Genomic DNA, 114,012 nt, shown 5'->3' with positions numbered 1-114,012 from the left:
CCCATCAGCCCGTCGGCCACGCGCGGCAGGTCGGCGGGGGCCGTCCGCCCCACCGCCCGCGCCAGCAACAGCCACAGCGCCGCGCTGGCGACAAAGACGGAGAGGCGGCGCCACAGCCAGCGGCCCTCGGCCAACCCGATCTCGTTTCGGCCCATCTCGCTCATCCTTCATCCTCCTGATCGCTGGGCGCGGCGGGCCTGCGCCAGTCGCTGCCCAGTTGGTCGAAACAATCATCGGGGGTCAGCCGCTCGGGCGCGGCCCAGACCTCCTCGTCCAGCAGGTCGGGTTCGAGGAGGCGGTCGAAATATCGGGTCATGGCGTTCATCCGATCGCCGTCAGCCAGACGACGCCCGCCGCACCCGCGCCGCCTGCGCCGATGGTGGAAACGGCTGCGCCGCCCCCGCCTCCGCCAGCGCCGAACAGCCCTCCCGCCGCGCCGGCGGCGCCGGCGCCGAACAACTCCGTGGCCCCGCCCCCGCCGCCCCCGCCGCCGCCGGCCCAGGACAGGCTCGGAATGGGCGAGGCCTGGCCTGCCAGCCCCGTCGTCGTGCGTCCCAACCCGCCCGCCGCGCGAATGTGCAAGATGGCACCGTCGCCGCCAGATCCGCCGCTGGTTCCCACATTGGAGGTGCTGACGCCGCCGCCCGCCCCGCCGCCGCCCGCGCCATCCGGCCGGCTCAACGCCAGCCCGGAGCCCCCCGCCGTCGAGATCGATGAGTCCCCCCCGGCGTTGCCTCGCACCAGTCCGCCGCCGCCCGCGCCGCCCAAACCAGACGTCGTGCCGCCGCCCGCAGCGCCCTTACCGCCCTCTCCAGTCAGAAGCACGTTCCCGCCCAGCGACAGGCTGCTGTTGGCCCCCGCGACGCCATTGGCCCCAGCCGTCGCGCCGCCACCCCCGCCGGCGCCGACCACTATAGCCAGCGCGCTCGTCAGCGCCTCAGCCGGCCAGCGCGCGACCGAAACCCCGCCTGCACCGCCGCCGCCGCCGCCCACGCAAACCGCCTCAACCCATCGCGCCCAGGCCGGCGGCGTCCAGCTTCCATCGGCTGTCACGACCGTGGTCTCGCTACGCGCCGCGCCGCGCGCGAACGTCATCCGCCCCGTGGTACGATCCACCGAAAAGGCGTCACGCCAGGTTCCGCCGTCGGCGCTGACCTTGAGGCGCAAGTCATCGTCGCCGATCAGCCCCAGTTCAGCCCGCCCACCCCAGCCGCTCTGGAACAGCAGCGACAGGACGTCCGACGCCCCCTGTTTGTTGAAGGTGAAGCGCAGGTCGCCGTCGCCGCCGCTCTCGCTCTCCAGCGCAGTCCACAGCGTCTTGTTCACGCGCGCCGCGAAGACGTTGATCGCATCCGCCTCAGTGTTCACACCCAGACGGGTCAGGTTCTGCAGGGCCGTGACCGGCTCATCCGCACCTGAGGACAGCGGCGCCCAAACCCCGCTGCGGCGCACCAGCACCTCCTCGCTGTCCAGCACCACGACCAGCAGGCCATCGGGTGCGGTGACCACCGTCCATCCCCCGGCCTCAGCGCGGACCATCGTCCCCGCCGCGCGACCGGCCCAGAAGGCGCCGGTCGGGCTGGCTGGCAGGATGTAGAGCGCCCCGTCGGCGGGCGCGGCCGGTTGGGCTGCAACCGTACGGCTGACCACCGCCGTCTGGGTCAGGGCGTCCAGACGCGTCAGCGCCTCGTTCAGGGTCACGTGTTTCTGCAGTTGTCCTGCCGCCAGCTAGGGCAGGCCCAGCCGCGCGCTGGCGTCGTCGCTCATCGAATGATCTCCAAGGAATGGAGGATCAGTCTGCTGAGGCCCGCCGCTGCGGCGCGCTGATGCGCCGTAGCGCGCGCCAAAGCCGGGAAATCACCGGATTTGGCGCATCGGATTGCGCGCGACGTGCCGCCTTCAACGTACAGCCGCGCACTCGACACGCGCCGCCTCGGTCGGATAGGCCAAGGATGCGGTCCGCCGCGTCAGTTCGCGAGGAAGTCCGCTTGATCTCTCCGTTGAAGGCTCTGGTTCACCTGGCCGCGGTCGGCCTCGTCGCCGTGCCTGCCGCTGTCGCCCTGTCAGCCCTGTCAGGGATCGGACACCGCTGGACCGACCTGCTGGCCCAGTTCGTCGCCCCGGCCCTGGCGGCGACCCTGGTGCTGACCCTGATCTACGCCGTGCTGAGGTTGCGGCCCGCCATGATAGCCAGCCTGGGCGTCACGGCCCTGTTGATTCTTGCGGTCTGGCCTCAGTGGCTGCCGAAGGGCGGCCCCCTCCCCCGCGAGGGCGCGCCCACGCTGACCCTCTATTCCGCCAACCTCTGGGCCTGGAACACCGACGTCGAGGCCATCACGCGCTCGATCAAAGAGGCGAACCCCGACATCGTGGTGCTGGTGGAACTCGGCGACGCGCCCTCGGCCCAACTGGACCGGGTGCTGGCGGGCTATCCTCATCGCGTGCTGAACGCCCGCGTGGATCGGCCCAGCGGGGCCGCACGCGCCGCCATCGCTTCGCGCTATCCTCTGATCGCCATCGCCGACCGGCCCGACGGTCTGGTTTCCGTGGCGGCTGTGGCCCAGACGCCGCTCGGCCCCGTTAACATCGTCGGCGCCCACCTGACCCGGCCCTGGCCGTTCATGTATCAGTGGGGGCAGATCAATCAGGCCACAGCGCTCGCCGCCATCCGCCGCGACATGACCGGCCCGGTCATCGCGGCGGGCGACTTCAACAGCGTCTCCAGCGCCCGCATAGGTCGTCAGATCCAGGCCGAGGCCGGTCTGATCCCCGCCCCAGGCTGGCCTGGCACCTGGCCCTCGGCCCTGCCCTCAGCCGCCGCCATGACCATTGATCAGGTCTGGCGCTCGCCCGATCTGGCCCTGCTGGAACGCAAACTGGGCCGTAAGACCGGCTCGGACCACCGCCCGATCATCACGCGGTTCACACTGGCGGCAGAAGCGCCCTGAGCCGGTCTTCGTGGCCGTGATCGGGGAAGTCGTCCGCGATCCAGCCGTCCTCGAACGCCTTCAGCACCCGCCCTGTCTCCGGCCCCGGTTTCAAGCCCAGCTGCGCCAGATCGCGCCCGCCAACGGGCAAGGTCGGCCGCGCCCAGTCCTGCGCCAGGGCCAGCAGACGCCGCGCCCCATCCGCCTCGCCGCCCGCCGCCCAAGCCCGCATGATACGATCCTCGAAGGTTTGCCGCCCGCCGCGATAGATCAGCGCCCGCGCCTGCGGCTCCGCCAGCGCCGTCGTCGCTTGCCCGCTGACCGCCTCGACCAGCCGGTCGCGTTGAGCATTCGACAGCCGCAGGCCTCGCGCGACTTCGCCCACTCGCGCCGGCTCGTCAGGCAGCAGGGCCGACAACCGCAGCACCGCATCCCCGCTCAAATCCGTCATCGCCTCGAACAGCACTAAATCACCGGGCTCCCGCAGGACCCGCGCCAAGACCCCCGCCTCATCCATCAGCCGTACCGCCGGACGCGGATCGGGCGCAGCCAGCAGTTTCAGCAGCTCCTTGGACACCCGTTCGGCCGACAACTGCTCGACGCCCTCGGCCAGAGCCGAACAGGCCGCCACCGCCGCCGCATCCGGCGCGCCGCGTCCATACCAGGCGTAGAAACGATAGAAGCGCAGGATGCGCAGATAGTCCTCGCGGATGCGTCCCTCAGGCTCCCCGACAAAGACGATCCGCCCCGCCAGAGCGTCGTCGTAGCCCTGCTCCGTCGGATCCAAAATGACGCCGTTCGCATCGGCATAGAGGGCATTCAGGCGGAAATCGCGTCGCCCCGCATCCTCGGTCCAGTCGGTCGTGAAGGCCACTGTCGCCCGCCGCCCGTCGGTCGAGACATCACGGCGCAGGGTGGTGATCTCAAACGGCTGATGCTCCGAAATCGCCGTCACCGTGCCGTGCTCGATGCCGGTCGGGACCGAGCGCAGCCCCGCCGCCTTCAGCGCAGCTACCACCGCGTCGGGAGTCAGGGCGGTGGCGATGTCGATGTCGTCGATGGGGGAGCCGATCAGCGCGTTGCGTACGCAGCCGCCGACGAAGCGCGCGCAGTCCGGCCCGCCCGCCGCCGCCAGGGCCGCCATGACCGCCCGTGTCGCCGAAGCCGTCAGCCAGTCCTGCCCCTCTAGTTGATGGTTCACGCGGCGTCCTCGGCCGCCGCCGACAGGGGTTCGGCCTCGTCGCCATATAGGCGCCCGAACAGCCCCTTCAGAATGCCCGCCGTCGCGCCCCAGATGTAGCGTTCCTCGAACGGCATGGCCCAGAACCAGCGCCTTGCGCCTTCCCGATCATAGAAGTCGCGGCGGTGATTGACCGGGTCCATGAGGAAGTCCCACGGAACCTCGAACACCTCGGCCACCTCGTCCGGCGAGGGCGTAACCGACGGCCGCTTCGTCAGCCAGCCGACCACCGGCGTCACCAGAAACCCGGTCCCCGTCTCATAGGGATCGCCCAGCCCCAGCAGTTCGACCACGCCGGGGTCCAGCGCCACCTCTTCAAACGCCTCGCGCAGCGCCGCCTGCCCCGCCGTCTCTCCTGGGTCCAGACGGCCGCCGGGAAAGGCGATCTGGCCTGTATGGCTGGCCAGGCTGTCCGAGCGCCGCGTCATCAGCACGGTCGGGCCGTCGTCGTGCATGATGATCGGCACCAGAACGGCGGCGGGTCGCAACTCCTTGGCCGGACGCGCCATGCCGGGGTTGAGGTCGAAGTCCGAGCGGATCGGCGAGCGCTCAGGCGACCACGACTCCACCGGGTCCAGCCGCGCGATCAGGCGCTTCCTCAAGCTGTCGCAGCTCATTCCAGCCCTCCCAGAGAGAAGGCTTCGCCGCTGGATCGCACCAGCAACTGCCCATCCACCGCCTCGGCCCGCTCGACCAGTTCATAGAAGACCGCCCGCGCGATCCGCGCCCACAGGTCGGCCCGCACATGGACGCGCGGCGCCGGTTCGCCCGTCGCGGCGTCGGTCTCGACCACGATGGGATGCTCCGCCCCCGCCTCAACCACATCGCCCATGTCGGTCGTAAAGCTCAGAACCCCATCCGCCGCCTGCACGGTCACCGCCCGAAACGGCAGGTCCTCGACCCTGATCTTCAGCTTCTCGGCGGGCGTGACCAGATGATAGCCGTCCGGGTCCTTCCGCAGCACAGTCGAGAACAGCCGCACCAGCTCGGCCCGGCCGATGGGCGAACCTTCGTGCATCCACACCCCGTCGGCGCGGATCAGGATGTCGATGTCGCCGCAATGTTCGGGATGCCACAGATGCACCGGCGGCAGGCCACGCCCGGGCGCCTGTCGCGCGGCTTCGGCGACGCCAGACAGGCCAAGCGGTGTCGCAGGGTTGATCATAGGCGAACTATGGGGCGCGTCGCGCGGCAAAGGAAGGTCGGACCGCCCTCAGGCGACCGGTTGCACAGCCCCAACCGGCTCAACCGTGCTGATCGGCAGCCACATCACCCGGCGTTGATCCACCGGCCCGGCGAACACGGCCCGGGGCGCGGCGACAAAGCCGAAGCGCGAGAAGTAGGGCGGATCGCCGATCAGCAGCACGCCGTCCAGTTTCATCGCCTTGGCCTCTTCCAGACAGGCTCGCACCAGTTCGGCCCCCAGCCCGCCGCGACGGCTGCTCGCGTCCACTGCGATGGGGCCGAGAAACACCGACCGCGCCTCGCCCACGGCGATCGACCACAGCCGCACCGAACCGATCAGCCGTTCGCCCTCGAACGCCGAGAAGCCCGCAGTCAGAGCCGCGGCTTCGCGCAGCCGCTCCGCCGTCTTGGCGAACCGGCCGGGACCAAAGGCCGCCAGCACCAGGGCGTCGACCGCCGCTGCATCGCCCGATCGTTCTCGCTCGATGCGGACCGGGGTTGCGGTTTCTACGGAGACTGGGGCGGCGACGGCGTTCATGCGCGGCGCCTAGACCCCCTGCCCCCTCGAATCAATCGCGTTTGCGAGAAATCAGCCGGCTTTCGTGAAATCCGGCGTCCGTTTCTGGCTGAAGGCCATGAAGGCCTCCATCGCCTCGGGACTACGCATCTGCGAACCAAAGGCCTCGGCCTCGCGCTGCATCAGGCCCCACAGGGCTTCGGCGTCTCGCATCAGGGCCTTGGTCTTGCGGATCGAGTTGGGCGCCCGCTGGGCCAGCTTGTCGGCCAGTTGGCGCGCCGTGGCGTCGACCTGATCGGCCGCGACCGCGCGGTTGGCGATGCCCCAGGCCAGGGCCGTCTTGCCGTCGATGGCCTCGCCGAGCGCGAAGATCTCGAAGGCGCGCTGATGGCCGATCACCGCCGGCAGCAGCAGAGTCGAGGCGGCTTCGGGCGCCAGGGCCAGGTTGATGAAGGGCGCCGACAGCAAGGCGTCCTCGGCCACCACCACCATGTCGCAATGCAGCAGCAGGGTCAGACCGATGCCCACCGCGCGCCCGCGCACCGCCGCCACCGCGGGCTTGTCCAGATCGGCCAGCGACTTCAGGAAACGGAACACGCCCATTTCAACCATGTCGCCGGTCGTCTGACCGATGGCGATGAAGTCGGCGATGTCGTTGCCAGCCGAAAACGAGTCGCCCTCGCTGCGGAACAGGACCACGCGCACTGCGTCGTCGGTCTTGGCCCGTTCGGTCGCCTCGGCCAGGGCCGTGTACATGGCCTGGGTGATGGCGTTCTTCTTGTCCACCCGGTCGAAGACGACCGTCAGGACGCCGCCGTCCAGATTGATCTTGATGTGTTCGCTCATTGCGCCGCCTCCGTCAGTGTCCACCAATCGACGCCCGCCTCATCACGGTCGCGTCGGGCCCGCCCCTCGCGGGCGAGATAGTTCAAGTGCGCGATGGCCTCGCCCGTCGCCATGCTCAGCACCGCGTCACCCACCGGGCGCGCGAACAGGGCCGAGAAGACATCGACGGCGCGGCACGGCGTCTTCAGCGTCCGCTCCAGTCGCTTCAGCGCCACCTCGTGGCCGCGGATCAGGGCCTCCAGCCGGATCGTGACGCCATAGAAGGGCTCGCCGTGCGACGGCAGGACGAACAGATCGCCGGGCATCCGCGCCTTCAGCGCCGCCAGCGAGCGCAGCCATTCGCCCAGGGGATCGCCCTCGGGCTCGGTCGGCCAGACGGAGACGTTAGAGGAAATTCGCGGCAGTATCTGATCGCCCGATAGCAGAACGCCGTCGCTCTCGCGCCACAGACAGACATGTTCGGGGCAATGGCCCTCGCCGATCACCACCCGCCAGTCGCCGTCGCCGATGCGCAACACATCGTTTTCAGACAGGCGCAGATAGGCCGAGGGCATGGCCGCCACCGCCTTGCCGAATGCGCCATATCCGGTCCGCCAGCGCGCGATCTGTTCGTCGTTCCAACCGGCGGCGCGATAGAAGGCCGCGCCCGAATCCGGCGCAGCCTGGCCCTCGTCGGCGATCAGCATCCGGGCCGTCACATACTCCAGTCGCGACATCAGCAGAGGCGCATCGAAGCGTTCGCACAACCAGCCCGCCAGACCGATATGGTCCGGGTGCATATGGGTGCAGATGACGCGCTTGATCGGCCTGCCGCCCAGCGGTCCCGCGAACGCCGCCTCCCAGCCCTCGCGAGAGGCGCTGGTCTTCAGCCCCGTATCCACCAGGGTCCAGCCGTCGCCGTCGGCCAGGGCATAGACGTTGATGTGGTCCAGCGTCATCGGCAGCGGCAGGCGTAGCCACAACACGCCCTGCGCGACCTCGACAGCCTGACCGACCTCAGGCGGCGGCCCTGACGGATAGGTCAGGCCGCGCAGGGTCGTCGCCGCCTCATCGCTTGTCACGCCGTCCGCCAAGTCCGTCTCCAATCGCAACTTGCCTAGGTTTAAGCGGATTGCTCGGGTCCGGTCCACACCCATTCATATATCAAGGACTGATGAAACTTGCCTTCATCGCCCCGGTCGAACGGGCTGCGCCGATGAGGACTTGGCTCCCTGGGTCCGAAGCGGCCCATTGCGACGTGCAACAGGCGCGACTAGTCGGTGAAAACGACAATGACCGTATGTGTTGAAATGGCCTGCGCGGGCGCCGACGACATCATCATCGCGTCTTTCCGAACATACAGTGCATCAAGTCCATTCTTGCGTTACGGACAGGGCAGATCGGCGTTCTAGCTGTGGCGGTTGTCGAGCCCCGTTCGCTTGGCCGCGCTTGACCCGCTCGCAAGACCTCGCCAAGGCTTGCCGCATTCACCAGAGGCCGAGGGAGCCCTTATCGTGACTATCAAACGTTTCAGCCGCGCAATGGGGATTGCCGTCGGCCTGGCTGTCATGACGCTGAGCCCTTCGCTCGCGTCAGCCCAGGACGGGACTTTCGTGAACAACAAGGCTGACCGCCCCGGCGCCGACACCAGCCGCCCTGGCGGGGATGGCGTCACCTCCGAAACCGTCACGCCCCGCCGCACGCGCAGCGCCCCGTCAAGCGACCGCCAGCAGCGTGGCAACCGACGCCAGCAGCAGGCGGCCGCGCCTGATCCGGCGGTGATCAAGACGGAAGCCGAGGCCGTATTGGCCGCCGCATCGACGACCTGCACGGTCGGTGAAGCCAAGCTCCTTGGCCAATCTGCCGAGCAGTCGAAAATCTATGAAGTCACCTGCGCCGGGGCCCCCGGCTACATCCTCGTCGCCTCGACGCCCCCGCAAACGGCCGATTGCGTCGTTCTCGACAGTCAAGCCCAGGCCGCCCGAGCCGCCAATCCTGAAGCTCCCGCCACTGGCCCGACGTGCACCCTGCCGGGCAACCAGGACATTCAGGGCTTCCTGAAGGCTTACGCGACCCAGGCTGGCGTTGCCTGCACGGTTGACGACGCCAAGGTGCGCGGTCGTTCCGGCGACGGCGCCGTGATCTACGAGATCGGCTGCGCCGGCGCCGATGGCTACTGGATCGAGAAAAACGCTTCCGGCTGGGAAAAGACCGAGTGCCTTCAGGTCGTCAGCCAGAACAGCACCTGCCTCCTCACCACGCCCGTTGAACAGGCCGCAAGCGTCAAGTCCTGGCTGCCCGGTTCGGACGCCGCCGCCTGCGATGTGCAGCAGGTCCGCCTGATGGGTCAGAACGCCAATGGCCGCTTCATCGAAATGACCTGCGCCGGGTCAGATGGCTTCATCATTCGTCAGAACGCCGAACATGCCATCCAGCAGGTCTATCCCTGCGCCACCGCCCAGCAGATCGGCGGCGGCTGCAAGCTGACGACCACGCCTCCGGCTGCGACGCCGCAAGCCTAAGCGACGCCCTACCTTCAAACGACCGAGACGCCGCCGGAGCCATCCGGCGGCGTCTTTGTTTTTGGCGAGCCCTTTTCGCCGAACGCGACGCGCCTTAGCTTTGGCTCATGCGCATCGCCACTTGGAACGTGAACTCGGTCAACGCCCGCCTGCCCACCGTGCTGGCCTGGCTGGAATCGGCCAATCCCGACGTCGTCTGCTTCCAGGAAATCAAATGCGTGGACGAGAAATTCCCGCGCGAGGCCTTCGAGAGCCTGGGCTACAACGTCGAGACCCACGGTCAGAAGACCTATAACGGCGTCGCCATCCTGTCGAAGTTCCCGCTGTCCGACATCCGGCGCGGCCTGCCCGGCAACGACAGCGACGAGCAGGCCCGCTACATCGAGGCCGTGATCGAGGCGCCGGTTCCGGTGCGCGTGGCGTCGATCTATCTGCCCAATGGCAATCCGCTGGGGACCGAGAAGTTTCCCTACAAACTGGCCTGGTTCCAGCGTCTGCACGACCACGCCAAGGCTCTGCTGGCCTATGAGGAGCCGCTGGCCCTGTGCGGTGACTACAACTGCATCCTGACGCCCGACGACGCGGCCAAGCCCGACGACTGGGTCAACGACGCCCTTTTCCAGCCGGAAACCCGCGCGGCGCTGAACGCCATGAAGTGGCTGGGCCTGTCCGACGCCCACGAGCTGGGCGGGGAGCCCAAGGGGACCTATACCTTCTGGGACTATCAGGCCGGCGCCTGGCAGAGGAACAACGGCATCCGCATCGACTACGCCCTGCTGTCGCCCCAGGCGACCGACCGGTTCCGCGGGATCGAGACCCACCGTGAGGCCCGCGACATGGACAAGCCCAGCGACCACGTCCCCGTGGTGGTCGACCTCGACCTGGAGGCCTGACCCATGAGCGAGGCGTTCAGGGTCATCCTGCTGATCGCCCTGACCGCCGCCTTCCTGACGACCGGCGCCCTGATGCTGTCCTGGTGGATGGAGCCCGAGCGGCGACTGAAACGGGCCCTGTTGAAGACGCTGGGGGTCAAGGCCGACACCGAGGCCCTGTCGCCCGCCGAGGGCAGGGCCGCGGGTCTGGATTTCGACGGCGGTCAGGTGGTGGTGCTGTGGAAACGCGGATCGCAAGGTCTGGTCTATGGGTTTGACGAGGTCGAGGGCGGCGAGATCATCATCGACGGCCACGTGGTCGCCCGCGCCCGGCGCGGCGCTCTGCGCAAGGATCTGGACGTCGTGGTGCCCGAGGCCGAGCAGGTCGTCCTGCGCCTGATGTTCAGCGACATCCACAGCCCCGAGTTCGAACTGGCCCTGTGGGACGCCGACCTGCCGGCCTCCACCGGCTCGCCGTCCGAGGCCCTGCGGCTGGGGCGCCGCTGGTTGTCGCACGTCGAAGCCCTGATGAAGCGCTGATCGCCCTTCCCGGCCTCGCCATGGAAGGCTAGAACCCCCGCCTCTACTGTTTACCGTGTTCTCAGGAGCCCGCCGTGGCCCGTCTCTTCGACGCCTACATCATCGCCGACTGGACTGCCGCCGAAGGCAAGAAGCTGGGCGAGCAGACCCTGTGGGTCGGCGTGGCCAAGCGCGATGTGCGCTTCCGCCTCTATACCGAGACCCACAACGTCGCCACGCGCGCCGAGGGCGAGAAACTGATCGCCGACCTGCTGGCCGAACACCGCAAGCGCGGCGACCGCGTCCTGGTCGGCTTTGACTTCGACTTCGGCTTCCCCGCCGGCACGGCCGGGCGCCTGAAGCTAGACGGCCGTCCGTGGGAGGCCATGGGCAAGTTCATGTCCGCCAACATCGTCGACAAGGCCGACAACACCAACAACCGCTATCAGGTCGCGGCCAAGATGAACCGGCTGATGACGGACCAGCCCTGGCCCTTCTGGGGCGCGCCCGCCAGCCAGGCCCAGCGCTGGCTGACCACGACCAAGCCGCCCGAGGGCGCCGGCGCCGACATCCCCGAGTTCCGCGCTACCGAACTGGCCGCGCGCAAGGACAAGCTGCCGCCCAAGAGCGTCTGGCAAATGCACGGCGCGGGCGCCGTCGGCGGCCTGACCCTGCTGGGCGTGCCCATGCTGCGCCGCCTGCTGGACAAGCTGGGCGCTTCGGCCGCTGTCTGGCCCTTCAACACCGGCTGGCGTGAACTGACCGAGGCCGACGTCGAGCCCCTGTCGGCCGTCGTCGTCGAGGTCTGGCCCGCCCTGTTCGACGCCAAACGCCAGGTCAGCGCCGAAGGCGTCAAGGAATACAAGACCCAGGCCCAGGTCCGCACCGCCGCCGAAGCCTTCGCTCAGATGGACGACGCCGGAACCCTGCAGAAAGCCTTCGCCCCGCCGAAGACGGCGGATGAGGCCCTGGTGGCCCAGATCGAGAACGAAGAAGGCTGGATCCTGGGGGTCTGACCTTCTTCCTTCTACCGTTGAGAGAGAAGGTGGGCGCCGCAGGCGCTCGTATGAGGGGTGTGAGCGCGTCGGTTCCGATGGCGACTTCACCCCTCGGATCGACAAGATTTAATAGGCGGCGCCGACACCCCTCATCCGTCATGCTGCGCATGACACCTTCTCCCTCAATGGGAGAAGGAAGGCGCCCTACCCGATCAGCACCCGCGCGGCCGCCCGCGCCTCATCCGTGATCTCGGCCCCCGACAGCATCCGGGCGATTTCTTCCTGACGCGGGTGCGGTTCCAGCACGTCGATGGAGGTGCGGGTGTGGCCGTCCACGTCGGCCTTGCGGACCTTCCAGTGAGCGTGACCGCGCGAGGCGACCTGGGGGCTGTGGGTCACGACCAGGACCTGAGCGCCCTTGGACAGGCGTTGCAGGCGCCCGCCCACAGCCTCGGCCACGGCGCCGCCGACACCCTGATCGACCTCGTCGAAGATCATGACCGGCTGGCGCTGGTCCTCGCGGCTGGCCAGAGCCGCCTTCATCGCCAGAGCAAAGCGGGCCAGTTCGCCGCCCGAGGCCACGGTGTCCAGCGGGCCGAAGGCGGTTCCGGCGTTGGTGGCGACCTCGAATCGCACCGTCTCGACGCCCAGCGGCCCGCGACGGCCCTCGATGGACTCCAGCGTCACGCGGAACCGGGCGCGTTCCAGCTTCAACGGGCCAAGCTCGCCCATGACGGCGGCGACCAGACGATCTCCCGCCGCCTCGCGCGCCGAGGTCAGCAGCATGGCGGCCACATCATAGGCCTCGATCGCCACGGCCACGTCACGACGGGCGTTGGTCAGGGCCTCGGCTCCGTCTTCGATCAGGCGCAGTTGTTCGCGCAGGCGCACCCGCAGCGCCGGCAGGGCGTCGACTGTGGTGTTCAGCTTGCGGGCGGCGGCGCGCAGGCTGAACAGGCGCTCCTCGGCCTTGTCCAGACGGCCCGGCTCGAAGTCGAAGGCGTCGGCGGCGGCGTCGACGGCGGCGACGGCCTCGGTCGCCTCGACGAGCGCGCGGTCCACGGCCTCGGCCGCCAGGGCCAGCTTGACGATGATGGGATTGTCGCCCTCAGCCCCGGCCTGAACGGCGCGCTGGCGGGCGTGTTCGACGGCGCGCAGGGCCGAGGCCAGACGCTGGCTCAGCTTGTCCCCGCCCAGCAGGTTGCGGGCGTCGGCCAAGTCGGCCACGGCCTTTTCTGCCGCGCCCAGGATGGCGCGCTCGCCCGCCAGTTCGGTTTCTTCGTCCGGCTGCGGGTCCAGGGCGTCGAGGTCGGCGAGATTGAGCGCGATCTCCTCGGCCTTGGCGGCGGCTTCGGCGGCGGAAGCTTCCAGTTCGTCCAGACGGCCCTGCGCGGCCTTCAGACGCTCGGCGGCGGCGGCGACGCCCGACAGCTGGGGCTGCAGGCCGCCGTAGTTGTCCAGCAAGGCGCGATGGGTCTTCCAGTCCAGCAGGCCGACGGTCTCGTGCTGGCCATGCACCTCGACCAGCAGGGCGCCGATTTCGCGCAGGGCCGTGACGCTTGCCGGCTGGTCGTTGACATAGGCGCGGCTGCGGCCGTCGGCCGAGACGACGCGGCGCAGGATCAGTTCCTCGCCCGGCGCGACCTCGAACCCACGCTCGGCCAGAAGCGCGATCAGGGCCTCGTCGTCGGGGGCCGTGAAGACGGCGGTGGCCACGGCCTGCTTGGCGCCGGAACGCACCAGTCCCGCGTCGCCCCGCGCGCCGAGCGCCAGGCCCAGGGCGTCGAGGATGATGGACTTGCCGGCCCCGGTCTCGCCGGTCAGCACGGTCAGCCCCTCGCCGACCTCCAGGTCGAGGGCGTCGACGAGGACGACGTCACGGATCGAGAGTGTGGTCAGCATGGGCCAGCTTGATTCGACTTTACAGCCCACTGTAGCCGGAAACAGAAAGGGAACGCAGCGTCTTTCGCATGCGCCCCCTCAAAGGATCAGGCCCCGCCGGGGATGATCCGCTGCAGCCAGCTCTCGCGCTTGGCCTCGGGCTGAACGTCCGGACGCTCGCCGCGCTCGGTCAGCAGGGCGTAGGCCTCTGCGTACCAGGGGCTGCCCGGATAGTTGTGCCCCAGAACGGCGACGTTGCGGGTCGCCTCTTCGGTCAGACCGAGAGCGAGGTTGACCTCGACCAGACGATAGAGAGCCTCCGGCGTATGCGAACTGCGCTGGAAGGCGTCATTGTTGATGACCGTCTTGTAGCGATTGATCGCCGCCAGCGGCTGGTTGGCGCGCTGGTAAAAACGGCCCACGGTCATTTCCTTGCCGGCCAACTGGTCATTGACCATGTCGATCTTGATGCGGGCGTCGGTGGCGTAGGTCGTGCTCGGGTAACGACGCGCCACGTCGCGCAAACCGGCCAGGGCGGCCTCGGCATAAGCCTGATCGCGGCCCACATCGACGATCTGCTCGAAGTTGCAGATGGCGCGCATGTAGAAGGCGTAGGCCGCCGAGGGATTGCCGGGGAACAGAGCGATGAAACGATCGGCCGCCGCGATGGCGTCCTGATAGTTGTTGTTCTGATAGTAGGCGTAGACCTGCATCAGGATCGCGCGGCGCGACCATTCCGAATAGGGGTGCTGACGCTCCACTTCCTGGAAATAGTCGACGGCGTCGGTCCAGCGCTTGGACTGCAGGCGCTGATAGCCGGTGTTGTAGAGCGCCTCGACCGGGCGCTCTTCATAGGCCAGTCGCTGGCGCGGCTTGGTCCCGGAACAGGCGGAGACCGTCAGGGCGGCGACGGCGACCGTCATCAGGATCAGGCCGGAACGAGACTTCGAAGCGGGCAAGGGCGACCTCTCAAGATGCCTTGGCTGCAGCGCACCCCCGGTGCGCCGCTGTCGTTTAGGCGACCTCTATAGCAGCGACAGCCACCATGCCAATGCAGCGAAATCCGTCATGACGGGTTGATGCAAAACGATCCGCTGCTAAAGAGCGCGTCCAGAAACGACTGCGCTCATTGGCGCAGCGAAGACGGCAAAAGGATGACCGGTCATGAAGCTGCTCTCTGGCAATTCGAACCGGACTCTGTCCCAGGCCATCGGCGCCCACCTCGACATGCCGCTGACCAAGGCTCAAGTGAAACGATTCGCCGACAACGAGGTTTTCGCCGTCATCGAGGAGAATGTCCGCGGCGAGGACGTCTTCATCATCCAGTCGACCTCCTATCCGGCCAATGACAACCTGATGGAGCTGCTGATCATGACAGACGCCCTGGTGCGGGCGTCGGCGCGGCGGATCACGGCGGTCATGCCCTACTTCGGCTACGCCCGTCAGGATCGGAAGACCGGCGGCCGCACCCCCATCTCGGCCAAGCTGGTGGCCAACCTGATCACCCGCGCCGGTGCTGACCGCGTCCTGACGATGGATCTGCACGCCGGTCAGATCCAGGGCTTCTTCGACATTCCGACCGACAACCTGGTGGCCACCCCGGTGCTGGCCCAGGACATAAAGGACCACTACCCGCGCGGCGACGACCTGATGATCGTCTCGCCCGACGTCGGCGGCGTGGTGCGCGCCCGCTCCCTGGCCAAGCGCCTGGATGCGGACCTGGCCATCGTCGACAAGCGCCGCCCCAAGGCGGGCGAGAGCGAGGTCATGAACATCATCGGCGACGTCGAAGGCCGCCGCTGCATCCTGTTCGATGACATCGTCGATTCGGGCGGCACCCTGGTCAACGCCGCCCAGGCCCTGATCGACCGCGGCGCGACCGAAGTCTCGGCCTATATCAGCCACGGCGTCCTGTCGGGACCGGCGGTGCAGCGCGTCACCAACGGCCCGCTGAAGGAACTGGTCATCACCGATTCCATCGAACAGCCTGACGAAGTTTTGAACTGCTCGAAGATTCGCGCGGTTTCCGTGGCCCCCCTGATCGGCGAAGCTATCCGTCGCATCGCCAACGAGGAATCGGTCTCGAAGCTGTTCGATTAACCTTCGAATAACCATTCCCTCAGCGATATAAGACGCATCTGTTTCAGGAGCGCGCACCACCTTGGTTCCGTGGGCGCGCCCCGCGTTTGATTTGAGGGAAGTTCGCCGATGTCCCAGGCCTTCTTGCGCCGCGGCCTGTCTGTCGCCGCCATCGCCGCAGCCGCCCTTCTGGCCAGTTGCTCGACGCCCGAGCCCGAGGCTCCGCCCCCGCCGCCGGTCGTCACGCCTCCGCCGCCCGTCGCCCTGAACGAAGGCGTCGCCCAGGCCGCCTCGGTCTATGTCGCATTCGTGCGCGAGGTCGGCACCATTCGCGCTGGCTTCACCGACGCCGAATCCATCCAGGCCGCGATCCGCAAGGGCGCCGCCTATGAACCCGGCCAGTTGTCGCGCGGCATGATCGCCTACGGCTCCATCCTGGCGCTGCAGTCGCCTGAGTATGTGGCCGGGGTGCGCCAGTTCGCCTCGACCCCTGCCCTGCGCCAGGAGATGATCAGCCGCATCGTCGCCGATCCGGCCTATGCCGCCACCCTGCCCGGCGCCGAAGCCGCAGCCGGCCTGATCACCTCGACCATGGGCAAGGACATCGCAGCTCTGACCGCCATCGCCGAGGCGGTGGAAGGCGACGCCTACACGATCCAGGAACGCCGCGACCCGCGTCGGCGTTGGGCCGTTCAACCCATCGCCGACCGCCCTGGCCGGCTGGAAGGCGCGAAATCCCTTTCCGTGTCGCAACTGCCGTCGGCCGAGGAAAGCGCCCGCCTGTTCGCCGCCGCCAACAGCGGCGCCGGCCTGAACCTGACCCCGGCCCAGCGCGGCGCGCCCTTCACGCCCGCCGTGGTCAACTCCCTGGCGATCGCGGCCCTGGCCTCCCTCGGCGCCGCCGGCGACGAAGCGCGGTCCAATACCGACGCCCTTTCGAGCGAATCGAACAACGAGTTCTGCCTCAGCATGTCGAAGCTGATGCTGTTCCAATGCCTGGCCGCGTCGCGTCCCAGCTATGAGGACATGTTCTGCACCGGCCGTCATATCGTGCGCGATCTGGCGACCTGCACGGCCCAGTATACAGGCCCTGTGCCGGTTCAAACGACCCCGGCGGTGACCATGGCCGAGACCAATCCCACGCCGGGAAGCGGCATGAACTGATGTCGCGGTGGGCAGAAACGACCGGAGCGGTTGCGTCCTCCCCCTGTTCCGTGTAATAGCCCGCCCTCTTGAATTCGAGGGTTCATGACCCCGCTGCGCGGGCCTCGGTTGGCGCGGCGTTACTGTTGTTGTTGAGGCGAGCCCGATGGCCGAGATCATTCTGAACGTTGACGTCCGTGAAGGCGTTGGTACCGGCAACGCACGTGCCGTGCGTCGCGCGGGCGCTGTCCCTGGCATCCTGTACGGCGGCGACAAGGCCCCCGTCGCCATCTCGGTGAACGAGAAGGACTTCCGCAAGTCGCTCTACACCGGCAAGCTGCTGGGCCACCTGGTGACCCTGAAGTACGGCGAAGAGACCCAGCCGGTCATCGCCAAGACCGTCGACTTCGACCCGGTCACCGACCGTCCGATGCACTTCGACCTGATGCGCGTCGACGCCAAGGCTCCGATCAAGATCGAAATCAACGTTCACTTCAAGAACGCTGACGAAGCCCCCTTCTCGCGCGCCGGCGGCATGCTGGAAGTCGTCCGTCACTCGGTCGAGATCCTGGTCGCCGCCGACCAGATCCCGGAAGAGCTGGTCGTCGACCTGAAGGGTCGCGAAATCGGCGAAACCATCCGCATGTCGGACATCGCACTGCCGAAGGGCGCTTCGGCCACCATCACCGACCGCGACTTCGTGATCGCCACGATCAAGAACTCGGCTGCTTCGCAGTCGGACGCCGGCGACACGACGGCTGAAGCCGAAGCCTAAGAGGTTTCTTCTTCGGAAGATTTCAGCCCCGCCCGGTTCGCCGGCGCGGGGCTTTTCTTTGCCCGGATCAGCGGGCATGAGGTCCGCATGATCATCATCGCAGGGCTCGGCAATCCGGGCGGCAAATACGAAAAGAACCGCCACAACATCGGCTTCATGGCCGTGGACGAGATCGCCAGCCGTTGGCGCTTCGGTCCCGAGCGGGCCAAGTTCCAGTCCATCGTCAGCGAGGGCGAGGTCGAGGGGACCAAGGTCCTGCTGATGAAACCCCAGACCTATATGAACGAGAGCGGTCGCGCCGTCGGCGAAGCGGCGCGCTTCTACAAGATCAAACCTAGCGAGATCATCGTCTTCCATGACGAGATCGACCTGGCCCCCGGTCGGTTCCGCATGAAGACCGGCGGCGGCGCCGCAGGCCAGAACGGCGTCCGCAGCCTGATCAGCCACCTGGGCGCCGACTTCCGCCGCGCGCGCATGGGCATCGGCCACCCCGGCGAGCCGCAGTTGGTCCACGCTCACGTCCTCGGCGACTTCCACAAGGCCGACAAGCCCTGGCTGGACGCCATGCTGCAGGCCTGCGCCGACGCCCTGCCCTTTGCGGTGAACGGCGACGACGAACGCTATCAGGGCGAGGTCATGCGCCTGGCCCCTGCCCCCAAGTTCAGCCCGAGGCAGGCCGCGCGGGGGGAATAAAAACACAAAGCCCTCCCCCTCAAGGGGGGGGAGGGTTGGGCGGGGGTGCAGGCAGACAGCTTCCCTCTCGACACGCGAGACGCCGCCTTTCTGCGCCTCCCGCGTTCCAACAGACTCACGGCGGCGACCTCACCCCCATCCTCGCCCCTTCCCCCCTCGAGGGGGAAGGGAGATGGATCAATCCGTCGTCATCCAGGCCGCCTTCAGGGTCGCGGCGCCGTTGGCGGGCACGGTCAGGGTCCAGACCGGATAGCCGGTGTCGTCGATGCGGCTGCGGATCGACTGGCTGAGAATGCGGAAGCCTCGCCGTCCCGCCGCCTGAGGCGACAGATCGACGGTCACGGCCTCGCTGCGCGCATTGGTGACGGTGACCTCCATGTCCGCGCGGCGCGTCCTGATCCCCTTGTCCCGGGGGGAACTGGACGACACGCGCCGCGTCGCGACCCGCACGTCAGGCGACTGGCCGAACGTCAGACGCACCGGCAGACCCACGCCCTTGTCCTCGAATCGATCCTCGCCCGCCAACAGGGCGCCGCCCGCGCCATCGGGCTGCATCACCGCAACCGTGCCGCCCGGCAGGGCCAGACCCAGGCCCGCGCGCGCCTCGTTGCGAAGTCGCAGCTGGATCTCGGCCGGCTGCGCCTCGGCGCTGTCATTTGCATCGACCCAGGCGCGATAGACACGGTCATAGGCCACGCCCTCGCGCTCCATGAACCGCACCTGCTTGGTCTGGCGCGCGGCCACCGTGGTCGGCTCCGGCAGGGTGTAGATCTTGTAGTCGCCCAGTTCGCCCTGGCGGACGACCCGGCTGCCGGTGACGACGATCTCGTCCACAGCGCTCTCGACCGCCATCCGCATCATGGGAGCGGCCATAGGCGGCGGAGGCGGGGGGGGCGGCGGAGGCGCGCCGTAGTTGGCGAACTCGCCCGACCCAAGGGTCGTCGTGCCCTGCGGCCAGCAGCCGGTCTGCGGATAGCGGATCACCGGCTCGACAGGCACGGTGCCCTCGTCCTTCCGCAGCGTGCCGGCCACCACCTGCACCGGAGCGTCAGGGAAGCCGGTGCCGCCGAAGTTGGCCAGGGTCACCCACCCCGTCAGGTCCAGCGTCCGCCCGTCGGGGCTCAGGCGCGCCACATAGTCCGCCGACCACTGCAGGCCCGTGGCCAGATAGGCCAGGGTCACGGTGTGGCGCCCGGCCCGCTCGGCCCGGGTGCGGACCGACAGCACCGGCTGGTCGCCCAAGCCTTCCGGCACGCGGTCAAAGATGACGCTTTCGGTCTGGCCCGAGCAGTCCAGGGCCTCGAAGCGACCGTCGATCTCCAGCACCGTGCCTTGCACGCCCGCGCGGATGACGGCGGCCTTCTCGACCTGTTCGCCGGTCGCGGGATTGGTGCGGACGACGCGGACCACCTCGCCGACCGACTTCTCCATCAGGCTGGCGGGCGACAACAGGTCGAAGTCGGCGTTGCGCTCGACCACATGGGCGGGCAAGCCCTCCAGCACCGCGCTCTGCGGCACGACGCCGGTGGCCAGGCCGCGAAAGCGGATGATCCCCTCGCCCGCCGGCAGGTCGATGGTGCGCGTCTCGACGATCAGGGCCAGGCCCTGCTGGTCCAGCCGGTTCCAGGACTGACGCGACTGGGCCATCAGTTCAACGGTGTTCACGGGCCGGTCGCGATAGATGACCACCGTCGCCCCATCTGGGCGCGCGGAGACGCTTTCCGTCTGGGCCTGGGCGACGGGAGCCCAGACCGCAGGGCCCAGCAGCGTCAGAGCCGTGGTGATCGCCAGAAGGCGGCGCATGGGATCAGCCGCCGGTCGTGATGGTCGCGGTCAGCTTGGTCTCGCCGTTGGCGGGCACGGGCACGCGCCAGACCACGGTATTGGCGTCCCGCAGGTCGCCCTCGACGCTCTGCTCGCTCAGTTCCGTGTCGCGGCCCAGACCGCGCTGGCGCACCTCGACCGTCACCGGTTGTTGGCGGGCGTTGCGGACGGTGTATTCCATCGCGTAGCGGGTCCGCCAGCGATAGTAGGACGACTTGGGCGCGGCGGCGCTGGAGACCACGCGCGGCTGCACCGTCACGTCAAAGGCCTCGCCCGTCGTGATGACGATCTCGGACCCGGCTGGGGCATGATCGACCTGATCCTCGCCGATGAAGCGCGGCTCGCCCGCCTCGTCCTTCACATAGACACGCATGACGCCCGCCGGCAGGGCGCGCGCCGCCGCGCCCGAGGCGTTGCTGAAGATGACGCCGACCTCGGCCGCGCTGGGCTCCTCGGCAGTCTGGAAGCCGTTGGCTACATAGAGGTAGCGCTTGCTGGCCGGGACGCCGACCGCATCCAGCAGGCCGACCTGCTTGGTCTGGTTGTTGGCGACGGTGACGGATTCCGGCAGCGGATAGACATAGACGTCGGCCAGGGCGCCCTGCCCGCCCGTCTGGGTGCCGTTGCCGCGCACAGCACGGGGCGGCTGACCATAGCGCGGGTTATAGCCGTTGTTGTCGTTGACCAGGTTGACGTCGCCCGCCACCACCCGCGTCTGGGCGTTGGAGAAGGTCGCGCCCGAGTTGTTGGTGATCGTCACCCAACCGGTCAGGTCCAGCTTGCCCGCCTTCTCGTCGAAACGGGCGACATAATCCGCCTTCCACGCCAGGCCGGTGGTCAGATAGGACAGGGTCGTCTCGCGCCGTCCCGCGCCCTCGGCGTTCAGGGTGACGCTGAGCGTCGGTCGCGGGCGCAGGTTCTGCGGCACCTGGTCGAAGATGACGCGGGTCGGCACGCCGTCGTCACGCAGCACCTCGATGCGGTTTCCGATCTGCAGCACCACGCCCTGATTCGCCGCCAGCACGCGCGCGCGCTCGGTGGTCTGCGCGCCCGAGCCGGGGTTGGTGCGGACGATGCCGATGTCGCCGCCCACGGCGCTTTCCATCAGCTTGCCCGGCGTCAGCAAGTCATAGTCGAAGTTCTGCTCGACCACCGACAGGCCGCGCCCCGACAGGCCGACGGTCTCGGGCCGGATGCTGGCGGAGACGCCCGGAAACTCCTGACGCGAGCGCCCGGCGGGCACGTTCAGGTTCCGCACGTCCTCCACCAGGGCGATGTTCTGATTGTAGACGGTCAGGGAGACGCGGTCGGGACCGCCCGGCCCCTCCTCCACCTGCTGGGCGGCTGCGGGCGCGGCCAGCAGCATGGCGACGGCGAAGGGTCCGAGTGCGCGGATCATGGGTTCCCCCTGAGCTTGTCCGGCAGCCACGCTGGCACGGAGAAACGGCCGTTGTCGAGGGTGCGCGGCGTCCGGTCGCTATAGCTTCACATTGCGGGAAGGTTTAAGCCCCCGTCCGTGACCCGGTCCCAGAGTGAAAACTGGTCGATTGCGCGCTCGCTGGCCTTCCTGGCCGCGACGTTCGCCATCGTGATCGGAAGCCTGCTGCCGTTCGCGGCTCTGGCGGCCTCGGTTCCCGGCCAGCCCATCGTCATCTGCTCGACCGAAGGGCCCCAGACGATCCTGGCGGGCGGTGTGGACGGCCCCATCAACAAGCACGTCGGGGCCAAGTGCGCCGCCTGCGTCATGCCGCTGCTGGCCGCCCTGCCGGAACCGCCCCCGCCGACGCCCGCCCCCGTCGTCCGCATGGTCGAGCCGGTCGCCTATGCGCCCTTCCGCGTCAGCCCCCCGCCGCCGGCCCGCGCCCCGCCGCGCCCGCCGTCCACCGCCCCGCCTCACGCCTGAAAACCAGAAACCTCTGCTCCCTCGCGCGCGTCCCATGACGACGCCCGCGACCGCACCTCTGTTTTCAGGATTGATCCTTCATGTCTTTCAAGTCCACCGCGGCGCCGTGCGCGCTGCTCATCGGCGCCTGCCTGGCGCCGACCTTCGCCCATGCTTCCGAGGCTGACGCCCCGACAACCGTCGTCGACAGCATCATCGTCACCGGCCGTCGCAACGCCGAAGACCCCGCCGTCGTGGCCGAGGCGCGCGACCGGCTCAGCCGCACCCCCGGCGCCGTCGCCGTCGTCTCGGCCGAAAGCTACGCCGACCGCTTCGCCCAGGGCTTTTCCGACACTCTGAGGAACGTCCCCGGCGTCCTGGCCCAAAAACGCTATGGCGAGGAAAGCCGCCTCTCCATTCGCGGCTCAGGCATTGCCCAGGGCTTCCATCAGCGCGGGGTCCTGCTGGCTCAGGACGGCGTGCCCTTCGCCGACGCCGACGGCTTTTCCGACTTTCAGGGCGTGGACGCCCTGAGCGCCCGCTACATTGAAGTGTGGAAGGGGTCGAACACCCTGCGCTTCGGCGGGGCGCAACTGGGCGGGGCGATCAATCTGGTCACGCCCACCGGCCGCACGGCCTTGCAGGAAAACCTGTGGCAGCTCGAGGGCGGCAGCTTCGGCTCCGTCCGCGGCCACGCCGCCGTGGCCCGCACGCACGGCGACTGGGACGTCTATGCCGCCGTCACCGGCATGCAGAGCGACGGCTGGCGCGACCATAGCCAGCAGTCGCAGGGCCGTTTGGCCATCAACGCCGGGCGGTCGTTCGGCGAGGACCGCGAGGTGCGCCTGATCGCCCAGGCGGCGGACATCAACCAGGACCTGCCCGGCTCGCTGACGCTGGATCAGGCGCTGAAGACGCCGCGCATGGCCTCAACCTCGGCTCTGGCGGGCGATCAGGCCCGCGACCTGACGGTCAAACGCCTGACGCTGCAAACCCGCTGGCGTTTCAACGAGTCCACCCTGTTCGACGGCGCGGTCTGGGGCTGGGAGAAGTCGCTCTATCACCCGATCTTCCAGGTCATGGATCAGAACAGCGCCACGCGCGGCGCATTCGGCCGCATCGACTGGACCGGTCAGGTCGCAGGCCTGCGCGCCGACGCCTTTTACGGCTTCTCGTGGCGGGACGGCGAGGTCGAGGCCCTGCGCTACGTCAATCTCAGCGGCCTGCGGGGCGCCAAGACGGCGGACGCGCGGCAGGAGGCGTCTGGCCTCGACGTCTTCGCCGAGGGGCGGCTGTTCGTCACCGAGCAATTGGCTCTGGTCGCGGGCGGGTCATGGGGTCGGGCCACGCGCGACTATGCTGACCGCCTGAACCCGGCCAATGACGACAGCATGGACTATGACTGGTTCTCGCCGCGTCTGGGCCTGCTGTGGGAAGCCGAGAGCGGGGCTCAGGTCTTCGCCAACGTGACCCGCTCGGTCGAGCCGCCGACCTATGGGGCCCTGGTGCAGGCCCCGCTGACCGGCTTTACGCCCGTCGAGGTTCAGGACGCCTGGACCGCCGAGATCGGCACGCGCGGGCGGCATGGGCCTCTAGCCTGGGACCTGACCGCCTGGCGCAGCCAGATCGACGGCGAGATGCTGAACTTCATCGTCGGGGCTGACATTCCGGCGGCGACCTTCAACGCCGACAGGACCGTGCACCAGGGCATCGAGGCCGGGCTGGACTGGCGGCTGCCGGTCGAAATCGCGGACGGGTCGCTGCTGCTGCGCCAGACATACAACTGGAGCGACTTCCGCTTCGACGGGGATGTGCGCTGGGGCGACAACCGCCTGCCGGTCGTGCCGGAGCACCAGTACCGGGCCGAGCTGGCCTGGCGCCATCCGTCCGGCGTCTTCGTCACCCCATCGGTCGAGTGGCGGATCAGCAGCCCCTACGTCGATTACGCCAATACGATGAAGGCGCCCGACTACGCCCTGCTGGGGCTGACGGGCGGCTTCGACATCGGCCCGAACGCCTCGGTCTATGTCGATGCGCGAAACCTGACGGACGAAGGTTACGTCGGAGAGTTCTCGGCCGTGACCGACGCCCGTTCGGCGTCCACCGCCGTCTTCTTCCCCGGCGAGGGCCGTTCGGTCTTTGTCGGCCTGCGGTTGGCCTATTGATGGGCCGCTTTTCCTCAATGGGGGCCAAGGCGCCGGACGTGATGTCCGGCGCCTATCGGGCCGTGTGGCGCTGGCACTTCTACGCCGGGGTGCTGGTGATGCCCTTCCTGATGCTGATGGCCCTGACCGGCGGCCTCTATCTGTTCAAGGACGAGATCGATCAGTTCGCCAACCGGCGGATGATCGAGGTCGCCCCGGCGGCGACGCAGGCCGCGCCAGACGTCTGGATCGCCAGCGCCGCCCAGGCTGGCGGCGGCCGCGCGGCCAATCTGACCCTGCCTGCGTCGTCCGACCAGGCGGTGCGGGTGCGCGTCGACCGCCCGGACGGATCGCAGAAGACCGTCTTCGTCGATCCGCATACCGCCCGCGTGACCGGCGTCATCGACCAGGGCGGCGTCACCGAGACCATCAAGAAGCTGCACTCGCTCAGCCTGTTCGGCGGGGCGACCGGCAAGTCGCTGAACATCCTGATCGAGATCGTCGCCGGATGGACCATCGTCCTGTGCGCCACGGGGCTCTATCTGTGGTGGCCGAGGCGGCGTCAGGGCGCGGTGCTGATCCCGCATGAGACAGACGCGCGACGTCGCCCGTTCTGGCGCGACCTGCACGCCCTGGTCGGCCTCTATGTCGGCGGGGTCATCCTGTTTCTGGCCGTGACGGGGATGCCGTGGTCCGCCGTCTGGGGCGATCAGGTCATGGGCGCGGTCAAGGCCAGCAGCTGGGGCCGTCCGCCCGCGCCGGTGTCTGGCGCCTGGCAGAGGGCCGAGCATCACGACCATCCCGCCGGCGCAGGGTGGACCATGGAGGGCGTCGTCCTGCCGTCGCCACACCATGACCGACAGGACCTGACGGCGGTGGTCGCGGCGGCCGAGGCCCGCCGCCTGCCGCGCCCCTATACGGTGTCGATCCCGGCCCAGCCCGGCACGGCCTATACCGTCACGGCTCAGGTTCGCCGCGTTCAGGACAGCCGCACCCTCTACATCGACCCAGCCAGAGGCGCGGTTCTGGCCGACATCGGCTTTGATCGCTTTGGCACCGGGGCCAAGGCCATCGAATGGGGCGTCTATACCCATCAGGGCACGCAGTTCGGCCAGATCAACCGGCTGATCATGCTGGCCGGCTGCATCGGCGTCTGGCTGCTGGGCGTCAGCGGTCTGATGATGTGGTGGAAGCGCCGCCCGCCCAGTCTGACCCGCGCTCGCCCCCACGCTCGCCTGGGCGCGCCGACCGCCCCGCCAGGTCCCCGCGTGCGGTTCGCCGTGCTGGGGATCGTCATCCCGCTTTGCATCCTCTATCCCCTGACGGGACTGAGCCTCGTGACCGTCCTGCTGCTGGATTTCGCAGTGCGACGCCTCATGCGGGCCCGCCCCGTCGTTTCCTGAAAGAAGAGACCCGCCATGAAACGCATCCTCGCCCTGTCCGCCTTCCTCGCCCTCGGCGCCTGCGGCCAGCCCGCCGAAAAGCCCGCCGAGGCCGCGCCCGGAACCGTCACGGTCGCCGACGCCTGGTGCCGCCCAACGCCCAAGGGCGCCAAGGTCGGCGGCTGCTACGTCACCCTGACGGCCGGTTCCGACGACCGCCTGCTCAGCGTCTCGACGGCCCTGGCCGAAAGCGCCCAGATCCATGAGATGACGATGGAGAACGGCGTCATGAGCATGGGCGAGATGAAAGACGGCCTGCCCCTGCCCGCCGGTCAGAAGGTCGAGCTGAAGCCGGGCTCGACACACGTCATGCTGATGGGTCTGCGCGATCCGCTGGTGGACGGCGGTGTGGCCTCCTTCACCCTGACCTTCGAGAAGGCTCCGGCCATCGGCGTCCACGCGGCGATCAAGCAGCCGCCGGTGGTGGATAGCGAGGAGTAGAACGGGCTTCCCTCTCCCGATGGGAGAGGGCTTGAGCCTCGGAGAGCCGAAGGCGATCCGCCAAGCGAAAGGGTGAGGGTCGCAGCCCTCCATCGACGCAAGCCGCCGCGCCACGGCTCACGCCGATTTACAGCGCGGCCCCCTCACCCTTTCGCGCAAGGACGCTCGCTTCGCTCTCGTGCGCTCAAGCCCTCTCCCAACGGAAAGGGTTCAGACACCGCCGCACCTGACAAACGGGCCCGAACCCGCTAAAGGCTCGCGCTCACGAGGAATCCCATGGCCCTTAAAGTCGCGATCGTCGGCCTGCCCAACGTCGGCAAGTCCACCCTGTTCAACGCCCTGACCAAGACGGCGGCGGCCCAGGCCGCCAACTATCCGTTCTGCACCATCGAGCCGAACACCGGCGACGTGGCCGTGCCGGAAGCCCGTCTGAACACCCTGGCGGAGATCGCCGGGTCGAAGGAAATCATCCCCGCGCGGATCACCTTCGTCGACGTGGCCGGTCTGGTGCGCGGCGCGTCCAAGGGCGAAGGTCTGGGCAACCAGTTCCTGGCCAACATCCGCGACTGCGACGCCGTGGCCTTCGTCGCACGCTGCTTCGTCGATGACGACATCACCCACGTCGAGAACCGCATCGACCCGATCTCGGACCTCGAAATCATCGAGACCGAACTGATGCTGGCCGACCTCGAAAGCCTGGAGCGCCGTCGCGTTCAGGTCGAGAAGCGCGCCAAGGGCGGCGACAAGGAATCCCAACTGACGCTGAAGCTGATCGACGCCGCGCTGGAGAAGCTGCGCGACGGCAAGCCCGCGCGTCTGGCCGAGGTGTCCAAGGAGGACAAGAAGGCCTGGGACATGCTGCAGCTGCTGACCGCCCTGCCCGCCCTCTACGTCGCCAACGTCGAGGAAGGTTCGGCCGACAAGGGCAATGAGCTGTCCGACCTGGTGGCCAAGCGCGCCGCCGAGGACAACGCCAACTCGGTGGTCATCTCGGCCCAGATCGAGTCGGAAATCGCCGTCCTGGACGACGAGGAGCAAAAGGAATTCCTCGAGACCCTGGGTCTGGAAGAGCCCGGCCTGAACCGCCTGATCCGTGAAGCCTACAAGCTGCTGGGCCTGCAGACCTACTTCACCGTCGGTCCCAAGGAAGCCCGCGCCTGGACCATCCCGGTCGGCGCCACCGCGCCCCAGGCCGCCGGCGTCATCCACACCGACTTTGAAAAGGGCTTCATCCGCGGCGAAACCATCGCCTTCGACGACTATGTCGCACTGAAGGGCGAGGCGGGCGCCAAGGAAGCCGGCAAGATGCGGGCTGAAGGCAAGGCCTACGTCGTCAAGGACGGCGACGTGATGCACTTCCTGTTCAACAACTAGTCCTGGTTTCGCAGCCCGGCATGAGAAAGGCCGCCCCCTCGGGCGGCCTTTTTCATGCGCCGTTCGGCCCTCAGCCTCGAAGCGTGGAACAGCGGATCAGGCGAACCGCCTGATCGTTTCGATCCAGCCAGGTGAGAACCAGCGTCTGCTGCGTCGCCGCCATGCGAACCCGCTCGTACCGCGCCTCGCCCTCGGCCTCGCATTTCAGCGCGGCCTCATAGCCAGTGCTGATCTCGGTGATGCGTTGAATCTCGCAACGGTTCTCGTAACCGCGTAGCTCAGTCGTCGTGATCTCGATCGGCACACGATCCCCGCGCGGGTTGAAGCACCAGTCCGCCTCAGCGGCCCAGCGTCCCACGAAACTGACGGGCCCCGCTCCAGGCAACATGGCTTCCGCGCCAGGCGGACGCTCTATCGGCTGCACGGCCTCTAGCCCGCTGATCGGGGCCGCTGGTTCAGTCGGCGGATTGACTCGCGGACCGCGATCACAGGCGGCAAGCGTGGAAAGGCAAGCAACGACGATGGGCAGGCAAGAACGCATCCCTGCCTAACGCCGCAGCCCCAGGCCGGTTCAGAGCGTGCTTAGCGGCGCGCCGCGTCGCTGGCCGAGCGCACCTGACCGAACTCCGACGTCGGCTTCCAGGTCGGCCATTCGCCGCTGTTGGCCAGTTGCAGGCCCAGACGATAGAGCAGCGTCAGGTTCTCGACTGCCGAGCGCAGGTCCCAGTCGGCCGACCACTCGTCGCTGGGGCGATGGTAGTCGGCGCCGAACTTGGCCTTCCACGCCGCCAGACCGGCCTCCTTGCCGCCGTCCACCCAGTCCACGCCGTGCCAGGGCATCAGGGCCGGCACGCCCGCACGGGCGAAGGGGAAGTGGTCCGAGCGGTAATAGAAGCCCTGCTCCGGCTGGCCGTCGTCGGAGACGTAGCGGCCTTCCTTCTCGGCCAGGGCCTGAAGGTCGTCTTCCAGGCTGTTCTGGCCCTTGCCGAAGATCGGCACGTCGCGGGTCGGGCCGGACAGGGGCAGCATGTCGATGTTGATGTCAGCCACCGTCGTCTCCAACGGATAGACCGGATCGGCGGCATAGGCGTAGGCGCCCAGCAGACCCATTTCCTCGGCCGCCATGTGGGCGAAGACGATGGTGCGATCGGGCGCGGGCGCGGCCTTCAGCTGACGCGCCATTTCCAGCACGCCGATGGTGCCAGAGGCGTTGTCCCAGGCGCCGTTGAAGATCTTGTCGTCGCCGGCGACGTGCTCATTGACGCCCACGTGGTCCCAGTGGGCCGAATAGATGATGGTCTCGTTCGGACGCTTGGCGCCCGTGATCTTGGCCAGAAGGTTGTGGGTGCGCAGGGTGTCGATGGTCTCAGCGGTTTCGACCGACAGGGCCACGCCCGGCACGGCGAAGGCGCGGAAGTCGCCGGTGCTGATACGTGGCGTCAGCTCGGCCATATCCAGGCCCAGGACCTTGGCGACATCGGCGTTGATCGCGCCCGAGAACTCCAGATCGGCCGCGCCCGGCGTCAGGGTGCGGGTGCGAGCATTACCCTTCACCGATCGCGTCCAGGCGGTGTCGGCCGCGCCGACCTTGGCTACGGTGATGACGCCCAGCGCGCCCCGGCGCTTGGCCTCGTCCGCCTTGTAGGCTCCGGACTGGTAGTTGGTGGCGTAGGGACCGTTGAACAGGTCGCCGTCAGGCTCGCCGCTGACGACCAAAACGATCTTGCCCGCCACGTCCAGGCCGCCGTAATCGTCCCAACCGCGCTCGGGCGCATGAATGCCGTAACCCGCGAAGACCACGCCCGCGTTGGCGATCGACGCCTTGCCGTCGTTGCTGACCGCCCGCAGGGTGATGTCGGTTCCCGGCGTCAGGGTGTGAACCTGACCGTCCGCGCCGGTCCAGCTGGCCTTGGCGGCGTCAACGACAGGGGTGAAACGCTTCAGGTCAATGACCTGCAGCCACTGGCCGTTGGGACCGCCTGGCGCCAGGCCCATGGCCTCGTACTGGGCCTGCAGCCAGTCCAGGGTCTTCTTCTCGCCGTCGGTGCCCGGATAGCGGCCCTGGAAGTCGTCGGCGCTAATGGTGCGGATTTCGTCTGACAGACGCTGGGCTGAGAAGTCCTGAGCGGCTGCCGAGCCGGCGACGAGCAGAAGAGCGGTTGCGGCGACGCCGCTGACGAACCGACGATGCATGGAAACTCCCGAGCCCTCCCCACGGGGGCTTTCACGCAAAATAATAGGGCGGCCTCTTGCGAGACCGCCCCTTACTTTTTTGTCATGTTCCGCAAAGGCGGATCCGGACTTGGCCTATTTGCGCTGCTCGGCGCTGACTGCACGCGCCGGGCCGAACTCCGAACCGGTCTTCCACTGCGGCCAGTCACGGCTGTTGGCCAGGGCCTGGCCGGCGTCATAGACCACCGACAGGTCCTGAATCATGCCGCGATAGTCCCAGGTCGGCTCCCACTCGTCGGCAGCCTGATGATAGCGGTTGGCGCGGTATTCGGCGGCGGCTGCCAGGCGCGGCGCGATCGGCTCGTCCACGTAGTCGCCAGTCGAGGACAGATAGCCCATCGGCACCCCGCGCTTGGCCAGCGGGAAGTGGTCCGAGCGGAAATAGATGCCCGCGCCCGCGCCCGCGTCGCCCTCGAAGCCACGCCCCTGCGCCGCCGCCAGGGCGATGACGCGCTCGTCCAGATCGGACTGACCATAGCCGGTGACGCCCAGCTTGCTCATACGGCCCAGAACGCTGGAAGCGTCCAGGTTGAAGCCCGCCACCGTCGTCTCCAGCGGATACAGCGGGTTGGCGGCGTAGAACTCCGAGCCCAGCAGGCCGCTTTCCTCGCCCGTGAAGCTGATCATGACGATGGTACGTTCGGGCTTGGGGCCCTTCGACCACTGACGCGCCAGTTCCAGCAGACCGGCCGTGCCTGAGGCGTTGTCCACGGCGCCGTTGAAGATGCGGTCACCGTTGGCGTCCGGCTCCCCCATGCCGATGTGGTCCCAGTGGCCGGTGTAGAGAATGGTCTCGTTCGGGTGGGTCGTGCCTTCCAGCTTGGCCAGCACGTTGTGGGTGGTGATCTGGTCGGTCTTGACGTCGAACCTGGCGTCGATGGTCGCGCCCTTCAGCTCTACCGGCTGGAAGTCGCGGCTGCGGGCCTTGATCTTCTCCTGCTCGAAGTCGAGCCCGGCCTGGCGGAACATCTCGACGGCCACGTCGCGCTGGATCCAGGCCTCCATCGGCACACGTTCGGCCGAGGGGTTCTGACGCACGATGTCGAACTGGGGCACGGACCAGGAGTTGGCCACCGTGGTCCAGCCGTAGGAGGCGGGCTTGGTCTCGTGGACGATCAGCACGCCGGCCGCGCCCTGACGCGCCGCTTCCTCGTACTTGTAGGTCCAGCGGCCGTAATAGGTCATGGCCACGCCGCCGAAGGTGTTCAGCGCGGGTTCTTCAAAGTCAGCGTCGTTGACCAGGACGACGATGACCTTGCCGCGCACGTCGGTCTTGAAGTCGTTCCAGTCGCGCTCCGGCGCGTTCGTGCCGTAGCCGACGAAGACGAGGGGCTTGCCGCGCAGGTCGACACCGTCGCCGGGCAGGCGGGTGGTGATGGTGGCCTGCTGGCCTTGCGCCAGGGCTTGCGTCCAGTCGCCTACCTTGATCTGGCCGCTGACGTTGGAGACCGTGAACCGATTCAGGCCGACCGCCTGGGTCCAGCCGCCGTTCTCGCCGCCCGGCGCAAAGCCAGCCGCCGCATACTGCTGGCTCAGATAGTCGATGACCTTCTGCTCAGCCGGGGTCGCGATGCCGCGTCCCTCGAAGCTGTCGTCCGACAGGACCTTGATGTCGTTGGAGATGCGCGCGGCATCGAAGTCAGGCGTCTGGGCGACAACGCCCGAAGCCAGCGAGGCGGCGAACAACAGGACGGCGGCGGACGACATCAAACGCATGGAGACAGACCCCTCAACCAAATCAGAGGCCCGGACCCTATCGGTGGAAATCCACAGTGTCGATCCGACTTACGTCCCGCGCCGAGCACGAAAAACCCGCCGGATCGCTCCGGCGGGTCATCTCGTTCCGATCTGAAGGCGAAGCCTTAGTGGGCGACGCCCTTCCAGATGCGGCGGTAGCTGGCGTAGGTGATCCCTGCGAACAGCAGCAGGAAGATGATCACGCCAAAGCCCATCTGCTTGCGCTCCGTCGCCTTGGGCTCAGAGGTCCAGGCGATGAAGGCTGCGACGTCCTTGGCCATCTGATCGACGGTGGCTTCGGTGCCGTCGTCATAGCTGACCTGACCGGCGCGCAGCGGCGCCGGCATGGCGATGAAGCCGCCCGGAGGGGCGTGGCCCTCGCCTTCCCAGAACGGGGTCAGGTCGCCGGCCATATAGGGGTTGTAGTGCTGGCTCGAGGTCATCTTCAGACCCTTGGGCGGGGTCACGTAGCCCGACAGCAGGGAGTAGATGTAGTTGGCGCCGTCGTGACGGGCCTTGGCCATGACCGAGAGGTCCGGCGGCGTCGCGCCGCCGTTGGCGGCGGCCGCAGCCGTGGCGTTCGGATAGGGCGACGGGAACTTGTCGGCGGTCGTGGCGTCGCGCATCAGCGCCTCGCCGGTCTCGCTGTCGATGTCCGCGACCTGAACTTCCTTGGCCAGGGCCTTCACGACCGGGTTGTCGTTCGGGTTCGGATATTCCGGGTTCCAGAACGGCCCGTGCTTGTCGCCCAGGTTACGGAAGTGCACCAGGTTCATGCCGTGGCACGAGGCGCAGACTTCCTTGTAAACCTTGTAGCCGCGTTGCAGCTGGCCCTGGTCATAGGTGCCGAACGGCCCCTCGAAGCTGAAGCCCCCGCTGCGCGGATGCTTGGCGCCCCCGGCGGCCAGCGCCGGAGCGGCGGTGGCGGCCAGGCCCAGAGCGGCCGTCAGAACGACCAAGGTTTTGCGGAAGGACACGGTTTTCTTCTCGTTGGAAATCATCGCGCTCAGGCCTTCTGCTCGGCTTCGCCCGACAGGACCGGCTCGGAGATCGTCGCCGGGACCGGCAGCGGCTTCTCGCGCAGGCCGAGGAACGGCATCAGCACCAGGAAGAAGAAGAAGTAGTAGGCCGTGAACAGACGCGTCAGCCACAGGTAGGAGTTCAGCTGGCCATCGATCAGGTTGAAGCTGGGCATGCCCGGCACCACCGGAGCGTCCGGCAGCTGGGCGCCGCACCAGCCGAGGCCGAAGCAGACGAACAGGAAGATGATGAAGAAGGTCTTCATCGTCGGGCGGTAGCGCATCGAGCGCACCTTGGACGTGTCCAGCCAGGGCAGGACGAACAGGACGCCGATGGCCGCGAACATGGCCACCACGCCGCCGAACTTGTCGGGGATGGCGCGCAGGATCGCGTAGAAGGGCAGCATGTACCACTCAGGCACGATGTGCGCCGGGGTCTGCAGCGGGTTGGCCGGGATATAGTTATCGGCGTGGCCCAGGGCGTTCGGCTGATAGAAGACGAAGACCGCGAACAGGATCAGGAAGAGGATGATGGCGAAGCCGTCCTTGACCGTGAAGTACGGGTGGAAGGGCAGCATGTCCTTCTTGGCGCGGTCCTTCGGGATCAGGATGCCGACCGGGTTGTTCTGACCGGCGGCGTGCAGGGCCCACAGGTGCAGCACCACGCAGCCGGCGATGACGAACGGCAGCAGGTAGTGCAGCGAGAAGAAGCGGTTCAGGGTGGCGTTGTCGATCGCCGGGCCGCCGCGCAGCCAGATCAGGATCGGCTCGCCTACGACCGGAATGGCGCCGATCAGGTTGGTGATGACCTCGGCGCCCCAGAAGGACATCTGGCCCCAGGGCAGGACGTAGCCCAGGAAGGCGGTGGCGATCATCAGGAAGAAGATGACGCAGCCGATGATCCAGATCATCTCACGCGGGGCCTTGTAGGACCCGTAGTAGAGACCGCGCAGCATGTGCAGGTAGACGGCGATGAAGAACATCGACGCGCCGTTGGCGTGGACGTAACGGATCAGCCAGCCGCCGTTGACGTCGCGCATGATGCGCTCGACCGAGGCGAAGGCCAGGTCGACGTGCGGGGTGTAGTGCATGGCCAGGACGATGCCGGTGATGATCTGGGTCATCAGGCAGAGGGCCAGGATGCCGCCGAAGGTCCACCAGTAGTTCAGGTTCCGGGGGGTCGGCAGGTTGGCGTAGTCCATGCCGAAACGGATGATCGGCAGGCGGGTGTCCATCCACCGCTCAATCGCGGTTTTGGGGACGTAGGTGGATTCGTGATCGCTCATGGTTCCTCTGTCCGTCCTCAGCCGATCTTCACGCGGGTGTCGGACACGTATTCGTAGTTCGGCACGATCAGGTTCAGCGGCGCCGGGCCCTTACGGATACGGCCCGAGGCGTCGTAGTGCGAACCGTGGCAGGGGCAGAACCAGCCGCCGTAGTCGCCGGCGTTGAAGGTCGGCACGCAGCCCAGGTGGGTGCACGAACCGACGACGACCAGGTATTTCTCATGGCCGGCCTTGGTGCGTTCGGCGTCGGTCTGCGGCGGGCTGCCCACGGCGCCCTCGTCGATGACCTTGGTCAGCTCGGCTGGGGTGCGATAACGCACGAAGACCGGCTTGCCCTGCCACTTGATGACGACCTGCTGGCCTTCCTGCACCTTGGTCAGATCGAATTCGATCGAGGCCAGGGCCAGGGTGTCGGCGGCGGGGTTCATCTGGTTGATGAGCGGCCAGGCCACCATCACGCCAGCACCGACCGCGGCGGCGCCGGCGGCGATGTGGATGAAATCGCGGCGGGTGGCGTCGCCGCCCCCGTGTTGGCCCTCGGGCCCTTCAGCATTCACGACCGATTCGGCCACGCTCTCACCTCTGCACTCCCGATCGCCCGCCCCGGAAGGGGTTAGTCGTCGGCATGGATCGTCCCTGCGAGACGGCAGAAGATGCCTGCGGCCCTTGTTTTACCGCATTCAACGCAAGTTGCTGACACAACTTGCGAAACGGTCGCAATAAAGACCGCGACAAGACCCCGCCCCGCGCGTATGACGGCCTTAGAATGCGTCTCGCCCTTTTTCAACCTGACATCCCGCAGAATGTGGGCGCCTGTATCCGTCAGAGCGCCTGTTTCGGCGTCGAATTGCACGTCATCGAGCCCACGGGCTTCCGTTTCGACGACCGCGCCATGAAGCGTGCGGCGCTGGATTACGGGCCTCTCAGCCACATGACCCGCCACGCTGACTGGGACGCCTTTCAGCGCGACCGCGCGCCGGGACGGCTAGTCCTGTTCACGACCAGGGGCGCCACGTCCCTGCCTGAATTCGAGTTCCGGCCTGACGACACCCTCCTGTTCGGCAAGGAGAGCTCCGGCGCGCCGGATTATGTCCATGCCGCCGCCGACGCCCGCGTCTTCATCCCCATCCGCCCGGAAACGCGCTCGCTGAACCTGTCAGTCAGCGCCGGCATCGCCCTGTGGGAAGGTCTGAGACAGACCGGCGCCGTCATTTCGGACCGTTGATCCGAGGCTCGGCTCGGGGTTTTCCCGGATGGCCGGCTTGGTCGCATGCGTGATCGTTGCATCATGCGCTATCTCCGAATGCGACTTGTCGTCCCTGTAGTCTTCGTTGGGTGCCTGGCCGCCGCTCCGGGCCGAACGCAGTCGCTGGACGACCGATACTGGATCGAGGCCTCCGTCATGTGGGCCGATCTCGACACGCGAGGTGACTTTCGTCTGCCCAAAGCGCCCGAAGGGGGCCAGATCGATTTTGAAGGCGACCTGGGCATGGACGACCGCGAAACCTTGGGCGCGATCAGCGGCGGCTACCGCTACTCGGAACGTCTGACATTCGGCGCGGACATCTACAGGCTGGACCGCTCCAGCACCGAAGTGCTGAAGCGGGACATCCCCTTCGAGATCGTCACCTTTCCCGCCACTGCCACAATCGACAGCAATTTTCGGTCTGACATCTACCGGTTCACTGTCGGATATTCCCTGATCCGTCGCGAAGATCTTGAGGCGGGGGTGGCGGTCGGCCTGCACGCCACCGACTTCAACATTGAATTGGCGGGACGCGGACAGGTCGGCCCCGTCAAGGTCGACCAAGTGGTGAGGCGCCGGGCCTTCCTGGCGCCGCTGCCGACGGTGGGCGCCTTCGGCGTCTGGCGACCGACCCCGAAGGTCACGTTCAACGGCCGGGCCGACTATCTGTCCTTGAGCCTGGGCGACTATCACGGCGGCGTGCTGAACATGCAGGCTGCAGCCGCCTACGCCGTGTCTGATCGCGTCGATCTCGGCGTCATGTACCGCTTTGTCGACTACGACCTGAGCATCGAAAAGCGCAGATGGGCCGGCGGACTGAGATATCAGTTCAGCGGCCCAGCCGTCTTCCTACGCGCCAGCTTCTGAAGCTTTTACGGCAGCTATTGCGGCGCGCCGTCGTTCGCCAGTTGCGCTGTTTTCCTGACTTTAACCTCCGGAAAGGGCGCGAACCGGCCATTGCGCCACCGATGCCTCGCGCCGATCCGCATCTCGGCGGTCGAGCCATGGCCAAATGCGGCGATGTCGGGCCAACCGCCACGCACTCCGCGCTTTTCAACCAGGAGGCTGTAGCCCTCATCTTGGAACAGCGACGGCGAGGTTTCGGAACCAAGAGAGATCACCGACGGCATGTTGAGCACATACCGCTGGGCGATGGTCTCCATAGCGCCGTCGCGATTCAGGTCGATCTGGCCCGTGCAGTAACGCTGCGGCCGGCCAGCTTCATCCTGACTTTGAGGGTCGCATGACATCGGGCTGAGCTTCAACCAGCCCTCAGGTCCTTCCTCAACCTCGACGTCGCCGTAGCGCCCCGGCGACAGGCCGTGCTGCACGCCCCCGTTGATTGCGCAGCCCGCGAGCAACGACAGGCCGACAACCGCCCCGCATGCCGTTGCCCGCGCGCCCATATCCCTACTCCGGCGCGCCGTCGTTGGGCAGTTGCGCCAGATTGGGGCGTTCGCCGCGCTGGGCGGTGGCGGCGCCCTCGACGGCGCGCATGGTGCGCAGCAGGTTCTCGCCCGAGATCTTGCGGATGTCCGCTTCGCTCCAGCCGCGACGCATCAGTTCGGCCAGGATGCGCGGATAGGCCTCCACGCTCTCGACCCCCTCAGGCAGGCTGTCCACGCCGTCGAAATCGCCGCCCAGGCCGACATGGTCGATGCCCGCTACGTCGCGAACGTGCTGGATGTGGGCCACCACGTCGTCCAGCGTGGCCCTTGGCGTCGGATGGGCCATGGTCCAAGCCTCCATGCCCGTCTTCACCGCGTCAGGATCGCCCTGGTTCAGGGCCGAAAGGCGGGAAAGCTCCGCCGAGCGCAGCGCGCCCCACTGGCGCACCGGCTCGCTGATGAAACCGGGCACGAAGGTCACCATGACGATGCCGCCGTTGGCCGGCATCATCCGCAGCACGGCGTCGGGCACGTTGCGCGGGTGGCCCGTCACGGCGCGCGCCGACGAGTGCGAGAAGATCACCGGGGCCGTCGAGACGCGGATGGCGTCGGTCATGGTCTCTTCGGAGACGTGGCTCAGGTCCACCATCATGCCGATGCGGTTCATCTCCTTGACCACCTGCTCGCCGAAGGGCGACAGGCCGCCCCACTTGGGCGCGTCCGTGGCGCTGTCGGCCCAGGTGGTGGTCTTGGAATGGGTCAGCGTCATGTAGCGCGAACCGGAGTCATAGAACTCGCGCAGCAGGCCCAGGGAATCGTCGATCGAATAGCCGCCCTCCATGCCGATCAGGCTGGCGATACGGCCCGCCTTATGGATGCGGGCGATGTCGTCGGCGGTCGCGGCGATCTCGAACACCGAGGGATAGGCCGCGGCGATGCGCTTGACCGTGTCTATCTGCTCGAAGGTGGCCTTGGCGGCCTCGACCGGCTCCAGACTGGCGGGGACGTAGACAGACCAGAACTGGGCCCCGACGCCGCCTGCGCGCAGACGCGGAATATCTGTGTGAAGGCGGGTCGTCGCCGACAGATTGGTCGCCAGATCAACGCGATAGGGGTCGTTCCCGAAGCCCTGACGCAAGGCCCACGGCAGGTCGTTGTGGCCGTCGATCAGCGGCGTACGGCGCAGGATCTGCATCACCCGCTCCTGCCCCGCAGCATTGTCGCCGGCCGGGGTTTGCGCCAGGGCGGGCCCGGCCAGGACGGCGAGCGAAACGGCGGCGAGCAGGGCGGTGCGGATCATGGGGGTCCCCTCAATACTGATACGGCCACGCTGACACAGCCGGAGCGGCATGGGAACCGGGTCTGATCTGGATCAAGGCCCTGTTTCAGACGAAGGCGCATGAAGTGCGCACCGCACACTGTTCACAAAGGCCGTCCGTCATGGTTGAAGCCCTGATGATCCAAGAGACCCCCACCCTGATGGTCGAGCATCGCGAGCGCGCCCGCGTCTGGTTCGAGACCCTGCGTGATCAGATCCATGCCGGTTTCGAGGCCCTGGAAGACGCCGCCCCCTCCGACCTCTTCCCCGGCGAGGCCGGCCGCTTCGTGCGCACGCCCTGGGACCGCAAGGAAGGCGGCGGCGGCGTCATGGGCATGATGCACGGGCGTCTGTTCGAGAAGGTCGGCGTCCACTGCTCGACCGTCCACGGAACCTTCCCCGCCGACTACGCCAGGAACGTGCCCGGCGCCGAGGAAGACCCGCGCTTCTACGCCACCGGCATCAGCCTGATCTGCCATCCGGTCAGCCCGCGCGTGCCCGCCGTGCACATGAATACCCGCCTGATCTCGACCACCAAGACCTGGTTCGGCGGCGGCGGTGACCTGACGCCGGTGCTGGACGCAGATCGCCGTCAGGACCACCCCGACACCCTCGCCTTCCATGCCGCAATGAAGGGCGCCTGCGACGCCTATGACCCGGCCTGGCACGCCAAGTACAAGCAGTGGTGCGACGAGTACTTCTTCCTGCCCCACCGCAACGAGCCGCGCGGCACCGGCGGCATCTTCTACGACCACCACGACAGCGGCGACTGGGACAAGGACTTCGCCTTCACCCAGGACGTCGGCAAGGCCTTCCTCGAGGTCTATTCCAGGATCGTCTCGGGTCGCATGACCGAGGCCTGGACGCCCGAGGAGCGCGAGGAACAGCTGATCCGTCGCGGCCGCTACGTCGAGTTCAACCTGCTGTACGACCGCGGCACCATGTTCGGCCTGAAGACCGGCGGCAATGTCGAGTCCATCCTCAGCTCCATGCCGCCCGTGGTGAAGTGGCCCTGACGCTGCTTTAGGCGACCTCGACACGCGGGCCGCGCGCCACCGCCTGAGCGATCCCGTCGAACAGGGCGGCCAGGGTCAACGGCTTGGTCAGATGGCCGTCCGCCCCCGCCGCCCGCCCCGCCTCGACATGCTCGGCCATGGCGTTGGCGGTCAGCATCAGGATAGGCGTCGGAAGGCGGCCCGCCTGCGCCTCGAAGGCGCGGATCGCGGCGGTGGCCGTCAAGCCGTCCATCACCGGCATCTGCATGTCCATCAGGACCAGATCGAAGGCCTCGCGCTTGAAAGTCTCCAGCGCCAGAGCCCCGTCCTCGACTGCGACCAGTTCCATCGCCGTCGCATCCAACATGATCTCTATGACCTTGCGGTTGGCCGGGTGGTCGTCGGCCAGCAGCACCCGCAGCGGATGCTCGCGTACGTCGCCGACCGGTTGGATCTCTTCAACGACCTCGCTGGCCTCCTCGACCGGCGGCAGCGGAATCTCGAACCAGAAGCGCGAGCCCTGCCCCGGCGTGCTGTCACATTCCAGCCAGCCGCCCATCAGTTCGACCAACTCGCGCGAGATGGCCAGCCCCAGACCGGTCCCGCCGAACCGGCGTGTGATCGAACCGTCGGCCTGCTGGAAACGGCCAAAGATGCGCGCCTTCTGCTCCTCGTCGAAGCCGACGCCAGTGTCCGTGACGGTAAAGCGCACATCGCCTTCCTCGCCGGTCTCGACCGCCAGGGTCACCTCCCCGTCCGTGGTGAACTTCAGGGCGTTGCTGACCAGATTGGTCAGGACCTGGCGCACCCGCACGGCGTCGCCCTCGACCATATGATCCAGCCCGGCGTTCACGTGGGCGACCAGCGCCACCCCCTTGGCCTCAGCCGGCACCCGCCACAGGGCAGCGACGTCTTGAACCGCCCGCCCCAGATGGAAGGGCGCCGTCTCGATGGTGACCTGACCGGATTCGATGCGGGCGCTGTCCAGGATGTCCGACAGCAGGCGCTCCAACGTGGCCCCTGACGAACGGATGACCTCGACCATCTCATGCTCGTCAGCATTCAGGTCCCGCTGCCCCAGGGCGTCGGCCATGGCCACCACGCCGTTCAGGGGGGTGCGGATTTCATGGCTCATATTGGCCAGGAACTCGCTCTTGGCGCGGCTGGCCTCCTCGGCGCGACGACGGGCGCGGCGCAGTTCGCCCGCCTGACGCCATTGCCACAACAGGGTCAGCAGGGCCGACAGCATGAAGACCACGCCAATGCCGACGATCCAGTTTTGCCAGCGGATGACTGTGCGCTGCAGTTCGGTATTGGCGCGCGCGGTTTCGAGCTGCTGGCGGCGCCGGTCCAGTTGCTCCTGGATATCGCCCGTGACCTGGCGGATGCCAGCGCTGAACCGCTGGGCGCTCTGAATATCACGGTCGCGCTGATAGGTGCGCAGAACCTCATAGGCTTCGGTCGGCCGTCCCGACGCGAACAGGACCTCGGCCTCGGCCAGGGCGACGCGGGAATCCACGCCGCCTTCGCGGTCAAACGTCCGCAGACGCGCGAGATCGCGCCGCGCGCCGTCCACATCGCCCGTTCGCGCCCGCGCCACGGCTCGCACCGGCAGGTTGTCGAGCAGGACATAGGCCCCTACGGCCAGGTCCTCGCCATAGGGCGCCAGACAGGCCAGGACCTCCAACGACTCGTCCCTGGCGTTCGCCACCTGGGCGCACAGGCCGGCGTCATAGACCAACAGATTGGGCAGGCCGGTCCGCAGGCTCAGCCGATGATGGGCGGCGTAGTATTCCTGCGCCTTGGGCAGATCCCCGACCTGAATCGCCATCTTGGTCAGATTGTAGAGGCTGTCGAAATCCGGGCGCGGATAGGTCGGGTCGGCGTAGTCGATCTCGAACCGTCGAAAGGCGATGGTGGCGCCCACCACGTCATTCAGCTTCATCAGTCCCATGCCGGTCATCTCCCACAGCCCACCGTGGGCGGTGGCGGCGTAGGGGTCGCTGTCGGGGATGTCGGTCTCGGCCTGATTAAGCAGTTTCAGCCCCTCGCCCACCCGGTCCTGGTCGATCAGGTTCAGGGCGGTCAGGCGGGCGGCGTGGGCGCGCACGAACCAGTCGGCGCCGGTGGTGGCCATGCGGCTCATCTCCGCCTCGACGGTCCGGTCACCCATGTCATAGCGGGCGGTCAGTTCATTCAGGCGAGCGATCTGGATGTAGCGCTGATCGCGTTGTGCGCGGGCCCTCTCCTCCAGTCGCCGATTCCAGAAGGCCGCGCGTTCGAACTCGCCCTGGTTCTGGGTCGTCCAGACGACATGATAGAGGCGGTTCAGCCCCTCGCGGTCACGGCGCTTGTAAGCCGCCTCGCCGAAGGCCTCCAGCTCGGCGAAACTGGTCCCGCCCGCGCGCGCCTCCACCGCCCGCAGCAGGTCGTCCCGCGGGGCGGTCGCCTGCGCCTGAGCAAAGCTCGGCGACAGCAGAATGACGATCGCGAGGACCGCAGCTTTGATTGGCGACATATCACTTCCACACTGACGCCCCAGATTGGCACAGCAGAAGTTGCCCAAGGTTTAGCGTGGAGCCGCCAATCCGAACGCCGTTGTCAAATGCCGCTGCCGTCCGCCTCGACCGGCGGCGGGGTCAGCAGCAGATAGGCCCGGATCCAGGCCGTCAGAACCGCCCGGTCGTTCGCCCCTTCGAGGCTCAGCAGGGCCTCGTCCGCCAGATCGTGCGGAATGCGATGACCGCGCCGCCCCTCGATCAGGGCGGCGGCGTAGGCGGGCTGGAACTCCGGGTGGCACTGGAAGCTGACCGCGTCCTCGCCCCAGGCCAGGCCGGCGTAGGGGGTGAAAGCGCTGGAGGCGATGACGCGCGCGTCGGGCGCGACCGCCACCACCTGATCCTGATGCGACACCGGGATGGCGATGGAGGGCGCGCGCGGATGCATCCACGGCTCGTGCCCCACCACGTCGTAGCGGTGCAGGCCGACGCCCCAGCCCTTGTCCGACTTCTCGACCTTGCCGCCGAAGGCGTGGGCGATGACCTGATGGCCGAAGCAGATCCCCAGCAGGCGGGACTGGCCCCGCGCCGCCCTCAGCCAGTCCACCAGAGGCGCGATCCACGGCAGGTCGTCATAGACCCCGGCGGCCGAGCCGGTGACGATGACGCCCGTATAGACGGACGGGTCTTCCGGCAGTTGCCCCGACTGCACGTCGAAGCGCGTCGTCGGCACGTTCTCGCCCAACAGATAGCGGAAGCGCGCCGGATAGTCGTCGAAGGCGTCCCGCAGATGCTCGGGCGGGTGGCCGGTTTCCAGAATGGCGATGCGGGTCATTTCGGCGTTTTCCAGCGGGGAGAAGGAAGCGTCTGTCTCTGGATTGGGGTAGAAGTCGGGCGATTGCAACGAGGCCGCCCTTCATGACCGCCGACGCGCCCACCGATTCCCCCGTCGTCCTGATCAATATCTTCAAGTGCGACGCGCGCCGTCAGGACGAGTTGATCGAGCATCTGACGGCCCTGGCCCAGGTGCAGCGCGCCCTGCCCGGCTTCGTCTCGGGCACCCTGCATCGCGGCCTAAACGGACGTGTCGTCGCCAATCACGCCGTCTGGGCCAGCGCCACGGACTGGAAGGTCATGACCCGCCACCCCCAGGTGGTGACCGCCATGGAGCCCATCCTGGCCATCGCCACCTTCGAGCCGCACCTCTATGAGCCCGGCGAGGTCGTCGAGGCTTAACCGGCCCGCCAGACCTCGGCCCGGGCGCCCGCCTCGCCCAGGGTCGCCGCCACCCAGCCGCAGATTTCCGCCGCAGCCGCCTCGGCGCCCGACGGCGGGTTGATCACCGTCATGGTGCAGCCGTTCATCTTCATCGGATTGTTCAACGGGCGCAGGCGCGCCTCGGCCACCAAAACCCGGCCGACCCTGGCCTCCTCCAAGCGGCGGATGAAGCCGTCGAAGGTCTCCATGTCCTTCAAGGGGGTCCAGACCGCCACCGTCGCCGTGCGGTCGTGGCGCAGGATGGCCGCAGCCGTCTCGGCCGAGCGGACGTAGTCGTCGGGCCGTTCGAACGGCGGATCGATCAGGATCAGCGGCCCCTTGGTCGTTCGCGCCGCCTTCAGCGCCTCGACATAGCCGTCGCCCGCGCGTCCCTCGGCGGCGGGCCAATCACTCAGCGCCTCGGCCAGCATCTCCTGCACCGGCGGATGGAACTCGAAGCCCAGGTAGCGGTCGCCGTCACGCAGCGCCCGCGCGATCAGCAACGGCGAGCCCGGATAGAAGCGCGCCCCGCCGTCGGGGTTCAGCGCCGCGACCTCGGCCGCCAGGGCCTCGATCAGCGGCGGACGATCCTCAGCGGTCATCAGCCGCGCCACGCCCGCCTCGGCTTCTTTCGACCGCGCGCCGTCGCCCGACAGGTCATAGAGGCCCGCGCCCGCATGGGTGTCGAGGACCGTGACCGCCCCCCTCTCCTGCCGCTCCTTCAGCAGCCACAGGACCAGGGCGTGCTTGACCAGGTCGGCGAAGTTTCCAGCGTGAAAGCTGTGACGATAGTTCATGCCCGCTCCGTCCCCCGGTCCGGGCGCGGGGTCAAGTCGAGAACCTTCGGCCGCGCATGTTCGTCCCCCGTGGGGTGGTCGATTGGAGAAGTAACAGACCAATGTTATTTATATGGCGACTGCGCCCGAAACTGGAGCGATCGCATGACCCTGTCGAACACCTTCCTGCGCCTTGCCGTCGTGGCCGCCTTGGTCGGCATGATCTGGGGCAATGTCATGGGCGCGACCCATGATCATTCGACCAGCAGCGCCCACGCCCACCTGAACCTGCTGGGTTGGGTGTCGATGTCGATCTACGGCCTGTTCTATCGCGTCGTGCCGCAGGCGGGGCATGGTCGGCTGGCCTGGGCGCATTTCTGGGTCGCCGTCACCGGCGTGATCCTGATGGTCCCCAGCCTTCCCCTCGTGCTGATCCAGTATCAACCCGCCCTGGCCCTGGCCGGGCCCGTTCTGGCCCTGGCCGGCCTGACGATCCTTCTCGGCATGGCGCTGTTTGCGATCATCGTCTTCCGCGCCACCGGCCCCCGCTCAGCCCCGGCCTGACAGGAAAAAGCCCCCTGCCTTGCGGTCAGGGGGCCTTCGTTTCACGCCTCAGAGCCGGATCAGTCGGCCCAGTTCAGGACGACCTTGCCCGACTGGCCGGACTTCATGGCCTCGAAGCCCTGCTGGAAGTCCTGATAGGGCATCTGGTGGGTGATCAGCGGCGAGAGGTCCAGACCGGCCTTCAGCAGGCCCAGCATCTTGCGCCAGGTGGTGAACATCTCGCGGCCATAGACGCCCTTGATGGTCAGGGCCTTGAGGATGATCGTGCCCCAGTCCGTCTCCATCGGCTTGGACGGAATACCCAGCAGGGCCATGCCGCCGCCCATGATCAGGGTGTCGACGCACTGCTTGAAGGCGACGGGCGAACCCGACATCTCCAGCGCCACGTCGAAGCCGACCTTGAGGCCCAGTTCGTGCATGACATCGCGCAGGTCTTCCTTGGTGGTGTTCACCGTGCGCACGCCCGGCGCAACTTTTTGTGCAAGTTCCAGGCGGAAGTCGTTGATATCAGTCAGGACCACGGTGCGAGCGCCCGCATGGCGCGCCACGGCGGCGGCCATCATGCCGATGGGGCCGGCGCCGGTGACCAGAACGTCCTCGCCCAGCAGGTCGAACTGCTGCGCCGTGTGCACGGCGTTGCCGAACGGGTCGAGGATCGAGCCGATCTCATAGGGCACGTCGTCGGGCAGCTCGATGACGTTGAAGGCCGGGGCAACCACGTATTCAGCAAAGGCGCCCTGACGGTTCACGCCGATGCCGCGCGTGTCGGGGTCCAGGTGGAAGTGACCGGCGCGGGCCGCTTCGGAGTTCAGGTCGATGACGTGACCCTCGGCCGAGACGCGCTGGCCGACCTTGAGGCGGCGATCCACGTCCTTGCCGATGGCGACGATCTCGCCCGCGAACTCATGGCCGGTGATCATCGGGACCGGCACGTTCTTCTGGGACCACTCGTCCCAGTTCCAGATGTGGATATCGGTGCCGCAAACGGCGGTGCGGTGCACCTTGATCAGCACGTCCTCGTCGCCCGCGACGGGGATCGGCGCTTCGATCAGTTCCAGCCCCTCGGCCGGTTTGGTCTTGGCCAGGGCCTTCATGGTGGCGGTCATGGTGGGAGCTCCCTTTACTCAGATGCAGCCGCTAGGCCGCCTTGGCGACGACCGCAAGCGGATCATTCGAAAGGCGGCGGAAATCAGGAAATCGCCATCATGGCGCAAAGGGAAAATGCCTTGTTTTGGCACAGCCGAATCAGTTAGCCAGCCGCCAGATACCGGGGATCGACGGCGGGGTTGTCTCGACGCGATTTCGGACCCAACAAGCGAAAACTCATGAAGAAGATAATCGCCGCCGCCGTCATCGCGGCCGCCCTGTCGACGGCCGTGTCGAGCGCCCTCGCCGGCACCCTGGTCAATCCGACCGTGACGCTTTCGAACAGCGGGCTGTCGCAGCCGACGGCGATCACCGCAACGCACACGACGGCGACGGACGTTCCCGCCAACCACTTCATCCTGCGGTTCCAACTGCCCGCTGACTTCACGGACATCATCGTCGCCAACCAGTTCAGCTGCACCGGCGTCACGCTGAAAATCGACGGCGCCCCCCAAACCTTTGGCGGCTTCGACCCCTGCGGCTTGACCCTGGGCGGCTTTGTCTATGTTCGGGCGCCCGCGCTGGTCCCTTCTGGCAGTGATGTTGAAGTGCAACTGGCGTCCACCTTCTACCGCACGCCCGCCACGCCCGGCGTGAAGACCTTCACCCTGTTCCAGACCGCCAACGGCGCCGGCAACACAATCGATGAGGCCTCCCCCATGCCCAGCGTCACCATCAACGCCCCCGCAGCGGTCCCCACCATGACGGAATGGGCCATGATCCTGCTGACGGCGGCCCTGGGCGGTTTCGCCGCCTTGACCATTCAGCGTCGCCGCCGCACGGTCTGACCCGATCAGACGATGGCAGGGGCGGGCCGTCGCGGTCCGCCCCTTTCCAATTCTACATTCCCGCTGAGAGGCGACGACGCCGAACCATGCCGCGCTTTTTCAAGTCTCCCGCCGTCCAGTATCTGGGCCTGTTCGCCCTGCTGGCCGTCACCCTGTTCAGCGTCCTGGCCACGCCCTGGGCCGAGCGGCTGTTCGTCCAGCCCTTCACCCAGCTGCTGGTCGACATCTGCGCCTTCGTGCTCGCGCCGTTTGACCCCCGCGTTCAGGCCCAGGGCGACATCCTGCGCTTTGCCGACGGGCACGGCGCGGTTCAGGTGCTGGCGGGTTGCAATGCGGTCGAGGTCTGCGCCCTGCTGATCGCCGCCATCCTGGCCTTCCCCGGCAGGCTGCGCGACGGCCTGATCGGGGCCGCCGTCGGCGTGTTCGCGCTGCAAGCGGTCAACCTGCTGCGGATCATCAGCCTGCTGTATCTGTCGCGCGGCTCTGAATCGATGTTCGAGTTCTTCCACCACTATGTGTGGGACGCCATGATCGGCCTGGAGGGCCTGCTGGTCTTCTTCTTCTGGACCCGTTGGCAGAGCCGCCAACCGGGCAGCGCGCCCAAGACCGTCTCCGAGGAAGCCGCCTGATGACCGCCTGGTTCGACACCCTCGGCGCCCGGACGCCGGAAGAGGCCGCGCGTCGTCGCTTCGGCCTGTGGTCGCTGGGCCTGTTCGTGCTGGTCCTGCCGCTCTGGTGGCTGTGGGGCGCGGACCTGTTCGCAACGGCCCTGCGCCCGCTGGCGGGTCTGGTGTTCCGCCTCTTCGGCCTGTCGGGCGAGATCGCGGTGCTGGCGGACGGAGGCTGGCGCGTCGGCACGCACCTGACCAGCGGCGGCGTCCCCGTGTCCTACGACGTGCCCCATACCTCGCTCCGCAGGCTGCTGCTGGGCTTCCCCCTGGCCCTAGCCTTCCTGACCGCGCCGCCGCGCACGCCGAACCCGCTCAAGGCGGCGGTCGTGACCGTGGTGGTTCTGACGCTGCTGTTCATCCTGTCGCTGGTCAGCCTGATCTGGGGCGATCTGGCGGCGCAGCTGAACCCTGCCCTGGCCCCACCCAGCGCAGGCGTGCGGCAGGCTCTGGATCAACCGGCCCTGCATCCCGTCATGGCGCAGATCGCCATCATCGGCCGCTATATCGGCATGTCGGTCGCGCCGCTGGTCGCCGCGGTCGTGCTGTGGGCCGCGCTCAATCCGGCCGGCCGGTCGGTCATTATGGCCGACGACAGCCTGAAGTCGTAGGTTTGTTGGGGGTCAGATGACCCCCAACTCCTTGCCCGCCTGGGTGAAGGCCGCGACGGCGGCGTCGATCTGCTCGAACGTATGCGCCGCCGACATCTGGGTGCGGATGCGGGCTTGGCCGCGCGGCACCACCGGGAAGCTGAACCCGATGACATAGACGCCCAGTTCGAGCATCCGCGCCGCCATGTCCTGCGCCAGCTTGGCGTCGCCCAGCATGACCGGAATGATGGGGTGCTCGCCCGGCTGCAGGGTGAAGCCCGCCGCCGTCATGGCCGAGCGGAAGCGCGCGGCGTTGGCGAACAGCTGGGCGCGCAGGGCGTCGCCCTCCTCGCCCGCAGCGATGCGGATGGCCTCCAGCGACGAGCCGCAGACGGCGGGGGCCAAGGCGTTGGAGAAGAGATAGGGCCGCGCGCGTTGCTTCAGAAGGGCCACGACATTGGCCTTGGCGCAGATGAAGCCGCCCATGGCGCCGCCCAGGGCCTTGCCGAAGGTGCCGGTGACAAAGTCGACCTCGACCTCGTTCCAGGCATAGGAACCGCGCCCCTTCTCGCCCAGGAAGCCGGTGGCGTGGCAGTCGTCGACCATGATCAGGGCGCCGTACTGGTCGGCCAGGGCGCGGATGTCCTTCAGCTTGGCGATGTAGCCGTCCATCGAGAAGGCGCCGTCCGTGGCGATGATGATCTCGCGTGCGCCGTCGGCCCGGGCCTGCTTCAGTTGGGCCTCCAGGTCGGCCATGTCCGAGGTGGCGAAGCGATAACGTTTGGCCTTGCACAGGCGCACGCCGTCGATGATGGAGGCGTGGTTCAGGCTGTCCGAGACGATAGCGTCGGCCTCGGTGAAGAGGGGCTCGAAGATGCCGCCGTTGGCGTCGAAGGCGGCGGCGAACAGGATGGTGTCTTCAAAGCCAAGGTAGTCGGCGATGGCGCGCTCCAACTCCTTGTGAATCTCCAGCGTGCCGCAGATGAAGCGGACCGAGGCCGTGCCCGCGCCCCACTTCTCCATCGCCTTGACGCCCGCCTGAGTGACGCGCTCGTCGCCGGCGAGGCCAAGGTAGTTGTTGGCGCAGAAGTTCAGGACCTCGCGGCCGTTCACCGAGATCACCGGCCCCTGACGCGAGGCGATGACGCGCTCGGGCTTGGTCAGCCCCTGGGCGTCGATGTCGGCCAGTTCGGCGGAGATGCGGTCGTAGAAGGCCGTATTGGTGCTCTGGGTCATGATTTCTCCGCTACGCTGAATCCAGGTCCGTTTGAACCCCTGATTTCAGGCCGCCGGGGCAGGTCTGGCCGAGGCGTCGGCCACCGGTCGGAACGGCCCGACGCGAACCTGCTTTCCGCATGGCGTCAGGGTCAGCGGCAGGCTGACCGCAACCGTGTCGCCGGGCGCGGTCAGACGCAGGATCTTGGCCTCGGGGCAGGTCTTCTCGCCCTCGGCTTCATGCGGCACCACGTTCCAGGCCAGGTCGAAATAGGCCTTGGACCGGGGCGCCAGCGAAACCGGCGTCGGGGCCGCGCCTTGCGCGAAGTAGTTGCCCGGCTCCTGCACCGCCTTGACGGCGTTCAGGGTGCGGTCGCCTGCATCGGCGAGGGTCAAGGTCGGATAGCCGGTCAGGCTGCAGGTCTGGGCCCCGGTGTTCTGCACGGCGAGGACCGTCACGCGATTGCCCATGCCCGCGTCGCCGCCCTCGACCGACAGCCGCAGATTGGCGCCGACGCACGGCGCCTCTGGCGTCGGCGCCAGGGCCGGGACCGGGCGGCTGCAACGCTCGATGATCGTCCCGCCCGTCTGATCGTTCGCCGCCAGCCGGCTGAGGGTTCCGCTTTCCTGCCCGTTGCGGCTGGCGGTCCACCATTCCAGACCCTGCCCGGCGTAGCGCGCGCCGCTGGCCGAGACCGCGCTGGTCAGGACATAGTCGCGCCCGTCGTAGGACACCCGCGCCGTCTCCGTGTCAGGGTAGGTCGCGGTGACGACCTTGCCGCTTTCGCAAGCGTAGCCGACGGCGGCGACGGTCTGGGTGGTCGGCGCCTCGATCGGTGATGTGGGCGCGGGCGGCGTTTCCTGCGAACAGGCGGCCACGGCCAGGCCGAGACAGGACAAGAGTGCGACTGCGGAACGGGTCATGGGCATCTCTCTGGGTGAGTCCGATCCCAACGCCGCATCCGCCCAAAGGCTCCGCTTGCAAAGAAATCGAGCGAAGCGGTTGCACGGTGATACACTATAACATATCAAGTTCGCGACATTGTAACGGGGATGCGTGCCTTGCGACTTCAAACCTTCCTGCTGACCGCCGCCGGGGCCGCCGCCCTCTCAACGTCCGCCTTCGCGGCGGATGAAGTGATCCAGACCGCCCATCAGGACGAGCCGACCGAGATCGCCGACGTGGTGGTGCGCGCCCTGCCCCTGGGCCGCGCCGGCGATGACGTGGGCTCGCACGTCGCCCTGCTGAGCGGCGACGAACTGGTTCACCGCCGTCAATCGACGCTGGGCGACACCCTCAGCGGCATTCCCGGCGTCAACTCCGACACCTTCGGCGGCGGCGCAAGCCGTCCGGTGGTGCGCGGTCAGGCCGCCCCGCGCGTCAAGGTGCTGAGCGAAGGCGCGGGCCTGATGGATGCCTCCGAGGTTTCCCCCGACCACGCCATTTCCGGCGAGCCCCTGCTGCTGGAAGGCATCGAGATCCTGCGCGGCCCGTCGGCCCTGCTGTATGGCGGCGGCGCCATCGGCGGCGCGGTCAACCTGCTGGACAAGAAGATCCCCACCCGCGTCCCGGCCAACGGCGGTGAAGGCGTGGTCGAATACCGTCGCGGCTCGGTCGACAACGAGGAGGCCGGGGTGGTCGGCGCCACGGTGGGCGCCGGAAACTTCGCCGTCCGCATCGAGGCGGCGGCGCGCAAGGCCGACGACTACAAGGTGCCTGACTGGGACGAGGCGCGTCTGGACGGCTCCTACAACGAGACCTCGACGGCGACGCTGGGCGCCTCATACATCGGCTCGCGCGGCTATCTGGGCGCGGCCTATACCGAGCAGACCAGCCGCTATGGGTTGGCCGGTCACACCCATGAATACGAAGGCTGCCACCCGCACGGCGACCACCTGCATTGCGGCGGTCACGACGATCACGACCACGACGGTCACGATCACGAGGAAGGCGAGGAGCACGATCACGACCACGGCGTGCCCGAGGTCCGACTGAAGAGCCGCCGGTTCGATCTGCGCGGCGAACTGCGTGATCCCCTGCCCGGCATCGAGAACGTGCGCCTGCGTGCCGGCTACACCGACTATCAGCATCAGGAGCTGGAAGAAGGCGTCGTCTCGACCACCTTCACCAACGAGGGCTACGACGGTCGCATCGAGGCCCAGCATCGCGAGATCGCCGGCTTCAAGGGCGTGATCGGCCTGCAACTGAGCAAGAGCGACTTCGCCGCCGTGGGCGAGGAAAGCTTCCTGGCCCCCAGCACGACCAAGAACACCGGCCTGTTCGTGATGGAAGAGTACGAACTGGGCGACTGGCATCTGGAAGGCGCCGTGCGTCAGGAGTGGCAAGAGGCCTCGGCCCTGGGCCTGGCCGACACCGAGCACAAGCCCTTCTCGATCTCGGGTTCGGCGGTCTGGCACTTCATGCCCGGCTGGACCGGCGCCGTGTCGCTGTCACGCTCGCAGCGCGCCCCCTCAGCCCAGGAACTCTATGCCGACGGCGTCCACCTGGCGACCAACACCTATGAGATGGGCGACAGCAGCCTGGATGTCGAAACGGCCAATGCGCTGGAACTGACCCTGCGCAAGACGGCGGGGTCCACCACCGCCTCGGTCAGCGCCTATCACTACATCTATGATGACTACATCTTCGCCCGGACGCTGGACCAGTTCGAGGACTTCCGCCTGATCCAGTACAGCCAGGCCGACGCCACCTTCACCGGCATCGAGGGCGAGGTGCGCCAGCAGCTGACGCCCTGGCTGTCGGCCACGGTGTTCGGCGACTATGTGCGCGGCGAGCTCAAGGGCGACGGCGGCAACCTGCCCCGCATCCCGGCCGCCCGCGTCGGCGTCCGCGCCGAGGCCTTCGCCGGACCCTGGTCAGGCGACGTCGAATACAGCCGCACCTTCAAGCAGAACGACATCGCCGCCTTCGAAAGCGAGACGCCGGGCTACAACATGGTCAACGCCACGGTGGCCTATGATGTCGAGCTGGCCGGGGTGAAGTCACAGGTCTTCCTGCGCGGCGCCAACCTGCTGGACGAGCTGGCGTTGAACCACGCCTCTTTCCTGGCCGAGACCGCGCCGCAGCGAGGCCGCAACCTGGTGGTGGGGGTCCGCGCCCGCTTCTGACTTCATCAGAGCTGGAAAAAAGAAGAGGCGGCGTGCGACGGACGCCGCCCCTTCGTTCGTTAGACCACTGTCGAGCCTGCCGTGACATTTCCGCGTCATTACAGGCTGTTAATCTGACGGAGCCCAAGTCGCCATTATTCGGCGCACATCGGTCTCCAAGCAGGTCGACGCTCAAGCTTTCGGTCTAGCCAGGACTCCTCATGTCGCCCGTCGTTCTGCTTCTTGCTCTTGCCTCGCTCGATCCCAATGCGGACACGGCGACGACAGCGCCCGTTGCGGCGCCGCAGACCCAGACGCCTGCGGTCCCTGCCATCAACGAGCAGGAAGCCTATGACCTGGGCGAGATCCAGGCTGTCTCGACCAAACGCCGTGGGGCGGCGCTCGGCGACTATGAGCCCGAACTGGTGCTGGATGAGGAACAGCTGAAGGCCTATGGCGCCAGCAGCATCCAGGAGCTGATGACCCTGCTGGAGCCGGTGACGCGCAGTTCGCGCGGCGGCTCGCCGGTCTTCCTGGTCAACGGCCGCCGCATCTCGGGCTTTCAGGAAATCCGAGGAATTCCGCCCGAGGCCATCGAACGCACCGAAATCCTTCCCGAGGAAACCGCCCTCTCCTACGGCTACAGCGCCGACCAGCGGGTGGTGAACTTCGTCCTCAAGGCCAACTTCCGTTCGCTGACCATGCAGGCCAGCGCCCGCCGCCCGGACGAGGGCGGCCGCACGGTCAGCGATCTGGAAAGCAACATCCTGCGCATCGCCGGCAAGCAGCGCACGACGCTGGACCTTGAGTACGAGAACGACACCCCCCTGTTCGAGACCGAGCGCGACATCCAGCGCGAGAACGGCGATCCCACCGCCTACCGCACCCTGCTGGCCAAACAGGAACAGGCGTCGGTCGCCGGTTCGGTAGTGCGCGACCTGAACGACACCACCGCCCTGACGCTGAGCGCCAACCTGGAGGACACCTCGCGGCTGTCCTATCAGGGATTGCCGAGCGTCCAACTAGCCCTGCCGCCGTCCAGCATCTCGGAGCAACTGTATCTGAACGCGCCGGACGCCCTGTCGCGCACCACCGACACCCTCGCGGGCAAGGTCGGGGCCCTGGTGGACGGCTATCTGGGCGACTGGCGCTGGACGCTGACGGGCGGCTATGACCGCACCGAGACCAAGACCCGCACCGGGCGCGGCCTGGATCAGCAGAGCCTGCAGGCCGGGGTGACGGCGGGCGCGATCGATCCGTTCGGCGACGCGGACCTGCTGCCGCGCCTTCCCTTCGACACCGCACGATCCGTGTCCAGCAGCGGCAACCTCGAAGGCGTCATCAACGGCACCGCCTGGGAGGCTCCGGCCGGCGCCCTGACCTCGACCTTCAAGGTCGGCTTCGACACCCAGACGCTGGATTCCGAGAGCGTGCGCTCGGGCGTCTTCTCGGAACGTTCGCTGTCGCGCGACCGGACCAGCGCCTCGGGCAACTTCAACCTGCCGATCGCCAGCCGCGACCGCGAGGTCCTGGGCGTGCTCGGCGACCTGTCCGCCAACCTGAACCTGGCCTATCAGGACCTGTCCGACTTTGGCGGCCTGAGCGCCTATACCCTGGGCCTCAACTGGTCGCCCTGGACGCCCATCAACTTCAACGTCAGCTGGAGCGATGAGCAGAACGCCCCGTCGATGTCGCAGTTGAATGACCCGACCATCTCGACCCCCAATGTGCCGGTCTATGACTTCGCCACCGGCCAGTCGGTCAACATCACCCGCATCGAGGGCGGCAACGCCGGCCTGTCCGAGGAAACCAAGCGCATCCTGAAGCTGGGCTTCAACTTCACGCCGCTGAAGGACAAGGACCTGCGCCTGACGGCTAACTACAGCCGCACCGAGGTCGAGGGCTCCATCGCCGCCTTCCCGACCATCACGCCCGAACTGGAAGCCGCCCTGCCCGAGCGCTTCACGCGGGACCTGGACGGCAATCTGCTGTCGATCGACGCCCGGCCGCTGAACTTCCAGAAGGCCGAGCAGCAGGAAATTCGCTGGGGCCTGAACTTCTCGACCCCGTTCGGCAAGCCCGACCCGGCGGCGGCGGCGCGGATGGGCCAACGCGGCCCCGGCGGTGCGGGCGGCGCACGCCCGGGCGGCGGCGCTTCTGCCCCCGGCGGCGCTCCGGTCGTGATGCGCATGGAAGGCGGCCCGCCCCCCGGCGGCGGCGCGGGCGGCCCTCCGCCTGGCGGCGGCATGCGGATGCAGATGGGCGGCGGACGCGGCAATCGCGGCCCGGCCATGCAACCCGGCCAGGGCCGTTTCAACGTCTCGCTGTACCACACCTATCGCATCCAGGATGAGATCACGATCCGCGACGGCCTGCCGGTGCTGGACCTGCTGGACGGCGCCGCCACGGGCTCGCGCGGCGGTCAGTCGCGCAACGAGGTCCAGTTCCAGATGGGCGTCTTCAAGAGCGGCATGGGCGGCTTCCTGAACGCCAACTGGAAGGAGTCCACGCGGATCAACGGCGGCGACGACGCCAGCGACCTGAGCTTCTCGGACCTGACGACGGTGAACCTGAACCTGTTCGCCGACCTGTCGTCGCGTCAGACCTGGGTGGCGAAATATCCGTGGCTGAAAGGCGCGCGGGTCAGCGTCGGCATCGACAACATCTTCGACCAGAAGCTGGATGTCAGGAACGGCCTGGGCGAGACGCCGCTGTCCTATCAGCCCGACTATCTGGACCCGCTGGGCCGGACCTTCCGGGTCAGCCTGCGCAAGATCCTGTTCTAAGAAAAAGGCCCGGTCATCGACCGGGCCTTTTGACTTCAGTGCGCCTCTTTCGGCGTTTCCATCAGCTCGATCAGGACGCCGCCCATCTCCTTGGGATGCAGGAAGACGACCGGGGTGCCGTGGGCGCCGATGCGGGGCTCGCCCGTGCCCAGGATGGTCACGCCCTTGGCGCGCATCTGGGCGATGGCGTCGTGGATGTCGGCCACTTCAAAGCAGACGTGGTGCTGGCCGCCCTTGGGGTTCTTGGCCAGGAAGCCGGTGATCGGGCTGGTCTCGTCATAGGGCTCGATCAGTTCGATCTGGGCCGTGGGCGTGTCGATGAAGCAGACCTTCACCCCCTGGGCCGGCAGGTCGAACGGCTCGCCGATCTTCGTCGCGCCCAGAATGTCGCGATACAGCTTGATCGAGTCCGCGATCGAGGGCGTCGCCACGCCGACGTGGTTCAGGTTGCCGATCATCACTTGGTCTCCGCAGGCGCGGGCTGGGCGTAGCCCAGACGCAGGTTCAGCTTTTCAATCAGGTCCGCCGCCGTGTCGGCGATGACCGAGCCGGGCGGATAGACGGCCGCCGCGCCCATATCGAGCAGGGGCTGGACGTCCGACGGCGGGATGACGCCGCCGACCACGATCATGATGTCCTCGCGGCCCAGCCTGGCCAGTTCGGCGCGCAATTCGGGCACGAGGGTCAGGTGGCCCGCCGCCAGCGACGAGGCGCCGACCGCGTGGACGTTCTTTTCGACCGCGTCGCGCGCCGCCTCGGCGGGGGTCTGGAACAGCGAACCGGCGGTGACGTCGAAGCCGATGTCGCCATAGCCGGTGGCGACGACCTTCTGGCCCCGGTCGTGGCCGTCCTGACCCAGCTTGGCGATCAGGATGCGCGGCGGGCCGCCGTCGTTCTCGACGAAGGTCGCCACCATGTCGCGGGCGCGGGTGACCTTGGGATCATTGCCCGCCTCCTTGCCATAGACGCCCGAGACGGTCTTCACCGTGGCGATATGGCGACCGAAGGCGGCCTCCAGCGCGTCGGAGATCTCGCCCACCGTGGCCTTGGCGCGGGCGGCCTGAACCGCCAGCTCCAGCAGGTTGGCGTTACCGCGCGCCCCGGCGGTCAGGGCTTCCAGCGCGGCGTCGGTCGCGGCCTGATCACGCTCGGCGCGCAGCTTCTTCAGCTTGTCGATCTGGGCGCTGAGGACGGCGGCGTTGTCGACCTTCAGCATCGGAATGTCGTCGGGCGTATCGTTCAGATAGCGGTTCACGCCGACCACGGTCTGTTTGCCGGTGTCGATGCGGGCCTGGGTCTTGGCCGCCGCCTCTTCGATGCGCAACTTGGGAATGCCGGCCTCGATGGCCTTGGCCATGCCGCCCGCCGCCTCGACCTCGTCCATCAGGGCGCGCGCCCGGTTGGCCAGATCATGCGTCAGCCGCTCGACGTAGAAGCTGCCGCCCCAGGGATCGATAGTGCGGGTCAGGCCCGTCTCCATCTGCAGCAGGATCTGGGTGTTGCGTGCGATCCGGGCCGAGAAGTCGGTCGGCAGGGCCAGGGCTTCGTCCAGGGCGTTGGTGTGCAGGCTCTGGGTCTGACCGCCCGCCGCCGCCATGGCCTCGACCATGGTGCGCGAGACGTTGTTGAACACGTCCTGCGCCGCGAGGCTCCAGCCCGAGGTCTGGCAGTGGGTGCGCAGCGACAGGGACCGCTGGTCCTTGGGCGAGAACTTCTCGGCGACCTTTTCGGCCCACAACAGGCGGCCGGCCCGCATCTTGGCCACCTCCATGAAGTAGTTCATGCCGATGGCCCAGAAGAAGGACAGGCGCGGCGCGAAGCGGTCCACGTCCATGCCCGCGTCGACGCCGGCCTTGATGTATTCCAGACCGTCCGACAGCGTATAGGCCAGCTCGATCTCGGCCGAGGCCCCGGCCTCCTGCATGTGGTAACCGGAGATGGAGATGGAGTTGAACTTCGGCGTCTCCTGCGCGGTCCAGGCGAAGATGTCCGAGATGATCCGCATCGAGGGCGTTGGCGGATAGATGTAGGTGTTGCGGACCATGAACTCCTTCAGAATGTCGTTCTGAATGGTTCCGGTCAGGGCCGCGTGCGGCACGCCCTGCTCTTCCGCCGCGACGACATAGAGAGCCAGGATCGGCAGGACGGCGCCGTTCATGGTCATGGACACCGACATCTGATCCAGCGGGATGCCGTCGAACAGGGTCCGCATGTCCAGAATACTGTCGATGGCCACGCCGGCCATGCCGACATCGCCCTTCACCCGCGGGTGGTCGCTGTCATAGCCCCGGTGCGTGGCCAGGTCGAAGGCGATCGACAGGCCCTTCTGACCCGCCGCTAGGTTGCGCCGATAGAAGGCGTTGGACTCCTCGGCTGTCGAGAAGCCCGCGTACTGGCGGATCGTCCACGGATTGCCCGCGTACATAGTCGGATAGGGCCCGCGCATATAGGGGGCGAAACCCGGCAGGCCGTGAATGGCGTCGAGGCCTTCTAGCGCTTCGGGACCATAGGCGGTTTCCACCGTCAGACCCTCGGGCGTCAGCCAGGGATCGCGCACCGGACCGGCGCCGGTCGTGCTCAGGTCGAGATCGACCTCGGAGAAGTCGGGGAAGATGCTCACAGCTGCTGCCCTCCTCGGGACAACAGCTCTAACTTTAGCTGTTGCAGCCGTTGTTCATTCTGGCTTGTCCAATGACCCTGCGGGGCCGAATTCTCGACGATCTTAGAAATACCGAACCATCCAGCCAGTGCGATTGGGGCCAAGAGCAACAGCAGCCATTCAGGAGCGGAATCCCCTGGGAACATCAGCGCAATAGAGAGGCAAATGATGATTGCAGCAGCGAGATACGCAATCACGGCGACCTTTTGAGGAAAGGAAGCACGGCGTTTTTGGCTCTCCATCATCCCTACTTCAAACTTGAGCTCTTCGAAGGTCATTGGCTCGCCTCCTCGGACGCAACTTCAAAGGGCGCAGCGAACCGCACAGGGGCCAGGGCGCCGGCGCGCACCGGAACATAGGCCGGATCAGCCGTCTCGACCGGGGCCGGGCGCGGATCGGGATCGACGTATTTGGTCACGCCGACCATGTGCCGGGCGCCGTCCTTGAGCGCGGCCTCCAGCTGACCACGCGCGCGTTCGACGCGGGGCTGGATCAGGTGGTGCTTCAGGGCGTCGACCACGCCGCCTTCGGCTTCGATGGACTGGAACTCCTTCCAGCCCGCCTCGGCCAGATCGCGGGTGCGGCTGTCGAGGAACCAGGAGCCGGCGGCGGGATCATCGACCCGGCCCAGATTGGCCTCTTCCATCAGCACCAGCTGGGTGTTGCGGGCCTGACGGCGGGCGAAGGCGTCGGGACGGCCCTCGGCGCGGGTGAAGCCGTCCAGCACCACCACGTCGGCGCCGCCGACAGCCCCGGCGAAGCCGGCGGCGGTCAGGCGCAGCAGGTTCGGCCAGGGATCGCGCGCCGACAGCATCCGCCGCGACGAGCGCGCCTCGATGATGGCGGGGATCTCATGGCCAAAGGCCTTGCTGACGCTGGCCCAGATCAGGCGCATGGCCCGAACCTTGGCCAGGGCGTCGAAATATTCGGCGTCCACCGAGACGCCCAGAACCACGCCCTTCAGCGCCTGTTCGGTCGTCAGACCAGCCAGAACGGCGGCCTTCACATAGGCCACGGCGCTGGCGGCGGCGAAGGCCAGTTCCTGACCCGCCGAACCGCCAGCTTCATGCACCACGCGGCCCGAGGCGAGGAAGAGCCTGGCCTCGGGATAGGTCGGGGCCAGCCGCGCGGCGGCCTCAGCCGCTTCGGTCACGGCGGCGTCGATGTCACCTTCAGCCGTCTCGGCGTAGGCCGAGATCGGGTCGAGGTGGAACTGCAGCTGGGCGCGGGGCGAACCTTTGGCCACAGCCGACAGGGCCTCAGCGGCCTTCATACCGTCAAAGCCCGCGTCCAGCGCCACCGGCGCCAGCTCCAAAGCCACGCCGTCGAGGGCGGCGGCCAGCGCCGCCTCGTCGGTCGTGAACGCCCCCTTCAGCACCACCGAAGCGGCGCCGTTTTCAAGGTCGGTCAGGACGGCGGCGTTGATCGCCGCCGCCTCGTCGCCCTCGACCAGGGTGCGCAGGTCCCACGCCCGCCCCTCGGCATCCGTGGTGCGCGGCGCGCGCAGCGCCTGCACCCCGGTTGCGTCGGCATAGAGCGGCCGGACGATCAGGCCGTCGGCGTCGAGGTGCAGCAGGCTTTCTATCGCCCGCCCCTTCAGCGCCTTCTCGGCCTGTTCCCGCCACTCCAGCGGGCTCGGCGTGGGAAAGGTCGTCATTTACGCAAACTCCACCAGGACGTCGTCGGCGGCGACCGGATCGCCGGCCTTGGCGCCGATCGCCTTCACCACGCCGTCACGCTCGGCCTTGAGGATGTTCTGCATCTTCATGGCTTCGATGATGGCGACGGTCTCGCCCGACTTGACCTCCTGGCCGACGCTCACGGGGATGTCGACGACCAGACCCGGCATGGGCGACAGCACCAGTTTCGAGGTGTCGGCGGCGACCTTTTCAGGCAGGCGCTGATACATGTCGGCGGCGCGGGGCGTCAGGACGCGAACCCGCGCCCTGGCCGCCCGGTGGCGGATGTCGAAGCCGTCCGGCGCGCGCTTCACCTCGGCGGTGAAGGGCTCGTCGTCCAGAACCGCACGGAACTGCGCCATGCCCGGACGCCAGTCGATCTCCGACAGGGTCAGGTCGCGCTCGTCCAGCGAGATGACCAGATCCTCGGCCTCGTCGTACGACAGCGACACCGCGTGGGCTTCGCGGTCGATCAGGACGGTCCAGTCGGTGCGTTCCGACGGATCGCCGGCCTGCTCGGCCAGAACCTCGTTCATCGCCGCGGCCACGGTGATGAAGATGTCCTTCTGCGCCTCGCTGGGTTCCAGACCGCGGAAGCCCTCGGGGAACTCGTCCTTGATGTAGCTGGTCGACAGTTGGCCGGACTTGAAGCGCTCCTGATCCATCACCGCCGACAGGAAGGGCACGTTATGGCCCAGACCCGACAGGTGGGTGTCTTCCAGCGCGCGGGCCATGCCCTCGACGGCGGCGTCGCGCGTCTCGCCCCAGGCGCACAGCTTGGCGATCATGGGGTCGTAGAACATGCTGATCTCGTCGCCCTCGCGAACGCCGGAATCGTTGCGGACCGTATAGTCGCCCTGATCACCCTCTTCCGGCTGCTCATAGCGCACCAGACGGCCGATCGACGGCAGGAAGCCGCGATAGGGGTCCTCGGCGTAGATGCGGCTTTCGATGGCCCAGCCGTTGATCGACAGGTCGTCCTGCTTGAAGCCCATGGTCTCGCCCGCCGCCGAACGGATCATCTGTTCGACCAGATCGACGCCGGTGATCAGCTCCGTCACCGGATGCTCGACCTGCAGACGGGTGTTCATTTCCAGGAAGTAGAAGCTGCGGTCCTGCCCGGCCACGAACTCGACCGTGCCGGCGCTGTCGTAGTTGACGGCGCGGGCCAGAGCCACGGCCTGATCGCCCATGGCCTTGCGCGTCGCGTCGTCCAGCAGGGGCGACGGCGCCTCTTCGATGACCTTCTGGTTGCGACGCTGGATCGAGCATTCGCGGTCGAACAGCGAGACGATGTTGCCGTGCTTGTCGCCCAGCACCTGAATCTCGATGTGGCGCGGATTGACGATGAACTTCTCGAGGAAGACCCGGTCGTCGCCGAACGCGGTCAGGGCCTCGGCCTTCACTGCGGCGAAACCCTCGGCCATGTCGGCGTCGGAATGGGCGACGCGGATGCCCTTGCCGCCGCCGCCGGCGCTGGCCTTGATCATGACCGGATAGCCGATCTCGCCCGCGATCTTCACCGCCTCTTCGGTCGATTCAATCAGGCCCATGTGCCCCGGCACGGTCGAGACGCCCGCTTCAGCTGCGAACTTCTTGGACGTGATCTTGTCGCCCATGGCCTCGATGGCGTGCGGGTTCGGGCCGATGAAGGTGATGCCCTCGGCCTCCAGACGACGCGCAAAGACCGGGTTTTCCGACAGGAAGCCGAAGCCGGGGTGAACCGCCTCGGCGCCCGACTGGCGCACCGCGTCCACGATCTTGTCCTGGATCAGATAGGACTGGGCGGCGGGCGACGGCCCAATGTGGATGGTCTCGTCGGCCATCTCGCAGGCCAGCGAACCGGCGTCGGCGTCCGAATAAACGAGCACCGTCTTGATGCCCATCTTGCGGCAGGTCTTGATGATGCGAACCGCGATCTCGCCCCGGTTGGCGATGAGGATTTTGGAGAACATTTCAACCCTATTCGCTAGCTTTGTTCGGCTGCGGATGAATTATTTTGAAAGGCTACAGAAGTGCAGCTTCTATAAAACTCGGAACCCAAAGAGGTGATAAACCAAGCATTGTAGTCTAAGACTACATTTCCCGACTCCACCCCCTCGCACCTCACTTCACCGATCAACGACATGCTGTGCAGAAGCTCAAAAGTCAGAGATCCATGCACTTTCTCAAGGTTCATCACCATTCCTGATATATCATCGTCGGCGGTCTGAATGCCAACATCCTCCATCCGTTCGCCAACATGGATGTAGGAGATATGCGATCCTGGATACTCATTCGTACGAATGAATTCGACAGCCAGCTTATCGGTGTCGAAATGGCGATATCGTTGGAGAAAATGTTCGGCCGATGATCGATTAAGCTCAAATCGTGCGAATTCGATGTCATCGCGCCAGCTGCCTTCGATTGATGGATCTATTCTTCCTTCGGTAGCGATGGCGTGAAGCAGCCTCGCTTCCTTACCCGTTATGTCTTTCAATATTCGAGTAAAATGGAGATGTTTTGAGTCGTATTCGCTTGATGCATCTGCAAGAAGCTTGGCCCACATGCTACACATTACATCATCGTCACCGTCTTCCAGAGACGAAGATTCGATGTACGGAAGCAAAAATTTCATGGGCGGGGGAGCAATAAAGCTCACCCCATCAGGCCCGAACTGCTTTGCTTTCGTCAGGATTTTTTGAAGCGACTTAAGTCTGTGATATTTGACCTTGTCGGCAAGATACTCTCCTACCTCTCGGAAGCTTGGTCCGAAAAGGTCGTCGAGAGCGGAAATGACGCCCTTTTCAGATTCCGATCCAACGGCGATGAGCGAACTTCCGGTCATAGCGGAATGTTGTCGTGCTTCTTCCAGGGATTTTCCTGGGTCTTGTTCTTCAGCGTCTTCAGGGCCTTGATCAGGCGACGGCGGGTGCCGTGGGGCATGATGACGTCGTCGATGTAGCCGAGGCCCGCTGCCACGAAGGGGTTGGCGAAGCGTTCCTTGTATTCGGCCTCGCGCGCCGCCAGGGCCTCGGGGTCGCCGGCCTCCTTGCGGAAGATGATCTCGACCGCGCCCTTGGCGCCCATGACCGCGATCTCGGCGGTGGGCCAGGCGTAGTTGACGTCGCCGCGCAGGTGCTTGGAGCTCATGACGTCATAGGCGCCGCCATAGGCCTTGCGCGTGATGACCGTCAGCTTGGGCACGGTGGCCTCGGCATAGGCGAACAGCAGCTTGGCGCCGTGCTTGATCAGGGCGCCGTACTCCTGCTTGGTGCCCGGCATGAAGCCCGGCACGTCCACCAGGGTCACCAGCGGGATGTGGAAGGCATCGCAGAAGCGGACGAAGCGCGCGGCCTTGCGACTGCTGTCGATGTCCAGAACGCCCGCCAGCACCTGGGGCTGGTTGGCGACGATGCCGACGGTCTGGCCGTCGAGGCGGCCGAAGCCGCAGACGATATTCTTGGCGAAGTCGGCGCCGATCTCGAAGAAGTCGGCCTCGTCGACCGTCTTCAGGATCAGCTCCTTCATGTCATAGGGCTGGTTCGGATTGGTCGGGACCAGGGTGTCCAGCGAGGCCTCGTCGCGATCCGCCTCGTCATAGCTGTCGCGAACCGGGGGCTTTTCACGGTTCGACAGGGGCAGGAAGCCGATCAGGCGACGGACTTCGGACAGGGCCTCCAGATCATTCTCGAAGGCGCCGTCGGCGACACCCGACTTGCCGGCGTGGACGCGGGCGCCGCCCAGGTCCTCGTGGCTGACGACCTCGTTGGTGACGGTCTTCACCACGTCCGGGCCGGTCACATACATGTAGGACGTGTCCTTCACCATGAAGATGAAGTCGGTGATGGCGGGCGAATAGACGTCGCCGCCCGCGCACGGGCCCATGATGACCGAAATCTGCGGGATGACGCCCGACGCCAGGGTGTTCTGCAGGAATATGTCGGCGTAACCGGCGAGCGATTCCACGCCCTCCTGAATACGGGCGCCGCCCGCATCGAACAGGCCGATGATCGGCGCGCCGGCCGTCAGGGCCATCTTCTGGATCTTGACGATCTTGGCCGCGTGGGCGCCCGACAGCGAGCCGCCGAAGACAGTGAAGTCCTTCGAGAAGACATAGACCAGACGACCGCCGATGGTGCCGCGCCCGGTGACGACGCCGTCGCCGGGAATGCGCTGCGCGTCCATGCCGAAGTCGTGGCTGCGATGCTCGACGAACATGTCGGTCTCTTCGAAGCTGCCTTCGTCCAGCAGGACTTCGATGCGTTCGCGCGCGGTCAGCTTGCCCTTGGCGTGCTGAGAGGCGATGCGCTTTTCGCCACCGCCCAATCTGGCGGCGGCGCGACGGCGCTCAAGTTCCTCGAGGATGGCCTGGCTCATGGTTTGGGCGACTCCCTGAAATCTTTCGTGATCACCAAGCCGCTTCGTTGCAAAAAGGCAATCGCAACTTTGCAAAAGGGGCGTAAGTGCATAAGCTTGCCAAGGCCGATGGGCTATTTTGCAAAGTTGCGATGGCGGAAAAACTCTATCTCGGGGCCAAGGTGCGCAAGCTGCGCGAGGCGCGCGGCTGGACGCTGGAAGCCTGCGCCGGGCGACTGGCCCTGTCGCCCAGCTACCTGTCGCAGATCGAGACCAATCAACGCCCGGCGACGGCGCGGGTTCTGATCGCCCTGACGCGGGCCTTCGACGTGGACGCCAGCCTGTTCGACCTGGACGGCGACGCCCGCCTGATCGCCGACCTGCGCGAAGCCGTCACCGATGTGGCCGGTCACGCCGAGGCCCCCTCGCCCGCCGAACTGAAGCAGGCCGTGACCACCACGCCGCGGCTGGCGCGACAGTTCCTGGCCCTGCATCAGGACTATCGCCGCCTCGACGAGCGGCTGAAGACCCTGAACGAGACCCTGGGGCGGGACGAGCGGGCGCAAGGCTCCCCCGCCCTGCCCTATGAAGCGGTGCGCGACTTCTTCCACTATCGCGACAACTACATCGACGTTCTGGATCAGGCGGCGGAGGCTCTGGCCGAACAGCTGGGCCTCGGCGCGGGCGGCCACCCGGAACGGGATCTGGAGGCGGCGCTGAACGACCTGTGCGGGGTGCGTCTGGCCACCGGCGAAGGGCGCGGGGCTATGCGGCGCTTCGATCCCACGGCGCGCATCCTCTATATCGACGCCAGCCTGCCCGGCGCGACGCGCTCCTTCCTGATGGCGCACCAGCTGGTCTTGCTGCGTTTCCACGACCTGATCGAGCACGAGCTGGACCGGGCGGCCTTCGACATTCCCGCCGCGCGCGACGTCTGCCGGGTCGGTCTGGCCAACTATGCGGCGGGGGCTCTGTTGCTGCCCTATCGTCGCTTCCTCGAGGCCGCGCGCGAGCTGCGTCACGACGTGGACCGGCTGCGCAACCGCTTTCACGTCAGCTTCGAGCAGGTCTGCCACCGGCTCAGCACGCTTCAGCGCCCCGGCTGGCGCGGCGTGCCCTTCTACTTCGCGCGGGTGGACATGGCCGGGAACATCACCAAGCGGCACAGCGCCACGCGGTTCCAGTTCGCCCGCTTCGGCGGCGCCTGCCCCCTGTGGAACGTGCATGAGGCCTTTGGCGCGCCGGATCGCATCCTGGTCAACCTGTCGGAGATGCCCGACGGGTCGCGCTACATCTGCATGGCCAAGAGCGTGTCCAAGCCGGGCGGCTCGTACCTCGAACCCGACCGCCGCTACGCGCTCGGCCTCGGCTGCGAGATCGAGCATGCCGATCAGCTGGTTTACGCTGCGGGGCTCGATCTGAACGGTCCGCCGACACGCATGGGCGTCAGCTGCCGCATCTGCGAGCGCACCGACTGCGCCCAGCGGGCCTTCCCGCCCATCGACCGGACTTTGCGGGTGCCAGACCATGAGCGGGGAGTCATTCCCTATACTCTTACCTGATCCTTCTCCCGATGGGAGAAGGTGCCCCGTAGGGGCGGATGAGGGTCGGCGGCCGAAGTCGGCGCAAGTCGTCGAAAAACGGCTGACGCCGACGGACAGGTCGAACCCTCACCCTTTCGCCTTGGCGGATCGCCTGCGGCTCTCCGAGGCTCAAGCCCTCTCCCATCGGGAGAGGGGAAAGCTTACCCCATCGTCGGGATGACGAAGGAGCTGTCTGCATGCTCCAGCTCGCTGTCGGGCCAGCGGGCCGTGACCGTCTTGGTCTTGGTCCAGAAGCGCAGACCTTCCATGCCGTGCTGGTTGATGTCGCCGAAGGCCGAACGCTTCCAGCCGCCGAACGAGTGATAGGCCACCGGCACCGGGATCGGCACGTTGATGCCGACCATGCCGACGTTGACGCGGGCGGCGAAGTCGCGGGCCGCGCGGCCGTTCTGGGTGAAGATGGCGACGCCGTTGCCGTACTGGTGCTTGCTGGGCAGGCTCAGGGCCTCCTCGAAGCTGGCGGCGCGCATGATCTGCAGCACCGGGCCGAAGATCTCTTCCTTGTAGGATTCCATCTCGGGCTTCACATGGTCGAACAGCGACGGGCCGATGAAGAAGCCCTTCTCGTGGCCCTGCAGGCTGAAGTCGCGGCCGTCGACGACCAGCTCGGCGCCTTCCTCGACGCCCTTGTTGATCCAGCCTAGGACCTTGTCCTTGTGGGTCTGGGTGACGACCGGGCCGTAGTGGGCCTCGGCGTCGGTCGAGACGCCGACGCGCAGGTTGGGGATTTCCGAAACCAGACGCTCGCGCAGTTCGTCGGCGGTGCGCTGACCGACCGGCACCACCACCGGCAGGGCCATGCAGCGTTCGCCGGCCGAGCCGTAGGCTGCGCCGGTCAGGTCCTTGATCACCTGATCCATGTCGGCGTCGGGCAGGACGATGCCGTGGTTCTTGGCGCCGCCCATGGCCTGGACGCGTTTCCCGTGCTGGGCGCCCATCTGATAGACGTAGTGGGCGATGTCGGACGAGCCGACGAAGCTGACGGCGTGGATGTCGGGGTGGGTCAGGATGGCGTCGACCGCCACCTTGTCGCCGTGGACGACGTTCAGCACGCCCTTGGGCGCGCCGGCTTCCATCATCAGTTCGCCCAGACGCACCGGCAGCGACGGGTCACGCTCGGACGGCTTCAGGATAAAGGTGTTGCCGGCGGCGATCGCCATGCCGAACATCCACATCGGGATCATGCCTGGGAAGTTGAACGGGGTGATGCCCGCCACCACGCCCAGGGGCTGACGCATGGAATAGACGTCGATGCCGGGGCCGGCGCCTTGCGTGTATTCGCCCTTCAGGGCGTGGGGGATGCCACAGGCGAACTCGATGACCTCAAGGCCGCGCTGGATGTCGCCCTTGGAGTCAGCAATGACCTTGCCGTGCTCCGAGGACAGCAGCTCGGCCAGCTCGTTCATGTTGGCCTCGACCAGGCGCTTGAACTCGAACATGACGCGGGCGCGGCGCTGCGGGTTGGTGCTGGACCAGCCCTCGAACGCGGCCTGGGCGGCTTGAATCGCGCGGTCAATCTCGGCGACGGTGGCCAGCTGGACGCGGGCCTGAACCTCGCCGGTGTTGGGGTTGAACACGTCGCCGAAACGGCCCGATGCGCCGTCGAAGGCCGCACCGTCGATGAAGTGGCGAATGTCGCGCATGAAGGCGTTTCCCTGTGATGTCGTTGTTCGTTCCAGCATGGCCTAGCAGACGAACGCCGAACCACCCATTGCAATCTTGCATCCTATGCTGTGCATTCCTGCAATGTTCGACTGGGACGACGTTCGCATCTTCATCGCCGCCGCACGGGCCGGTTCGCTGGCCACCGCAGCACAGCGGCTGGGCATAGACGCGGCCACGGTCGGGCGACGCGTGGCGCGGCTGGAGACGGCGATGAAGTCGACTCTGGTGGTGCGCTCGGCCTCCGGCCTGCTGCTGACGGCGGCGGGGGCGCAACTGCTGGAGACGGCGCTGGACGCCGAAAGCGCCATGGAGGCCGCCGAGCGGGTGACGCGGCCCGACCTGATCGCCGGCACCGTGCGGATCAGCGCCTCGGAGGGCTTTGGCGGCGCCGTCCTGGCCCCCGCCCTGCCCGCGCTGCTGGCGGCGCATCCGGGGCTGAACATCGAACTGGCGGCGAGTTCCGGCTTCCTGTCGCCCAGCCGCCGCGAGGTGGACATGGCCATCACCCTCAGCCCTGCCGCCAGCCCGCGCCTGATCGTCGAGCCGCTGACGCCCTATCAACTGGCCCTCTACGCCGCGCCCGAGCATTTGGCCCGACATGGCGCGCCCGAGCGCGTGGACGACCTGCCCGGTTTCGACATCGTCGGCTATGTCGACGACCTGATCTATGCGCCGGAACTGCATTACCTGGACGAGATCCGTCCGAACCTGAGGCCGCGCCTGGCGTCTTCGTCGATCCGGGCGCAGCGGGACATGATCGCGGCGGGCGGCGGGATCGGGGTCCTGCCCTGCTTCCTGGCCGAGGGGCTGACGCGGGTGCTGCCCGATCAGGTCCTGATCGAGCGCCGCTTCTGGCTCAGCACCCACCGCGAGGTCCACGGCACGGCGCGGCTGAAGGCGGCGCGGCGCTGGATCAAGGCCCTGTGCCGCGACGCCGCCGACCGACTGGCGCCCTACGCCGCCTGATCAATCGCTATTGCTGTGGAGACGCATTTTCGATGCCCGCGCTCAATATTGACAAGCTTGACCTTACTAGCGGAAAAGTGACGCAATTTTACATTCTAAACAGCTGAGTTTGGCCACATCTTGTAAACAGGCGGCTATGGTCACGGTGACGCCGGAGCCTAGTGTAAATGAAGATCGCCCTTCTCGATGACGACCCCGTCCAGCTGGAAACCATGTCCACGACCGCCCAGGGTTTGGGGTATCGGGCCGTGCTTTTCTCACGCGGACAGGCCCTGATTTCGGCGCTTCGCAAGGACACCTTCGACCTCCTGATCGTGGACTGGAACCTGCCCGACCGCTCTGGCCTGGAGGTTCTGGCCTGGGCCCGCACCAACCTGCGCCCGCCGCCGCCCATGTTGCTGGTCACCAGCCGCGCCGAGGACGAGGACATCGTGGCGGGCCTTAACGCCGGCGCCGACGACTACCTGCCCAAGCCCCTGTCGCCGCCCGTTCTGGCGGCCCGGATCAACGCCCTGATGCGCCGCGCCTATGCCCAGCCTTCGGCGCCGGGAGCCGAGATCCATGGGGACACGGTCTTCCACGAATCCGCCGGGGCCGTGACGCGCAACGGCCAGACCGTGGTCCTGACCGCCAAGGAATTCGGCCTGGCGCAACTGCTGTTCCGCAACCTGCATCGCGCCCTGTCGCGGACCTATATTCTGGAAACCGTCTGGGGCAACGAGCCCAATCTGAACAGCCGTTCGCTGGACATGCATATCTCGCGCATCCGCACCAAGCTGAACCTTCGCCCCGAGCAGGGCTTTCGCCTGACACCCATTTACAGCTACGGATACCGTCTGGAGCGCGTGGGTGCGGCGGACGAGGCGACGACGGCGCCCACGGACAAGATTTCGAGCGCGGAAGAGACCACGGAATGATGCAAAAGCGGGCGATAGCCGCCGGACTTGCGGCGGTGTTTTTGTCGATATCGCCTGCCTTTGCTCAGTCACGAGACCCCGCCCCGTCCGCCGAGACGCTCGACTATCAGGTCCAGCCCGGCGACACCCTGATTGATCTGGCGACGGCCTATCTCAACCGGCCGACCGACTATCGTCAGGTCCAGCGCCGGAACCGGGTGGCGGATCCGCGCCAACTGGCCATCGGGCGCACCCTGGCCTTCCCCGTCGAACTGCTGCGCGCCGACCCGGATCAGGCGCGGGTCGCGGGCTTTCGCGGCGACGTGACTCTGAGGCAGGGGGCTTCGACCGCCGCGCCCATCCAGGGGCAGACCGTGTCCGAGGGCGCAGTTCTGACCACCGGCGCCAACGCCTTCATGCGCCTGGCCCTGTCGGACGGCAGTCATGTGGTGGTGCCGTCAAACAGCCGCGTTCGCCTGACCCGCCTGCGCCGCTACGCCATCAACGGCGCCGTCGATCACGCCATGACGGTCGAGGCCGGTCGTGCCGAATCCCGCGTCACGCCGCGTCGGCGACCCGGCGGCTTCGTCGTCCGCACCCCCGTCTCGGTTTCGGCCGTCCGTGGCACCGACTTCCGCGTCGCCTTCAACGACGGCGCCGATCGTTCCACCACCGAGGTTCTCGAAGGCAGGGTCGAGGTCGAATCCGGAGACGGCCTGACCGAAGCGACGGCTGTCGCCGCCGAGGGCGTGACCGCCACCGCCACGAGCGCGCGCCCCGTTCCGCTCTTGCCGGCGCCAAGCCTTCTCCGCCCCGACGAGGTCCAGTCGGGCCCCCACCCGCTTTTCGCCATCGAGGCCCTTTCGGGCGCTGACCGTTATCGGGGACGCCTGGCCACCGACGCGGGCATGATCGACGCCTTCGCCGAGACAGACTCCGCATCGGGCGAAACGCGACTGACGTATGACGGCCTGGCGGACGGCGCCTATTTCCTGCGGCTCAGCGCCCTTTCGCCGGAAGGGGTCGAGGGCCGCAGCACCACCTACAGCTTCATCCGCGCCCGCAACGGCGTCGGCGGCCTGGCGTCCAGCAATTCGATGCAGGATGGGCGACGCTTCTATCGCTTCCGCTGGGAGGCGGAGGGCGAGGGCGAGGCCAACTTCCGCTTCCAACTGTCCAGAGAAGACGCCCAGGGGGCGCGCGAGGGCGCTCCCCTGATCGATCAGCCCGGTCTGACCGATCAGGCCTTCACCCTCAGCGACCTGCCGCCCGGGGTTTACACCTGGAGGGTCCAGGGCTCGCGTCATCGGTTCGGCCGTCTGCTGCAGGTCTGGTCCGAGCCGCAACAACTGCGCATCGGGCGCTGATTCATGGCTGGCGGTCGCCTGGCAGCCAGGCTGACGGGCCGCCGCGCCCTGATCGAGTGGGGGCTGGTGGCGACGCTGACGACGCTGGTCGTCTGCTGGCTGGCGCTCAGCCCCGCCGCCGACCGGGCCGACAATCTGGCCTATGACGCCCTGATCCGTCTCCAGAGCGGTCCTGCCGACGAAGCGATCGTTATTGTCGCCATCGACGAGCGCAGCCTGCAGACCCTCGGCCGCTGGCCCTGGCCTCGCGCCACACACGCCGCCCTGATCGACCGCCTGACCCAGGCAGGTCCTCGCGCCGTCGCCTATGACGTCCTGTTCACCGAGCCCGAAGCCGATGATCCGGCTCTGGCTGGGGCGCTGGCGCGGGCTAAGGAGGTCTACCTGCCCCTGCTGGTCGACGCTCCGGGCAAGGACGGTGCGCCCTGGCGGGTCAGCGAACCTGGCCCTTCCTTGGCTCAAGCCGCTGCCGGACTGGGCCACGTCAATCTGACTGTGGACGGCGACGGCGTCATCCGCCGCCTGCCCCTCTATATGCAGGGCGGCCATCGGGTCTGGCCGCAACTGATCCTGCCCCTGGCCCAGACCCGCGCGGCGGTCCCACCATCCGACCCTGACGCCGCCACGCCCGACGCCCTGATCGCCGCGCAACCCGAGGCCATCGCCTATCGCGGCGCGCCGGGGCGCTTCCGCACCCTGTCCTTCGCCGACGTGCTGAACGGCGAGGTTCCGTCCGCCTTTCTGAAGGACAAGCTTGTGCTGGTCGGCGCGACGGCGCCCGGCCTGGGCGACCGCTACGCCACCCCCGCCGCGCCGCACGGCGAACTCAGCCCCGGCGTCGAGATCCAGGCCGCCCTGCTGCAGACCCTGCTGGAAGGCGGCGGCCCTCGCCCCCTGCCCCCGCCCTGGGTGCTGGTTCTGTCTCTGCTGCCGCTTGCCCTGCTGGTCGGCGGCTTCCTGTTCCTGAGGCCAGTCGTCAACATGGTCCTGGGCGCAGGACTGATCGTCCTGACATTGGCGGCAAGCCTGGCGGTCTTCCTGACAGCCAATCTGTGGTTCCCCCCCGCCGCCGCCATCGCGGGACTGGCCCTGGCCTATCCCCTCTGGAGTTGGCGGCGTTTGGCCGCCGCCTCGGCCTATATGCAAAGCGAGGTCGAGACGTTCCAGCGCGACGCTCCCTCCCTGCCTGGTGCGGTCCCGGCGTCCTTCCGTCCTCAGGGCGACGTGGTGGCCAAGCAGGTAGACGCCCTGCGCGCCGCGCTGAAACAGCTCCGCGATCTGGACCGCTTCATTTCCGACGCCCTGCGCAGCCTGCCCGACGCCACCGTGGTCGCCGATCCTGAAGGCCGCGTCCTCTTGTCCAACGACCGCGCTCGCGATCTGTTCGGTCCCTCTCTGAACGATCAGGCCAGTCTGGCGAGCCTGTTCCAATCCCTGGGGGAGCCGTCCTGGCGTCGGTTTCTGACCACCGAGGAAAACGATCCCGGCGACATCCAGGCGCCGGGCGGCCGCGTGCTGAAGGCCGCCGCCGCCGCCCTGACCGACGCTGCGGGTCAGCCGATCGGCCACATCGTTCGTTTCGCCGACATGACCCTGTTCCGTGCCGCCGAGCGCCAGCGCGAACAGGCGCTGCAACTGCTCAGCCACGACATGCGCGCCCCCCAGGTGTCGATCCTGACCCTGCTGGACGGCCGCCAGAGCCGAACCGATCCCGCTTTTGAGCGTCGCATTGGCGACTACGCCCGCCAGACGCTGGATCTGGCCGAGGGCTATGTTCAGTTGGCGCGCGCCGAGTCCCAACCCTATCGCGCCGTCGTCCTGGACCTTGGGCAGGTGCTGGTGGACGCCGCCGACACCCTGTGGCCCCAGGCCTCGGCCAAGGGCGTCACCATCCAGACGCCGAGGGACGAAGAAGAATATCTGGTCGAAGGCGACCCCGCCCTGCTGCGTCGCCTGCTGACCAACCTGCTGGACAATGCGCTGAAATACGGTCCGGCTGGCGGCGTCATAGTCTGTACGCTGGTCATCGAGGCATCCGAAGACGAAGACGTCTGCATCCTGCGCATCCGCGATCAGGGACCGGGTATCTCAGCCGAGGCGGCGCGGCGGCTGTTCCAGCCCTTCGGCCACGGCGACGCCGATCACCGAGGGGCCGGCCTGGGCCTGGCCTTCGTCCGCACCGTCGCTGAACGACACGGCGGCCATGTTCGCTATGAGGCCGGCGAGGTCGGCGCGACCTTCGTCGTGACCCTGCCCCACTGGGTCGAAACCGACTAGGGCTTCAGCTCAGACACGGCGGCGGCGGCCAGAACAGGCAGCGCCCCGTCGGTCTGCCTCGGCCCTACCGTTGTCGCCGCGCTCGCCTGATAGTCGCCGGGCGCGGCCTCCGGTCCATGCAGGGTCAGGGTGAGGCTGTGGGTCAGTCGCCTGCGTCCCCACCATTGCGGCACGACCGGCGCATCCAGCCAATCGCCTTCGCGGGCCGAGGCGTCGGAATAGGCGCCCGTCGTCTGCGGCCTAACCGCATAGGCCGCCTCGATCCGCCACGCCGGACCGTCGCGCGTTTCACGCCACCCCTTGGCCGCCAGCTGATCCCGCACCGCCGCCAGGACCGCCTGGTCCGTCGCCGACGCCGGTTCCGGCTCGATCAGACGATAGGTCGTCGCCGCAGCGGGAAGGGCCGTAGGCGGCGTGGTCACCACGTCCGGCCCAGAGGCGCACGCCGCCAGGGAAACGGCGACGATGGACGAGATCAGAAGGGTACGGGCCATGTCTCAGCCTACAGCCCCGCCTCCGATCGAGCCATAGACGAAAGCGCCGCCTGACTCATGCGGCGCCCTTGGCCCGCGCCGCCAGTTCCACGGCCCGGCGATCCAGTTCTTCGGCTCGCTCGATCAGATGGGGGCTCAGCGCGATCAGTTCGGCCTCCGTGGTCGTATGTCCCTGTTCGCGGTTGCGGGCGATCACTTCCGCGCGGTAGGCGGGGTCGCGCAGACGGACAGCCTCCCGGCGCATCTCATCGGCGCCCCTATGCATCTCCTCGGCGCCCTTGCCCATCTGCACACGGGCGTCGGCGAGGCTCCGTGCGGCCTGCTGGCGCGCCCGTTCGCCTTGCTGACGGGCGACGGCGGCCTGGGCGCGAGCATGCACGGCTTGCTGACGGGCCTGCTCGCCCTGCTGACGCGCGATGACCGCTTGAGCGCGCGCCTCCTCGCCTTGCTGCCGCGCAAGCATGGCTTGCCGGCGAGCGACGACGGCCTGGGCGCGGACTTGCGCTGCGTCTGAGGCGTGACGGACAACCTGCTCGCGAGCGACCGCAGCCTGGCGGCGCGCTTCGGCCGCCTGGGTGCGCGCTTCACGTGCGGCCTCGCGGGCGGCGTCGGCCTGGGCGCGCTGCTCGGGCGTGGCGGTCTCGTAATAGTAGTAGCTGACACCCCGGGGCGAAGACGGCGGCGCGGGCGGGGCCGGAGGCGCCGGGGGTGCCGGCGGGACCCTGAAGGTCGGCGGGGGGGGCGGAGCCGGAGGCGCCGGAGGTGCGGGCGGCGGCGCGGGCGGAGCCGGCGCATAGGCGGACGCCTGCTCCCGCAGTTCCAGCGCCGCCAGCGGCGTGGCGACGACGGCCAGGGCGGCGACGGTCAGGGCGACCGCCAGCGGGCGGCGGCGAGCAGAAGTGTTCGTCATGATGCAGGCGATCCTTTTCTCAAGCGTGTGGGGCTCGGCGGCCATGGCGGTCGCCGGACAGGAGGCGGGATGGGCGGCCAGGCGGACCAGGACGCGGGCGTAATCCCGGCGGTCCACGGTGCGCACGGCTTCGGCGTCGGCGGCTTCTTCAGAGGCTTCGGTCAGGACGACGGACAGCCGCCAGACGAGAGGGTTGAACCAGAAAAGCGCCAGGGCCAGCCGCGACAGGATCAGAAAGACCCAGTCCTTGCGCCGCAGGTGGGCCAGTTCGTGCGCCAGGACGGCGGAGGCGGTTTTGGGCTCGGCCAGGCTGGCGGTGTCGAGGACGATAACGCCGGGCGCCACGCCCCAGCTCAACGGGCTGGACACCCGCTCGCTGCTGACCAGACGCGGACGGGCGGCAGGGGCCAGCGGTTCCAGCGGCGAGCGCCAGGCGGGGCATTTGACCGGACGCCCCTGCTCGGTCCAGCGGCTCAGAGCGCTGAGGCCCAGCAACAGCCGCCCGACGACCGCCGCCACGCCCAGCATCCACAATCCGACCGCCACGGTCGCCAGCGACGGCCACGGCAGGCTGGCGGAGACCGCCACACCCGCGACAGGGCCGACCTCGCCCGACCACAGCGGGGTTATCGGCGTACTGACGGCTTGGATGGACGAGGGCTCGACGAACGAGGCGGGCAGCAGTCCCAGCTCAACAGCGGGCAGCACAGCCGCCAGCACCGGCAGGGCCAGCAAGAGGCAAACGGTGGCGCGCAGGATGTCCACACGATCGGCGGCGCGGCGGGCGACGAAGCGCGCAACGATCAGGCCCGCCGCCGCGATCAGGCTGGACTTGACCAGGAGGGACAGCAACAGGGTCAGGCTCATGGCTTGCGCTCCACCGCTTCGTCGATGGCGCGTTCCAGGGCGGCGGCCTCGTCGGCGGTCAGGCGCTGCCCCATGCCCAGCAAGGCGGTGGCGGCGCTGGCGGCGGAACCGGCGAAGAAGGTGTCAATCATCCGCTGCAGGGCGCCGGCGGCGACGGTCTCGGTGCGGGGCACAGGGCGATAGACGAAGCCGTCGGCGCCCGCTTCCCGCTGAACCAAGCCCTTGGCATCCAGCCGGGCCAGCAGAGTGCGGATCGCGGAGTCGCTGAGCGTATCGGTCAGGGCGTTGCGCACCCCCGCGGCGGTGCCCGTTTCCAGCCGGCACAGGGTCTCGAAGACCTCGCGTTCGCGTCGGGGCAAGGACTCGATCATGGGGAATCTCCGCATCGGCTGACGCTACATTTGTAGCGCTACATGCGTAGCGGATCGAGTCTAAAATAAGGCAGCCGGATTAACTCGGCGTAGGGGTCCCTCCCCTCCCGTCCAGCGACGAGAGGAGAGGGTTCAGACCTCAGCCGACCGGCTTGACGTTGTCGTCCGAGTTGCGGTCGATCCAGCGGTTGTAGGGGTCGATCCCTGCAAAGGCCGGCTTCTGGTCCGTGACAAAGCGGAAGACCTGGGTTCCGCTGCGCAGGGGACGGCGCTCCATCAGGATGACCGACTTGCCGTCGAACGCCCCCTTGCCCGGCTCGGCAGAGAACAGGCCGACGTCGAAGGTTTCGTTCAGCGGGGCCTCGGTCTCCTCGCCCTTGCCGTCGGCGTAGAGCTTGCGGGCCTCGACCGTCAGGGCGACGTCCCACTTGCCGTCGGCGCGCTTGGTCGCCGTGACCGACTTCGACTTCACGTCATACAGGGTGATCTTCTCGAACAGGTCGGTGATCAGCGCCTGCTTGTCGGCCGGCGCCTCGGCGCGGATCGCGTTGATGAGATCCAGCGAGCGCGGATAGGGCGCGGACTTGAAGGCGTACTGCGCCAGCACCCGACGCAGGGCGCGGTTCACCGCCTCCTCGCCGATCTGATCGCGCAGCAGGTACATGACCAGACCGCCCTTCTGATAGTGGATGTACTGCTGGTTCTCGATGCGCATCAACGGCATCTCTTCCAGCCGCTCCATGCCGCGCGAGCGCAGGTAGCGATCCAGCTCGTATTTGAGGAAGCGACGGATCTTGTCGGGCCCGTACAGCTTCTCCATCACCATCAGCGCCGAGTATTGCGCCAGGGATTCCGACAGCAGGGTCGAGCCCTGCTGGTCCGAGCCGACCACCTGGTGCGCCCACCACTGGTGGCCGACCTCGTGGGCGGTGACGTAGGTGACGTAGTCGATCTTCTCCTCGTCGGTCAGGTCGGCGATGAAGCCGAGGCCTTCCGAGTAGGGCATGGTGTTGGCGAAGGCCTGGGCGAAGCTGGCGTAGGCCGGGAACTCGATGATCCGGGCCTGACGGAACTGGTACGGGCTGAAGGCCTTGCCGTAGTAGTCCAGCGCCGACTTCATGCCGGTCAGCATGCGCTCGACGTTCCGCTCATGGCCCTTGTGGTAATAGACGGCCAGTTCGATCGGGCCGTGCTGCTCCCTGGCCACCTGATAGTCGGCGGACTGGACCGAGAAGAAGTTCAGCACCGGAGCCTCGGTGACGAAGCGGGCCGTGCGACGGCCGTTCTTCGTCACGTCCGACACCTTGTAGCCCGGCGCGATCGGCGTCTGATCGGCGACCGTGGTCACGGTGATGTCGGCGTTGACCCAGTCGGCGCCGATATAGTTGTGGGCCCGCGCGCTTTCGTCCTCCAGCTTGGCCATGCGCAGTTCGGGCGGCAGGCCGTGCTTGCGGCGCTTGGCCCGGTCAGACAGCAGGCCGTCGCGGCCCATGCCGATGGTCAGGCCGAACTCGCCATTGTTGACGAAGGTGCCGTTGTCGACGATCCGCGTGGTGTCGCCGCTGTTCTTGAAGCCGCGCTGCTCCAGCACCGTCTCAAAGGCGATGGTGCGCTTCTCGCCCGGCTGCATCGGCGTGGCGAAACGATAGATGCGGTACTCGAACTGCGGCCATTCCTTCGCGACCGTCGCACCCTGAACGTCGAGCCTGGCGATCTTCAGGTCCTGGTTCCAGCGCAGGTGGACTTCGCCCAGAGGCGCGCCCGTGCGGTTCTCGATGACGTAAGTCCCCTTGGTCGTCAGACGCGGCTGGTGCGGATAGAGGTCCAGGTCCAGCTTGACGTCGGTGATCGCGGGCTGAGGCGTCTTCTCGTACTTGAGCAGGGTCTTCTCATAGTCCGCCATCAGCTGTTCGCGCTGATCGCGGCTGCGGTACTCGTTCCAGACATTGGTGTTGATGAAGCTGAAGACGCCCAGGGCCACGAAGGCGGTCAGAGCGACGCCGCCGATCACGCCCGCCGGCCCCATCAGACGCCGCGGCAGACGCTTCAGACGCGGCATGAAGCGCGTCTCCGCCCCTCGGCGCCACAGGCCATAGGCGATGACCAGCAGGACGACGGCGAAGGCCGACCAATAGGCCTGCATCCAGGCGGCGTAGCCCGCGAACTTGCCCAGACCATTCATGTCCGACAGCGGCATGCCTGTCCCTCCGCCATAGCGGTAGAGGATGTGGTCGAAGCCCAGGTTGGACAGGACGATGGTCGAGATCAGATAGACCACCATGACGGCCCAGCCGACGAACTTGTTCGGCGACAGCGATTGCACGAAGATGGCCAGCACCGCCATCAGGGCGAAGCTGATCGACTGGGGCACGACGTACCAGAACAGATACTTGCCGATCTCGAAGTTGGTGTAGCCCTTGATCGTCTGCACGATCATTCCGGCCAGCGAGGCGGCCAGCAGGGTCGAGACCAGGACCAGGATCAGGGCCAGGGTCTTGGGCAGCAGGAAGGTCCAGTCCGGCGTCGCGGTGGAATCGATGATCTCATGCGTGCGCCGCTCACGATCACGCCAGACCAGTTCGCCCGAATAGTAGATCGAGATGATCATGACGATCAGGCCGAAGGAGCTGCCCAGGGTCTCGATCACCACGCGCGTGACCGGCAGGACGGGCGCTCCGTACATCTCGCCCGCGAACAGCAGGACGGCGATGCCGAAGGCGAAGCCCAGGGCCAGCATCACGAAGTAGGCCGGGCTCTTGAACACCGCCTTCATCTCGAAAAGGGTGCGCGAGATCAGCTGGGTCCAGCCGGCCTTGAAGCCATAGGACGGTGCGGCCAGCGGCGCGACAGGCGCGCTGGCGTCCGGCGAGGCCTCGGCCATCGCCTTCAGCTTCTCCTGCTTGCGCAGCTTCGATCCGCGCGGCGACGGGCGATACAGGGGATAGGCGGCGGCCAGGAAGGCCAGGCTGACGCCCAGCCACAGCAGCTTGTTGCCCAGCAGCAGGCCGGTCAGCGGGGCATTGATCGTGTTGCGCTCAGCCGCCGTCCAATACTTGGTCGCCAAGCCATAGGCGCCGGCGCCGAAGGGCTCCAGCCAGGCCACCAGGGTCTCCAGCTCCGGCTTGGAGCCGAAGACCGAGGTCGTGGTCATGTAGAAGATGAAGACGCCGACGACGCCGACATAGGTCGCCATCATCGAGCGGGTCACGGTCGCCAGGGTGAAGAAGACCGCAGAGCTGAACAGCAGCCCCGGCAGACCCATGACGACGAAGCCATAGAGGTAGTCCAGCGGACGGAAGGGACCGACCGTCTCCTTGTCCACCCATGGCATCAAGGTGCCGATCAGGATGCCCAGCGCGACGCTCAGGAAGGCCAGGGCCACCACGGCGAAGGCGCCGAGAAAGCGACCGTACAGATAGTCGAACTTCGACAACCGGCTGGACTGGATCATCGGACCGAAGCCCGTCGTGGCGTCACGCACCACGACATTGGCGACGATGGCTGTCGTCGCCAGCATGAAGAACAGGTTGAAGATCAGATGGGCCTGCGCAATGGCGAACGGCGCGTTCTTGAACACGTTTCCGCCCGACCCGACGCTGACGTTGGGACTGGCGACCGAACCGAAGCTCAGCAGGAAGAAGAGGATGGAAATGACCCAGAAGGCGGGCTGGCGAAGCTGATAGCGGAACTCGAAGGCCGCGACTTTCCCGAACATGATCCGGGCCTCAGGCGGCTTGAGCGGCGGCAGGGCGACGCGAGGCGGCCAGCGTCGAGAAGTAGACGTCCTCCAGACCGCCCGAGGCCGGCTCGAAGCCCTCGCCCGGCTTGCTGTCCGCCAGGACGTGGATCACGGTCTGGCCGGCGAACAGGCGCGTCGAAATGACCTCGAAACGGGCGCGGTGTTCCGGCAGGGCCTCCTTGGCGATGGCCTTCTTCCAGACGCGGCCGGCCATCTGCTTCATCAGTTCCAGCGGCGCGCCTTCCAGTTGGATCTTGCCGCCCGCCAGCACCGCCATGCGCGGGCACAGGTCGGCCACGTCCTCGACGATGTGGGTCGACAGGATGACCACCACGTTCTCGCCGATCTCGGCCAGAAGGTTGAGGAAGCGGTTGCGCTCCTCCGGGTCCAGACCGGCGGTCGGTTCGTCGACGATGATCAGGCGCGGATTGCCGATCAGGGCCTGGGCGATGCCGAAACGCTGGCGCATGCCGCCCGAGAAGCCGGCCAGGGCCTTCTTGCGGACGCTCCACAGGTTGACCTGGTTCAGCAGGGCCTCGACCGTCTGCTTGCGTTCCTTGCCGTCGGCGATCCCTTTCAGCACCGCCATGTGATCCAGCATGTCGTAGGCCGAGACGCGCGGATAGACGCCGAAATCCTGGGGCAGATAGCCCAGGGTGCGGCGCAGCAGCTCAGGCTGGCGGATCACATCGATGTCGCCGAAGCGGATCTCACCCGAGGTCGGGCTCTGAAGGGTGGCGATGGTGCGCATCAACGTCGACTTGCCCGCCCCGTTCGGGCCCAGCAGGCCGAACATGCCCGTCGGAATGGTCAGGCTGACGTCGTCCAGCGCCCGTGTTCCGTTGCCGTAGACATGAACCAGATTGTTGATCGACAGCATGACGCGCCCCCGCGGATGTAAAAGACACTTCACACTGACGGCTTCATCGCCCCCTCGACAAGTTACAGATTGGACAGGTTTGGCGCCGGGCGCCGCGGTTAGAGGGCCACTAGAGCCCGGAAGCTATTGCCTGCTACAGTCAATGACACCGGTTTCTTGGGAGGGTGACCATGGGAATGACGCGACGCGCCGCGGTTCTGGCGGGCCTGGCCGCCACGGCGACGGCGACCGCCGGGCAGGCCGCGCCGCGCGCCCCCCGCGCCGTCACGACGGCCGGACCGGTCGTCGGTCGGCGTCAGGGCGGGATCAACGTCTTCAAGGGCGTACGCTACGGCGCGCCGACGCAGCGTTTCCAGCCGCCCCAGCCGCCGACGCCGTGGCGCGACCCGGCGCCCGCCTTCGACTATGGCGCGGCCAGCCCTCAGCGCGGCGATGAGCCGAACCAGAGCGAGGACTGCCTGTTCCTGAACGTCTGGACGCCGGGGATCGACGCGAGCCGTCGGCCGGTCATGGTCTATATCCACGGCGGCGCCTATTCGAGCGGATCGGGATCCGACCCGCTTTATGACGGGTCGCGGCTGGCGGCGCGCGGCGACGTGGTGGTGGTCACGCTGAACCACCGGCTGAACGCCCTGGGCTACGCCTATCTGGCGCGGCTGGCGCCGGGGTTCGAGGACTCGGGCAATGTCGGCCAGATGGACCTGATCCTGGCCCTGCGCTGGGTGCGCGACAACATCGCGGCCTTCGGAGGCGACCCGAACCGCGTCATGGTTTTCGGCCAGTCGGGCGGCGGGGCCAAGATCGCAACCCTGATGGCGACGCCTGCCGCCAGGGGCCTGTTCCACCGCGCCGCGACCATGAGCGGCCAGCAGGTCACGGCGTCCGGCCCCATCAACGCCACGACCCGCGCGACCGCCTGGCTGAAGGCCTTGGGCCTGACGCCGGATCGCGCCCATCAGGCCGCGACCCTGCCCGTCGAACGTCTGCTGGAGGCGCAGGGCGTCGAGGACCCCATCCTCGGCTACGGCGGGCTCTACTTCGGGCCGGTGCTGGATTTCCGCAGCCTGCCGCGCCACCCCTTCTATCCCGACGCCGCTCCGCAGGGCCTCACCATCCCCATGATCATCGGCAACACGCGCGAGGAAACCCTCGGCTTCATGGGCAATGACCCGAAGAACGTCGGCCTGACGTGGGACACCCTGCCTGCGCGGATGTCGCCCGGCGTCATGCGCATCGACATCACGCCCGAAGCCGTGATCGAGGCCTATCGCCGGATGCATCCCGACTGGTCGCCGGATCAGGTCCTGATCGCCGCCACCACGGCGGGGCGGTCATGGCGCGGCGCGGTGATCGAGGCCGAGGAACGGGCCGAGGGCGGCGCCCCGGCCTGGGTCTATCAACTGGACTTTCCCGGAGCGACGGCCTCAGGTCGCAAGGGCGCCTTCCATACGGCCGACATTCCCCTGGTGTTCGACAATGTGAACGCGCCGGGGTCGCGCACGAAAGGGCCGGGCGCTCAGGCCGTGTCGGATCAGATGAGCGACGCCTTCATCGCCCTGGCGCGCACCGGCGATCCCAACCACGCAGGCCTGCCGCGCTGGGACCGCTATGAGTTGCCGACGCGCCAGACCCTGCTGTTCGATGTGGAGCCCCGCATGGCGAGCGACCCGCGCGGCGACGAACGGGCCTTCTTCTCGGCCATCCCCTATGTGCAGCCTGGAACCTAGAGGGCCCCGATCTAGAGAGCAAAGTCCAGACGGGCGGCCCAGGCTCGCGCCAGCTCGGGCCAGACCTGCGCCGGCCTGCCCTGGATCAGACGGATGCCGAAGCCGTGGCCGCCTTCCTGGAACAGGTGGGCCTCAGCCTTGACCGACGCCGCTTTCAGCGTGGTCAGCAGCATCAGACTGTTCTCGACCGGCACCGAGGCGTCGTCCATGGCGTGCAGCAGGAAGACGGGCGCCGCGCCAATCCAGTTCATCTGCTCGAGAGAATAGGCGGCGATGCGCGCCGCGCTCGGCGCCCCACCCAGCAGATGCGTGCGCGATCCAGCGTGGACGTGCGGGTCGCTCATGGTCGCCACCGGATACATCAGCACCGTCAGATCCGGGCGCAGCGACACCGCGTCCGCCGCATCCACGGGGGCATAGGCCGCATCGGTGCGCGCGCTGGCCAGCCCCGCCAGATGCCCGCCCGCCGAGGCGCCCAGCACCGCGATGCGGTCCGGCCGTACGCCGAACTCCGCCGCCCGACTGCGGATCAGGCGGATGGCGCGCTGGGCGTCCTGCAAGGGCGCGTCCGCCCCCGCCGCCCAGCCGTCGGCCGGCAGGCGATAGCGCAGGACGAAACAGGTCGTCCCGCTGGCGGCGAAGACGCGGGCGACGTCGAAGCCCTCCTTGTCCAGCACCGACCAGCGATAGCCGCCGCCGGGGATCAGCAGCATGGCCGAGCCGTTGGGCTTGTCGGGCCGCATCACCGTCATGATCGGATCGGTGGTGTATTGGGCGTAGCGGTCGCGATAGGCCGGATCGGTCGAGCGCTCGGGCACGATGGGGACGACCGTCACCCCCTCCCCGCCCGGCGCGCCCTGCGGCCACAGGCGGATCACTTCGGTCGGATCGGGCGGCGCGACGGCTTGCGCCTTCGCAACAGCGGGCAAGGCCGCGGCCAGAGCCGGGACCGCCGCGCCCATCGTCAGCAAACCCCGTCGATGCAGTTTCACGTCCGCCTCCTCCAGAATTGAAGAAGGGCGCTCGCCCCCTCAGACGAGCGCCCCTCTCGGCGTCAGATCCTTAGACCTTGGCCGGTTCGTATCGCGGCGAGATGATGTGAACCACCAGCAGCGCCACCAGATAGGCCGAGGCCGCCACCACGAAGATCGGGGTGTAGGTGCCGATCTTGTCGAGGACGAAGCCAGCGTACTTGGCCATGATCATGCCGCCGATGCCGCCCAACATGCCGCCGATGCCGACGACCGAGCCCACCGCCGAACGCGGGAAGACATCGCCCGGGAAGGCGTAGAGGTTGGCCGAGAAGCCCTGGTGCGCCGCGGTCGCCAGGCCGATGATCAGGACCGCGATCCACAGGTTCGAGGCGAAGGCGGCGAAGGCGACCGGCACGGCGCACAGGGCGCAGATCAGCATGGTCAGTTTGCGCGCCTTGTTCAGGTTCATGCCCATCTTCATGAAGCGCCCCGACATCCAGCCGCCGCCCACCGAACCGACATCCGACAGCAGATAGATGGCCACGATCGGCGGGCCGAAGGTCTTCAGGTCCAGGCCGTAGCTCTTGCCCAGGAAGTCAGGCAGCCAGAACAGGAACATCCACCAGATCGGGTCGATCAGGAACTTGCCCGCGGCGTAGGCCCAGGTTTCCTTGACCGTCAGCAGCTTCTTCCAGCCGATCTTCTCGACGGTGTCGGCCGGGTCCTGCTCGATCCATTCCAGCTCGGCCGTGGACAGCTTCTTCACTTCACGCGGACGGCGATAGACCAGCAGCCAGATCGGCAGCCAGATCAGGCCCATCAGACCGGTGACGACGAAGGCCATCTGCCAGCCGAAGCTGAGCACCAGAACCGGAACCAGCAGGGGGGTGACGATGGCGCCGATATTGGTGCCGGCGTTGAACAGGCCGGTGGCGAAGGCGCGTTCCTTCTTGGGGAACCACTCGGCCACGGCCTTGATCCCGCCGGGGAAACCGCCTGCCTCGCCGACGCCCAGGATCATGCGGGCCATGATGAAGTGCGACAGGTCGCGGGCCGCGCCGTGCATCATGTGGCCGATCTGCCAGATGAAGAAGGCGACCCCCAGGCCCCAGCGTGCGCCAACCCGGTCCATGATCCGTCCGAAGATCAGATAGAAGACGGCGTAGGAGGCCTGGAACCAGAAGACGATGTCCGCATAGTCCGTCTCGGACCAGCCGAACTCAGCCGACAGCGTCGGCTTGAGGAAGCCGATCATCTGGCGATCGACGTAGTTGATGACCATGGCCGCGAACAGCAGCCACATCACGATCCAGCGGTACTTGCCCGCCGGCGGCGCCATCACGCGGATCGGCCCCTCCCCGGCGGGTGCGGCTTTCGAAGCGTCACTCATGGTACGAGACCCATTCCCTTTGATTTCCTCGGCGCGCCCCGTCTTCTTGACCACCCTGAACGGCGGACAGGGTCACGCAGTGATTAGATACTAGTCTGACGTCGGACGCGGCGCGGCCTTCACGACCGTGCAGCGGACTTCTCCCACGCCTTCGAACACGCACGTCGATTCACTGCCGGCGTAGATGCGATGCACCCCCGTGACGGCGCCGGTCGAGACCAGCGTCCCCGCGGTCAGCGGACGCCCCCAGCGCGCGCAATGCTCCAGCAGGAAGCGCACCGATTCCAGAGCGCCGCCGGCCAGCGAGGGCGAGCCGCCCGTGCCGACGCTGACGCCGTCGATGATCGTCTCGACCTGGATCGCATCCATGCGGTCGCGCCAGTCGGTCAGCTCCGGGCCGATCACCAGACCGCCGTTGTTGCCGAAATCCGAGGCGACGACCGCCGAGCCCAGGTCGTTGATGGCCGACAGCGGGCTGCCCGCCAGTTCCACGCCGATGAAGACGGCGTCGATCTGATCGGCGGCTTCCTCGATGGTCCAGTCGGTCTTGGCCGGGTCCGTGTCGGCGCCGATGCGGGCGATGAACTCGGCCTCGACGGCGGCGAAACCGCCCTCGATGGCGGGCAGAGGCGTCGGCGCCTCGCCCGTGGTCCAGACATTGCCGGCGAAGATGGCGCCGGCCAGACGGTGGATGCCCAGGGCCGGTTGCTGCGCCGGGGGCACGCCGCCGACCTTCCAGCCCACGACGCGGTCCGGATAGAGGGCGATGGCGGCGTCCTGAATGGCGTAGGAACGGGCCATCTGTTCAGGGACATCGCCCGGATAGCCTGGCACGGCGCGCGCAGCGAGACGCGCGTTGACGAAGGTCTCGGCGACGGCCTGATCGGCGTCCGGCGTCTGCACGGGAGCTGCCGTCATGCCTGGCGCTCCGAAAGAATGATCTGGTCGGTCAAGTGACGCCCCATTGGAAAACGCTGGATAATGGTCGGGTTAGGAAACCGGTGTCAATCCGCCTTGAAAACAGCCCATGGCGCCCGAGGCCGAGCGAGGCTATGCCTAGCGTCAAACAAGAACACCAAGGGGAACGCTGTTGTCGGAAGACGATTCGCGCACGGCAAAACCGGGCAAGCGCGCCACCATCAACGACGTCGCCCGCGTGGCCGAGGTCTCCAAGAAGACGGTGTCGCGCGTCATCAACCAGTCGCCCTTCGTGCGCGAGGACACACGTGAGCGCGTCCAGGCGGCCATCGACGAACTGGGCTTCATTCCCGACCCGCAGGCGCGCGGCCTGGCCTTCCGCCGGTCCTTCCTGGTCGGCATGATCTACGACCAGCCCAGCCCGACCTATGTTGTCAACATGCAGCAGGGCATCCTGGACGCCCTGAAGGGGTCGGGTTTCGAGCTGGTGGTCCATCCGTGCAGTCGCAACTCTCCCACCCTGCTCAAGGACATCCGCGGCTTCATCGAACGCCAGCGCCTGTTCGGCGTCATCATGCCGCCCTCGGTGTCCGAGGATGATTCGGTCATCGAACTCCTGCAGGAGCTGGACTGCCCCTATGTGCGCATCGCCTCGCTGACGCTGGACGAGCCGCAGAACATGGTGGTCACCAACGACTGGATCGGCGCCGCGGAAGCCGCCCGCCATCTGGCCGACCTGGGCCACCGCCGCATCGCCCTGGTGCGGGGCCTGGCCTCCTTCCGCTCGTCGGTGGTGCGCGGTCAGGGTTTCATCGACGCCCTGGCCGAGCGAGGCATCACCCTGTCGCCCGAATACGACCTGCAGGGCGCCTATACCTACGAATCGGGCGTGGAGGCGGGCCATGCCCTGCTGTCCCTGGCCGAGCCGCCGACCGCCATCTTCACCTTGAACGACGACATGGCCCTGGGCGTCATGCAGGCGGCGCGCGAGCGAGGCATGGAACTGCCGCGCGACCTGTCGGTCGTGGGATTCGACGACCTGCCGATGGCGGCGCGGGTCTGGCCCAACCTGACCTCGGTGCGTCTGCCGATCCGCGACATGGGGCGGATGGCGGCTGAGAAGCTCCTGGCTCCCACGCGCGGGGTTGATCCGGCCAAGCTGGTTCAGCCTGAGGTACGCCCTGCCCTGGTCGTGCGCCACTCCGCCGCGCCCCTTGCCTAAGCCCCCCTTCAACGACAAAGGCGGCCGGCGCCTGCGCGCCGACCGCCTGTTTCTATGCCGTTTCGAGCGCCGATCAGGCGCTGATGACGCCCTTCAGGTACTCGCGGATGCCTTCGTCGGTGGCGTTGGCGAAGAAGTATTCCTGGAACTTTTCGCCGGCCACGGCGGCCTTGAGCAGGTCCTGGTCCATGGACTTCAGGACGGTCAGCATATCGTTGCAGGTGACGGCCTTCAGATCCTTCAGGATGCTGCGGTTCTTGGCCATGAACACGGCGCGCTCCTTAGGATAGCCCAGACCGCGCTCGCCCTCGAACAGCTTGCGATAGACGTCCTGCAGATTCAGCTCGGCCGCCCAGCCGAAGCCCTTGGCGTAGGGCATGGAGATGGCGTTGCCGTCGTTGATCTGGCCGAACAGGAAGGCGTCGGTCGGGTCGATGACCAGGCCGCAGAAGACGCCCGGCATGGAGTTGGCGGCCAGCATGGAGCCCATGCCCGTGCCGCAGCCCGTGACGACGAAGTCGGCGGCGCCCGAGTTCAGCAGGATGCCCGCCAGAAGCCCGTTCATGACGTAGGTCAGCGAGGCCTTATCCTCGGGCGTGTACATGCCGTAGTGGAAAACCTGATGGCCCAGGGGCTCGGCGACTGCGGTCAGGGCGGCGTGCACCGTCTCGCTCTTCGCGGCCTGGCTGTTTTCAATGATGAGAGCGATTTTCATGGGGGCGATCCTCAAGACGGTGGCGAAGCGATGCCGATCTGATGCCGGCGATTATGGTCTAACCGATTGCATCATAATATGACACCGGTTACCTAGTCCACTGAAGGACGGACGCAAGATCCGTCCCGGCGGCTCGCGCAGCGAGACCCCAGGGAGCCCTGCATGTACTACGACCCCATGTACGACAAGGTCTATCAGGCCACCCATCCCGACATGATGGACGGCGCCTCGAACCAGCAGTTGCGGGATCGCTACCTGATCCAAGGCCTGTTCGCGCCGGGCAAGGTCAGCCTGAACTATTCGCACCACGAGCGGATGATCATGGGCGGCGCGACTCCGACGACGAGCCCCCTGACCCTGCCGACCCATTCCGTGCCGGCTTCGCTGGCCGGCGCGCCCTTCCTGCAAGGCCGGGAACTGGGCATCGTCAATATCGGCGGCGCCGGAACGGTCACCGTCGACGGCGAGGTTCTGGAACTGGGCTTCCGCGACGGCGCCTATGTGCCGATGGGCTCGAACGAGGTCAGTTTCGCTTCCACGAACGCCGCCGAACCGGCAAAATTCTATCTGGTCGCCACCCCGGCCCATACGCGCCACGACCTGACCAAGATCTCGATCGCCGACGCGGTGCCGCTGGAGATGGGCGCGCTGGAGACGTCCAACGAGCGGACCATCTACCAGTACATCGTGCCGGCCAAGGTGAAGTCCTGCCAGCTGCTGCTGGGGGTGACTGTGCTCAAGCCCGGCTCGGTGTGGAACACCATGCCGCCGCACATTCACGACCGCCGCTCCGAGGCCTACCTCTACTTCGGCCTGGGCGAGGACGACCGCGTCTTCCACTTCATGGGAGAGCCGGACAAATCCCGAAACATCGTCGTCGCCGACGGCGAGGCCGTGATCTGCCCGCCTTGGTCGATTCACATGGGCGCAGGCACGTCGAACTATACCTTCATCTGGGGCATGGGCGGCGAGAACCTAGACTACACAGACATGGACAAGCTCGACATCTGTCAGCTGAAGTAAGGACACATGGGCATGGCCAATCCTTTTGATCTGACCGGCAAGGTCGCGCTGGTCACCGGCGGCAATACGGGCATCGGTCAGGGCATCGCCCTGGCGCTGGCCGCAGCGGGCGCCGATATCGCTTCGGTCGCTCGCCGCGCCTCTGACGACACGGTCGGCAAGGTGCTGGCCAAGGGCCGCAAGGGTGTCTCCATCCAGGCCGATCTGACCTCGATCGAACCGGTCGAACGCGTTCTGGACGAGGCGACCGCCGCCCTCGGCCCCGTCGACATCCTGGTGAACAACGCCGGCATCATCCGCCGCGCCGACGCCGTGGACTTCTCGGAGCAGGACTGGGACGACGTGATGAACGTCAACCTGAAGGTCCTGTTCTTCCTCAGCCAGGCGACCGCCAAGCGGATGATCGCCGACCAACGCGGCGGCAAGATCATCAACACCGCCTCCATGCTGTCCTATCAGGGCGGCATCCGCGTGCCGTCCTACACCGCGTCGAAGTCTGGCGTGGCGGGCCTGACCAAGCTGATGGCCAACGAATGGGCCAAGCACGGCATCAACGCCAACGCCATCGCCCCCGGCTACTTCGCCACGGACAACACCCAGGCCCTGCAAGAGGACCCGGTGCGCTCCAAGGAAATCCTGGGCCGCATCCCGGCCGGCCGCTGGGGCGACCCGTCGGACATCGGCGGCGCCGCCGTCTTCCTGGCCAGCCGCGCCAGCGACTATGTGCAGGGCATCACCCTGCCGGTCGACGGCGGCTGGCTGGCGCGCTGATCCCGCGCTAGCGTCCAGACCATGACCCAGACGAAATCGGGCGGCCGCATCCTTTGCTTTGGCGAGATGCTGCTGCGGTTCAGTCCGAACCAGAACGAACTGTTGCTGCAATCCCCTGCCCTGACCGCGCGTCCGGGCGGGGCCGAAGCCAATGTCGCTGTCGCCCTGGCCCGCTTCGGCGCGCCGGCGGCGATGGCCACCGTCCTGCCCGACAACGCCCTGGGTCAAGCCGCCCGCGACGAAGTCCGGCGCTACGGCGTGGACACCGCGCCCATCGTCTTTTCGCCGGGCCGAATGGGTCTCTATTTCCTGACGCCGGGCGCCGTTCGCCGCCCGTCCGAAGTCCTCTACGACCGCGCCGGGTCAGCCTTTGTCGAGCGCGTCGCCGACGCCTTCGACTGGGACGCCCTGCTGGACGGCTATGAGTGGCTGCACGTCTCAGGCGTCACCCCCGCCACCGGCCCCAACGGGTCGCGTGCGGCGGTCGAACTGGTCGAGGCTGCCGTCCGCAGGGGCGTCCGCGTCAGCTACGACGGCAATTTCCGCGGCAAACTGTGGGAACAATGGGCCGGCGACCCGCCCGTCACCTTGGGCAAGATGCTGGCCGGGGCCGAGATCGCCTTCGCCGACGATCGCGACTTCGCCCTGGTGCTGAAGACGAAGTTCGAGGACGCCGATCCCCATGCGCGTCGCCGTCTGGCCGCCGCTGCGGCGTTTGACGCCTATCCCCGCCTGCAACGCATCGCCTGCACCCTCCGTGTGCAGGAAAGCGTGGCCGATCAGGCCCTGTCGTCGGTCATGCTGACGCGCGGCGCCGGCGGCGAAGTCATCGAGACCGCGACCGAGGCCATCCACATGACCGGCGTCGTGGACCGGGTCGGCGGCGGCGACGCCTTCGCCTCAGGCGTGCTGTTCGGCCTGTGGAGCGGCTGGTCCGACCAGGAAGCCCTGGACTTCGGTCTGGCGGCGGCGGGTCTGAAACACTCGGTACCCGGCGACTTCAACCTGTTCACCGCCGCCGAGGTGCGCGCGGCCATGGGCGACGGCGGCTTCGACATTCGTCGCTGACGGTTTCGTGAAAACCGGCGCGTTTTCAGCGGCGCTCCGGCACTAGGAAACCGGTGTCAATCGTGTTTAGCTTCGCTGAACTCAAGCAGCCGTCAGAGCTGTGAGGCGACGCATCCCGAGGAAGACACCATGACGCTCATGAACCGCCGCGCCCTGCTGGCCGCCGGCGCCGCCGCGACCTTTACGGCCGCCTCCGCTCCCGCCCTGGCCAAGACGGTCATGCAGGCCGCGCCCGACCGCGCCGCCGTCCTGGCCGCGATGAAGCGGGCGACCCGCTTCATGACCGACGAGGCCGCCGTCGAGGGCGGCTATGTCTGGAACGTCCTGCCCGACTTCTCGCGCCGCTGGGGCGAGCTGGAAGCCTCCCCGACCATGATCTGGGTCCAGCCCCCCGGCACGGCCACCGTCGGCCACCTCTATCTGGACGCCTATCACGCCACCGGCGACGAGCAGTTCTATGAGGCCGCCAAATCCGCGACCGACGCCCTGGTGCGCGGCCAGCACCCGGCGGGCGGCTGGAACTACGTCATCGACACGGCGGGCGAGGAATCGCTGAAGCGCTGGTACGCCACCTACGGCAAGAACGCCTGGCGGATGGAGGAATTCCACCGCTACTACGGCAACGCCACCTTCGACGACGCGGGCACCGCCGAGGCGTCGCAACTGCTGCTGCGGGTCTATCTGGAGAAGCGCGAGCGCAAGTATCGCGCCCCGCTGGACAAGGCGATCCAGTTCGTCCTCGACGCCCAGTACGCCAACGGCGGCTGGCCCCAGCGCTATCCCTTCGTCCAGGGCGGCGGCGTTCACGGCCACGAGGACTACACCCCCTACATCACCTTCAACGACGACGTGGCGGGCGAGAACCTGGAGTTCCTGCTCTACGCCTATCATGGCCTGGCAGTGAACGGGCGTGGCGACGCGCGCGTTCTGGACGCCATCCATCGCGGCATGGATATCTTCGTGAAGACCCAGCAGCCGCAGCCGCAGCCGGCCTGGGGCCTGCAGCACTTCCCCGACACCCTGAAGCCCGCGGGCGCGCGGACCATCGAACCGCAAGCCTTCGCCACCCACGCCACGGGGACCAACATCAAGTCGATGCTGGGCTTCTACCGCCTGACCGGCGATCGCAAATACATCGCCCGCCTGCCCGAGGCCCTGGACTGGCTGGATCAGGTGAAGACGCCCCAGAACCTGATCGCGCCGGGCCGCACCCACCCGACCTTCATCCTCGAAGGCTCGAACACCCCGGTCTATATCCACCGGCGCGGGTCCAACATCACCAACGGCCAGTATTACGCCGACACCAACCCCAACAACCTGATCGTCCACTACGGCTCGTTCCGTAACGTCGACACCGCCGCCCTGCGCCGCGAGTACGAGGAACTGGCCGCGAAATCGCCCGAGGAAGCCAGCCGCAACTCGCCGCTGAAAGCGCGCCCCGGCACGCTGCATCTGCCGAAATACTTCACGCTTCAGGACGTGGATGTCTGGGACATGTCGTCCGACGCCCGCCGCCTGGCCAAGCCCGCGCCGGGCCGCGCCGCCGAACTGGTCGCCGGGCTGAACGCGCGCGGCTACTGGCCCTCGCCGCTGACCACGACCTCGAACCCCTATATCGGCGAGGCCCCGGCGGCGGTCACGGGCGGCGAGTATCAGACCACCCGCGTCGGCGACCTGTGGGACACCTCGCCCTACAACACCGACTATCCGGTCGAGTGCGTCTCGACCCAGGTGTTCATTCGCAACATGGGCGAACTGATCGAGACCCTGGCGGGCTGATCAGCGGTAGCGTCGGCGCCTAGAGATAGGCGCCGACCTGCCAGGGTACGAACTCGTTGTCGCCGATGCCCAGGGCCTCGGACTTGGACGGCTCACCCGAGGCCACCGCCAGCATCCGCTCGAAGATGGTGCGACCGACCTCCTCCATCGCCACGCCGGTCAGAACCGGCGAGGCGTCGATGTCCATGTCCTCGTCCATCCAGCTGGCCAGCTTGGCGTTGGAGGCCACCTTGATCGACGGCGCGGGTTTGGCGCCGAAGACCGAGCCACGGCCCGTGGTGAAGACGATCAGATTGGCGCCCGAGGCGATCTGCCCCGTCGCCGAGCAGGGGTCGTAGCCCGGGCTGTCCATGAAGCTGAGGCCCTGGGTCGTCAGCGGCTCGGCATAGCCGATCACGTCGTTCAGCGGCGTCGAACCCGACTTGGCCACCGCCCCCAGCGACTTCTCCAGAATAGTGGTCAGGCCGCCCTTCAGATTGCCGGGCGACGGATTGTTGTTCAGCTCCATGCCGTGCTTGTCGGCATAGGCCCTCCACCATTCCAGACGCGCGTTCAGCCGATCCGCCACCTCCTGCGAGGCCGCGCGACGCAGCAGAAGGTGCTCCGCCCCCCAGATTTCGGGCGTTTCCGACAGCATGGCCGAGCCGCCGTGCGCGACCAGCAGGTCGACCGCCGCCCCCAGGGCCGGGTTGGCCGTGACGCCGGACCAGCCGTCCGAGCCGCCGCATTGCAGGCCGACCGTCAGGTGCGAGGCCGACACCGGCTGGCGCTCGACCTTGGCGGCCTCGGCCACCAGTTCGCGCACGACCTCGATCCCGGCCTCGATGGCGCGGGCCGTGCCGCCGGCCTCCTGAATGGTCAGGGCGCGCAGCGTCGGTGCTGCCTCCAGACCCTCATTGGCCAGCCAGGCCGGAATCTGATTGGCCTCGCAGCCTAGGCCCACAATCAGGATCGAATGGAAGTTCGGATGCCGGGCGTAACCCGCCAGCGTCCTCTGCAACAGGGTGGTGTCGCTGGACAGCGAAGAGCCGCCGCAACCGCCCTGATGGGTGAAGGCCACCACCCCGTCGACGCCCTTGGGCAGGCTGGCGTCGGGGAAGGCGTCGGCGATCCGCCGCGCCACCGTGGCCGAGCAGTTCACGCTGGTCAGGACGCCTATGTAGTTGCGCGTCCCCACACGACCGTCCGCGCGAACGATCCCGTTGAAAGTCGCGCCAGACCGCGGTGTCGGCGCGTGGACGTCCGCCCCCACCTCGGCCTCGCGCCCGTCCTCGGCCATGGCCAGATTGTGGACGTGGACATGATCTCCGGCGGCGATGGCCGCCCTGGCTCGCCCGATGACCTGACCGTAGCGGCGAACCAGACCGCCCGCCTCCACGGCATGGCGAGCGATCTTGTGCCCGGTGGCGATGTCGGCGCGCGCCGGTGCGGCCAGACCTTCGGGCACCTCGCCGACGGCGATGTCGTCAAGGGCGATGGCGACGTCATCGGCGGGGTTCAGGATCAGGACGCAGCTCATGATCTACTCCGTCACACGGCGCGCGGCTTCTACCGCGCCGTGCTCTCTCAACGACAGGAAGGCCCCGGTCACCGCCTCGACGAAGCGCCGGTCGTTCGCCAGAGCCTCGGGGAAGACCGCCGACAGGGTCAGCAGGGCGCGAACCTCAGCCTCGTCGTTCTCCGACGCCGCGATCAACTCGGCGGTGCGCGCCGCCAGCGGATCATCGACCACCACGGCCTCGCCGCTCTCGGTCACGCCCTCCTGCCAACGCATCCAGGCGGCGACGCCCAGGGCCAGGGCCTCGACGCCCTGTCCCGCCGCCAGTCTTTCGGCCATGCCCGCCAGCAGTCGTTGCGGCAGCTTCTGCGACCCGTCCATGGCGATCTGGCGCGTCCGGTGCATCAGGGCCGAGTTGGAGAACCGGGCCATCAGTTCGTCGCGATAGGCCGACACGTCCAGGCCCGGCGGCGGGTTCAGCGTCGTCTGCGCCTCGTCCCACAAAGCCTCGATAAAGGCGCGGAAGGCCGGGACAGCCACGGCTTCATGCACGTGCTCGTAGCCGGACAGGGCGCCGAGATAGGCCGTCGCCGAATGCGCCCCGTTCAACAGGCGCAGCTTGGCGTCCTCCCAGGGCTCGACCGCGTCGGTCAGTTGCACGCCGAAGGCGGCGAAGTCGGGCCGCTCGCCCGCGAACCAGTCCTCGATCACCCACTGGGTGAAGGGCTCGGCCTTGACCATGCCCGGGTCTTCAACACCGAGGCGGGCAGCCAGGCGGGATACGTCGTCAGGAATGGTCGCCGGGACGATCCGGTCGATCATGGTCTGGGGGAAGGCGCCCTCGGCCTCGATCCACTCGGCCAACGACGGATCAATGCGACGGGCCATAGCGATGACGCCGGCCCGGATGCGCTTGCCGTTGTGGGGGATGTTATCGCAGCTAATGACGGTGAAAGGCTTCAGCCCCGCCGCCTTCCTCGCCCGCAGGGCCGCGACGATGAAGCCCGGCGCCGTGCGCGGCGCGGAAATATCGACCAAATCGACGGCCACGTCAGGATCATCCAGCAGCAGGTCGCCAGTCGCTGGATCCAGGCGATAGCCCTTCTCGGTCACCGTCAAGGTGACGATGTGGACCTCGGGCCCGGCCATGGCCGCGACCAGAGCGGCGGGGTCTTCCGGCCCGACCAGAACGCCTCGGCCGGCGCCGATCACCCGCAGATGCTCCTCGGCCCCGTCGCGCACGACCAGGGTGTAGAGCCCGTCCTGCGGGTTCAGTTGATCCCTCACGCCCGGCGACCTCAGCGAGGCCCCCAGCACGCCCCAGCGCAGGTCGCCGCTCGCCAGGGCGTCGTCGAACACCACCGCCTGATGGGCGCGATGGAAGGCGCCGATGCCCAGATGAACCACCCCGGTCTTCACCTCAGCACGATCATATTCCGGTCGCGCGACGTCGGCGGGCAGGCCCGACAGGGCCGCGTCAGTCAGGCGGGTCACAGCTTGTAGGCCGCCTTGACCAGACCATAGGTCAGGGCGTGGGCCAGTTCGTGGGCCTCGTCCTCCTCCATGCGGTGTTCGACCACCAGCTTGGCCAGGAAGCCGCAGTCCATCCGCCGGGCCACATCGTGGCGCGCCGGGATCGACAGGAAGGCGCGCGTATCGTCGTTGAAGCCGACGGTGTTGTAGAAGCCCGCCGTCTCGGTGACCTGCTCGCGGAACCGGCGCATGCCCTCGGGGCTGTCGTGGAACCACCAGCTCGGCCCAAGCTTCAGCGCCGGATAGTGACCCGCCAGCGGAGCCAGCTCGCGGCTGTAAGAGGTCTCGTCCAGCGTAAACAGGATCAGGGTCAGGCGGGTATCCGAACCAAAGCGGTCCAGCAGCGGCTTCAGCGCCCGGACGTAATCCGTCTGGGTCGGGATATCGCAGCCCTTGTCGCGGCCGAAGCGGTTGAAGACCGTGGCCGAGTGGTTGCGGAAGCTGCCGGGGTGAAGCTGCATCACCAGCCCGTCCTCGACCGACATGGCGGCCATCTCGGTCAGCATCTGGCCGCGGAACAGCTCGGCGTCGGCGGCGCTGGCCGGGGCGGTCGAAACGCGCTTGAACAGGGCCTCGGCTTCCGCCTTCGACAGATCGGCGGTGAAGGCGGTCGGATGGCCGTGGTCGGTCGAGGTGGCGCCCATCTCGATGAAGAAGGCGCGGCGGTCGCGCAGGGCCTGCAGATAGCCCTCCCACGACATCGTATCGCGGCCGGTCTGCTCGGCCAGGATTTTCAGATTGTCGCGGAAACCCTCGTAGTCCGGGTCCAGCACAGGGTCGGGGCGATAGGCGGTCAGCACCCGCCCCTTCCAGCCCGAGGCGTTAATGACCTTGTGGTGCTCCAGCGCATCAAGCGGGCTCTCGGTCGTGGTCAGGACCTCGATGTTGTAGCGATCGAACAGGGCGCGCGGCTTGAAGGCGTCGGTCTTCAGCGCGGCGTCGATGACGTCGTAATAGTGACCCGCCGTCTCGGCCGACAGGCGCACGTCGATGCCGAAAGCCTCGGCGTAGACCCAGTCGTGCCACATGCGCGAAGGCGTGCCGCGGAACAGGTGATAGTTCTCGGCGAAACGGCGCCAGATCTTGCGCGGATCAGCCTCGACCGGGCCGCCGTCGGCGCGCGGCACCCCCAGGTCCTCCATCGCCATGCCCTGCGAGTGCAGCATTCGGAAGACGTAGTGGTCGGGCGTGATCAGCAGCTCGGCCGGGTTGGCGAAGTTCTCATTGCCTGCGAACCAGCTAGGGTCCGTGTGGCCGTGCGGGCTGATGATCGGCAGCCCCTTCACCTCGGCGTAAAGGCGGCGCGCGACGGCCCGCGTGTCGGCGTCGGCCGGAAACAGGCGGTCGGGGTTCAGGCGAAGCGGCTGGGTCATGCGACAACTCGAGACTGGATTTCGGACAGTCAGAGCAGGACGCAAGGCTCAGCGAATCGCATTGCCGCCGGACCCATTGATCCGAATCCGACAGGGCCGCTTCCCCTTTCGCCGCCCCTCTGACGGGGGTGGTCGTTTGGTTCTTTTCTTCGGGCGCAGAACCGTCGTGCGGCTCCGATGCGATCAGCGTTCGTCATCATCTTGCCACACGCCGGAAACTGTGCGTAGCTTTATATGACACCGGTGGCAGAGGCTGACAAACGCCAAATGACACCGGTTCCCGCGATCGCGGAGGCTGGAACGGGGACGCACGATCCTCGAAAGGCCCAACTGGGAGGAGGACACAGATGACCCACCACGCTACCCGTGCGCGTTACGCGCTGACCCTCGGCGCCTCGCTGGGCGCCCTGACCCTGGCCCTGGCCAGCGGCGCTCACGCCCAAGAGGCAAGCCCCGCCCAGGAACAGGACGCCACGACGGTCGATGAAATCGTCGTCACCGGCTTCCGCGCCAGCCTGCAGAACGCCCTGAACATCAAGCGCCGCGAAGCCGGCGTGGTTGACGCCATCTCGGCCGAGGACATCGCCGACTTCCCCGACACCAACCTGGCGGAATCCATTCAGCGCATTCCCGGCGTGTCGATCGATCGCGACGCAGGCGAAGGCCGCTCGATCACCGTGCGCGGCCTGAGCTCGGAGTTCACCCGCACCCGCATCAACGGCATCGAGGCCCAGGCCACGACTGGCGCGACCGACTCCTCGGGCGGCGTGAACCGCGGCCGCGGCTTCGATTTCAACGTCTTCGCCTCGGAACTCTTCAACAACATCACGGTCCGCAAGACCGCCTCGGCCGAGGTCGAAGAAGGCTCCCTGGGCGCCACCGTCGACCTGCGCACCGCGCGCCCGTTCGACTATCAGGGCTTCACCGCCGTCGCCTCGGTGCAGGGCGGCTACAACGACCTGTCCGAAGAGTGGAGCCCCCGCTTCGCCGGCCTGATCTCCGACACCTGGATGGACGGCAAGTTCGGCGCCCTGCTGTCGCTGGCCTACAGCGACAAGAGCTCCATCGAAGAAGGCTTCAGCTCCGTCCGCTGGGGTCCCGCCAACGGCGACAACGGCTTCCAGAACCCCACCGCCCTGCCCGGCGGTTCGGCGGCCGCCGGCGGCCTCTTCCACCCGCGCATCCCGCGCTACGGCCGTTTGAGCCATGAACAGGAGCGCATCGGCGCGACTGCGTCGCTGCAATGGCGCCCGTCGGACGCCACGACCGTCAGCCTGGACGCCCTCTATTCCAAGCTCGACTCGACCCGTCAGGAGAACTTCCTCGAAGCCTGGTCGCTGAGCCGCAACGCCTCGCAAGGCGGCAAGCCCCAGGTCGACATCGTCGAGGCCGTCGCCGACCCGGAAACGGGCGAACTGGTCTATCTGCGCCTCGACGACATGGACATGCGCACCGAGGAACGCTTTGACATCCTCAAGAGCGAGTTCTCGCAATACACCCTGGAAGTCGAACACGACTTCTCTGACAGCGTGCGCTTCAAGGGCGTGGCTGGCCGCTCCAAGTCGGAATTCGGCAACCCGCTGCAGGTCAACGCCATCATCGACCACCAGAACGGCGACGGCTGGTCGATCGACTTCCGCGAGAATCGCGACCTGCCCAAGATCGTCTATGGCTTCGACGTCACCGATGCGAACCAGTGGACCATCACCGGCCCGGCGGGCGCTCAGCCGCTGTCGGAACTGCGTATCCTGTCGAGCGAGCAGAGCAACACCTACACCACCTTCGAAGGCGGCTTCGAGTTCGACATCGACGAGCGCATGACCTTCAAGGTCGGGGCAAGCTACAAGGAGTATCAATCCGAAGGTTCGGGCTACGCGCGTCAGACCAATGCGGTGCCGGCCATGCCGGCTGGCTCCTCGATCGGCAGCCTGACCTACCTGCTCGACGGCTTCGGCAAGAACCTGGACCTGCCTGAAGGCTCGGCGACGGCCTGGATCTCGCCCAACCTCGACGCCATCATGAAGGCCTATGGCGCCGACTGCCTGTGCAACACCGGTGTTGCGGGCGGCGATTTCCGCCTGCTGGGCCTGGAGAACGGCTCGACCGCCCTGGGCAACTGGCGCGACGTGACCGAGAAGGACACCGGTCTGTGGGCGCAGCTGGACTGGAACACCGAATGGGCCGGCATGCCGGTTCGCGGCAACTTCGGCGCCCGCTGGGTCAACACCGAGGTCGAGGCCGCCGGCTACTCTGCACTCAGCGGCGTGACCACCCGCGTCTCGGGTTCCAACAATTATGATGACATCCTGCCGTCGCTGAACCTGTCGATCGAACCGATCGAGGACGTCATGGTCCGCTTCGGCGCGGCCCGCGTCATGTCGCGTCCGCCCGTCACCAGCCTGGTGCCGGTCTTCTCGCTGAGCGCGCCGAACGCAGCCAACCGCACCGCGTCGCTGGGCAACGTCAATCTGGACCCCTACCGCGCCGACACCTTCGACCTGTCGCTGGAATGGTATTTCGCGCCGGAATCCCTGCTGTCGCTGGCGCTATTCTACAAGGACATCTCCACCTATGTGCAGACCACCCAGCAGACCCTGACCTATGCCGAACTGACGGCGATGAACCCGGCGGCCTTCCCGGCGGCTGCGGATCGCCCCGTCTCGGACCAATACGTCTTCAGCACCCCCACCAACACGCCGGGTGGACCGCTGACGGGCTTCGAAATCAGCTACCAGCAGCCCTTCACCTTCCTGCCGGGCGCCTTCTCGAACCTGGGCGTGCAGGCCAACTTCACGCACGTTGAATCTGAAATCGACTACTGCACCACGGCCGCCTGCAACGTCTATGTGACGGCCAACCTGGTGAACCTGTCGCCCGACGCCTGGAACGCCACGCTCTATTATGACGACGGTCGCTTCAACGCCCGCGTCTCGGCCGCCTATCGCGACACCTATTACCAGCAGGTTCCGGGCGCCAACGGCGGCACGCGCGGCATCGCGGTCACCGGCAAGACCGAGACCCTCAGCATCGACGCCTCGGCCTCCTTCGACGTCAACGACAAGCTGGCCCTGTCGATCGAGGGCATCAACCTGACCGACGAGTTCAACCGCCAGAACCACGGCGAACTCGATGGCGTGCGTGACAGCACCTACGTCTATCATCACACGGGCCGTCAGGTCTTCGTGGGCGCCCGCTACAAGTTCTGATCCGACTTACATCGCACTCCTGAGCGGTGAACTCGGCGCTGGCGGTCTGACCGCCAGCGCCTTCTTTTTTGCCCGGGCTCGATCAGCTTCAGCGCGCCGGGCGGCAGTGCTCGACAAAGCCGGCGACGAACCGCGTCAGACGACGGCGCGCTTCCTCATCGATCAACCGGCCCTCTGCATCGAAGGCGGCCCCCGCATGCGGCACCAACATGCGACCGCCGAACCAAGGCGCGGTCCCCAGGGTGCGCAGGACAGGCAGCCAGGCCGACTGGCTCATCACCGTGCCGAACGGCCCCGGCGAAGCGCCGAGCACAGCCACCGGCCGTCCTCCGAATACCCGGTCGATGTCCGAGGCCGGCCGGCTGAGCCAATCGATAGCGTTCTTGAAAACGCCGGGCATGCCGTTGTTGTACTCGGGCGTGAACAGCAGCAGGCCGTCGCTGCCAGCGATCAGATCCTTCAACGCGACCACCGCCTCGGGCAGACCGTGATCGCGCTCGACGTCGCCGTCATACAGGGGGATCCCCCGGATCGAGCCTTCGATCAGGTCCACGCCGTCCGGCGTCAACCCTTGCGCCGCCCGCAGCAGGGCGCTGTTGTAGGAGCCCGCCCGCAGGCTGCCCGATACTCCGATCAGACGCATCAGTCGCTCGTCTCCGCAAAGGCATAGGGAGTCGCGCGCGGCGACGCTTGGGTTTCACCGTGAATCTGCTGTTCGGCGCAACCCTGGACGAGGAAATCGAGCAGCAACCTTACCGAGGGCAGAAGCCCGCGCCGCGACGGGAAGACCGCATGGACGATCCACTTCTTGGGTCGCCAGTCGGGCAGTAGGTCAATCAGGCGCCCTGCCTCCAGATCGCGCGCCACCGCCACGCTTGGCAGCAGGACGACGCCGAGCCCTTGTAGCGCCCCCTCGTGCAGCATGTGCAGGTCGTCGGTCACCAGACGCGGCGCGTGGCGCACCGAGGCGGTCATCCCGTTTCTGTGGTTCAGGACCCAGACGTGGTCGCGATGCGCCGGGCCGAAATCCAGACTGGGCCAGTCGCTCAGATCCGCCGGGCCGCTCGGCGGCGCGAACCGCGCAATCAGTGCAGGCGAGGCCACCAGACGATGCACGCTCTCGTCCAGCTTGCGCATGACCAGGTCGGTAACCTCCAGCGGCGGCTCGCGCACGCGAATGGCCAGGTCAAAGCCCTCGCCGATGACGTCGACCCGGCGGCTGGTGCTGTGCAGATGCACCTCGACCTCGGGATAGACGGCCATGAAGCGGGCGATCAGCCCGCCCATCTGATAGGTCAGCAGCCCCGGCACGCAGGCGACGCGGATGACCCCGCGCGGCTGGGCCGCCACATTGTCGATCACGGCTTGCGCCGCCTCGGCCTCGACCAGCATGGCCAGGCAGTGACGATAGTATTCCTGACCAACCTCGGTGACCGAGAACTTGCGCGACGAACGCTGGATCAGGCGCGTGCCCAACTGGTCCTCCAGAAAAGCGATGCGTCGGCTCAGCTTGGACTTCTGCATCCCCAGGGCCCGCGCCGCCGGGGCGAAGCCGCCGTGGTCCACCACCTGGACGAAGTAATAGAGGTCGTTGAGGTCTCGCATCGTTCTACTGATAGGACGCAGCGAGGCAATTTCACAATCTGTCTCGATGAGCGTCCCTCAACTACAAGCTCCATTACGTGATCACACATGGTCAAAGAGCCATGGTCAGCCCGGTGATTTGTGTCCAGATTGTTCGCGATCTCGTCCAGGAGCAGAAGAATTCCATGATCGAACTCGTCATCGACCAGCGTCGCAAGGACCTCGGCGGTTTCGAAGTGGGCCGCGTCCTGCCCTACGCCAAACGGCGTGCCGTCGGCCCCTTCGTCTTCTTCGACCACATGGGGCCGGTCGACATGCCCGCCGGTCTTCCCAAGACCGTGGACGTGCGGCCGCACCCGCACATCGGCATCTCGACCCTGACCTATCTGTTCGACGGCGAGATCACCCACCGCGACAGCCTGGGCGTGCAGCAGGACATCCGTCCCGCCGAGGTCAACTGGATGACCGCCGGCAGCGGCGTCACCCATTCCGAACGCTTCGAGCGCGCCCGCCGCGAAGGCGCCCGCCTGGAGGGCATCCAGGCTTGGGTCGCCCTGCCCGACGGCCAGGAAGAGATCGACCCCTCCTTCCAGCACGTCGGCACCGCCGACCTGCCGACTTGGAGCGAGGACGGCGTCAAGGGCCGCCTAGCTGCAGGAGAGGCCCTGGGCATGAAGGCCGGTGTCAGCACCTTCTCGCCCCTGCACTATCTGCATCTGGAACTAGAGCCCGGCGCCCGCTTCCAGACCCCGGCCGAGCATTCCGAAAGCGCGGTCTATGTCGTCTCGGGTCTGGTCGAGATCGACGACGGCCGCCCCCTCGGTCACGGCCAGATGGCGGTTCTGGAAAAGAAGGTCGCCTCGGTGATCTGCGCCCTTGAACCCTCAACCATCATGGTCCTGGGCGGCGAGCCGGTCGGCGAACGCTTCATCGACTGGAACTTCGTCTCCTCGTCCAAGGATCGCATCGAGCAGGCCAAGGCCGACTGGCGCGCCGGGCGCATGAAGCTGCCCGACATGGACGATCAGGAGTTCATCCCCCTGCCGCCCGACCCGACCCCGCCCGCCAATCCCATGTCCTGACTGGAAACGCCCCGCATGGCCGTCGCCCAAGCCCATATCGGAACCGCCCGCTACCGGACCTCGATCCGGACGGGCGGCGAGTTGAAGCACGAACTGACCGCCGACGAGCCCGAACGCCTGGGCGGCGCCGACAGCGGCCCGGCGCCCTTCGACCTGCTGATCTCGGCCCTTGGCGCCTGCACCGCCATTACCCTGACCATGTATGCGGAGAAGAAGGGCTGGCCGCTGGAGGGGCTGGATATTCGCCTGGAGTATCTGGGCGGCGAGACTCCGCCGCGCATCGAGCGCGTCCTGGCCCCCACCGGACCGCTGGACGAGGCCCAACGCGCCCGGCTGGCCGACGTGGCCGAACGCACCCCCGTCACCCTGGCCATCAAGAACGGCGTGCCGGTCCACACCACCTTGGCCGCCTGAAGCTGCTCAGATCAGGCCGGCGATCCGGCTGATGGTCGGAATGTCGAAGTGCGCCTCCAGCACCTCGGCGATCCGGTCCAGGGCGCGATCAACGCGCTCGATCTGGTCCGCGCCGTCCGATGGTGCGCCGAGATCGGCCAGGATCGCCGCCCGCGCCACGGCCTGATCGAACAGGCCGTGGACATAGAGGCCAGCGATCCGTCCATCGGACGAAACGGCGCCGTGCGGCCGTCCGTCAATGCGGGCGAAGGGCCGCGCCGTATCGGGACCCTCGGTCTGGCCGATGTGAATCTCATAGCCTGCGAACGCTGCGTCCGAGGCCGCCAGACTCCCCGCGGTCTGGCGCAGCGTCTTCTCACCGGCCAGCACGGTCTCAACGTCGAGCAGGCCCAGCCCCGGCGCCGAACCCGCCACCCCCTCGACGCCGTCGGGATCGCTGATGGTCCGCCCCAGCATCTGATAGCCGCCGCAGACGCCCAGCACCCGTCCTCCGCGCCGCACATGGGCGGCGATGTCCACGTCCCAGCCCTGAGCCCGCAGGAAGGCCAGATCCGCCAGGGTCGCCTTTGTCCCCGGCAGGATGATCAGATCGGCGTCGCCCGGCAGGGCCGTGCCGGGCGGGACGAAGCCGAAGTCCACGCCCGGCTCATGCCGCAGCGGGTCGAAATCGTCGAAATTGGCGATGCGCGACAGCATGGGAACGGCGATGCGGACGCGCCGCCCCGCCCCACTTCCGGCCGCCCGGTCCAGCACCACGGCGTCCTCGGCGGGCAAGGATCGCGCATCGGCCAACCAAGGCGCCATGCCCAGATCGGCCCAGCCGGTGCGCCGGCGTATCTCGGCGCGCCCCTCATCAAACAGCGCAGGATCACCGCGGAACTTGTTGATTAGAAAACCCTGGATGATGGCGCGGTCGCCGTCGTCCAGCACGGCGTGGGCGCCGACCAGGCTGGCGATCACATGGCCCCGGTCAATGTCGCCGACCAGAACCACCGGCACGTCGGCGGCGCGGGCGAAGCCCATGTTGGCGATGTCGCCGGCGCGCAGATTGGTCTCGGCCGGGCTGCCCGCCCCCTCGACGATGACCAGATCAGCCTCGGCCTGAAGACGCTGGAAACTGTCGAGCACCACGTCCAGCAGGATAGCCTTGCGGTCCTGATAGGCCGCCGCCTGCCAAACGCCCTCGACCCGGCCGCGCACGACCAGTTGCGCGCCCGTGTCGCTCTGCGGCTTCAGCAAGACGGGGTTCATGTCCACCGTCGGCGGGGTGCGGCAAGCCAAGGCCTGCAACGCCTGCGCCCGGCCGATTTCACCCACATGGCCTTCGGCGTCCGGCGCGGTGACGGCGGCGTTGTTGGACATGTTCTGCGGTTTGAACGGTCGCACCGTCAGGCCACGGTTGACGAACAGGCGGCACAGGCCCGCGACCAGCACCGACTTGCCCACGTCCGAGCCGCAGCCCTGAATCATCAGCGCCGCCATCGGCCCTCCCCTCAAGTCCAGTGACGCCAGTAGGGCCGCCCGCTTGCCCGGGTCAACCAAAGACACGGCAAGCGTCGCCGTGGTTTGCAGAGCGGGCGCGCATGGCGTCAAATCCCCGCGTAATTGATTCTTGGGGGTTCTGAATGAAACGTCTGCTCGTCGGCCTGTCGGCCCTGTGCATCGCCACGCCCGCCCTGGCCCAGTCGGTCGACCGCGTCGCCATCAACGGCATCATCGACCAGGGCCTGAACCACAGCGAGGTCATGCAGACCGCCGCCTACCTGACCGACCGGATCGGCGGGCGGATGACCAACTCGCCGCAGATGCGTCAGGCCGAACAGTGGAGCCAGCAGCAGTTCCGCGACTGGGGCCTGTCCAACGTCCGCGCCGAGGGCTTCGAGTTCGGCCGCGGCTGGTCGATCGTCCGCTCCAGCGCCCGCATGACCGCGCCGCGCCCGATCGAGCTGCGCGCCATTCCTGTGGCCTGGACGCCCTCGACCAACGGGACCATCAGCGCGGGCGTCGTCGTCGCCCCGATCACCAAGGTCGAGGACTTCGACAAGTGGCGCGGTAAGCTGTCCGGCAAGATCGTCATGCTGACCCGCCCGGACACGGGCTCCGAGCCGACCGAGCCGGCCTTCCGTCGCTGGACCGACGCTGAGTTGCGCGACCGCAATACCTACAGCCAGCCGCAGCACGCCCACGTCCCCGTCGAACGCCAGGTGAAGATGGCCGAGTTCGCCGCCCGCCTCGACGCCTTCCTGGTCGAGGAAGGCGCGCGTGCCTGGGTGCGCATGTCGCAACGGGACGGCGGCCTGCTGCACGGGACCGGTTACACCTATCAGGTCGGCGCCACGCCCAAGCTGCCGGGCATGGAGATCGCCGCCGAGGACTATCGCCGCCTCGCCCGTCTGGCCCTGACCGACACCCCGCCCATGCTGTCGCTGCTCAGCGAGGTCCAGTTCCACGACGAGGACGTCAACGCCTACAACATCCTGGCCGACATTCCCGGCACGGACCGCTCGGGCGAGTACGTCATGGCCGGCGCCCACCTGGACAGCTGGGTCGCCTCGGACGGCGCTCAGGACAACGCCGCCGGCAGCGCGGTGGTGATGGAGGCCGCCCGTATCCTGTCGCAGCTGAAGGTCAAGCCCAAGCGCACCATCCGCTTCGCCCTGTGGAACGGCGAGGAACAGGGCATCCTGGGTTCTCTGGCCTATGTCGACCGCTATCTGGCCACGCGCGCGCCAGCGTCGGATCCGGCCCTGGCCGCCCTGCCCAACAACCGGACCTGGCGCAACCGCTGGCCCGTCGAGCCGCGCCCCGGCTATCGCGACCTGGTCGCCTACTTCAATCTGGACAACGGTTCGGGCAAGATCCGCGGCATCAACGCCGAGGGCAATGTCGCCGCCGCCCCCATCTTCCAGGAATGGCTGGCCCCGTTCGCCAGCATGGGCGCCACCACGGTCTCGCTGCGCCCCTCGGGCGGCACCGACCACGTCTATATGCAGACCGTGGGCGTGCCCGGTTATCAGTTCATCCAGGACCCGCTCGACTATTCCAGCCGCATCCACCACACCAGCATCGACAGCTATGACCACCTGAAGCCCGAAGACCTGCGTCAGGCGGCCGTGATCCTGGCCAGCTTCCTGCTGAACGCGGCCAACCGCGACGCGCCCCTGCCGCGCATGCCGCTGCCGACCGAACCCACGCCGACGGATCCCTTCGCCTATCCGGCGGACTAAGCGACCCAAGCCGCCTCCCTCGACCAAGGGAGGCGGCTTTTTCTAATCCAGCGCCGGCGCTCGTTCTCTTGAGGCTGCGGCGTCGAACAGGCCGGACATATCGAGCCGCTTGTTCATCAGATTTTCGAGGGTGTAGCCGTCCAGCACCTTCATGAAGGCCGCCAAGGCCTGGGCCAGAGCGCCAGTGAGACCGCAGGCCGGGGCGATGATGCAACTGCCGCAGTCCACCAGATCAAAGCCGTCCTCGGTGTGGCGAACCACCGCCCCGATATTGATCTCAGACGGAGCCCGCGCCAGGCGAACCCCGCCTGAACGCCCGCGCACGCTGACCAGATAGCCCGCGCCGGCCAGATCGCTGACCACCTTCATCAGGTGGTTCTGGGATATGCCGTAGGCGCCCGCGATCTCGGCGATGGAGCACAGACGGTCCTGCCGTGCGGCCAGATAGAGCAGCACCCGCATAGCGTAGTCAGTGTATCGCGTGAGGCGCATTCGATCTCCGGTCAGCGCGTCATCCCGCCGCACGAAATTATATGCATTCTGATTGCATCTTTCAAACGCGACCTATAGATGCATCTGTAATGCATCAATGGAGCGAAGCCGATGACCGGCCACTCGCAGATCGACCGCCGCGCAGCCATCCCCTCCCTGGAGCAGGCGCAGCTTCACCGCTCAGAACGCATTAGCGCGCCGCCCACCGGCTGACGCCGCGCAGACGCCTCAAACTCTCTCACATCGCTATCGTCCAAGGAGACCCTGATGTCGCAAGCCCTCAGCGAGCGTACGATCACGCTTGTCAAAGCCACCCTGCCCGCCCTCGAAGCCCACGGCATGGACATCGTGCGCGAGATGTATTCGCGAATGTTCCAAAACCCCGAGATCCGCGACCTGTTCAACCAGTCGCACCACGACGCCAACGGCTCCCAGCCCCGCGCCCTTACCGGCGCCATCCTGGCCTATGCCGCCAATATCGATAACCTGGGCGCCCTGGCCGCCGCGGTCGAGCGCATCGCCCAGAAGCACGTCGGCCTGCAGATCCTGCCGGAACACTATCCCCACGTCGCCAACGCCCTGCTGGGCGCCATCGCCCACGTCCTGGGCGAAGCCGCGACGGAGGAAATCCTCAACGCCTGGGGCGAGGCCTACTGGTTCCTGGCCAATATCCTGATCACGCGCGAAGCCGCCATCTATGACGACCTGGCCGCCGCCAACGGCGGCTGGAAGGGATGGCGCGCCTTCGAGATCGCCGAGATCAAACCCGAGAGCAGCCTCATCACCTCCTTCGTGCTGAAGCCGGTGGACGGCGGTCCGGTGCTGCGCCATCAGCCGGGTCAGTACCTGACCTTCTGGTTCGACATTCCCGGCCAGCCGCCGGTGAAGCGCAACTACTCCATTTCGTGCGCGCCAAACGACGCGACCTATCGCATCTCGGTCAAGCGCGAGCCGCACGGCCTGGCCTCGGGCTGGCTGCATGACAACGCCCGCCCCGGCATGGTGCTGAAGGTGTCGCCGCCGGCCGGCGAGTTCTTCCTGCCGGAACAGGTCGAGCGCCCGGTTGTCCTGCTGTCGGGCGGGGTCGGCCTGACGCCCATGGTGTCGATGCTGGAGACCCTGGTCGAGCGGAACCCCGAGGTTCAGGTCCACTATGTCCACGGCACGCATGGCGGCCAGACCCACGCCATGGGCGAACACGTCCAGCGCCTCGCGGCCTCGCGTCCCGGCGTCAGCAGCAGCACCTTCTATGAGGCTCCGGCTGGGAACGACGCCCAGGGCGTCCACTACGACCATGAAGGCCTGATCGACGGCGCCTGGCTAAGCGCCCAGACGCCGATTCAGGATGCCGACTACTACCTGTGCGGACCGCGCCCCTTCCTGCGCGCCCTGGTCACGCAACTGTCCGAGGCAGGCGTTCCGAACGATCGCATCCACTATGAGTTCTTCGGCCCGACCGACGAACTGCTGGCGGCCTGATCCTGCGAGTTCCGGGCCGTCGATCGGCGGCCCGGAAGCCTCACCGGCCCGGCTCGGGGCTGAAGTATTTCTCGAACTTGCCGGTCTCAGTTTCATAGTCGGCGCGGTCGGCGGGCGGCTCGCCCTTAACCGTGATGTTGGGCCAGACCTTGGCGTAGTCGGCGTTGATGGTCAGCCACTTGCCGTCCGGCCTATCCTCGGTGTCGGGCTTGATGGCGTCGACCGGGCATTCAGGCTCGCAGACGCCGCAGTCGATGCAGTCGTCGGGCGAGATGACGAGGAAGTTCTCGCCCTCATAGAAACAGTCCACGGGGCAGACTTCGACACAGTCCATGAACTTGCACTTCACGCAGGCGTCGGTGACGAGATAGGTCACGGGCGAAATCCAGTCTGGCGGCGGCCTAGAGCCAGCCGCGTTCCTCAAGAAGGCGGCGCACCGCATCGGCCGCCTGCGACGACGACAACTGCTCCGTGGCCAGGGTCAGGTCGGGCGCGCGGGGCGCTTCATAGGGGGCAGCGACCCCGGTGAAGCCCGCAATGGTCCCGGCCGAGGCCCGCGCATAGAGCCCCTTGGGATCGCGCGCCCTGCAGCTTTCCAGCGAGGCGTCCACGAAGACCTCGACGAAACGGCCCTCGTCAAACCGCGCTCGCACGGCGTCGCGATCCGCCTGGCGCGGCGAGATCAGGGCGCAGATGGCGATGACGCCGGCCTCGGCGAACAGTCGCGCCGCCTCGCCGGTCCGCCGCACGTTCTCAGCGCGGTCGGCGTCGGAGAAGCCGAGATCGCGGTTGAGGCCGTGGCGCAGGTTGTCACCGTCCAGCAGCACTGTGCGGCAACCTCGCCCATGCAGGCTCTGTTGCAACGCCTGAGCCACGGTGGACTTGCCGGCGCCGGACAGCCCGGTCAGCCAGACCACGCCGCCGCGATGGCCGTTAGCCAGTTCATGCGCCTCACGCGAGACGGCGGCGGGGCTTTGATGGATATGCGCCGCCTGGCCCGAGACGCCCGTGACCACCCCGGCGGCGACGGTGACGCCCGAGGCCCGGTCGATCAGAACGAAGGCGCCCTGGGCCGGGTCCTGATGAAAGGCTTCCACCGCGACCGGCGACGGCAGTGTCAGGCGACCGTCAGCCACCTCGTTGGGCGCCAGCGCGACCGCGGCGTCGGACAGGGACAGGCCCGCAGCCAGGGTTCGGGTGCCCAGCTTGACCTGATAGCGGCCCGCCGGATTGAAGGCCTGATCCCCCATCCACAACAGCCGAACGTCCAGCCGATCCGATGCGGCAGGCCTATCCTCGACCGGCGCCAGGACATCGCCGCGCGCCACATCGACATCCTCGGCCAGCACCAGGGTCACGGCGTCGCCGGCGCGGGCGACGGCGACCTCGACATCGCCCGACAGGATGCGCGCCAATGTCGCCGTCCGTCCGCCGGGGCAGACCGCCAAGGCGTCGCCCACCTTCACCTCGCCCGAGGTGATGGTCCCGGCATAGCCGCGAAAATCAGCGTGAGGCCGGTTCACATACTGTACTGACAGACGGAAGGGCCGTGCAGCGCCGGTTTCGGCGACCGGCAGGCTTTCCAGCGCCTGGATCAAGCTGGGGCCGCCGTACCAGGGCGTGGCGGCGGACCGCGCCGTCAGGTTGTCCCCCCTACGCGCGCTGACCGGAATGGCCGTCACCGAACGAAAGCCAAGATCAGCGACCAGATCGGCATAGACCTCGCGAATACGCTCAAACGCCGACGGATCATCCGCGACCAGATCGATCTTGTTGACCGCCAGGATGACATGGCGAATGCCGAACAAAGCCACGATGCGGCTGTGGCGCGCCGTCTGGGCCGTCACGCCCTTGACCGCATCGACCAGCACGACCGCCGCATCGCAGGTCGAGGCGCCGGTGGCCATGTTGCGGGTGTATTGTTCATGCCCCGGCGTATCCGCGACAATGAAGCTGCGGCGCGGCGTCGACATGTAGCGATAGGCCACGTCGATGGTGATGCCCTGCTCGCGCTCGGCCTCCAGACCGTCCAGCAGCAAGGCGTAGTCGAGGTTCGCCCCATCGGTGCCGAAACGGCGCGAGTCGCGTTCCAGCGTCGCCAGCTGATCCTCGGGCACCTGGCCGGTCTCGAACAGCAGCCGCCCGATCAGGGTGGACTTGCCGTCGTCCACCGACCCGCAGGTCAGAAAGCGCAGCAGGTCGCGCTCCTCTCGCCGGGTTTGCTGCGGGAAGGCTGTCACAGCGCCGTCCATCAGAAGTAGCCCTCGCGCTTCTTGCGCTCCATCGAGGCGGTCTCGTCGGCGTCGATCAAGCGCCCTTGCCGCTCGGATTGCCGACTGGTCCGCAGTTCGCGAATGACGGCGTCGAGACTGTCAGCTTCGGACTCCACGGCCGCGCTCAGCGGATAGCAGCCCAGGGAGCGGAAACGGACGCGGCGCAGTTCCGGCGTCTCGCCCTCCCGCAGCGGCAAGCGCTCGTCGTCACGAACGATCAAGGCGCCGTCGCGCACCACCACGGGGCGCAGGGCCGAGAAATAGAGCGGCACGACGGGGATGCCCTCAGCCTGGGTGTATTCCCAAACATCCAGCTCGGTCCAGTTCGACAGGGGGAAGACGCGCAGGCTCTCGCCTGGTCCCAGGTTCGAGTTCCACAGCCGCCACAGCTCCGGCCGCTGACGACGCGGGTCCCAGCTGTGGTCCGCGCCCCGGAAGGAGAAGATGCGTTCCTTGGCCCGCGACTTCTCTTCGTCGCGACGGGCGCCGCCGATAGCGACGTCGAAGCCGTGCAGGTCCAGCGCCTGTTTCAAGGCGTCGGTCTTCATCGCCTGAGTATGAGCCGACGACCCCGAGGTGATCGGGCTGATCCCGCGCGCCAGGGCCTCATGATTGGTGTGGACCAGCAGCCGTGCGCCATAGAGGCCCGCCACATGGTCGCGGTGGGTGATCATGTCCCGGAACTTCCACGTCGTATCCACGTGCAGCAGAGGGAAAGGCGGGCGCCCCGGATAAAAGGCCTTGGCCGCCAGATGCAGCAGGACGCCCGAGTCCTTGCCGATCGAATACATCATGACCGGGTTGCGCGCCGTCGCCGCCACCTCGCGCAGGATCTCGATCGCCTCGGCCTCAAGCCGGCGCAGATGCGGGGGCAGGACGCGACGCGCGGTGGCGTCTCTCTGCTTTTCGACGGTCGCCTGCATAGGCTGCGGTCCTCACTGGTCGCCTTGAACGAGGGGTATTTGAAGCGTGCAGGGCCGGTCCGCGTCGAACGATATGATCTCGCGCCGGCCGATAGAAAAACTGGCGGTCAGCCGACGAAGGCGCGTTCCAGCACGTATTCGCCGGGCTCGGCGTTCGAGCCTTCGCTCAGGCCATGACTTTCCAGCAGGGCCGCCGTCTCGCGGATCATGGCGGTCGAGCCGCAGAGCATGACCCGGTCCCGCGCCGGATCGAACCGACCTTCGATCCCCAGATCGCGGAAGAACTCGCCGCTGGCGATGCGGTCAGTGATGCGGCCCGGTCGCTCGAACGCCTCGCGCGTCACGGTCGGATAATAGGTCAGCCGCCCCTGCGCCTCCTCGCCGACCAGCGGGTCCTCGAACAGCCCGGCTTGCAGGAAATCGCGATAGGCCAGGTCGGCGACCTGACGCACGGTGTGGGTGACGACCACCTGTTCGAACCGCTCATAGGTCTCTGGATCGCGCGCCACGCTCAACCAGGGCGCAAGGCCGGTACCCGTACCGATCAGGAACAACCGCCGCCCCGGCTTCAGCGCGTCGAGCACCAGGGTCCCGGTCGGCTTCTTGCCCAGCAGAACCTCGTCGCCGGGCTGGATGTCGACCAGTCGCGATGTCAGCGGCCCGTCCTCGACGCGAATGGAAAAGAACTCCAGCTCGTCCGACCACGAGGGGCTGGCGATGGAATAGGCCCGCAGCGTCGGCTTGCCCGCCCCGTCCAGGGACGGCAGGCCGATCATGACGAACTCGCCCGAGCGGAAACGGAAATCCTCAGGTCGGTCGATGGCGAAGCTGAACAGATGGTCGGTCCAGCGCCGCACCCAGCGCACACTTTGCGGCGTCCACGGCGCGGGCGCCGCGACACGGACACGTTCCAGAACTGCGACTTCGCTCACGACCGACCTCCTGCTTGAAGGCCTTCGACATAGGGCGGGCGGCGTCCGTCGAGGAAACGATCAATCCTGTCTTGAGCGTGGAGAAAATCTGCAGGTCGATCTTATAGCTGGTCCAGATTGTTGTCGTAGTCGATCGCCTGTTTCTTCAGCCAAGCCACGAAGGCCTTGGTTCCGGGCGAGGCCGGACGGTCCCTCGGCAGAACCACGAAATAGGCGAAGCCCAGCACCTGACTGCCATCCGGGAAGGGCGCGACCAGACGCCCGGTGGCGAGGTCCGCCTGGGCCAGGCTGCGCTTGGCCAGGGCCACGCCGCGCCCCGCCGCCGCCGCCTCGATCAAAAGGCTGGACTGGTCGAAGCGCGAGCCGCGTCGGGCGTCGGCATGGCTGGCGTGACGGGCCTTCAACCACATGGCCCAGTCAGGGCGAGAGGCGTCGCCGTCCTCGGACATGTCGTGCAGCAGCGTGTGGCGGGTCAGGTCCTCGGCCGTGCGGATCGGGTGCGGCGCTTCCATCAGCGCGGGCGAGCAGACCGGAATGACCGTCTCAGTCAGCAGGCGCTCAACGACGTGGCCGGGATAGTCGCCGGGGCCATAGCGGATGGCCAGATCGACCTTGCCCTTGCCCACCGTCACCGGCTCCATGTCCGCCGAAATCCAGACCTCGATGTCCGGGTGAGCGGCGTGGAAGTCGTCCATTCGAGGCATCAGCCATTTCGAGGCGAAGGACGGCGCCACGCTGATCGCCACCGTCCGGTTCAGCGGCGGTTCGCGCAGGATGGCCGAGGCGTCCATCAGCCGCTCGAACCCCTCGCGCAGCAGCGGCATGGCCGCCCGGCCCAGCTCCGTCAGCTGCAAACCGCGCGCTTCGCGGGTGAACAGCGGCCCGCCGATGATCTCCTCCAGCAAGCGGATCTGCTGGCTGACAGCCCCCGGCGTCACCGAGAGCTCATCCGCCGTCCGCGAGAAGTTGAGATGCCGCGACGCGCTTTCAAAAGCACGCAGGGCGTTGAGAGGCAAAAGCGGTCGAACCATGCGCTTGTAGAAAACCTATCAGAGCGACGAAGACAATCTGGTTTGTGGAAGGATCGTGCACGACGGATGCTGAATGTCGAGCCGCCACGCAAAAGCAAGGGCGGAAGTCATCAGATCATGGAATAGGCCGATGCGCGTCTTTCTGGCATCCATCCCCCTGGACGGGGCGAAAATCGTCGTCGTCGGCGCGGGCGAACCCGCCCTGGCCAAGCTGCGCCTGTTCCTGAGCAGCCCCGCCGACCTGGTCTGGTTCACGCCGGACGGCGATCCCGCCGCGCTGGAAACGCCGCGCACGGCGCCGACGCCGATCGCCCGTATTCCGGGCGCCGCCGACCTGAACGGCGCCCGTCTGGTCTTCATCGCCCTGCATGACGTGACCCTCGCTCGTCGCATCGCCGAGACCGCACGTCAGGCGGGAGCTCAGGTCAATCTCGTCGATCAACCCGCCTTCAGCGACTTCCATACCCCCGCCCTGATCGACCGCGACGCAGTGGTCGCAGCCGTGGCCACCGGCGGAAACGCCCCCATCCTGGCCCGCGATCTGCGCTCGCGCATTGAAGCTGTTCTGCCCCAAGGCGTCGCCTCGGTCGCGCGGCTGGCGGGCGAATTGCGCGGCGCAGTGAAGGAATCCATCCCCGACTTCCTCGACCGTCGCCGCTTCTGGGAGCGCGCGTTCCGCAGCCCGGCTGCCGACCTGGCCGCCGACGGCCGCATGGCCGAGGCCCGCCGCGAGATGGTGCGTCTGCTCAACGTCGCCGCTTCGCCGCGTGAAAAGGCTGCTCCGGGCGTCGTCCACATCGTCGGCGCCGGTCCCGGCGATCCCGAACTTCTAACCCTGAAGGCCTTGCGGGCCCTGCAAGACGCCGACGTCATCATCCACGACAAGCTGGTCTCCGCCGAAGTCTTGGACCGCGCCCGTCGCGACGCCCGGCGCATCTATGTCGGCAAAGCCCGCGGCGACCATTCGGTGCCTCAGGATCAGATCGAACAACTGATGATCAAAGAGGCCCGCGCCGGCCATCGTGTGGTGCGACTGAAGGGCGGCGACCCCTTCGTCTTCGGGCGCGGCGGTGAAGAACTGGAAACCGTTCGCGCCGCCGGGATCGAGGCCATGGTCGTGCCGGGCATCACCGCCGCCCTGGCCTGCGCCGCCTCCACCGGCCTCCCCCTGACCCACCGCGATCACGCCCAGGCCGTGACCTTCGTCACCGGCCAACCCAAGCCCGGCGGTCAGGGCGCGGACTGGACCCGGCTGGCGGCGCCGAACCATACCCTGGCCGTCTATATGGGAGCCGGGCAGGCTGAAGAGATCGCGTCGAGCCTGATCGCCGCCGGTCGCGACGGCGCCACGTCGGTCGCGGTGGTCGAGAACGGCAGCCGCCCGGATCAGCGCACCTTCAAGGGCCGACTGGACGATCTGGCCGCCCTGGTCGCCCGCATGAACCTGACCGGCCCTGCCCTGCTGTTCATCGGCGAAACGGCGGCCCTGGCCGTCGCCGACGACGAGCGCTCCCTGATCGAGGCGGCGGCATGAAACTGCTGACCGCCAACCGCCTGAACGACGGCCGCGTCATCTATCTGGGCGAGGCTGACGCTGTGGTCGAGGCCATCGACGCCGCCCGTCCGTTGGAGGCAGACGCGGCCGACACCGCCCTGGCTCAGGCCCAGTCCCGCCCCGCCATCTTCGTCAATCCCTACCTGATCGAAGTCGAGGGCCGCGCGCCCACAGGCCGCGACCGGCTGAAGGAGCGCATTCGCTCGCTCGGCCCCACGGTCGGCCACAGCCTCGCCTTCGTCGCTCGCAACGAGACCGCCTGATGTACCGTTATGACGAGTTCGACGCCGCCCTGGTCCGCGAGCGCATCGCGGAGTTCAGCGATCAGGTCGATCGCCGCAGCAAGGGCGAACTGACCGAGGACGAGTTCAAGCCGCTGCGGCTGATGAACGGCGTCTATCTGCAACTGCACGCCTATATGGCGCGGATCGCGGTGCCCTATGGCGTCATGAACAGCCACCAGATGCGCCAGCTGGCCCATGTCGCCCGCACCTATGACAAGGGCTATGGCCACTTCACCACCCGCACCAATATCCAGTTCAACTGGCCGGCGCTGCAGGACCTGCCTGCCATCCTCAGCGACCTGGCCGAGGTCGAGATGCACGCAATCCAGACCTCTGGAAACTGCATCCGCAACGTCACCACCGACGTCTTCGCCGGCGTCGCCGCCGACGAGATCGAGGATCCGCGCCCCTGGTGCGAGATCGTCCGCCAATGGTCAACCATCCACCCGGAATTCTCCTTCCTGCCGCGCAAGTTCAAGATCGCCATCATCGGCGCCGCCAAGGACCGGGCGGCCATCCGCACCCACGATGTCGGCCTGCAGATCGTGCGTGGAGAGGATGGCCTGACGGCGTTTCGCGTCTTCGTCGGCGGGGGTCAGGGACGCCTGCCGCACATCGCGCAAGAGATCGCCTCGGCGGTGCCTGGGCGCTCGCTGCTGGCCTATCTGACCGCCATCCTGCGCGCCTACAACCTGCTGGGGCGGCGCGACAACATCCATAAGGCGCGGATCAAGATTCTGGTCGCCGCCGTCGGCATCGACGCCTTCCGCGACGAGGTCGAGCGACAGTACGCCATCCTGCGGCAGGAAGACCTGCGCGTCCCCGACGAGGAGTTGGCGCGCATCCGGGCCTACTTCACCCCGCCGCCGTTCGCGGACCTGGCCGCAGCCAGTTCGTCCTATGACGCCGCCCGTCGCCTGAACCCCG

General features: G+C 67.4%; 99 protein-coding genes (2 of these 99 running past the window's edge). 43 read left to right on the top strand and 56 right to left on the bottom strand.

Annotated elements, in window-relative coordinates:
* The 3 genes in view from RTY13_RS14300 to RTY13_RS14290 are tightly spaced (at most 5 nt apart) and all read right to left on the bottom strand, a layout consistent with a single transcriptional unit that may run on beyond the window.
* Positions 1-164, bottom strand: the 5' portion of a protein-coding gene (locus RTY13_RS14300) for a hypothetical protein (RefSeq protein WP_312784378.1). 109 nt of this gene lie to the left of the window's left edge; only the first 164 of its 273 coding nucleotides appear in the window; it begins with the start codon at positions 162-164; its stop codon lies beyond the left edge, outside the window.
* Complete coding sequence (locus tag RTY13_RS14295; protein ID WP_312784376.1) at positions 161-316, bottom strand: hypothetical protein; 156 nt, start codon at positions 314-316, stop codon at positions 161-163. Before RTY13_RS14295 ends, RTY13_RS14300 begins: the two co-directional genes overlap by 4 nt.
* Before the next feature lie 5 nt (positions 317-321).
* On the bottom strand, positions 322-1,701 hold the full coding sequence (locus RTY13_RS14290; protein ID WP_312784374.1) for a DUF2793 domain-containing protein: 1,380 nt from the start codon (positions 1,699-1,701) through the stop codon (positions 322-324).
* A 287-nt stretch (positions 1,702-1,988) separates the two neighbouring features.
* On the opposite strand from RTY13_RS14290, the gene RTY13_RS14285 reads away from it, so the two are divergent.
* Positions 1,989-2,948 carry an endonuclease/exonuclease/phosphatase family protein gene (locus tag RTY13_RS14285; RefSeq protein WP_312784373.1) on the top strand — a complete coding sequence of 320 codons (960 nt, stop codon included), beginning with the start codon at positions 1,989-1,991 and terminating at the stop codon, positions 2,946-2,948.
* On the opposite strand, the gene RTY13_RS14280 is transcribed toward RTY13_RS14285, so the two are convergent.
* The 6 genes from RTY13_RS14280 to RTY13_RS14255 are packed head-to-tail and all read right to left on the bottom strand — an operon-like array spanning position 2,923 to position 7,788.
* Positions 2,923-4,128: a CCA tRNA nucleotidyltransferase gene (locus RTY13_RS14280; protein ID WP_312784372.1), complete on the bottom strand. Its 1,206-nt coding sequence runs from the start codon at positions 4,126-4,128 to the stop codon at positions 2,923-2,925. The two genes, RTY13_RS14285 and RTY13_RS14280, sit on opposite strands and share 26 nt — an antisense overlap.
* Positions 4,125-4,784, bottom strand: a complete 660-nt coding sequence (locus RTY13_RS14275) for a CoA pyrophosphatase (RefSeq protein ID WP_312784371.1) — start codon at positions 4,782-4,784, stop codon at positions 4,125-4,127. Before RTY13_RS14275 ends, RTY13_RS14280 begins: the two co-directional genes overlap by 4 nt.
* Positions 4,781-5,332 (bottom strand): DUF1285 domain-containing protein, encoded by a 552-nt coding sequence (locus tag RTY13_RS14270; RefSeq protein ID WP_312784369.1) that lies wholly within the window; start codon positions 5,330-5,332, stop codon positions 4,781-4,783. Before RTY13_RS14270 ends, RTY13_RS14275 begins: the two co-directional genes overlap by 4 nt.
* A gap of 48 nt (positions 5,333-5,380) precedes the next feature.
* Positions 5,381-5,890, bottom strand: coding sequence for an N-acetyltransferase (locus tag RTY13_RS14265; RefSeq protein WP_312784367.1), 510 nt, complete (start codon positions 5,888-5,890; stop codon positions 5,381-5,383).
* 51 nt (positions 5,891-5,941) lie between these two features.
* Positions 5,942-6,715, bottom strand: a complete 774-nt coding sequence (locus RTY13_RS14260; protein ID WP_312784365.1) for an enoyl-CoA hydratase — start codon at positions 6,713-6,715, stop codon at positions 5,942-5,944.
* On the bottom strand, positions 6,712-7,788 hold the full coding sequence (locus tag RTY13_RS14255) for an MBL fold metallo-hydrolase (RefSeq protein ID WP_312784364.1): 1,077 nt from the start codon (positions 7,786-7,788) through the stop codon (positions 6,712-6,714). Before RTY13_RS14255 ends, RTY13_RS14260 begins: the two co-directional genes overlap by 4 nt.
* A gap of 345 nt (positions 7,789-8,133) precedes the next feature.
* Here RTY13_RS14255 and RTY13_RS14250 point away from each other — a divergent pair, with 345 nt between their 5' ends.
* From RTY13_RS14250 to RTY13_RS14235, 4 genes are all read left to right on the top strand, one after another.
* Positions 8,134-9,216 (top strand): hypothetical protein, encoded by a 1,083-nt coding sequence (locus RTY13_RS14250; RefSeq protein ID WP_312784363.1) that lies wholly within the window; start codon positions 8,134-8,136, stop codon positions 9,214-9,216.
* A gap of 107 nt (positions 9,217-9,323) precedes the next feature.
* Positions 9,324-10,109, top strand: coding sequence for an exodeoxyribonuclease III (locus tag RTY13_RS14245; protein WP_312784362.1), 786 nt, complete (start codon positions 9,324-9,326; stop codon positions 10,107-10,109).
* A gap of 3 nt (positions 10,110-10,112) precedes the next feature.
* A complete protein-coding gene (locus RTY13_RS14240; protein WP_312784360.1) occupies positions 10,113-10,628 on the top strand; it encodes a hypothetical protein in 516 nt (171 codons plus the stop codon).
* A gap of 74 nt (positions 10,629-10,702) precedes the next feature.
* Complete coding sequence (locus RTY13_RS14235) at positions 10,703-11,623, top strand: cobalamin biosynthesis protein CbiG (protein WP_312784358.1); 921 nt, start codon at positions 10,703-10,705, stop codon at positions 11,621-11,623.
* Between the two features lie 186 nt (positions 11,624-11,809).
* On the opposite strand, the gene recN is transcribed toward RTY13_RS14235, so the two are convergent.
* The gene (recN, locus tag RTY13_RS14230; protein WP_312784356.1) at positions 11,810-13,507 is read right to left on the bottom strand and encodes a DNA repair protein RecN; all 1,698 of its coding nucleotides are present in this window, start codon (positions 13,505-13,507) and stop codon (positions 11,810-11,812) included.
* Positions 13,508-13,593: 86 nt separating this feature from the next.
* Positions 13,594-14,409: an outer membrane protein assembly factor BamD gene (locus RTY13_RS14225; RefSeq protein WP_312784493.1), complete on the bottom strand. Its 816-nt coding sequence runs from the start codon at positions 14,407-14,409 to the stop codon at positions 13,594-13,596.
* Positions 14,410-14,650: 241 nt separating this feature from the next.
* On the opposite strand from RTY13_RS14225, the gene RTY13_RS14220 reads away from it, so the two are divergent.
* From RTY13_RS14220 to pth, 4 genes are all read left to right on the top strand, one after another.
* On the top strand, positions 14,651-15,586 hold the full coding sequence (locus tag RTY13_RS14220; protein WP_312784354.1) for a ribose-phosphate pyrophosphokinase: 936 nt from the start codon (positions 14,651-14,653) through the stop codon (positions 15,584-15,586).
* A 108-nt stretch (positions 15,587-15,694) separates the two neighbouring features.
* Positions 15,695-16,729, top strand: coding sequence for a hypothetical protein (locus tag RTY13_RS14215; protein WP_312784352.1), 1,035 nt, complete (start codon positions 15,695-15,697; stop codon positions 16,727-16,729).
* A gap of 145 nt (positions 16,730-16,874) precedes the next feature.
* The gene (locus tag RTY13_RS14210) at positions 16,875-17,483 is read left to right on the top strand and encodes a 50S ribosomal protein L25/general stress protein Ctc (protein WP_312784350.1); all 609 of its coding nucleotides are present in this window, start codon (positions 16,875-16,877) and stop codon (positions 17,481-17,483) included.
* An 87-nt stretch (positions 17,484-17,570) separates the two neighbouring features.
* Positions 17,571-18,176 (top strand): aminoacyl-tRNA hydrolase, encoded by a 606-nt coding sequence (gene pth, locus RTY13_RS14205; protein WP_312784348.1) that lies wholly within the window; start codon positions 17,571-17,573, stop codon positions 18,174-18,176.
* Between the two features lie 177 nt (positions 18,177-18,353).
* On the opposite strand, the gene RTY13_RS14200 is transcribed toward pth, so the two are convergent.
* On the bottom strand, positions 18,354-19,979 hold the full coding sequence (locus RTY13_RS14200; RefSeq protein WP_312784346.1) for a DUF4139 domain-containing protein: 1,626 nt from the start codon (positions 19,977-19,979) through the stop codon (positions 18,354-18,356).
* A 4-nt stretch (positions 19,980-19,983) separates the two neighbouring features.
* A complete protein-coding gene (locus tag RTY13_RS14195) occupies positions 19,984-21,399 on the bottom strand; it encodes a DUF4139 domain-containing protein (protein ID WP_312784343.1) in 1,416 nt (471 codons plus the stop codon).
* A 117-nt stretch (positions 21,400-21,516) separates the two neighbouring features.
* Here RTY13_RS14195 and RTY13_RS14190 point away from each other — a divergent pair, with 117 nt between their 5' ends.
* The 5 genes from RTY13_RS14190 to ychF all read left to right on the top strand — a co-directional run bounded on the left by RTY13_RS14190 (position 21,517) and on the right by ychF (position 27,283).
* Positions 21,517-21,903 carry a hypothetical protein gene (locus RTY13_RS14190; protein WP_312784342.1) on the top strand — a complete coding sequence of 129 codons (387 nt, stop codon included), beginning with the start codon at positions 21,517-21,519 and terminating at the stop codon, positions 21,901-21,903.
* An 80-nt stretch (positions 21,904-21,983) separates the two neighbouring features.
* Entirely contained in the window at positions 21,984-24,047 is a 2,064-nt protein-coding gene (locus RTY13_RS14185) for a TonB-dependent receptor domain-containing protein (protein ID WP_312784341.1), read from the top strand.
* 41 nt (positions 24,048-24,088) lie between these two features.
* Positions 24,089-25,429, top strand: coding sequence for a PepSY domain-containing protein (locus RTY13_RS14180; RefSeq protein WP_312784340.1), 1,341 nt, complete (start codon positions 24,089-24,091; stop codon positions 25,427-25,429).
* A 15-nt stretch (positions 25,430-25,444) separates the two neighbouring features.
* Positions 25,445-25,909 (top strand): copper chaperone PCu(A)C, encoded by a 465-nt coding sequence (locus tag RTY13_RS14175; protein WP_312784339.1) that lies wholly within the window; start codon positions 25,445-25,447, stop codon positions 25,907-25,909.
* Positions 25,910-26,185: 276 nt separating this feature from the next.
* Complete coding sequence (gene ychF / locus RTY13_RS14170; protein ID WP_207822258.1) at positions 26,186-27,283, top strand: redox-regulated ATPase YchF; 1,098 nt, start codon at positions 26,186-26,188, stop codon at positions 27,281-27,283.
* Between the two features lie 70 nt (positions 27,284-27,353).
* On the opposite strand, the gene RTY13_RS14165 is transcribed toward ychF, so the two are convergent.
* The 6 genes from RTY13_RS14165 to petA all read right to left on the bottom strand — a co-directional run bounded on the left by RTY13_RS14165 (position 27,354) and on the right by petA (position 34,129).
* On the bottom strand, positions 27,354-27,641 hold the full coding sequence (locus RTY13_RS14165; protein WP_312784335.1) for a hypothetical protein: 288 nt from the start codon (positions 27,639-27,641) through the stop codon (positions 27,354-27,356).
* Positions 27,642-27,865: 224 nt separating this feature from the next.
* Positions 27,866-29,476: a M28 family peptidase gene (locus RTY13_RS14160; RefSeq protein WP_312784333.1), complete on the bottom strand. Its 1,611-nt coding sequence runs from the start codon at positions 29,474-29,476 to the stop codon at positions 27,866-27,868.
* Positions 29,477-29,590: 114 nt separating this feature from the next.
* Entirely contained in the window at positions 29,591-31,231 is a 1,641-nt protein-coding gene (locus tag RTY13_RS14155; RefSeq protein WP_312784331.1) for a M28 family metallopeptidase, read from the bottom strand.
* A 146-nt stretch (positions 31,232-31,377) separates the two neighbouring features.
* The gene (locus RTY13_RS14150) at positions 31,378-32,253 is read right to left on the bottom strand and encodes a cytochrome c1 (RefSeq protein ID WP_312784329.1); all 876 of its coding nucleotides are present in this window, start codon (positions 32,251-32,253) and stop codon (positions 31,378-31,380) included.
* A gap of 5 nt (positions 32,254-32,258) precedes the next feature.
* A complete protein-coding gene (locus tag RTY13_RS14145) occupies positions 32,259-33,557 on the bottom strand; it encodes a cytochrome b N-terminal domain-containing protein (RefSeq protein WP_312784327.1) in 1,299 nt (432 codons plus the stop codon).
* Between the two features lie 17 nt (positions 33,558-33,574).
* Positions 33,575-34,129, bottom strand: a complete 555-nt coding sequence (gene petA, locus RTY13_RS14140; protein ID WP_292081833.1) for a ubiquinol-cytochrome c reductase iron-sulfur subunit — start codon at positions 34,127-34,129, stop codon at positions 33,575-33,577.
* 194 nt (positions 34,130-34,323) lie between these two features.
* On the opposite strand from petA, the gene RTY13_RS14135 reads away from it, so the two are divergent.
* A complete protein-coding gene (locus RTY13_RS14135) occupies positions 34,324-34,782 on the top strand; it encodes a tRNA (cytidine(34)-2'-O)-methyltransferase (RefSeq protein ID WP_312784325.1) in 459 nt (152 codons plus the stop codon).
* 78 nt (positions 34,783-34,860) lie between these two features.
* Positions 34,861-35,670: a hypothetical protein gene (locus RTY13_RS14130; RefSeq protein ID WP_312784323.1), complete on the top strand. Its 810-nt coding sequence runs from the start codon at positions 34,861-34,863 to the stop codon at positions 35,668-35,670.
* A 14-nt stretch (positions 35,671-35,684) separates the two neighbouring features.
* Here the strand turns inward: RTY13_RS14130 and RTY13_RS14125 are convergent, their stop codons facing one another.
* Together RTY13_RS14125 and RTY13_RS14120 are read right to left on the bottom strand one after the other, a co-directional pair.
* The gene (locus tag RTY13_RS14125; protein WP_312784321.1) at positions 35,685-36,209 is read right to left on the bottom strand and encodes a hypothetical protein; all 525 of its coding nucleotides are present in this window, start codon (positions 36,207-36,209) and stop codon (positions 35,685-35,687) included.
* Positions 36,210-36,213: 4 nt separating this feature from the next.
* Positions 36,214-37,491 (bottom strand): dipeptidase, encoded by a 1,278-nt coding sequence (locus RTY13_RS14120; protein WP_312784319.1) that lies wholly within the window; start codon positions 37,489-37,491, stop codon positions 36,214-36,216.
* Between the two features lie 179 nt (positions 37,492-37,670).
* Between RTY13_RS14120 and hemF the strand changes: the two genes are divergently transcribed.
* Positions 37,671-38,525 carry an oxygen-dependent coproporphyrinogen oxidase gene (gene hemF / locus RTY13_RS14115; protein ID WP_312784491.1) on the top strand — a complete coding sequence of 285 codons (855 nt, stop codon included), beginning with the start codon at positions 37,671-37,673 and terminating at the stop codon, positions 38,523-38,525.
* 7 nt (positions 38,526-38,532) lie between these two features.
* Here hemF and RTY13_RS14110 read toward each other — a convergent pair whose 3' ends face one another.
* Positions 38,533-41,022 carry an ATP-binding protein gene (locus RTY13_RS14110; RefSeq protein ID WP_312784317.1) on the bottom strand — a complete coding sequence of 830 codons (2,490 nt, stop codon included), beginning with the start codon at positions 41,020-41,022 and terminating at the stop codon, positions 38,533-38,535.
* Positions 41,023-41,105: 83 nt separating this feature from the next.
* On the bottom strand, positions 41,106-41,837 hold the full coding sequence (locus RTY13_RS14105; protein ID WP_312784315.1) for a glutamine amidotransferase-related protein: 732 nt from the start codon (positions 41,835-41,837) through the stop codon (positions 41,106-41,108).
* An 83-nt stretch (positions 41,838-41,920) separates the two neighbouring features.
* On the opposite strand from RTY13_RS14105, the gene RTY13_RS14100 reads away from it, so the two are divergent.
* Entirely contained in the window at positions 41,921-42,238 is a 318-nt protein-coding gene (locus tag RTY13_RS14100) for an antibiotic biosynthesis monooxygenase (protein WP_312784313.1), read from the top strand.
* Here the strand turns inward: RTY13_RS14100 and rlmJ are convergent.
* Positions 42,235-43,056 carry a 23S rRNA (adenine(2030)-N(6))-methyltransferase RlmJ gene (gene rlmJ / locus RTY13_RS14095; protein WP_312784311.1) on the bottom strand — a complete coding sequence of 274 codons (822 nt, stop codon included), beginning with the start codon at positions 43,054-43,056 and terminating at the stop codon, positions 42,235-42,237. The two genes, RTY13_RS14100 and rlmJ, sit on opposite strands and share 4 nt — an antisense overlap.
* Before the next feature lie 144 nt (positions 43,057-43,200).
* Between rlmJ and RTY13_RS14090 the strand changes: the two genes are divergently transcribed.
* Positions 43,201-43,599, top strand: coding sequence for a hypothetical protein (locus RTY13_RS14090; protein WP_312784310.1), 399 nt, complete (start codon positions 43,201-43,203; stop codon positions 43,597-43,599).
* A 59-nt stretch (positions 43,600-43,658) separates the two neighbouring features.
* On the opposite strand, the gene tdh is transcribed toward RTY13_RS14090, so the two are convergent.
* A complete protein-coding gene (gene tdh, locus RTY13_RS14085; RefSeq protein WP_409450317.1) occupies positions 43,659-44,693 on the bottom strand; it encodes an L-threonine 3-dehydrogenase in 1,035 nt (344 codons plus the stop codon).
* 231 nt (positions 44,694-44,924) lie between these two features.
* On the opposite strand from tdh, the gene RTY13_RS14080 reads away from it, so the two are divergent.
* The 3 genes from RTY13_RS14080 to RTY13_RS14070 all read left to right on the top strand — a co-directional run bounded on the left by RTY13_RS14080 (position 44,925) and on the right by RTY13_RS14070 (position 46,812).
* A complete protein-coding gene (locus tag RTY13_RS14080; RefSeq protein ID WP_312784306.1) occupies positions 44,925-45,533 on the top strand; it encodes an IPTL-CTERM sorting domain-containing protein in 609 nt (202 codons plus the stop codon).
* Positions 45,534-45,619: 86 nt separating this feature from the next.
* Positions 45,620-46,162: an exosortase H gene (xrtH, locus tag RTY13_RS14075; RefSeq protein WP_312784304.1), complete on the top strand. Its 543-nt coding sequence runs from the start codon at positions 45,620-45,622 to the stop codon at positions 46,160-46,162.
* Positions 46,162-46,812, top strand: coding sequence for an exosortase H-associated membrane protein (locus RTY13_RS14070; RefSeq protein WP_312784302.1), 651 nt, complete (start codon positions 46,162-46,164; stop codon positions 46,810-46,812). The genes xrtH and RTY13_RS14070 overlap by 1 nt, the downstream gene beginning before the upstream one ends.
* A 12-nt stretch (positions 46,813-46,824) precedes the next feature.
* Here RTY13_RS14070 and RTY13_RS14065 read toward each other — a convergent pair whose 3' ends face one another.
* Together RTY13_RS14065 and RTY13_RS14060 are read right to left on the bottom strand one after the other, a co-directional pair.
* The gene (locus RTY13_RS14065; RefSeq protein ID WP_312784300.1) at positions 46,825-48,027 is read right to left on the bottom strand and encodes a glycine C-acetyltransferase; all 1,203 of its coding nucleotides are present in this window, start codon (positions 48,025-48,027) and stop codon (positions 46,825-46,827) included.
* A 45-nt stretch (positions 48,028-48,072) separates the two neighbouring features.
* The gene (locus RTY13_RS14060) at positions 48,073-48,930 is read right to left on the bottom strand and encodes a DUF4232 domain-containing protein (protein ID WP_312784299.1); all 858 of its coding nucleotides are present in this window, start codon (positions 48,928-48,930) and stop codon (positions 48,073-48,075) included.
* 129 nt (positions 48,931-49,059) lie between these two features.
* Here RTY13_RS14060 and RTY13_RS14055 point away from each other — a divergent pair, with 129 nt between their 5' ends.
* Both RTY13_RS14055 and RTY13_RS14050 read left to right on the top strand, forming a co-directional pair.
* The gene (locus RTY13_RS14055) at positions 49,060-51,135 is read left to right on the top strand and encodes a TonB-dependent receptor domain-containing protein (RefSeq protein ID WP_312784298.1); all 2,076 of its coding nucleotides are present in this window, start codon (positions 49,060-49,062) and stop codon (positions 51,133-51,135) included.
* A gap of 200 nt (positions 51,136-51,335) precedes the next feature.
* Positions 51,336-53,900, top strand: a complete 2,565-nt coding sequence (locus RTY13_RS14050) for a TonB-dependent receptor (RefSeq protein WP_312784297.1) — start codon at positions 51,336-51,338, stop codon at positions 53,898-53,900.
* 35 nt (positions 53,901-53,935) lie between these two features.
* Here RTY13_RS14050 and mce read toward each other — a convergent pair whose 3' ends face one another.
* From mce to RTY13_RS14015, 7 genes are read right to left on the bottom strand one after another with little or no spacing between them, the layout of a single operon-like run.
* Entirely contained in the window at positions 53,936-54,358 is a 423-nt protein-coding gene (gene mce / locus RTY13_RS14045; RefSeq protein ID WP_312784296.1) for a methylmalonyl-CoA epimerase, read from the bottom strand.
* Positions 54,358-56,520, bottom strand: coding sequence for a methylmalonyl-CoA mutase (gene scpA / locus RTY13_RS14040; RefSeq protein ID WP_409450315.1), 2,163 nt, complete (start codon positions 56,518-56,520; stop codon positions 54,358-54,360). The genes mce and scpA overlap by 1 nt, the downstream gene beginning before the upstream one ends.
* Positions 56,517-56,837: a hypothetical protein gene (locus RTY13_RS14035; RefSeq protein ID WP_312784294.1), complete on the bottom strand. Its 321-nt coding sequence runs from the start codon at positions 56,835-56,837 to the stop codon at positions 56,517-56,519. The genes scpA and RTY13_RS14035 overlap by 4 nt, the downstream gene beginning before the upstream one ends.
* Positions 56,834-58,216: a methylmalonyl-CoA mutase family protein gene (locus tag RTY13_RS14030; protein WP_312784292.1), complete on the bottom strand. Its 1,383-nt coding sequence runs from the start codon at positions 58,214-58,216 to the stop codon at positions 56,834-56,836. The genes RTY13_RS14035 and RTY13_RS14030 overlap by 4 nt, the downstream gene beginning before the upstream one ends.
* Positions 58,217-60,193 (bottom strand): acetyl/propionyl/methylcrotonyl-CoA carboxylase subunit alpha, encoded by a 1,977-nt coding sequence (locus RTY13_RS14025; protein ID WP_312784290.1) that lies wholly within the window; start codon positions 60,191-60,193, stop codon positions 58,217-58,219.
* 14 nt (positions 60,194-60,207) lie between these two features.
* Positions 60,208-61,065, bottom strand: a complete 858-nt coding sequence (locus tag RTY13_RS14020; protein WP_312784288.1) for an Abi-alpha family protein — start codon at positions 61,063-61,065, stop codon at positions 60,208-60,210.
* Positions 61,062-62,597 (bottom strand): acyl-CoA carboxylase subunit beta, encoded by a 1,536-nt coding sequence (locus tag RTY13_RS14015; protein WP_312784285.1) that lies wholly within the window; start codon positions 62,595-62,597, stop codon positions 61,062-61,064. Before RTY13_RS14015 ends, RTY13_RS14020 begins: the two co-directional genes overlap by 4 nt.
* 131 nt (positions 62,598-62,728) lie before the next feature.
* Here RTY13_RS14015 and RTY13_RS14010 point away from each other — a divergent pair, with 131 nt between their 5' ends.
* A complete protein-coding gene (locus tag RTY13_RS14010; RefSeq protein ID WP_312784283.1) occupies positions 62,729-64,138 on the top strand; it encodes a short-chain fatty acyl-CoA regulator family protein in 1,410 nt (469 codons plus the stop codon).
* A 182-nt stretch (positions 64,139-64,320) separates the two neighbouring features.
* Here RTY13_RS14010 and RTY13_RS14005 read toward each other — a convergent pair whose 3' ends face one another.
* Positions 64,321-65,823, bottom strand: coding sequence for a CoA-acylating methylmalonate-semialdehyde dehydrogenase (locus RTY13_RS14005; protein WP_312784281.1), 1,503 nt, complete (start codon positions 65,821-65,823; stop codon positions 64,321-64,323).
* Between the two features lie 103 nt (positions 65,824-65,926).
* Here RTY13_RS14005 and RTY13_RS14000 point away from each other — a divergent pair, with 103 nt between their 5' ends.
* The 4 genes from RTY13_RS14000 to RTY13_RS13985 all read left to right on the top strand — a co-directional run bounded on the left by RTY13_RS14000 (position 65,927) and on the right by RTY13_RS13985 (position 71,351).
* Entirely contained in the window at positions 65,927-66,811 is an 885-nt protein-coding gene (locus tag RTY13_RS14000) for a LysR family transcriptional regulator (RefSeq protein WP_312784280.1), read from the top strand.
* 167 nt (positions 66,812-66,978) lie between these two features.
* Positions 66,979-67,728, top strand: a complete 750-nt coding sequence (locus tag RTY13_RS13995) for a response regulator transcription factor (RefSeq protein WP_312784279.1) — start codon at positions 66,979-66,981, stop codon at positions 67,726-67,728.
* Between the two features lie 35 nt (positions 67,729-67,763).
* Positions 67,764-69,074 carry a FecR domain-containing protein gene (locus tag RTY13_RS13990; protein ID WP_312784487.1) on the top strand — a complete coding sequence of 437 codons (1,311 nt, stop codon included), beginning with the start codon at positions 67,764-67,766 and terminating at the stop codon, positions 69,072-69,074.
* A 3-nt stretch (positions 69,075-69,077) separates the two neighbouring features.
* Positions 69,078-71,351: a CHASE2 domain-containing protein gene (locus RTY13_RS13985; protein WP_312784278.1), complete on the top strand. Its 2,274-nt coding sequence runs from the start codon at positions 69,078-69,080 to the stop codon at positions 71,349-71,351.
* Here RTY13_RS13985 and RTY13_RS13980 read toward each other — a convergent pair.
* The 5 genes from RTY13_RS13980 to RTY13_RS13960 all read right to left on the bottom strand — a co-directional run bounded on the left by RTY13_RS13980 (position 71,348) and on the right by RTY13_RS13960 (position 78,612).
* Positions 71,348-71,845, bottom strand: coding sequence for a DUF4136 domain-containing protein (locus RTY13_RS13980; RefSeq protein WP_312784277.1), 498 nt, complete (start codon positions 71,843-71,845; stop codon positions 71,348-71,350). The genes RTY13_RS13985 and RTY13_RS13980 overlap by 4 nt on opposite strands.
* Positions 71,846-71,900: 55 nt before the next feature.
* On the bottom strand, positions 71,901-73,622 hold the full coding sequence (locus RTY13_RS13975) for a M56 family metallopeptidase (protein ID WP_312784275.1): 1,722 nt from the start codon (positions 73,620-73,622) through the stop codon (positions 71,901-71,903).
* A complete protein-coding gene (locus RTY13_RS13970; protein WP_312784273.1) occupies positions 73,619-73,993 on the bottom strand; it encodes a BlaI/MecI/CopY family transcriptional regulator in 375 nt (124 codons plus the stop codon). Before RTY13_RS13970 ends, RTY13_RS13975 begins: the two co-directional genes overlap by 4 nt.
* 139 nt (positions 73,994-74,132) lie before the next feature.
* Positions 74,133-77,708 (bottom strand): M1 family aminopeptidase, encoded by a 3,576-nt coding sequence (locus tag RTY13_RS13965; RefSeq protein WP_312784272.1) that lies wholly within the window; start codon positions 77,706-77,708, stop codon positions 74,133-74,135.
* A 10-nt stretch (positions 77,709-77,718) separates the two neighbouring features.
* Positions 77,719-78,612: an ABC transporter ATP-binding protein gene (locus tag RTY13_RS13960; protein WP_312784270.1), complete on the bottom strand. Its 894-nt coding sequence runs from the start codon at positions 78,610-78,612 to the stop codon at positions 77,719-77,721.
* Between the two features lie 170 nt (positions 78,613-78,782).
* On the opposite strand from RTY13_RS13960, the gene RTY13_RS13955 reads away from it, so the two are divergent.
* A complete protein-coding gene (locus tag RTY13_RS13955) occupies positions 78,783-80,339 on the top strand; it encodes a carboxylesterase/lipase family protein (protein ID WP_409450314.1) in 1,557 nt (518 codons plus the stop codon).
* Positions 80,340-80,350: 11 nt separating this feature from the next.
* Here RTY13_RS13955 and RTY13_RS13950 read toward each other — a convergent pair whose 3' ends face one another.
* From RTY13_RS13950 to RTY13_RS13940, 3 genes are all read right to left on the bottom strand, one after another.
* The gene (locus tag RTY13_RS13950; RefSeq protein ID WP_312784268.1) at positions 80,351-81,331 is read right to left on the bottom strand and encodes an alpha/beta hydrolase; all 981 of its coding nucleotides are present in this window, start codon (positions 81,329-81,331) and stop codon (positions 80,351-80,353) included.
* A 70-nt stretch (positions 81,332-81,401) separates the two neighbouring features.
* Positions 81,402-82,652, bottom strand: a complete 1,251-nt coding sequence (locus RTY13_RS13945) for an MFS transporter (RefSeq protein ID WP_312784483.1) — start codon at positions 82,650-82,652, stop codon at positions 81,402-81,404.
* A 141-nt stretch (positions 82,653-82,793) separates the two neighbouring features.
* Positions 82,794-83,621 (bottom strand): 2-keto-4-pentenoate hydratase, encoded by an 828-nt coding sequence (locus RTY13_RS13940; protein ID WP_312784267.1) that lies wholly within the window; start codon positions 83,619-83,621, stop codon positions 82,794-82,796.
* A gap of 172 nt (positions 83,622-83,793) precedes the next feature.
* On the opposite strand from RTY13_RS13940, the gene RTY13_RS13935 reads away from it, so the two are divergent.
* Entirely contained in the window at positions 83,794-84,843 is a 1,050-nt protein-coding gene (locus RTY13_RS13935) for a LacI family DNA-binding transcriptional regulator (protein WP_312784266.1), read from the top strand.
* A gap of 73 nt (positions 84,844-84,916) precedes the next feature.
* On the opposite strand, the gene RTY13_RS13930 is transcribed toward RTY13_RS13935, so the two are convergent.
* A complete protein-coding gene (locus tag RTY13_RS13930) occupies positions 84,917-85,558 on the bottom strand; it encodes an RpiB/LacA/LacB family sugar-phosphate isomerase (RefSeq protein ID WP_312784265.1) in 642 nt (213 codons plus the stop codon).
* Between the two features lie 177 nt (positions 85,559-85,735).
* Here RTY13_RS13930 and kduI point away from each other — a divergent pair, with 177 nt between their 5' ends.
* The 4 genes from kduI (at position 85,736) to RTY13_RS13910 (ending at position 90,199) form a co-directional block, all read left to right on the top strand.
* Positions 85,736-86,581, top strand: coding sequence for a 5-dehydro-4-deoxy-D-glucuronate isomerase (gene kduI / locus RTY13_RS13925; RefSeq protein ID WP_312784481.1), 846 nt, complete (start codon positions 85,736-85,738; stop codon positions 86,579-86,581).
* A gap of 12 nt (positions 86,582-86,593) precedes the next feature.
* Positions 86,594-87,352, top strand: coding sequence for a 2-dehydro-3-deoxy-D-gluconate 5-dehydrogenase KduD (gene kduD, locus RTY13_RS13920; protein WP_312784263.1), 759 nt, complete (start codon positions 86,594-86,596; stop codon positions 87,350-87,352).
* A gap of 21 nt (positions 87,353-87,373) precedes the next feature.
* Positions 87,374-88,420: a sugar kinase gene (locus RTY13_RS13915; protein ID WP_312784261.1), complete on the top strand. Its 1,047-nt coding sequence runs from the start codon at positions 87,374-87,376 to the stop codon at positions 88,418-88,420.
* Between the two features lie 129 nt (positions 88,421-88,549).
* Positions 88,550-90,199, top strand: a complete 1,650-nt coding sequence (locus tag RTY13_RS13910) for a pectate lyase (protein ID WP_312784259.1) — start codon at positions 88,550-88,552, stop codon at positions 90,197-90,199.
* A 19-nt stretch (positions 90,200-90,218) separates the two neighbouring features.
* Here the strand turns inward: RTY13_RS13910 and RTY13_RS13905 are convergent, their stop codons facing one another.
* Genes RTY13_RS13905 through uxaC form a run of 3 tightly spaced genes read right to left on the bottom strand, consistent with a single transcriptional unit; the run spans position 90,219 to position 94,603 of the window.
* Complete coding sequence (locus tag RTY13_RS13905) at positions 90,219-91,718, bottom strand: altronate dehydratase family protein (protein WP_312784257.1); 1,500 nt, start codon at positions 91,716-91,718, stop codon at positions 90,219-90,221.
* Positions 91,719-91,721: 3 nt separating this feature from the next.
* Positions 91,722-93,191, bottom strand: coding sequence for a mannitol dehydrogenase family protein (locus tag RTY13_RS13900; RefSeq protein WP_312784255.1), 1,470 nt, complete (start codon positions 93,189-93,191; stop codon positions 91,722-91,724).
* On the bottom strand, positions 93,188-94,603 hold the full coding sequence (gene uxaC, locus RTY13_RS13895) for a glucuronate isomerase (RefSeq protein WP_312784254.1): 1,416 nt from the start codon (positions 94,601-94,603) through the stop codon (positions 93,188-93,190). The genes RTY13_RS13900 and uxaC overlap by 4 nt, the downstream gene beginning before the upstream one ends.
* Positions 94,604-94,950: 347 nt before the next feature.
* On the opposite strand from uxaC, the gene RTY13_RS13890 reads away from it, so the two are divergent.
* A complete protein-coding gene (locus RTY13_RS13890; protein WP_312784253.1) occupies positions 94,951-97,809 on the top strand; it encodes a TonB-dependent receptor in 2,859 nt (952 codons plus the stop codon).
* 88 nt (positions 97,810-97,897) lie between these two features.
* Here the strand turns inward: RTY13_RS13890 and RTY13_RS13885 are convergent, their stop codons facing one another.
* Entirely contained in the window at positions 97,898-98,452 is a 555-nt protein-coding gene (locus RTY13_RS13885) for an NADPH-dependent FMN reductase (RefSeq protein ID WP_312784251.1), read from the bottom strand.
* A complete protein-coding gene (locus RTY13_RS13880; protein WP_312784250.1) occupies positions 98,452-99,414 on the bottom strand; it encodes a LysR substrate-binding domain-containing protein in 963 nt (320 codons plus the stop codon). The genes RTY13_RS13885 and RTY13_RS13880 overlap by 1 nt, the downstream gene beginning before the upstream one ends.
* A 164-nt stretch (positions 99,415-99,578) precedes the next feature.
* Here RTY13_RS13880 and RTY13_RS13875 point away from each other — a divergent pair, with 164 nt between their 5' ends.
* On the top strand, positions 99,579-100,475 hold the full coding sequence (locus RTY13_RS13875; protein ID WP_312784249.1) for a pirin family protein: 897 nt from the start codon (positions 99,579-99,581) through the stop codon (positions 100,473-100,475).
* 15 nt (positions 100,476-100,490) lie between these two features.
* The gene (locus tag RTY13_RS13870; protein WP_312784247.1) at positions 100,491-100,889 is read left to right on the top strand and encodes an OsmC family protein; all 399 of its coding nucleotides are present in this window, start codon (positions 100,491-100,493) and stop codon (positions 100,887-100,889) included.
* Between the two features lie 6 nt (positions 100,890-100,895).
* Here RTY13_RS13870 and RTY13_RS13865 read toward each other — a convergent pair whose 3' ends face one another.
* Positions 100,896-102,371: a cobyric acid synthase gene (locus tag RTY13_RS13865; protein WP_312784245.1), complete on the bottom strand. Its 1,476-nt coding sequence runs from the start codon at positions 102,369-102,371 to the stop codon at positions 100,896-100,898.
* A 143-nt stretch (positions 102,372-102,514) separates the two neighbouring features.
* On the opposite strand from RTY13_RS13865, the gene RTY13_RS13860 reads away from it, so the two are divergent.
* Positions 102,515-104,116, top strand: a complete 1,602-nt coding sequence (locus RTY13_RS13860; RefSeq protein ID WP_312784244.1) for a M20/M25/M40 family metallo-hydrolase — start codon at positions 102,515-102,517, stop codon at positions 104,114-104,116.
* A 42-nt stretch (positions 104,117-104,158) separates the two neighbouring features.
* Here the strand turns inward: RTY13_RS13860 and RTY13_RS13855 are convergent, their stop codons facing one another.
* Positions 104,159-104,608 carry an Rrf2 family transcriptional regulator gene (locus RTY13_RS13855; RefSeq protein ID WP_312784243.1) on the bottom strand — a complete coding sequence of 150 codons (450 nt, stop codon included), beginning with the start codon at positions 104,606-104,608 and terminating at the stop codon, positions 104,159-104,161.
* A 267-nt stretch (positions 104,609-104,875) separates the two neighbouring features.
* Between RTY13_RS13855 and hmpA the strand changes: the two genes are divergently transcribed.
* Positions 104,876-106,087, top strand: a complete 1,212-nt coding sequence (hmpA, locus tag RTY13_RS13850; protein ID WP_312784241.1) for an NO-inducible flavohemoprotein — start codon at positions 104,876-104,878, stop codon at positions 106,085-106,087.
* A 40-nt stretch (positions 106,088-106,127) separates the two neighbouring features.
* Here the strand turns inward: hmpA and fdxA are convergent, their stop codons facing one another.
* From fdxA to gcvA, 5 genes are all read right to left on the bottom strand, one after another.
* A complete protein-coding gene (fdxA, locus tag RTY13_RS13845) occupies positions 106,128-106,463 on the bottom strand; it encodes a ferredoxin FdxA (RefSeq protein WP_312784240.1) in 336 nt (111 codons plus the stop codon).
* Between the two features lie 25 nt (positions 106,464-106,488).
* A complete protein-coding gene (cysC, locus tag RTY13_RS13840) occupies positions 106,489-108,339 on the bottom strand; it encodes an adenylyl-sulfate kinase (protein ID WP_312784238.1) in 1,851 nt (616 codons plus the stop codon).
* Positions 108,339-109,283 carry a sulfate adenylyltransferase subunit CysD gene (gene cysD / locus RTY13_RS13835; RefSeq protein WP_312784237.1) on the bottom strand — a complete coding sequence of 315 codons (945 nt, stop codon included), beginning with the start codon at positions 109,281-109,283 and terminating at the stop codon, positions 108,339-108,341. Before cysD ends, cysC begins: the two co-directional genes overlap by 1 nt.
* 107 nt (positions 109,284-109,390) lie before the next feature.
* Positions 109,391-110,197 carry a ferredoxin--NADP reductase gene (locus RTY13_RS13830; RefSeq protein WP_312784479.1) on the bottom strand — a complete coding sequence of 269 codons (807 nt, stop codon included), beginning with the start codon at positions 110,195-110,197 and terminating at the stop codon, positions 109,391-109,393.
* Between the two features lie 119 nt (positions 110,198-110,316).
* A complete protein-coding gene (gene gcvA / locus RTY13_RS13825) occupies positions 110,317-111,246 on the bottom strand; it encodes a transcriptional regulator GcvA (RefSeq protein WP_312784236.1) in 930 nt (309 codons plus the stop codon).
* Positions 111,247-111,376: 130 nt separating this feature from the next.
* On the opposite strand from gcvA, the gene cysG reads away from it, so the two are divergent.
* The 3 genes in view from cysG to RTY13_RS13810 are tightly spaced (each overlapping or abutting the next) and all read left to right on the top strand, a layout consistent with a single transcriptional unit that may run on beyond the window.
* Positions 111,377-112,780 carry a siroheme synthase CysG gene (gene cysG, locus RTY13_RS13820; RefSeq protein ID WP_312784234.1) on the top strand — a complete coding sequence of 468 codons (1,404 nt, stop codon included), beginning with the start codon at positions 111,377-111,379 and terminating at the stop codon, positions 112,778-112,780.
* Entirely contained in the window at positions 112,777-113,064 is a 288-nt protein-coding gene (locus RTY13_RS13815; RefSeq protein ID WP_312784232.1) for a DUF2849 domain-containing protein, read from the top strand. Before cysG ends, RTY13_RS13815 begins: the two co-directional genes overlap by 4 nt.
* A protein-coding gene (locus tag RTY13_RS13810; protein WP_312784231.1) for a nitrite/sulfite reductase crosses the window boundary here: on the top strand, positions 113,064-114,012 show its 5' portion. The gene runs 719 nt beyond the window's last position; only the first 949 of its 1,668 coding nucleotides appear in the window; the start codon lies at positions 113,064-113,066; the stop codon falls past the right edge of the window. The genes RTY13_RS13815 and RTY13_RS13810 overlap by 1 nt, the downstream gene beginning before the upstream one ends.

The sequence above is a fragment of the Brevundimonas sp. genome, from assembly GCF_032055285.1.
Lineage (GTDB): Bacteria > Pseudomonadota > Alphaproteobacteria > Caulobacterales > Caulobacteraceae > Brevundimonas.
This window is presented reverse-complemented; position numbering and strand designations above follow the sequence as displayed.

Excerpts from the sequence above, each read along its gene's own strand:
- RTY13_RS14295 (WP_312784376.1), bottom strand. The coding sequence starts at position 316 with ATGACCCGATATTTCGACCGCCTCCTCGAACCCGACCTGCTGGACGAG.
- RTY13_RS14275 (WP_312784371.1), bottom strand. The coding sequence starts at position 4,784 with ATGAGCTGCGACAGCTTGAGGAAGCGCCTGATCGCGCGGCTGGACCCG.
- RTY13_RS14270 (WP_312784369.1), bottom strand. The coding sequence starts at position 5,332 with ATGATCAACCCTGCGACACCGCTTGGCCTGTCTGGCGTCGCCGAAGCC.
- RTY13_RS14265 (WP_312784367.1), bottom strand. The coding sequence starts at position 5,890 with ATGAACGCCGTCGCCGCCCCAGTCTCCGTAGAAACCGCAACCCCGGTC.
- RTY13_RS14260 (WP_312784365.1), bottom strand. The coding sequence starts at position 6,715 with ATGAGCGAACACATCAAGATCAATCTGGACGGCGGCGTCCTGACGGTC.
- RTY13_RS14245 (WP_312784362.1), top strand. The coding sequence starts at position 9,324 with ATGCGCATCGCCACTTGGAACGTGAACTCGGTCAACGCCCGCCTGCCC.
- RTY13_RS14240 (WP_312784360.1), top strand. The coding sequence starts at position 10,113 with ATGAGCGAGGCGTTCAGGGTCATCCTGCTGATCGCCCTGACCGCCGCC.
- recN (WP_312784356.1), bottom strand. The coding sequence starts at position 13,507 with ATGCTGACCACACTCTCGATCCGTGACGTCGTCCTCGTCGACGCCCTC.
- RTY13_RS14225 (WP_312784493.1), bottom strand. The coding sequence starts at position 14,409 with ATGACGGTCGCCGTCGCCGCCCTGACGGTCTCCGCCTGTTCCGGGACC.
- RTY13_RS14220 (WP_312784354.1), top strand. The coding sequence starts at position 14,651 with ATGAAGCTGCTCTCTGGCAATTCGAACCGGACTCTGTCCCAGGCCATC.
- RTY13_RS14215 (WP_312784352.1), top strand. The coding sequence starts at position 15,695 with ATGTCCCAGGCCTTCTTGCGCCGCGGCCTGTCTGTCGCCGCCATCGCC.
- RTY13_RS14210 (WP_312784350.1), top strand. The coding sequence starts at position 16,875 with ATGGCCGAGATCATTCTGAACGTTGACGTCCGTGAAGGCGTTGGTACC.
- pth (WP_312784348.1), top strand. The coding sequence starts at position 17,571 with ATGATCATCATCGCAGGGCTCGGCAATCCGGGCGGCAAATACGAAAAG.
- RTY13_RS14200 (WP_312784346.1), bottom strand. The coding sequence starts at position 19,979 with ATGCGCCGCCTTCTGGCGATCACCACGGCTCTGACGCTGCTGGGCCCT.
- RTY13_RS14195 (WP_312784343.1), bottom strand. The coding sequence starts at position 21,399 with ATGATCCGCGCACTCGGACCCTTCGCCGTCGCCATGCTGCTGGCCGCG.
- RTY13_RS14185 (WP_312784341.1), top strand. The coding sequence starts at position 21,984 with ATGTCTTTCAAGTCCACCGCGGCGCCGTGCGCGCTGCTCATCGGCGCC.
- RTY13_RS14180 (WP_312784340.1), top strand. The coding sequence starts at position 24,089 with ATGTCCGGCGCCTATCGGGCCGTGTGGCGCTGGCACTTCTACGCCGGG.
- RTY13_RS14175 (WP_312784339.1), top strand. The coding sequence starts at position 25,445 with ATGAAACGCATCCTCGCCCTGTCCGCCTTCCTCGCCCTCGGCGCCTGC.
- ychF (WP_207822258.1), top strand. The coding sequence starts at position 26,186 with ATGGCCCTTAAAGTCGCGATCGTCGGCCTGCCCAACGTCGGCAAGTCC.
- RTY13_RS14160 (WP_312784333.1), bottom strand. The coding sequence starts at position 29,476 with ATGCATCGTCGGTTCGTCAGCGGCGTCGCCGCAACCGCTCTTCTGCTC.
- RTY13_RS14155 (WP_312784331.1), bottom strand. The coding sequence starts at position 31,231 with ATGCGTTTGATGTCGTCCGCCGCCGTCCTGTTGTTCGCCGCCTCGCTG.
- RTY13_RS14150 (WP_312784329.1), bottom strand. The coding sequence starts at position 32,253 with ATGATTTCCAACGAGAAGAAAACCGTGTCCTTCCGCAAAACCTTGGTC.
- RTY13_RS14145 (WP_312784327.1), bottom strand. The coding sequence starts at position 33,557 with ATGAGCGATCACGAATCCACCTACGTCCCCAAAACCGCGATTGAGCGG.
- RTY13_RS14135 (WP_312784325.1), top strand. The coding sequence starts at position 34,324 with ATGCGTCTCGCCCTTTTTCAACCTGACATCCCGCAGAATGTGGGCGCC.
- RTY13_RS14130 (WP_312784323.1), top strand. The coding sequence starts at position 34,861 with ATGCGACTTGTCGTCCCTGTAGTCTTCGTTGGGTGCCTGGCCGCCGCT.
- RTY13_RS14125 (WP_312784321.1), bottom strand. The coding sequence starts at position 36,209 with ATGGGCGCGCGGGCAACGGCATGCGGGGCGGTTGTCGGCCTGTCGTTG.
- RTY13_RS14120 (WP_312784319.1), bottom strand. The coding sequence starts at position 37,491 with ATGATCCGCACCGCCCTGCTCGCCGCCGTTTCGCTCGCCGTCCTGGCC.
- hemF (WP_312784491.1), top strand. The coding sequence starts at position 37,671 with ATGGTCGAGCATCGCGAGCGCGCCCGCGTCTGGTTCGAGACCCTGCGT.
- RTY13_RS14110 (WP_312784317.1), bottom strand. The coding sequence starts at position 41,022 with ATGTCGCCAATCAAAGCTGCGGTCCTCGCGATCGTCATTCTGCTGTCG.
- RTY13_RS14105 (WP_312784315.1), bottom strand. The coding sequence starts at position 41,837 with ATGACCCGCATCGCCATTCTGGAAACCGGCCACCCGCCCGAGCATCTG.
- RTY13_RS14100 (WP_312784313.1), top strand. The coding sequence starts at position 41,921 with ATGACCGCCGACGCGCCCACCGATTCCCCCGTCGTCCTGATCAATATC.
- rlmJ (WP_312784311.1), bottom strand. The coding sequence starts at position 43,056 with ATGAACTATCGTCACAGCTTTCACGCTGGAAACTTCGCCGACCTGGTC.
- RTY13_RS14090 (WP_312784310.1), top strand. The coding sequence starts at position 43,201 with ATGACCCTGTCGAACACCTTCCTGCGCCTTGCCGTCGTGGCCGCCTTG.
- tdh (WP_409450317.1), bottom strand. The coding sequence starts at position 44,693 with ATGAAGGCCCTGGCCAAGACCAAACCGGCCGAGGGGCTGGAACTGATC.
- RTY13_RS14080 (WP_312784306.1), top strand. The coding sequence starts at position 44,925 with ATGAAGAAGATAATCGCCGCCGCCGTCATCGCGGCCGCCCTGTCGACG.
- xrtH (WP_312784304.1), top strand. The coding sequence starts at position 45,620 with ATGCCGCGCTTTTTCAAGTCTCCCGCCGTCCAGTATCTGGGCCTGTTC.
- RTY13_RS14070 (WP_312784302.1), top strand. The coding sequence starts at position 46,162 with ATGACCGCCTGGTTCGACACCCTCGGCGCCCGGACGCCGGAAGAGGCC.
- RTY13_RS14065 (WP_312784300.1), bottom strand. The coding sequence starts at position 48,027 with ATGACCCAGAGCACCAATACGGCCTTCTACGACCGCATCTCCGCCGAA.
- RTY13_RS14060 (WP_312784299.1), bottom strand. The coding sequence starts at position 48,930 with ATGACCCGTTCCGCAGTCGCACTCTTGTCCTGTCTCGGCCTGGCCGTG.
- RTY13_RS14055 (WP_312784298.1), top strand. The coding sequence starts at position 49,060 with ATGCGTGCCTTGCGACTTCAAACCTTCCTGCTGACCGCCGCCGGGGCC.
- RTY13_RS14050 (WP_312784297.1), top strand. The coding sequence starts at position 51,336 with ATGTCGCCCGTCGTTCTGCTTCTTGCTCTTGCCTCGCTCGATCCCAAT.
- mce (WP_312784296.1), bottom strand. The coding sequence starts at position 54,358 with ATGATCGGCAACCTGAACCACGTCGGCGTGGCGACGCCCTCGATCGCG.
- RTY13_RS14035 (WP_312784294.1), bottom strand. The coding sequence starts at position 56,837 with ATGACCTTCGAAGAGCTCAAGTTTGAAGTAGGGATGATGGAGAGCCAA.
- RTY13_RS14030 (WP_312784292.1), bottom strand. The coding sequence starts at position 58,216 with ATGACGACCTTTCCCACGCCGAGCCCGCTGGAGTGGCGGGAACAGGCC.
- RTY13_RS14025 (WP_312784290.1), bottom strand. The coding sequence starts at position 60,193 with ATGTTCTCCAAAATCCTCATCGCCAACCGGGGCGAGATCGCGGTTCGC.
- RTY13_RS14020 (WP_312784288.1), bottom strand. The coding sequence starts at position 61,065 with ATGACCGGAAGTTCGCTCATCGCCGTTGGATCGGAATCTGAAAAGGGC.
- RTY13_RS14015 (WP_312784285.1), bottom strand. The coding sequence starts at position 62,597 with ATGAGCCAGGCCATCCTCGAGGAACTTGAGCGCCGTCGCGCCGCCGCC.
- RTY13_RS14010 (WP_312784283.1), top strand. The coding sequence starts at position 62,729 with ATGGCGGAAAAACTCTATCTCGGGGCCAAGGTGCGCAAGCTGCGCGAG.
- RTY13_RS14005 (WP_312784281.1), bottom strand. The coding sequence starts at position 65,823 with ATGCGCGACATTCGCCACTTCATCGACGGTGCGGCCTTCGACGGCGCA.
- RTY13_RS14000 (WP_312784280.1), top strand. The coding sequence starts at position 65,927 with ATGTTCGACTGGGACGACGTTCGCATCTTCATCGCCGCCGCACGGGCC.
- RTY13_RS13995 (WP_312784279.1), top strand. The coding sequence starts at position 66,979 with ATGAAGATCGCCCTTCTCGATGACGACCCCGTCCAGCTGGAAACCATG.
- RTY13_RS13985 (WP_312784278.1), top strand. The coding sequence starts at position 69,078 with ATGGCTGGCGGTCGCCTGGCAGCCAGGCTGACGGGCCGCCGCGCCCTG.
- RTY13_RS13980 (WP_312784277.1), bottom strand. The coding sequence starts at position 71,845 with ATGGCCCGTACCCTTCTGATCTCGTCCATCGTCGCCGTTTCCCTGGCG.
- RTY13_RS13975 (WP_312784275.1), bottom strand. The coding sequence starts at position 73,622 with ATGAGCCTGACCCTGTTGCTGTCCCTCCTGGTCAAGTCCAGCCTGATC.
- RTY13_RS13970 (WP_312784273.1), bottom strand. The coding sequence starts at position 73,993 with ATGATCGAGTCCTTGCCCCGACGCGAACGCGAGGTCTTCGAGACCCTG.
- RTY13_RS13965 (WP_312784272.1), bottom strand. The coding sequence starts at position 77,708 with ATGTTCGGGAAAGTCGCGGCCTTCGAGTTCCGCTATCAGCTTCGCCAG.
- RTY13_RS13960 (WP_312784270.1), bottom strand. The coding sequence starts at position 78,612 with ATGCTGTCGATCAACAATCTGGTTCATGTCTACGGCAACGGAACACGG.
- RTY13_RS13955 (WP_409450314.1), top strand. The coding sequence starts at position 78,783 with ATGGGAATGACGCGACGCGCCGCGGTTCTGGCGGGCCTGGCCGCCACG.
- RTY13_RS13945 (WP_312784483.1), bottom strand. The coding sequence starts at position 82,652 with ATGGCGCCGCCGGCGGGCAAGTACCGCTGGATCGTGATGTGGCTGCTG.
- RTY13_RS13940 (WP_312784267.1), bottom strand. The coding sequence starts at position 83,621 with ATGACGGCAGCTCCCGTGCAGACGCCGGACGCCGATCAGGCCGTCGCC.
- RTY13_RS13930 (WP_312784265.1), bottom strand. The coding sequence starts at position 85,558 with ATGAAAATCGCTCTCATCATTGAAAACAGCCAGGCCGCGAAGAGCGAG.
- kduI (WP_312784481.1), top strand. The coding sequence starts at position 85,736 with ATGTACGACAAGGTCTATCAGGCCACCCATCCCGACATGATGGACGGC.
- kduD (WP_312784263.1), top strand. The coding sequence starts at position 86,594 with ATGGCCAATCCTTTTGATCTGACCGGCAAGGTCGCGCTGGTCACCGGC.
- RTY13_RS13915 (WP_312784261.1), top strand. The coding sequence starts at position 87,374 with ATGACCCAGACGAAATCGGGCGGCCGCATCCTTTGCTTTGGCGAGATG.
- RTY13_RS13910 (WP_312784259.1), top strand. The coding sequence starts at position 88,550 with ATGACGCTCATGAACCGCCGCGCCCTGCTGGCCGCCGGCGCCGCCGCG.
- RTY13_RS13905 (WP_312784257.1), bottom strand. The coding sequence starts at position 91,718 with ATGAGCTGCGTCCTGATCCTGAACCCCGCCGATGACGTCGCCATCGCC.
- uxaC (WP_312784254.1), bottom strand. The coding sequence starts at position 94,603 with ATGACCCAGCCGCTTCGCCTGAACCCCGACCGCCTGTTTCCGGCCGAC.
- RTY13_RS13890 (WP_312784253.1), top strand. The coding sequence starts at position 94,951 with ATGACCCACCACGCTACCCGTGCGCGTTACGCGCTGACCCTCGGCGCC.
- RTY13_RS13885 (WP_312784251.1), bottom strand. The coding sequence starts at position 98,452 with ATGCGTCTGATCGGAGTATCGGGCAGCCTGCGGGCGGGCTCCTACAAC.
- RTY13_RS13880 (WP_312784250.1), bottom strand. The coding sequence starts at position 99,414 with ATGCGAGACCTCAACGACCTCTATTACTTCGTCCAGGTGGTGGACCAC.
- RTY13_RS13875 (WP_312784249.1), top strand. The coding sequence starts at position 99,579 with ATGATCGAACTCGTCATCGACCAGCGTCGCAAGGACCTCGGCGGTTTC.
- RTY13_RS13870 (WP_312784247.1), top strand. The coding sequence starts at position 100,491 with ATGGCCGTCGCCCAAGCCCATATCGGAACCGCCCGCTACCGGACCTCG.
- RTY13_RS13865 (WP_312784245.1), bottom strand. The coding sequence starts at position 102,371 with ATGGCGGCGCTGATGATTCAGGGCTGCGGCTCGGACGTGGGCAAGTCG.
- RTY13_RS13860 (WP_312784244.1), top strand. The coding sequence starts at position 102,515 with ATGAAACGTCTGCTCGTCGGCCTGTCGGCCCTGTGCATCGCCACGCCC.
- RTY13_RS13855 (WP_312784243.1), bottom strand. The coding sequence starts at position 104,608 with ATGCGCCTCACGCGATACACTGACTACGCTATGCGGGTGCTGCTCTAT.
- hmpA (WP_312784241.1), top strand. The coding sequence starts at position 104,876 with ATGTCGCAAGCCCTCAGCGAGCGTACGATCACGCTTGTCAAAGCCACC.
- cysC (WP_312784238.1), bottom strand. The coding sequence starts at position 108,339 with ATGGACGGCGCTGTGACAGCCTTCCCGCAGCAAACCCGGCGAGAGGAG.
- cysD (WP_312784237.1), bottom strand. The coding sequence starts at position 109,283 with ATGCAGGCGACCGTCGAAAAGCAGAGAGACGCCACCGCGCGTCGCGTC.
- gcvA (WP_312784236.1), bottom strand. The coding sequence starts at position 111,246 with ATGGTTCGACCGCTTTTGCCTCTCAACGCCCTGCGTGCTTTTGAAAGC.
- cysG (WP_312784234.1), top strand. The coding sequence starts at position 111,377 with ATGCGCGTCTTTCTGGCATCCATCCCCCTGGACGGGGCGAAAATCGTC.
- RTY13_RS13815 (WP_312784232.1), top strand. The coding sequence starts at position 112,777 with ATGAAACTGCTGACCGCCAACCGCCTGAACGACGGCCGCGTCATCTAT.